88 protein-coding genes (2 of these 88 running past the window's edge) are annotated in these 115,343 nt (G+C 73.6%); 33 read left to right on the top strand and 55 right to left on the bottom strand.

Annotated features, from left to right (window positions below; translation table 11 throughout):
• From OG900_12915 to OG900_12960, 10 genes are all read left to right on the top strand, one after another.
• Nucleotides 1-921: the 3' portion of a PQQ-like beta-propeller repeat protein gene (locus OG900_12915; GenBank protein ID WUH90904.1), read on the top strand. 126 nt of this gene lie to the left of the window's left edge; 921 of the gene's 1,047 nt are visible here — the last part of the coding sequence; its start codon lies off the left edge, out of view; it ends in the stop codon at nt 919-921.
• Between the two features lie 71 nt (nt 922-992).
• Nucleotides 993-1,121 (top strand): hypothetical protein, encoded by a 129-nt coding sequence (locus OG900_12920; protein WUH90905.1) that lies wholly within the window; start codon nt 993-995, stop codon nt 1,119-1,121.
• 289 nt (nt 1,122-1,410) lie between these two features.
• Nucleotides 1,411-2,580, top strand: coding sequence for an NAD-dependent epimerase/dehydratase family protein (locus OG900_12925; GenBank protein ID WUH90906.1), 1,170 nt, complete (start codon nt 1,411-1,413; stop codon nt 2,578-2,580).
• Complete coding sequence (locus tag OG900_12930) at nt 2,573-3,298, top strand: glycosyltransferase family 2 protein (GenBank protein ID WUH90907.1); 726 nt, start codon at nt 2,573-2,575, stop codon at nt 3,296-3,298. Before OG900_12925 ends, OG900_12930 begins: the two co-directional genes overlap by 8 nt.
• Nucleotides 3,295-3,993, top strand: coding sequence for a DUF2064 domain-containing protein (locus tag OG900_12935; protein ID WUH90908.1), 699 nt, complete (start codon nt 3,295-3,297; stop codon nt 3,991-3,993). The genes OG900_12930 and OG900_12935 overlap by 4 nt, the downstream gene beginning before the upstream one ends.
• Nucleotides 3,990-4,667 (top strand): class I SAM-dependent methyltransferase, encoded by a 678-nt coding sequence (locus OG900_12940; protein ID WUH90909.1) that lies wholly within the window; start codon nt 3,990-3,992, stop codon nt 4,665-4,667. Before OG900_12935 ends, OG900_12940 begins: the two co-directional genes overlap by 4 nt.
• Nucleotides 4,664-6,133, top strand: coding sequence for a hypothetical protein (locus OG900_12945; protein WUH90910.1), 1,470 nt, complete (start codon nt 4,664-4,666; stop codon nt 6,131-6,133). The genes OG900_12940 and OG900_12945 overlap by 4 nt, the downstream gene beginning before the upstream one ends.
• Nucleotides 6,134-6,362: 229 nt before the next feature.
• Nucleotides 6,363-7,790 carry a molybdopterin-dependent oxidoreductase gene (locus OG900_12950; GenBank protein WUH90911.1) on the top strand — a complete coding sequence of 476 codons (1,428 nt, stop codon included), beginning with the start codon at nt 6,363-6,365 and terminating at the stop codon, nt 7,788-7,790.
• A gap of 25 nt (nt 7,791-7,815) precedes the next feature.
• Nucleotides 7,816-8,298 (top strand): hypothetical protein, encoded by a 483-nt coding sequence (locus OG900_12955; GenBank protein ID WUH90912.1) that lies wholly within the window; start codon nt 7,816-7,818, stop codon nt 8,296-8,298.
• Nucleotides 8,295-10,565, top strand: a complete 2,271-nt coding sequence (locus tag OG900_12960; protein WUH90913.1) for a SpoIIE family protein phosphatase — start codon at nt 8,295-8,297, stop codon at nt 10,563-10,565. Before OG900_12955 ends, OG900_12960 begins: the two co-directional genes overlap by 4 nt.
• A 25-nt stretch (nt 10,566-10,590) precedes the next feature.
• Here the strand turns inward: OG900_12960 and OG900_12965 are convergent, their stop codons facing one another.
• On the bottom strand, nt 10,591-12,273 hold the full coding sequence (locus tag OG900_12965; protein ID WUH90914.1) for an FAD-dependent oxidoreductase: 1,683 nt from the start codon (nt 12,271-12,273) through the stop codon (nt 10,591-10,593).
• 611 nt (nt 12,274-12,884) lie between these two features.
• On the opposite strand from OG900_12965, the gene OG900_12970 reads away from it, so the two are divergent.
• The 4 genes from OG900_12970 to OG900_12985 all read left to right on the top strand — a co-directional run bounded on the left by OG900_12970 (nt 12,885) and on the right by OG900_12985 (nt 19,418).
• Nucleotides 12,885-14,195: an MFS transporter gene (locus tag OG900_12970; GenBank protein WUH90915.1), complete on the top strand. Its 1,311-nt coding sequence runs from the start codon at nt 12,885-12,887 to the stop codon at nt 14,193-14,195.
• Complete coding sequence (locus tag OG900_12975) at nt 14,192-16,345, top strand: prolyl oligopeptidase family serine peptidase (protein ID WUH90916.1); 2,154 nt, start codon at nt 14,192-14,194, stop codon at nt 16,343-16,345. Before OG900_12970 ends, OG900_12975 begins: the two co-directional genes overlap by 4 nt.
• 342 nt (nt 16,346-16,687) lie before the next feature.
• Nucleotides 16,688-18,658 (top strand): RiPP maturation radical SAM C-methyltransferase, encoded by a 1,971-nt coding sequence (locus OG900_12980; protein WUH90917.1) that lies wholly within the window; start codon nt 16,688-16,690, stop codon nt 18,656-18,658.
• A gap of 55 nt (nt 18,659-18,713) precedes the next feature.
• Nucleotides 18,714-19,418 (top strand): DUF5825 family protein, encoded by a 705-nt coding sequence (locus OG900_12985; GenBank protein ID WUH90918.1) that lies wholly within the window; start codon nt 18,714-18,716, stop codon nt 19,416-19,418.
• 91 nt (nt 19,419-19,509) lie between these two features.
• Here OG900_12985 and OG900_12990 read toward each other — a convergent pair whose 3' ends face one another.
• The 26 genes from OG900_12990 to OG900_13115 all read right to left on the bottom strand — a co-directional run bounded on the left by OG900_12990 (nt 19,510) and on the right by OG900_13115 (nt 49,815).
• Nucleotides 19,510-20,511, bottom strand: coding sequence for an NAD-dependent epimerase/dehydratase family protein (locus tag OG900_12990; protein WUH90919.1), 1,002 nt, complete (start codon nt 20,509-20,511; stop codon nt 19,510-19,512).
• A gap of 108 nt (nt 20,512-20,619) precedes the next feature.
• The gene (locus tag OG900_12995) at nt 20,620-21,132 is read right to left on the bottom strand and encodes a hypothetical protein (GenBank protein ID WUH90920.1); all 513 of its coding nucleotides are present in this window, start codon (nt 21,130-21,132) and stop codon (nt 20,620-20,622) included.
• Nucleotides 21,129-21,995: a hypothetical protein gene (locus OG900_13000; protein WUH90921.1), complete on the bottom strand. Its 867-nt coding sequence runs from the start codon at nt 21,993-21,995 to the stop codon at nt 21,129-21,131. Before OG900_13000 ends, OG900_12995 begins: the two co-directional genes overlap by 4 nt.
• Nucleotides 21,992-23,605, bottom strand: coding sequence for an acyl--CoA ligase (locus tag OG900_13005; GenBank protein WUH90922.1), 1,614 nt, complete (start codon nt 23,603-23,605; stop codon nt 21,992-21,994). Before OG900_13005 ends, OG900_13000 begins: the two co-directional genes overlap by 4 nt.
• Before the next feature lie 12 nt (nt 23,606-23,617).
• Nucleotides 23,618-23,977, bottom strand: a complete 360-nt coding sequence (locus OG900_13010) for a DoxX family protein (GenBank protein ID WUH90923.1) — start codon at nt 23,975-23,977, stop codon at nt 23,618-23,620.
• 82 nt (nt 23,978-24,059) lie between these two features.
• On the bottom strand, nt 24,060-24,302 hold the full coding sequence (locus OG900_13015; GenBank protein ID WUH95738.1) for an acyl carrier protein: 243 nt from the start codon (nt 24,300-24,302) through the stop codon (nt 24,060-24,062).
• A gap of 150 nt (nt 24,303-24,452) precedes the next feature.
• Entirely contained in the window at nt 24,453-26,180 is a 1,728-nt protein-coding gene (locus OG900_13020; protein ID WUH90924.1) for an acyl-CoA dehydrogenase, read from the bottom strand.
• Nucleotides 26,177-28,021, bottom strand: a complete 1,845-nt coding sequence (locus OG900_13025) for an acyl-CoA dehydrogenase family protein (GenBank protein WUH90925.1) — start codon at nt 28,019-28,021, stop codon at nt 26,177-26,179. Before OG900_13025 ends, OG900_13020 begins: the two co-directional genes overlap by 4 nt.
• Before the next feature lie 3 nt (nt 28,022-28,024).
• Nucleotides 28,025-29,794 carry a fatty acyl-AMP ligase gene (locus OG900_13030; protein WUH90926.1) on the bottom strand — a complete coding sequence of 590 codons (1,770 nt, stop codon included), beginning with the start codon at nt 29,792-29,794 and terminating at the stop codon, nt 28,025-28,027.
• A gap of 437 nt (nt 29,795-30,231) precedes the next feature.
• Complete coding sequence (gene hypE, locus OG900_13035) at nt 30,232-31,272, bottom strand: hydrogenase expression/formation protein HypE (GenBank protein ID WUH95739.1); 1,041 nt, start codon at nt 31,270-31,272, stop codon at nt 30,232-30,234.
• A gap of 37 nt (nt 31,273-31,309) precedes the next feature.
• Nucleotides 31,310-32,434, bottom strand: coding sequence for a hydrogenase formation protein HypD (gene hypD, locus OG900_13040; GenBank protein WUH90927.1), 1,125 nt, complete (start codon nt 32,432-32,434; stop codon nt 31,310-31,312).
• Nucleotides 32,431-32,757 carry a HypC/HybG/HupF family hydrogenase formation chaperone gene (locus tag OG900_13045; GenBank protein ID WUH90928.1) on the bottom strand — a complete coding sequence of 109 codons (327 nt, stop codon included), beginning with the start codon at nt 32,755-32,757 and terminating at the stop codon, nt 32,431-32,433. Before OG900_13045 ends, hypD begins: the two co-directional genes overlap by 4 nt.
• A 73-nt stretch (nt 32,758-32,830) precedes the next feature.
• Nucleotides 32,831-35,275: a carbamoyltransferase HypF gene (hypF, locus tag OG900_13050; GenBank protein WUH90929.1), complete on the bottom strand. Its 2,445-nt coding sequence runs from the start codon at nt 35,273-35,275 to the stop codon at nt 32,831-32,833.
• Entirely contained in the window at nt 35,272-36,120 is an 849-nt protein-coding gene (hypB, locus tag OG900_13055; protein WUH90930.1) for a hydrogenase nickel incorporation protein HypB, read from the bottom strand. Before hypB ends, hypF begins: the two co-directional genes overlap by 4 nt.
• Nucleotides 36,121-36,123: 3 nt before the next feature.
• A complete protein-coding gene (locus tag OG900_13060; GenBank protein WUH90931.1) occupies nt 36,124-36,516 on the bottom strand; it encodes a hydrogenase maturation nickel metallochaperone HypA in 393 nt (130 codons plus the stop codon).
• Between the two features lie 221 nt (nt 36,517-36,737).
• Entirely contained in the window at nt 36,738-37,316 is a 579-nt protein-coding gene (locus tag OG900_13065) for a hydrogenase maturation protease (GenBank protein WUH90932.1), read from the bottom strand.
• Nucleotides 37,313-38,734: a hypothetical protein gene (locus tag OG900_13070; protein WUH90933.1), complete on the bottom strand. Its 1,422-nt coding sequence runs from the start codon at nt 38,732-38,734 to the stop codon at nt 37,313-37,315. The genes OG900_13065 and OG900_13070 overlap by 4 nt, the downstream gene beginning before the upstream one ends.
• Nucleotides 38,731-39,402: a DUF6084 family protein gene (locus OG900_13075; GenBank protein WUH90934.1), complete on the bottom strand. Its 672-nt coding sequence runs from the start codon at nt 39,400-39,402 to the stop codon at nt 38,731-38,733. Before OG900_13075 ends, OG900_13070 begins: the two co-directional genes overlap by 4 nt.
• Complete coding sequence (locus tag OG900_13080; GenBank protein WUH90935.1) at nt 39,399-40,043, bottom strand: DUF5947 family protein; 645 nt, start codon at nt 40,041-40,043, stop codon at nt 39,399-39,401. The genes OG900_13075 and OG900_13080 overlap by 4 nt, the downstream gene beginning before the upstream one ends.
• Entirely contained in the window at nt 40,040-40,579 is a 540-nt protein-coding gene (locus OG900_13085) for a NifU family protein (protein WUH90936.1), read from the bottom strand. The genes OG900_13080 and OG900_13085 overlap by 4 nt, the downstream gene beginning before the upstream one ends.
• Nucleotides 40,576-42,375, bottom strand: a complete 1,800-nt coding sequence (locus OG900_13090; GenBank protein WUH90937.1) for a nickel-dependent hydrogenase large subunit — start codon at nt 42,373-42,375, stop codon at nt 40,576-40,578. Before OG900_13090 ends, OG900_13085 begins: the two co-directional genes overlap by 4 nt.
• 67 nt (nt 42,376-42,442) lie before the next feature.
• The gene (locus tag OG900_13095; protein ID WUH90938.1) at nt 42,443-43,519 is read right to left on the bottom strand and encodes a hydrogenase expression protein HypE; all 1,077 of its coding nucleotides are present in this window, start codon (nt 43,517-43,519) and stop codon (nt 42,443-42,445) included.
• A 363-nt stretch (nt 43,520-43,882) separates the two neighbouring features.
• Entirely contained in the window at nt 43,883-46,243 is a 2,361-nt protein-coding gene (locus tag OG900_13100) for a LuxR C-terminal-related transcriptional regulator (protein ID WUH90939.1), read from the bottom strand.
• 50 nt (nt 46,244-46,293) lie between these two features.
• The gene (locus tag OG900_13105; GenBank protein ID WUH90940.1) at nt 46,294-47,295 is read right to left on the bottom strand and encodes a methyltransferase; all 1,002 of its coding nucleotides are present in this window, start codon (nt 47,293-47,295) and stop codon (nt 46,294-46,296) included.
• Nucleotides 47,292-48,494 carry a DegT/DnrJ/EryC1/StrS aminotransferase family protein gene (locus OG900_13110; GenBank protein ID WUH95740.1) on the bottom strand — a complete coding sequence of 401 codons (1,203 nt, stop codon included), beginning with the start codon at nt 48,492-48,494 and terminating at the stop codon, nt 47,292-47,294. The genes OG900_13105 and OG900_13110 overlap by 4 nt, the downstream gene beginning before the upstream one ends.
• A 187-nt stretch (nt 48,495-48,681) precedes the next feature.
• Nucleotides 48,682-49,815, bottom strand: coding sequence for a type III polyketide synthase (locus OG900_13115; GenBank protein ID WUH95741.1), 1,134 nt, complete (start codon nt 49,813-49,815; stop codon nt 48,682-48,684).
• A 323-nt stretch (nt 49,816-50,138) separates the two neighbouring features.
• On the opposite strand from OG900_13115, the gene ispH reads away from it, so the two are divergent.
• Together ispH and ispG are read left to right on the top strand one after the other, a co-directional pair.
• Nucleotides 50,139-52,160 (top strand): 4-hydroxy-3-methylbut-2-enyl diphosphate reductase, encoded by a 2,022-nt coding sequence (gene ispH, locus OG900_13120; GenBank protein ID WUH90941.1) that lies wholly within the window; start codon nt 50,139-50,141, stop codon nt 52,158-52,160.
• Between the two features lie 102 nt (nt 52,161-52,262).
• A complete protein-coding gene (gene ispG, locus OG900_13125; GenBank protein ID WUH90942.1) occupies nt 52,263-53,420 on the top strand; it encodes a flavodoxin-dependent (E)-4-hydroxy-3-methylbut-2-enyl-diphosphate synthase in 1,158 nt (385 codons plus the stop codon).
• 268 nt (nt 53,421-53,688) lie between these two features.
• Here the strand turns inward: ispG and OG900_13130 are convergent, their stop codons facing one another.
• From OG900_13130 to OG900_13180, 11 genes are all read right to left on the bottom strand, one after another.
• Nucleotides 53,689-55,077, bottom strand: a complete 1,389-nt coding sequence (locus OG900_13130) for an alkaline phosphatase family protein (protein ID WUH90943.1) — start codon at nt 55,075-55,077, stop codon at nt 53,689-53,691.
• A complete protein-coding gene (gene eboE / locus OG900_13135; protein WUH90944.1) occupies nt 55,074-56,243 on the bottom strand; it encodes a metabolite traffic protein EboE in 1,170 nt (389 codons plus the stop codon). The genes OG900_13130 and eboE overlap by 4 nt, the downstream gene beginning before the upstream one ends.
• The gene (locus OG900_13140) at nt 56,243-57,094 is read right to left on the bottom strand and encodes a TatD family hydrolase (protein WUH90945.1); all 852 of its coding nucleotides are present in this window, start codon (nt 57,092-57,094) and stop codon (nt 56,243-56,245) included. The genes eboE and OG900_13140 overlap by 1 nt, the downstream gene beginning before the upstream one ends.
• Entirely contained in the window at nt 57,094-57,771 is a 678-nt protein-coding gene (locus tag OG900_13145) for an EboA domain-containing protein (protein ID WUH90946.1), read from the bottom strand. The genes OG900_13140 and OG900_13145 overlap by 1 nt, the downstream gene beginning before the upstream one ends.
• The gene (locus OG900_13150; GenBank protein ID WUH90947.1) at nt 57,768-58,706 is read right to left on the bottom strand and encodes a sugar phosphate isomerase/epimerase; all 939 of its coding nucleotides are present in this window, start codon (nt 58,704-58,706) and stop codon (nt 57,768-57,770) included. Before OG900_13150 ends, OG900_13145 begins: the two co-directional genes overlap by 4 nt.
• Nucleotides 58,658-59,530 (bottom strand): UbiA family prenyltransferase, encoded by an 873-nt coding sequence (locus OG900_13155; protein WUH90948.1) that lies wholly within the window; start codon nt 59,528-59,530, stop codon nt 58,658-58,660. Before OG900_13155 ends, OG900_13150 begins: the two co-directional genes overlap by 49 nt.
• Nucleotides 59,527-60,765 (bottom strand): inositol-3-phosphate synthase, encoded by a 1,239-nt coding sequence (locus OG900_13160; protein ID WUH90949.1) that lies wholly within the window; start codon nt 60,763-60,765, stop codon nt 59,527-59,529. The genes OG900_13155 and OG900_13160 overlap by 4 nt, the downstream gene beginning before the upstream one ends.
• Before the next feature lie 126 nt (nt 60,766-60,891).
• Entirely contained in the window at nt 60,892-62,082 is a 1,191-nt protein-coding gene (locus OG900_13165) for a ScyD/ScyE family protein (protein ID WUH90950.1), read from the bottom strand.
• Nucleotides 62,083-62,372: 290 nt separating this feature from the next.
• Nucleotides 62,373-63,905: an MFS transporter gene (locus OG900_13170; protein ID WUH90951.1), complete on the bottom strand. Its 1,533-nt coding sequence runs from the start codon at nt 63,903-63,905 to the stop codon at nt 62,373-62,375.
• Nucleotides 63,906-64,003: 98 nt separating this feature from the next.
• Complete coding sequence (locus OG900_13175) at nt 64,004-65,788, bottom strand: FAD-dependent monooxygenase (protein WUH90952.1); 1,785 nt, start codon at nt 65,786-65,788, stop codon at nt 64,004-64,006.
• A 243-nt stretch (nt 65,789-66,031) separates the two neighbouring features.
• The gene (locus OG900_13180; GenBank protein WUH90953.1) at nt 66,032-67,195 is read right to left on the bottom strand and encodes an AfsR/SARP family transcriptional regulator; all 1,164 of its coding nucleotides are present in this window, start codon (nt 67,193-67,195) and stop codon (nt 66,032-66,034) included.
• A 483-nt stretch (nt 67,196-67,678) separates the two neighbouring features.
• On the opposite strand from OG900_13180, the gene dxs reads away from it, so the two are divergent.
• Nucleotides 67,679-69,637 (top strand): 1-deoxy-D-xylulose-5-phosphate synthase, encoded by a 1,959-nt coding sequence (dxs, locus tag OG900_13185; protein WUH90954.1) that lies wholly within the window; start codon nt 67,679-67,681, stop codon nt 69,635-69,637.
• A 49-nt stretch (nt 69,638-69,686) separates the two neighbouring features.
• Complete coding sequence (locus tag OG900_13190; GenBank protein WUH90955.1) at nt 69,687-70,604, top strand: aromatic prenyltransferase; 918 nt, start codon at nt 69,687-69,689, stop codon at nt 70,602-70,604.
• Between the two features lie 222 nt (nt 70,605-70,826).
• Here OG900_13190 and OG900_13195 read toward each other — a convergent pair whose 3' ends face one another.
• On the bottom strand, nt 70,827-71,759 hold the full coding sequence (locus OG900_13195; GenBank protein WUH90956.1) for a sigma-70 family RNA polymerase sigma factor: 933 nt from the start codon (nt 71,757-71,759) through the stop codon (nt 70,827-70,829).
• Between the two features lie 196 nt (nt 71,760-71,955).
• Between OG900_13195 and OG900_13200 the strand changes: the two genes are divergently transcribed.
• Complete coding sequence (locus OG900_13200) at nt 71,956-73,743, top strand: serine/threonine protein kinase (protein ID WUH90957.1); 1,788 nt, start codon at nt 71,956-71,958, stop codon at nt 73,741-73,743.
• Nucleotides 73,744-73,755: 12 nt separating this feature from the next.
• Here OG900_13200 and OG900_13205 read toward each other — a convergent pair whose 3' ends face one another.
• From OG900_13205 to OG900_13220, 4 genes are all read right to left on the bottom strand, one after another.
• Nucleotides 73,756-73,905, bottom strand: a complete 150-nt coding sequence (locus OG900_13205; GenBank protein WUH90958.1) for a hypothetical protein — start codon at nt 73,903-73,905, stop codon at nt 73,756-73,758.
• Nucleotides 73,906-73,996: 91 nt separating this feature from the next.
• The gene (locus OG900_13210) at nt 73,997-75,397 is read right to left on the bottom strand and encodes a cytochrome P450 (GenBank protein ID WUH90959.1); all 1,401 of its coding nucleotides are present in this window, start codon (nt 75,395-75,397) and stop codon (nt 73,997-73,999) included.
• 152 nt (nt 75,398-75,549) lie between these two features.
• Nucleotides 75,550-76,611, bottom strand: coding sequence for a ParB N-terminal domain-containing protein (locus tag OG900_13215; protein WUH90960.1), 1,062 nt, complete (start codon nt 76,609-76,611; stop codon nt 75,550-75,552).
• 200 nt (nt 76,612-76,811) lie between these two features.
• Nucleotides 76,812-78,992 carry an MMPL family transporter gene (locus OG900_13220; GenBank protein ID WUH90961.1) on the bottom strand — a complete coding sequence of 727 codons (2,181 nt, stop codon included), beginning with the start codon at nt 78,990-78,992 and terminating at the stop codon, nt 76,812-76,814.
• A 298-nt stretch (nt 78,993-79,290) separates the two neighbouring features.
• Between OG900_13220 and OG900_13225 the strand changes: the two genes are divergently transcribed.
• Both OG900_13225 and OG900_13230 read left to right on the top strand, forming a co-directional pair.
• On the top strand, nt 79,291-80,430 hold the full coding sequence (locus OG900_13225) for an OzmP (protein WUH90962.1): 1,140 nt from the start codon (nt 79,291-79,293) through the stop codon (nt 80,428-80,430).
• 91 nt (nt 80,431-80,521) lie between these two features.
• Nucleotides 80,522-83,077 (top strand): phosphopantetheine-binding protein, encoded by a 2,556-nt coding sequence (locus OG900_13230; GenBank protein WUH90963.1) that lies wholly within the window; start codon nt 80,522-80,524, stop codon nt 83,075-83,077.
• Nucleotides 83,078-83,635: 558 nt separating this feature from the next.
• Here OG900_13230 and OG900_13235 read toward each other — a convergent pair.
• The 5 genes from OG900_13235 to larB form a co-directional block, all read right to left on the bottom strand.
• Entirely contained in the window at nt 83,636-87,244 is a 3,609-nt protein-coding gene (locus OG900_13235) for an amino acid adenylation domain-containing protein (GenBank protein WUH90964.1), read from the bottom strand.
• The gene (locus OG900_13240; protein ID WUH90965.1) at nt 87,234-88,538 is read right to left on the bottom strand and encodes a beta-ketoacyl-[acyl-carrier-protein] synthase family protein; all 1,305 of its coding nucleotides are present in this window, start codon (nt 88,536-88,538) and stop codon (nt 87,234-87,236) included. The genes OG900_13235 and OG900_13240 overlap by 11 nt, the downstream gene beginning before the upstream one ends.
• Nucleotides 88,539-88,557: 19 nt before the next feature.
• Complete coding sequence (locus OG900_13245; protein ID WUH90966.1) at nt 88,558-88,830, bottom strand: acyl carrier protein; 273 nt, start codon at nt 88,828-88,830, stop codon at nt 88,558-88,560.
• A 172-nt stretch (nt 88,831-89,002) separates the two neighbouring features.
• Nucleotides 89,003-90,205, bottom strand: coding sequence for a nickel pincer cofactor biosynthesis protein LarC (larC, locus tag OG900_13250; GenBank protein WUH90967.1), 1,203 nt, complete (start codon nt 90,203-90,205; stop codon nt 89,003-89,005).
• Nucleotides 90,206-90,562: 357 nt separating this feature from the next.
• On the bottom strand, nt 90,563-91,252 hold the full coding sequence (gene larB, locus OG900_13255; GenBank protein WUH90968.1) for a nickel pincer cofactor biosynthesis protein LarB: 690 nt from the start codon (nt 91,250-91,252) through the stop codon (nt 90,563-90,565).
• 66 nt (nt 91,253-91,318) lie between these two features.
• Here larB and OG900_13260 point away from each other — a divergent pair, with 66 nt between their 5' ends.
• From OG900_13260 to OG900_13280, 5 genes are all read left to right on the top strand, one after another.
• Nucleotides 91,319-92,155, top strand: a complete 837-nt coding sequence (locus OG900_13260; GenBank protein ID WUH90969.1) for an asparagine synthase-related protein — start codon at nt 91,319-91,321, stop codon at nt 92,153-92,155.
• 343 nt (nt 92,156-92,498) lie between these two features.
• Nucleotides 92,499-94,796 carry an HAD-IB family hydrolase gene (locus OG900_13265; GenBank protein ID WUH90970.1) on the top strand — a complete coding sequence of 766 codons (2,298 nt, stop codon included), beginning with the start codon at nt 92,499-92,501 and terminating at the stop codon, nt 94,794-94,796.
• Nucleotides 94,793-96,025, top strand: coding sequence for a zinc-binding dehydrogenase (locus OG900_13270; GenBank protein ID WUH90971.1), 1,233 nt, complete (start codon nt 94,793-94,795; stop codon nt 96,023-96,025). The genes OG900_13265 and OG900_13270 overlap by 4 nt, the downstream gene beginning before the upstream one ends.
• Before the next feature lie 9 nt (nt 96,026-96,034).
• Nucleotides 96,035-97,612: a nickel-dependent lactate racemase gene (locus OG900_13275; GenBank protein WUH90972.1), complete on the top strand. Its 1,578-nt coding sequence runs from the start codon at nt 96,035-96,037 to the stop codon at nt 97,610-97,612.
• Nucleotides 97,609-98,544: a 1-acyl-sn-glycerol-3-phosphate acyltransferase gene (locus tag OG900_13280; protein WUH90973.1), complete on the top strand. Its 936-nt coding sequence runs from the start codon at nt 97,609-97,611 to the stop codon at nt 98,542-98,544. Before OG900_13275 ends, OG900_13280 begins: the two co-directional genes overlap by 4 nt.
• A gap of 14 nt (nt 98,545-98,558) precedes the next feature.
• On the opposite strand, the gene OG900_13285 is transcribed toward OG900_13280, so the two are convergent.
• The 3 genes from OG900_13285 to OG900_13295 form a co-directional block, all read right to left on the bottom strand.
• Nucleotides 98,559-99,830 carry an acyltransferase gene (locus OG900_13285; GenBank protein ID WUH90974.1) on the bottom strand — a complete coding sequence of 424 codons (1,272 nt, stop codon included), beginning with the start codon at nt 99,828-99,830 and terminating at the stop codon, nt 98,559-98,561.
• Entirely contained in the window at nt 99,827-101,998 is a 2,172-nt protein-coding gene (locus OG900_13290; GenBank protein ID WUH90975.1) for a bifunctional polysaccharide deacetylase/glycosyltransferase family 2 protein, read from the bottom strand. The genes OG900_13285 and OG900_13290 overlap by 4 nt, the downstream gene beginning before the upstream one ends.
• A 71-nt stretch (nt 101,999-102,069) precedes the next feature.
• On the bottom strand, nt 102,070-102,609 hold the full coding sequence (locus OG900_13295) for a hypothetical protein (GenBank protein WUH90976.1): 540 nt from the start codon (nt 102,607-102,609) through the stop codon (nt 102,070-102,072).
• A 209-nt stretch (nt 102,610-102,818) separates the two neighbouring features.
• Between OG900_13295 and OG900_13300 the strand changes: the two genes are divergently transcribed.
• From OG900_13300 to OG900_13330, 7 genes are all read left to right on the top strand, one after another.
• A complete protein-coding gene (locus OG900_13300) occupies nt 102,819-103,844 on the top strand; it encodes a glycosyl hydrolase (GenBank protein ID WUH90977.1) in 1,026 nt (341 codons plus the stop codon).
• A gap of 880 nt (nt 103,845-104,724) precedes the next feature.
• Complete coding sequence (locus OG900_13305; protein WUH90978.1) at nt 104,725-105,927, top strand: PQQ-like beta-propeller repeat protein; 1,203 nt, start codon at nt 104,725-104,727, stop codon at nt 105,925-105,927.
• 208 nt (nt 105,928-106,135) lie between these two features.
• Nucleotides 106,136-107,413, top strand: coding sequence for a hypothetical protein (locus OG900_13310; GenBank protein WUH90979.1), 1,278 nt, complete (start codon nt 106,136-106,138; stop codon nt 107,411-107,413).
• 115 nt (nt 107,414-107,528) lie between these two features.
• Nucleotides 107,529-108,263 (top strand): dienelactone hydrolase family protein, encoded by a 735-nt coding sequence (locus tag OG900_13315; protein WUH90980.1) that lies wholly within the window; start codon nt 107,529-107,531, stop codon nt 108,261-108,263.
• Between the two features lie 113 nt (nt 108,264-108,376).
• Entirely contained in the window at nt 108,377-109,249 is an 873-nt protein-coding gene (locus OG900_13320; protein ID WUH90981.1) for a helix-turn-helix transcriptional regulator, read from the top strand.
• A complete protein-coding gene (locus OG900_13325; GenBank protein WUH90982.1) occupies nt 109,246-109,551 on the top strand; it encodes a DUF397 domain-containing protein in 306 nt (101 codons plus the stop codon). The genes OG900_13320 and OG900_13325 overlap by 4 nt, the downstream gene beginning before the upstream one ends.
• Before the next feature lie 117 nt (nt 109,552-109,668).
• The gene (locus OG900_13330) at nt 109,669-110,784 is read left to right on the top strand and encodes a MerR family transcriptional regulator (protein WUH90983.1); all 1,116 of its coding nucleotides are present in this window, start codon (nt 109,669-109,671) and stop codon (nt 110,782-110,784) included.
• 80 nt (nt 110,785-110,864) lie between these two features.
• Here the strand turns inward: OG900_13330 and OG900_13335 are convergent, their stop codons facing one another.
• From OG900_13335 to OG900_13350, 4 genes are all read right to left on the bottom strand, one after another.
• Entirely contained in the window at nt 110,865-112,385 is a 1,521-nt protein-coding gene (locus OG900_13335) for an alpha-L-arabinofuranosidase B (protein WUH95742.1), read from the bottom strand.
• Between the two features lie 236 nt (nt 112,386-112,621).
• Nucleotides 112,622-113,638 (bottom strand): ABC transporter permease, encoded by a 1,017-nt coding sequence (locus OG900_13340; protein ID WUH90984.1) that lies wholly within the window; start codon nt 113,636-113,638, stop codon nt 112,622-112,624.
• Entirely contained in the window at nt 113,635-115,242 is a 1,608-nt protein-coding gene (locus OG900_13345) for a sugar ABC transporter ATP-binding protein (GenBank protein ID WUH90985.1), read from the bottom strand. Before OG900_13345 ends, OG900_13340 begins: the two co-directional genes overlap by 4 nt.
• Nucleotides 115,242-115,343, bottom strand: the final stretch of a protein-coding gene (locus OG900_13350) for a substrate-binding domain-containing protein (GenBank protein WUH90986.1). 1,035 nt of this gene lie beyond the right edge of the window; the window shows 102 of its 1,137 coding nt (coding positions 1,036-1,137); its start codon lies beyond the right edge, outside the window; it ends in the stop codon at nt 115,242-115,244. Before OG900_13350 ends, OG900_13345 begins: the two co-directional genes overlap by 1 nt.

The raw sequence follows: 115,343 nt of genomic DNA on the forward strand, positions 1-115,343 counted from the left end.
GTGAGGGGCATCATGGACACACCGTCGCTCGCCGACGTGGGGGGCAGCACACTCGTGCTGGTCATGTTCGTACTGGACGTCCCCGGACACGGGACGACCCGGGGTAAGAGGATCATCGAGCTGACCGCGGTGGACACCCTGACCAACAGGACCGCGTGGACCCTGCGGTTCGCCGACCTGCCCGACTGGGGCAAATCCGGAAACCCGCCCCGCGCGGTCAGCCTGATCGGCGTCCAGGACGGCATCGCGGTCGTTGTCGCCGAGGACGGGTACGGCACCCCCACCACGTACGCCGTCGACCTGGTTGCCCGCCGGCCGTTGTGGCATCGGGGCAATGATTTCCATCCGTTCATGACCGGCACGGGTGTGGTCGTGGGCACCGACGAGGGCATCGAACCGGCCGTGTCCGCCCTGTCCCTCGCGAACGGGACGAGAGCCTGGATCAAATACAGGAACGAGTACGACCCAGCCGTGGCGTACTTCGCCCCGGACCGCCTGTCGGTCTCCGACAGCGGCTTGTCCGGCGGCGAGGGGTTCTTCCACATCCTGAACGCCACCACCGGCGTGGTACTGAAGAAGCTGCCGGCCGGATGGGGCTCGTGCCGCTACGACGACCGCAGCGCCACGATATGCACGTCGATCGACAACGACGACTATCTGATCTCCTTCGACGCGAAGACCGCCAACGATCTCTGGTGGCTGTCCACCACCAAGGGCTCGCGCATACCCCCCACCGTGACGGCGGTCTGGCACGGGGCCGTCTACGGGCGGACCGCCAACGGACCCGTCATCGTCGACGCCCGCACCGGCCACGACAGATCGACCGCGCTCACCATCGTTCCCGACATGGTCGACGCCTACGTCGGCATCGTGAACGACAAGGACACCGGTGAGGGCATGGCCTACCCGTCGATCGGCTGACTCCTTCGAGGAGATCCCTACCTGAGTCATGACACTCCCGCCTGCACGGCCACGAGTACGCCATCGACGCCATGCTCGGCGCCACCGCCCTCGCCGCCCCCGGCCCCGGCCCCGGCCCCGGCCCCGTCACGATTCCGGCCTCCGACCCGGAAGACGTCACCGCCCCGTGCGGTCGGCACGCCACCGTCATCAAGGTCTGATCCGCCCCGGACGTCCGGTGTCTTGAGGGATCAGGACTCCAGAGGCAGCCGGCTCGGAGTCCCGGTAGGACCCTGCGGGACCAACTCGGTCCCTCCCCGCAGCAATTCCGCTGACGGACAGCCCCCGGGGACATCGGGCACCGGTGCCGGCCGGGGCTGTTGCGCCTCGCAAAGCGCGGTCCGAGTCGCGGGAGCGGCCGCGGGCGCCGGCGCCAGGGGCGCGGGTGTGCGGCGTGTCGCTGGCGTGTCCGGGGGGAGTTCAGGGTGATGACTTGTACCTTTTGGCGATATGCGGGTACTTGTCACTGGCGGCGCCGGTTTCATCGGATCCCATGTCGTGGAGGTCCTGCGGGAGTCCGGCGCCGTGGTGCGGGTGTTGGACGCGTTGCTGCCCGGGGTCCACCCGGCCGGGGCGCCCGTGCGGCTGCCTGCCGGGGTCGAGTTCCTGCACGGGGACGTGCGGGATCCGGTCGCCGTGGCCGAGGCTCTGGACGGCGTGGACGCGGTGTGCCATCAGGCCGCCATGGTGGGGCTCGGCCTGGATCTCGACGACGCCCCGGCCTACGCGGGGTGCAACGACCTGGGTACGGCGGTCCTGCTGGCGGCCATGGGGCAAGCCGGTGTCGGCAGGCTGGTGTTGGCGAGTTCCATGGTCGTCTACGGCGAGGGCCGCTACACGTGTGCGGTGCACGGGGCGGTCGCGGCCGGGCCGCGCGACCCGGCCGCGCTGGACTCCGGCCGGTTCGAGCCGCCGTGCCCGGACTGCGGTGCACCGCTGTCGCCCGGAGTGGTGGCCGAGGACGCCGGGACGGACCCCCGGAACGTCTACGCGGCGACCAAGCTGGCGCAGGAGCACCTGGCCGCCTCGTGGGCGCGGATCACCGGGGGGCGGGCGGCGGCGCTGCGCTACCACAACGTCTACGGCCCGCGGATGCCCCGGGACACGCCGTACGCCGGTGTCGCGTCGCTCTTCCTGTCGGCCCTGGCCCGCGGCCAGGCGCCGCGGGTCTTCGAGGACGGCGGGCAGCGCCGCGACTTCGTCCACGTGAGGGACGTGGCGGCCGCCAACGCGGCGGCGCTGGAATGGACCGCGCGGGCGCCCTCGTCGCGGCTGCGCGCCTTCAACATCGCCAGTGGCACCGCGCACACCATCGGTGAGCTGGCCGAAGCCCTCGCCCTCGCGCACCGCGGTCCGCGTCCCACCGTCACCGGTCAGTACCGGCTGGGGGACGTACGCCACATCACCGCCTCCGCCGACCGCGCCCGAGCCGAGCTGGGCTGGCGGCCGGCCGTGGGGTTCGACGCCGGGATAGCGGAATTCGCCGGCGCCGCGCCGCTTCGCCGGCCCGACGGCACAGCTCCACGTCCACGGTCGGGCACCGCACGCGGGAGCAGCACGCTCCCCGCGGGCTCCCGGCCCAGCCCCGACCCTCTACTCCCCTGGCGGCACCATGCCTGATGACCCCACCCCGTTGACCAGCGGGTCCGAGCCCGCCGTGTCGGTCGACGTCGTCCTGCCGTGCCTGGACGAGGCCGGAGCCCTCGCGTGGGTGCTGGACCGCATCCCGGCCGGATACCGCGCCCTGGTGGTCGACAACGGGTCCACCGACGGGTCGGCGGACCTGGCGCGCGACCTGGGCGCGACGGTGGTCGAGGAGCCGACGCGCGGGTTCGGTGCCGCCTGCCATGCCGGGCTGCGCGCGGCGACCGCCGACGTCGTGTGCTTCTGCGACTGCGACACCACGCTGGACCCCCGGCAACTGCCGCGCGTGGTCGCTCCGGTCGTGGCAGGGACGGCCGACCTGGTCATGGGGCGTCGCAGGCCGGTCGGATGGCGGGTGTGGCCGGCGCCCGCGCGCCTGGCCAACCGGGAGCTGCTCCGCCGGGTGCGCGGCCGCACCGGCCTCGCCCTGCGCGATCTCGGGCCCATGCGTGCGGCGTCCCGGAGTGCCCTGATCGCCCTTCAGGTGCGCGACCGGCGGTCCGGATACCCGCTGGAGACGCTCCTGCGGGCCGCCGAGGCCGGGTGGCGTGTGGGGGAGACGGACGTCGACTACCTGCCCAGGACGGGGCGTTCCAAGGTCACCGGCACCCTGCGCGGGAGCCTCGGCGCGGTCCGCGACATGCGGGCACTGCTGAACGCCTGCGACGCCACCGATGCGGCGGTGAGGCGTTGACGTCGCGCCCGACCACCGTCCTGGTCATCGCGAAGGCCCCCGTTCCCGGGCGGGTGAAGACCCGGCTGTCGCCGCCGTACAGCCCCCGGCAGGCGGCCTGGCTGGCGGAGGCCGCGCTGGCCGACACCCTTGCCGCGGTGGCCGCCGCTCCCGCGGATCGCCGGGTCCTGGTCCTCGACGGCGAGGCGGGCGACTGGCTGCCGTCCGGCTTCGACGTGCGTCCGCAGGTACGGGGATCTCTCGACGTCCGCATCGCCGCCGCCTTCGCCGACTGCACGGGACCCGCGCTGCTGGTCGGCATGGACACCCCCCAGCTCACGCCTGCGCTGCTGGCACCGGCCCTGGCCGGCGGTACGCGGCCGGAGGTCGACGCGTGGTTCGGGCCGGCGACGGACGGCGGCTTCTGGGCGCTCGGGCTGGCCGCACCCGACCCCGCGCTGGTGCTGGGCGTGCCCATGTCCGACCCCCGCACCGGAGAGGTCCAGCGGCGCCGGCTGACGGACGCCGGCCTGCGCGTACGGGACCTGGCCGCGCTGACCGACGTGGACACCGCCGAGGACGCCGCGGTGGTGGCCGCGCAGGCCCCTGGCACTCGTTTCGCCGCCCGGCTCGCCGCGCTCCTGCCCGCCCAGCGCGCCGGGCTCGCGCATGGCGAACGCGCCGAAGCGCCCCTGGCGCAGGGAGGCGTCGGATGAGCGCCGCCTTGCTCTCCCTCACCGCGCCGCCGGTCCCCGGCGCCCTTCGCGACCCGTACGCGCTGGCCGTGCAGAACGGGCGCGGGCCGCTGTATCTGCGGGGCGGCGGCGACCGCGTCCGGGTCCCGGTGGAGCGGTGGTGCGCGCTGCCCGACGCCGCCGACGAGAGCATGCTGGAGAGGTGCCGGGGGCTGACCCTCGACGTGGGGTGCGGCCCCGGACGCCTGACCGCGGCCCTCGGCCGGCGCGGGGTGCTGTCCCTCGGTGTGGACATCGCCCCGTCCGCTGCCGCGCTCACCGCCGCCGCAGGCGGCACCGCGCTGTGCCGCTCGGTTTTCGAGCGCCTGCCGGTGGAGGGGCGGTGGAACACCGTCCTGCTGGCGGACGGGAACATCGGCATCGGCGGCGACCCCGCGCGGCTCCTGCGCCGGTGCGGCCGCCTCATCGACCCGCGGGGCGTCGTCGTCGTCGAGGTCGAACGCGAAGAGGTCCACGAGCGGTTCGTCGCCCGCTTCGAGGACGCCGAGGGCCGCGGCGGTCCGCCCTTCCCCTGGGCGAGGTCGGGCGCCGCGGCCGTGGACAGGGTGGCGCGCGCCAACGGCCTGGCTGTGGAGGACCGCTGGACCCGGTCGGGTCGGCGCTTCCTGGCCCTCAGGAAGGCAGTCGCGCGATGACCGACGCCGCCGACCCCGTCGCCGCACCGCACGCCGCCGTAGCGCCCGCCCCCTCCCCTCCCGGGCCCTACGCCGCCCCCCGTCCCGTCCCGGCCCCGCGGGAGAAGCCCCCGTCCCGCGAGCGGCGGGGCCGGCGCCGGGACGCCGCAGCCGCCTGCGCCGGTGTCCTGCTGATGGCGGCGGCCGCGGGCGTCGGGGCGGCGATCGAGCGGTCCGACGGGACCCTGCATGTGCCCTGGCCACCCTTGCAGGCCTTCTGGCAGCCGCACTTCGGCCCCGGCACGCCCGCTGCGGCGGCCGTCGCCGTCGCGGTGGTGGCCTACGGGCCCCGACTCGCCGTACGCATGGGGTGGCGGGCGCTGCTCCTGGCGGCATGGGCCACAGCGATGGCCTGGACCTGGTCACTGGCACTCGTCGACGGGTGGCAGCTCGGTGTCTCGGGGCGCCTCACCACGACCTTCGAATACCTCTCGCAGCTCGACCGCTTCGCCCATGTCCACGCCGCCCTGCGGGACTTCACCCACCACATCCTGGAGACGCAGCCGCAGCCCTGGACCGTCCACATCGCCGGCCACCCGCCGGGTGCCGTACTGACCTTCGTCGGCCTCGACCGGCTCGGGCTCGGCGGCGGGGGCTGGGCCTCCGCCTGGTGCATCACCACCGGCGGTTCGGCCGCGGTCGCGGTGCTGGTGGCCGTCGGCGCACTGGCCGGCCGGGACGTCGCGCGCCGTGCCGCGCCCTTCCTCGCCCTGTCGCCCGGCGCGGTCTGGGTGGGGGCCTCCGCCGACGGCTACTTCTGCGCCGTCGCCGCCTGGGGCCTGGCCCTCCTGGCCCTGGCCGCCACCCGAAAGGTCCGCTTCCCGGCGGGGGGCGCCCTGGCCGCGGGCCTGCTCCTCGGCCTGTGCGCCTACCTCTCCTACGGGCTCGTCCTCGTCGCGGTCCTGGCGGCAGCCGTACTGGCCGTCGCCAGGACCGCCAGGCCGCTGGCCTGGGCCCTGCCCGGTGTCGCGGTGGTGATCGCGGGTTTCACCCTGTCGGGCTTCTCCTGGTGGCAGGCCTATCCGCTGCTGGTCGAGCGCTACTACCAGGGCATCGGCGGTGTCCGGCCCTACGGTTACTGGATCTGGGCCGACTTCGCCTGCGTGGTCTTCAGCGCCGGACTCGCCTCCGTCGCGGGTGCCCGGCGGGCCCTGTCGGCACTGCCTGCCGCCACCGGCAGGCTGCGCATCGCCAGGTCCGCGGACACGGACGTCGTGGTGCTCCTCGCCTGCGCCGCGGTGCTCGTGATGGTGGTCGCCGACCTGTCGGGCATGAGCAAGGCCGAGACGGAACGTATCTGGCTGCCTTTCGCCGCCTGGCTCCTGCCTTCCGCCGCACTGCTCCCGGGACGCGACCACAGGCGGTGGCTCGCCCTGCAGGCCGTGCTCGGCCTTCTCGTGAACCACCTGCTCTTCACCAACTGGTGAGCCGATGGGTTCCGTTCTCGAACCGGCCCGCGCTTTCGCGGCGTTCACGCCCGCCGTGGCGGCGCGTCCGCCGGAGCGGCGTACGGATAAGGGAATTGGGCCACCCGGTGGAAACTTCCGCCGCGCAGACCCGCGGCACCTTTCTCCCCGGCGCGGCTGCCACAGGATGCAGAGGGCGTCCGAACCCTCCCGCGGGGGACGGGCCCAGCATCGCCGGAGCATCCAATTCATGAACAGAGGGCCCGAGATGGCAGGCGGAAATCAGGAGGGCGGCCCGTACGGGGACGCTTCGCGCGGTGACGCGTCCGCCGGGCAGGAGCGCGGTCGCGGCGGAAGGGCTCCGTACCGCGACACGGTCGGCCGGCTGCGGGAGCGCGCCGCCCGACTCGCGGGGGCCCCGCCTCCAGGTCCCTTCCGCGCTGATTTCTGGCGCAGCCCGATCCGGGGGCCGTGGCTGACCGCGGTGTTCGGCCTGGTGCTGCTGGTGGGCATCATCATCGTGTTCGTGACCGGGCTCCTGTCGTACGCGGCGTACAACCCGCGTCTGGGCAGGCTCAACGACCCGACCCCCGAAAGGGGAATCCTGGGCTTCTACCTCTTCACGTGGCCCACCCACCCTTACTGGCTCTACCGCCTCACCCAAGGCGTTCACGTGACCCTCGGGCTGGTTTTGGTCCCCGTGCTGCTGGCCAAACTGTGGTCGGTGATCCCGCGGCTCTTCACCTGGCCGCCCGCCCGGAAACCGGCGCAGGCCGTCGAGCGGCTGACGCTGATCCTGCTGGTCGGCGGCGCGCTCTTCGAATTCGCCACCGGCATCCTGGACATCCAGCTCCACTACATCTTCCCCGGGTCCTTCTACCCGCTGCACTTCTACGGCGCATGGGTCTTCATCGCCGCCTTCGTCGCCCATGTGGCCCTGCGGCTGGGCCGGATGTGGCGGGCGCTGCGGTCGCGGCGGCTGTCCACGGTGTTGCGTACGGACACCGCGCACACCGAACCCGAGGCCGCCGACGCGGCAGGCCTCGTGGCGGCGGCACCCGCCGCGCCGACCATGAGCCGGCGCGGGGCTCTCGCGCTGACCGGCGCCGGCTCGCTGGCGCTGCTGGCGGTGACCGCGGGGCAGAGCATCGGCGGCGCATGGCGCCACACCGCGCTGCTGGCCCCGCACGGACGCAACCCCGGCGGCGGGCCCAACGGCTTCCAGGTCAACAAGACGGCCGCCTTCGTGGGGATCACCGCCGCGGACATCGGACCCGGTTGGCGGCTGCGTCTGCACGGCCCCGCCGGCACCAGGACCTTCACCCGCGGCGACCTGCTCGCGATGCCGCAGCACCGGGCCGCGCTGCCGATCGCCTGCGTGGAGGGCTGGTCCACCGACGACCAGCACTGGTCGGGGCTTCGCCTGGCCGATCTGGCGGCTCTCGCCGGCCTGCCAGGGGCGGGCAGCGTGCTGGTGGAGTCGGTGCAGCGCGGCGGCGCCTTCAGCCGGGTGCTGCTGGCCGGCAACCAGATCCGCAACCCGCTGTCGCTGCTGGCCCTGCACGTCAACGGAGCCGACCTGTCCGCGGACCACGGCTTTCCCGCCCGGGTGATCGTCCCGGCCAACCCCGGGGTGAACAACACCAAATGGGTCGGCAGCCTCACCTTCAGGACCTGACCCGACGACCGACGGACGTGCCCCGATGAAACACCTCCTGCGCGCCTACGGTGCCGGCCCCCTGCACGTGCTCGCCATGGCGGGCTGCCTCGCGCTGGCCGCATACGCCGCCGTGCAGCTGCTGGCCGACCGCCCGCTCGCGGTGGCGGCCTGGGTCGTCGGCGCCGCGCTCGTCCACGACCTGGTCCTCGTACCCGTCTACTCGGGCGCCGACCGCGCGGCACAGCAGGCACTCGCCACCGGTCCTGCGGGAAAGCCGCGACCGCCCTATCTCAACCACCTGCGGGTGCCGGTGGTCCTGTCAGGACTGCTGCTGCTGGTGTGGTTCCCGCTGGTCTTCAACCTCGCCAGGCCCTACACCGGCGACACCGGACTGTCCGAGGGCGTCTTCCTCGGACGGTGGCTGCTCATCACCGCCGCCCTCTTCGCCGCGTCCGCCGCGCTGTTGGGCCTCCGCGTCCTGCGGGCCCGCCGACGCCCGAGCCGGCCCGGGAAGGACACGCCGTGACGCGGCCGAGGAGCGGTGACGTGCTGGTGGTCATCGACGAGGGCGGCCGGGTGGTCGAGTGGGGGCGCCGGGCCGAGGAGCTGTTCGGGTGGGCCGCCGAGGACGCCGTGGGGCAGGAGGTGGCCGCTGTCCTGCCGGAGGTCGCGGCCAATGACGAGCTGCGGCGGGAGGACTTCCCGGAGTTCACCTCGGTGCTGGTCAAGCCGGTGATGCGGGGGTCCTCCGTGGTGTGGCGGGTCCTTGCGGCCGGGGACGCCCTTCCCGGGCGGGACGTGGCGGTCCTGACGTCCCTCTTCGCGCCGCCCCCGGTGGGACTCCACGTCCTTGACGATCAGCTGCGGGTGGTGCGTCCGGGCGCCGCCCGCCCCGGTCTGCCGGCGGGCGGGCGCCCCTTCGACGTGTTCGAGCGGGAGGGGTCCGAGGCGGAGGCCGACGCCGCACGGCGGGTCCTGCGGAACGGGAGGCCGGCGGTGAACCGGCTCGTCCAGGTACCCGGCGAGGCCGGGCACCGTACGCACTCGGTCTCCTACTTCCGCCTGGAGGGCGGCGACGGCGAGGTCCTCGGACTGGTGGCGTACGAGACCGACGTCACCGACCGCGAGAAGGTCCGGGGCCGCCTGGCGCTGCTGGAGGCGGTGCACGCCCGGGTCGGGCACGGGCTGAACCTGGGAGCCGTCTGCCGGGAGCTGGTGGAGGCGGTGGTGCCCGCCTTCGCGAGCGGCGCCGTCGTCGAGATGATCGAGGACATCGTCCGCGGGCAGGGGGCGCCGCACGTACCGGTGCGCCCGGGTGTCCCCCTGCGGCGGGCGGCCGTCAGCGGCACCGACCCGGCCTTCGCGGGCCCGGAGGTGGGCCCGATCCCGGCCGGCACACCGTTCTCCGACGTCCTGGCCGACCTCCGGCCCCGGCTGCTCGCGGTCGAGGACGGCACCGCGTGGCTCCGGGCCGATCCGGTCCGCGCCGCGCTCGTCGGGGAGTCCGGTGCGCACTCCCTGATCGTGGCGCCGCTCGTCCTGCACGGCCGGGCGCTGGGCCTGGTCAGCTTCTCCCGCGACCGCCATGCGGATCCCTTCGAGGAGGACGACCTCACGGTCGCGTCCGGCGTGTGCACGCACGCCGCCCTGTGCCTGGACAATGTCAGCCGCTACATGCGCGAGTGGGTCCTCGCCCAGACCGTGCAGCGACGGCTGCTCCCCCAGGAGGCGGCCGCGCCGACGGCCCTGGAGATCGCGCACCTGCACCAGCCGAGTCCCTCGGGCGGCGGCGCCTGGTTCGACGTCATCGAACTGCCGGGCGAACGGACCCTCCTGGTCGTCGGCGACGTCACAGGGCAGGGCATCACCACCGCGATCACCGTGGGACTCCTGCGTACGGCCGTCCAGACCCTCGCCGCCATGGACCTGCGGCCCGACGAGCTGCTGGCCCGCCTCAACGACACCGCGACCCGCCTCGCCGCCGGCTACACACCCGCGGACCTCCCGGAGCACGGGCCGCTGACCGCCGACTGCACCGTCGCGCTCTACGACCCGGTCGACCGCACCTGCACCGTCGCCTGCGCGGGACTTCCCGAGCCGCTCGCCGTCCTTCCCGACGGGACCTCCGCCGACCTGTCCGTAGCCCCGGGCCCCCCGCTCGCCGGACCCGGCACGGCCCCCTTCCCCGCCGAGACCGTCGACCTCCCGGAGGGGAGCATCCTCGCGATGGGCACGGCCGCCGTCGCCGGCGAGGCACCGGCGCCGTCCGGTCCCTTGCGCCGGATTCTGGACAGCGCGGGGGCCAGGCCGCTGCGGGACCTCCGCGACGACATCGCCGCCGAGATCGACGCCGGCCAGAGCGCCGGCCAAGGCGCCGGTGAGCCGCTGGTGCTCCTCGCCCGCACGAGAGCGCTCCCCCGCGACCGCGTGCTGACCCTCGACCTCCCCCCGGGCTCCGAGGCGGCACCGATCGCCCGGGAGGCGACCCGCCGCCAGCTGGACGTATGGGGAGCGGGCGGGGACACGGCCTTCACCGCCGAACTCGTCGTCAGCGAACTCGTCGGAAACGCCGTCCGGCACGGGACACCGCCCCTGCGGCTGCGCCTGATCCTCGGGCAGACGCTGACCTGCGAGGTCAGCGACGCCGCGAGCAGCGCTCCCCACGTGCAACACGCCCGTACGGTCGACGAGACCGGTCGCGGGCTGTTCATCCTGGCCACTCTCGCGGACCAGTGGGGCGCGCGGTACCACACGAAGGGGAAGACGGTCTGGGCCGAACTGCCCGCGGGCTGAGCCGAGGCGGCCGAGGGATGACGGCTCAGACGGGCGTACCGATGGCGGCGTGGACGGAGTGGACGGCGCCGGCGCCTTCTCCCACGGCGGCGGCCACCCGCTTCACGGACCCGGAGCGGACGTCGCCCGCGGCGAAGACGCCTGGTTCGCTGGTCTCGTAAGGGAGCGGGCCACGCCCGAGCCCCGACCACACCGGGCTGAGCGGGTAGGGGTCCAACCGCACGTCGGTGCACAGGAAGCCACGGGCGTCCGTGGCCAGATCGGGCAGCCAGTCGGTGGCCGCGGACGCGCCGATGAAGCAGAACAGGCCGCGGCACGGCTGCTCCGCGCGCTTCCCTGACACGCGGTCGGTCAGGGCGATCCGCTCCAGCCCCTCCCCGCCGTGCAGTTCGGTCACCTCGGTGGAAGGGCGTACGGTCACCCGCGGATCGGTGCGAAGCCGGTCGAGGAGGTAGGACGACATCCGCGAGGCGACGTCCGCGCCCCGGACGGCCAAGGTGACGGCGCAGCCGCGTGAGGCCAGGTACAACGCCGCCTGCCCCGCGGAGTTGGCGCCGCCCACGACGCAGACCGGCTGACCGGCGCACACCTGGGCTTCGAGGTTGGTGGCGGCGTAGTAGATCCCGGCGCCCTCGAACCGCTCCCACGACGGGAGGGGCAGCGTGCGGTAGCGGGCGCCGGTGGCGACGAGGACGGCGCGGCTGTCGATGGCGGTGCCGTCCGTCAGGACGACGCGCAGGTAGTGGTGGCCGGTCTCCAGTGCCGCCACCTGGCAGGGGCTGGACAGGCGGGCGCCGAACTTCAGCGCCTGCAAGGTGGCCCGCAGCATGAGATCCCCGCCGCTCAGCCCGGAGGGGAAGCCGAGGTAGTTCTCGATCCGCGAGCTCGCCGCCGCCTGGCCCCCCGTCCCGACCCTGTCGAGGACGACGGTGTCGAGCCCCTCGGAGGCGCCGTAGACGGCGGCCGCCAGGCCCGCGGGACCCGCGCCCACCACGACGAGGTCGGCGGGGCCTCCCTCCGCGGCCCGATAGGCCAGGCCGAGCGTCGAGGCGAGTTCGGCGGGAGTGGCCCGGCGCAGCACCTCGTCCTGGGCGACGACGACGGGCAGATCAGCCGTGGCGAGCCCTGTCGAGCTGAGAATTCGCCGGCCTGCGGGGCTGCCCGCCTCGGTCCAGAGGTGCGGCAGGCGCTGACGTGCGGCATAGGTGCGCAGGGCGAGCCCCTCCGCGGAAGCGCTGACGCCGACGATCTCCAGCCTGCGCGCCACCACACTCTCCCGGAGCCGGTCCCGTCGGGCGAGGAAGGCGCGCAGCAGCACGTCGGAGAGGTCCGCCTCGTCGGCCATCAGGCGCCGGAACCGGTCCGGGGGGATGCGGTGGACGCGTCCCGGCTCCACCACCCGGGCGGCCATGCCCACCGTCTGCCCGGTCAGCAGGTTCAGTTCGCCGATGAAGCCGCCGCGCCGGTAGGTCGCGATGACCACCTCTTCGCCACCCGGGCCCGGCGGCGACACCAGCTCGATGGTCCCGGACTCCATCACGATCAGGTCGTAGGCCGGTTCACCGGGGCGGAAGACCACGTCGCCGCGCCGCACGTCCTGGGCGCTCCCGTACGAGGCGAGCCGGGCCTGCTGCTCGTCCGTCAGTCGCGGTGAAGCCTCCCCCTGAGAAGGAGTCCGCGGATTCGGCGACCCGGATTCCGGCTCCATCGTCATTCGCCTCAATTCGTGACAGGTCGCCCCAGGCTATCCCCGTCGGGGTCGAGTCCCGGTTTCGCGCGATCGACGGCGTGTGGGGCCGACATGCCGAGGGTGGCGAGGCAGGGCCAAGCGGTACGCCGCCGGTGCGACGACGTACCCGCCACCGCGTGCCCGACTCGCGGGGAAGCTGTCGCCAGGCGAGGGAACGGCCGGTTCCGGTCATTCGCCGGCGCCGCGCGCGGCCCGGGTGCGGCCGGGCAGGGCGGGACGCGGCGGTCGGTGGCGGCCCGGGGCAAGGGGCGTCGTGCCCGGTCGCGTACGGGCGGCGCCCTGCCGGGGGCACCCCTGCGCCGGGCAGCCGTAAGTCCTCCGGTCAGGACCGGCCCCGTACCCCGCCGGTCGAACAGCAGTGCAAAATCGCCCTCTTGCCGGATCGGGTTTCTTGTCCCAGCCGATACGCGCTGCCTACGCTGGCGCCTCGTTTCACGGCGTGCCCGGTTCAACGCCCGCCTCTGCTCGTCACGTCCTACCGATCACGCACGACTGGCTCATGGTTTGCGAACGGCATCGGACAGGTGGCGCCCCTCGTACGAGGGCGCGAGCGAGAGCGGGGACTACGCGTGTCACAGGCGACTTCCGAGACGGGGACAGCGGGCGCCGCGCGCCCCGGTGGCCCGGAGGGGAGCGCGAAGGCGGCAGCGTCCGGGCGCTTCCGGCCGGGCCGGGACGTCGTCCTCCTGTGGGTCGCCTGCGCGACGGACGCGATCGGCAGCAACGCCTCCGGCATCGTGCTGCCGCTGGTGCTGCTGGGGCTGGGCTACTCCCCCGCCGTCGTGGGCGTCGTCGCCAGTGCCTGCACCGCGACGGGACTGCTGGTGGCGCCGCTTGTGGCGTGGCCGGCCGACCGGGGCGCCCGGAAGGCGGTGATGTTCTGGTCGGCCGTCGTCGCGGCGCTGGCCATGGGCGTCCTGGCGATGGCGCTGGCCGGCGGGCACCCCCCGCTCACCCTGCTGCTCGGCGCGGTGCTGGTGGAGTGCGTCGCCGCCGCCTGCTACAAGGCCGCGGCACCGGGCACGGTGGCCCTGCTCGCCGCGCCGGCGGAGGTCCCGCACGTGGTGGCCGGCGTCGAGGCCGGCGAGCAGGGGGCGCTGATCCTGGGGCCGGCCCTGGGCGGTGCGCTCTACCAGGTCTCCCGGGTCCTGCCCTTCGTCGTGGACGCGGTCTCCTACGCGGTGACGGCCGTGTGCGTACGGTCCATGGCCTCGGACCTGCGGGCGGCCGACGCGCCGGCCCCGGCGCCCTCGGGAGGGCGGCGCGGCAAGGCGAAGGAGGACGGCCTGCGCGCCGGGCTGCGCATGGTCCGCTCCTCGCCGCTCCTGCGGCTGGTCCTGCTGTGGGCCACCACCGTCAACGGTGTGCTGGCCGCGCTGACCTACCAGACGGTCTTCGCGCTCAGCCGGCACGGGCACGGCGCCGCCCCGATGGGCCTGGTGCTCGGGGTGTCCGGCACGGCGGGGCTGGTCGGCGCGCTGGCGGCGCCCTCGCTGGTGGCCCGGCTGGGCGCCCGCCGGGTGCTGGTGGCGGTCACCTGGCTGCTGCTGCCGCCGGTCGCCGGCCTCGCGACGGCCGGCAGCGCCTGGGCCTTCGGCGCGCTGTTCGCCTCCATCTGCCTGCTGCTTCCGCTGACCTCCGTGGTGCTCCAGGCGTGCGCGGTCCGGGCGGTGCCGCCCGGGGCCCAGGCCCGGGTGGCGGCCGCCCTGACGGTGTGCGCGGGCCTGGCCGCCGCGCTGGCCCCGGCGCTGACGGGCACGCTCGCCGGGCGGGTCGGCACCGCCGCGCCTCCCCTGGCCTGCGCGGCCCTGCTGGCCGCCCTGGCGCTGCGCACCACCCTGGGCGGGCCCCGCCCCCTGCCGCTGGAGGACCCCGCATGAGGCCCGCCACCGCCCCCGGGCCCGCGCACACCGTCAGGGCCACCGCCCCCGGCCCGACCCGCTCCGGCACTACCACGGCCGCCCCCGGCGGCCGGCGCGCCCGCTACCGGCTGTTCGTCCCGGCGCTGCCCGACCCGTGCGCGAACGACCCGGCGCACATGGTCTTCACCGCCGACGCGGGCGGCCGCTGCGAGGTCTTCACCTGGGACGCGGCCACCGGACAGGCACGGCAGGTCACCGACCGGCCGCTCGGCACGCTCCGCGCGACGATCGACCCGGGCGACCACGTCTGGTGGTTCGACGAGGACGCCGACGGGCTGGGCCGCTGGTGCTTCCAGCCCTTCGCGGGCGGCCCGGACCGCCACGGCCTTTCCGGCGTGGCCCCCGGTACGCCGCGCGGCCTGTGGGTGGGCGACGACGGCACCGTCGTCATGGGCATCGGCTACGGCGACAGCACCGCCGTCCTGCGCGGCACGCGCGGCGGCCCGGCCCGGCAGATCGCCCGGCTGGACCGCTTCGCCTCCGTCTCCGGCGCCGCCGCCACCGGAGGGACTCTGCTGGTGGCGGTCACCGGCTCGGCCCGGTCCGAGCACGCGGTGACCATCCTCAGCGCGGAATGCGCCGAAGGCGCGGGCGGTACGGAGGGCGCGAGCGGTACGGAGGGCGCACGCGGCGCGGCGGCTGCGGGCAGCGCGTACAGCACGGACGGCGGCGTCCGCCAGCACCCCGTGACCGACCTCGGCGCCGAAGGCGCGGCCGGCGCCGTCCGCGCGGTCCTGCCCGGAACCGGCGGCGCCCTGTGGTGCCGCGGCTTCTCCGCGGTCCCCGCGCCGGGCTGCCCGCACCCCGAGCTGCTGCTGGTGAGGGAGGCCGACGGCGGCTACCAGCTGGCCGGTTGGCGTCCGGACACCGGCCTGCGGGCCTACTCGTGGTCCTTCGACACCGAGATCACCGCCCGCTGGTATCCGGCGGGCCCGTCCGCCCGGTCCGTGCTCGTCCGCCAGGAGCGGCACGGCCGCAGCCGGCTGCACCGCGCGGACCTCGACTCCGGCACGCTCACCCGACTGCCGGTACCGCCCGGGACGCTGCTCGACGCCGCACCCCGTGCGGGCGGTGATCTGCACTGGCTGTGGACGGACACCGCGCACCCGCCCCGGGCGCACTCCACCGCCGGCACGCCGCTGCCGCCGGCCGGCGGCGAGGACGACGGCTCCGAGGACGGCGGCACGGACGGCGACGGCTTCTTCGACGTCATCCCCGGCACCCACCGCGACCTGTGGACGCAGGGCCCCGGCGGGCCCGTACACACCTGGCTGAGCCTGCCGGAACCGCACGGCGCCACCGCACCCCCGGTGGTCTTCCTCGTCCACGGAGGCCCGGCGGACCACGACCGGGACGCGTACGACGGCGTGGTGCACTCGCTGGTCGGCGCGGGGCTGGCGGTGGCCCGGGTCAACTACCGCGGGTCGACCGGCTACGGCCCCCGCTGGCGGCGGGCGTTCGAGTCCGGTGTGGGGCTGACCCAGGTGGAGGACCTGGCCGCCGTCCGCGCGGATCTCGTCGGCCGTGGCCTGGTCCGGCCCGACGCGGTCGCCCTGTGGGGCACCTCGTGGGGCGGCTACCTCACGCTGCTGGCGCTCGGCACGCGTCCCGACCTGTGGCAGGCCGGCGTCGCCGTCAAGCCCGTCGCCGACAGCGTGACCGCCTACCGCACCACGACCGGCGCCCTGCGCGCCCTGGACGAGCGGCTGTTCGGCGGCACCCCGGACGAGGTGCCCGAGGCCTACCGGCGCAGCTCCCCGCTGCATTACGCGGCCGAGGTCCGCGCCCCGCTGCTGGTGATCGCGGCGACCCGGGACGTCAAATGCCCGCCCGGCCAGGTGCGCGGCTACCTGGCGGCGCTGGACGCGGCCGGGGTGCGCCACGAGTCGATGTGGCTGGACACCGGGCACAACGGCTACACCGGGGCCGATCACGCGGCCCTGCTGCGCCGCGCCGTGCTCTTCCTGCTCCGCGAACTGCGCGGCCCCGCCGCCGCGCCCCCTGCTCCTTCCGCCGAACGGCGGAAGGCCGCGGACAGCCCGCAGGACCCCGGTCCTGCGACGTCCGCACCGTCAGGCACCACCCGTGTACGTCGAGACGAGGAGTAGGCCATGCAGAAGGACCTCATTCACAACGACCCGCTCACCGACGAGGAGGAGAACCGCTCGGTCTCCGTCGGTGTGACGGTCAGGATCAGCGTCGCTCAGCCCGACGACCAGCCGGAGATCTGACCGGTCCGGCCGGGCCGACCGCCCGTCGGCCCGGCCGGTGTGATCGGGCGACCCGTCTGGCGGGTCTGCGGACCGGGCGGCCCGGTCCGCAGGCCCGTCGAGTCGCGGAGCCCGTACCTCCCGCAGCCCCCTTTGCCCGACAAGTCCGTGTGCCCGACAAGTCCGCGCGCCAACCAAGTCCGTGCGCCCGCCCGGCCCGGCCGTCCACGAGGAGTCGTCTTGCGCGTCCTGCTGATCAACATGCCGTGGTCCCCGATCGACGTCCCCTCGCTCGCGCTCGGCATCCTCAAGCGCACCGTGGACGAGCACGTGCCGGGTGCCGACGCCGAAGTCCTCCAGGCCCAGCTGGAGTTCGCCGACTGGATCACCGAGCGCGCCACCTTCACCGCCCGCGACTACGAGTACTACTCCCTGTCCTCGTACTTCCTCGGATGCGGCGACTGGGTCTTCTCCTCGGCGCTCTACGACGACCCGCAGTGGCGCGACGCCGAGTTCACCACCGCGATGGAGTCGAGGCTCGACCCGGAGCGGATGCGCATCACCCGCGAACTGCACCGCCTCGCGCCGGAGTTCGTGGACGAGATCGCCCGCAAGGTGGTCGCGATGGAGCCCGACTTCGTGGGCTTCACCTCCACCTTCCAGCAGAACACCGCCGTGCTCGCCGCCGCCCGCCGGATCAAGCAGCTCGACCCGCGCATCGTCACGGCGATGGGCGGCGCCAACTGCGACGGGGAGCAGGGCTCGGCGCTGCACCGCAACTTCCCGTTCGTCGACCACGTGGTGCGCGGCGAGGGCGAAGCCGCTTTCCCGGCGCTGCTGAACGCGCTGGTGCGCGGCGAGACCGACCTGTCCGAGGTGCCGGGGCTGTGCCACCGTGCCGCCGACGGCACGAGCGTCGTCAACCCGATCGCCGCCCGCCCGCTGCCGCCGGCGGCCATCCCCTCCCCGGACTACACCGGCTACTTCGAGCGGCTGGCCAGCTCGGTGGCCCGCAACTGGGTCGAGCCCAAGCTCGTGGTCGAGGGGGCGCGGGGCTGCTGGTGGGGGCAGAAGCACCACTGCACCTTCTGCGGCCTCAACGGCTCGTTCATGGAATTCCGCAGCAAGCCCCCGGAGACCTTCTACGACGAGATCACCTCGCTCGCCGCCCGGCACCGGGTGCTCGACATGTACGTCGTCGACAACATCCTCGACATGGGCTACCTCACCACGGTGCTGCCGCGGATGGCGGACAGCGGCAACGATCTGCGGCTGCACATCGAGATCAAGGCCAACATGCGGCGCCACCAGCTGCGTACGCTCGCCGAGGCCGGCCTGATCTACGTGCAGCCGGGCATCGAGAGCCTCAACAGCCGGGTGCTCGGCCTGATGGACAAGGGCGTCACCGGCTGCCAGAACGTCCGCATGCTGCGGGACGCCGCCGAGTTCGGCCTGTCGGTGTCGTGGAACTACCTCTACGGCTTCCCCGGCGAGTCCGCCGAGGACTACGACCCGGTGATCACCCAGCTCCCGGCGCTGGCGCACCTCGACCCGCCGGCCGACGAGGCCAGCCGTATCGCCATCGAGCGCTTCAGCCCCTATTTCAACCGCCCGGAGCTGGGCTTCTCCGGCCTGCGCCCGGCCGGCTTCTACTCGCTGATCTACGACCTGCCGGAGGCGGAGCTCTACGACCTGGCGTATGTCTTCGCCTCCCCCAACCGCGGCATCGGCAAGGAGACGGCAGCGTCGCTGGACGCGGCCCTCGCCGCCTGGCTGGCCGCGCACCCGGGGGCGCGGCTTACCCACACCGACCTCGGCGACCGGGTCGTGCTGGTCAGCGACCGGCCCGGCTTCGCATGGCGGCGGATGGAGCTGACCGACCCGTTCGAGCTGGCCGTCTTCCGGCTGCTGGACCAGCCGCACACCCCCGCGGTGCTCGCCCGCAAGGCCGCGGGCGAGACGGGCCTCGACGCGGCGGCGGCGGAGGAGCGCGTCCGCGCGCTGCTCGACAGCTGGCTCGGCCTCGGACTGGTCTTCACCGACAGCGGCCACTGGGTGCAGATTGCGCCGCCCGCGGTCAACCAGGCGCTGCTGCACCTGGAGTTCATGCGGCGAGCCCACGACCTCATGCCCGAGGAGGCCCCGGAGCCGGCCGAGGCGCCCGTGCCCGCAGCGGTCGCCGCCGAGCCCCAGCCGCTCGCCCGCCTGTGACCCACCCGTACACCGCCGGAGCAGTCCCCGTCCCCGTCCCAGGAGGTTCAGCCCGATGACCACGAGCACCGCCCCGACCGACGGCGCGCCCGCCGCTGCGGACTCCGGCGTACTGGCTGTCACCGCGTGGCGCGACTACGACCCCGAGGTCTGCGCCCTTCCCGGCATGGGGCTGGGCGAGCGCCTGCTGACCGGGCCCGTCGCCGAGGAGGCGGCCCTGCTGTGGGCGGACGGCGCACGGCGGGTACGCCTGGCGGAGACCGTCGACCTCACCGACGCGGGCAGCGCGGACGGCGCGCTGCGGACGGTGCGCGAGCTGAGCCTGGTCCGGGACCTGACGGCCCGTGCGGTGCTGGTGGAATGGACGCTGCGCACGGCCGCGGACGACCCGGAGGGCTGGCGGGCGCTGGGCCACCTCCAGCCGCCCCAGCAGCTGCTCGGTCTGCCCGCCGAAGCTGCCGCCGACCAGCTCCGCGCCTGGCGCGAAGGCCACTATGTCGGGCTGTGCCTGTGGCGCCAGGGCCCCGGCTTCGTCCAGATCCGCGACCGGCGTTGGGGCGGCCTGGCGCGGTTCACCGTGGACGAGCCGCACTACCAGGAGGCGATCGTCCGGCTCTCCTACGGCGCCCCCGCCGAGGACGTGCCGGACGACGCGCTGTCCGACTTCCTCGGCGAGCGGCTGGTCCTCCCCTTCGGCCCGCTGAACTGGTGGGCGCCCTACCGGGTCACCCGCTGGAGCCGCGGCGGCATCATGGTGTGAGCCGCGCCCGCCGCCGAGCGCGGCGGTGCGCCGCGCGGCCGGACGGCCGCGCGGCCGGCAGCTCACGGCACGCGTGCCGGGGAGGACCCGCTCAGCGGCCCTGCGATCGGTCCCACGCCGACAGCAGTTCCCGCTCGCGGTCGCCGCTGAGGCCGGCGCGGCGGGGGCGGTCCAGGCCCTGGGTCCGCTCCCAGTGGAGGGTGTCCGCCAGCAGCTCCGCCCGGGGGCGGTGGCGCAGGCCGGAGGTGCGGGCCGCGGAGCCGCTGCGGGCGCTGAAGCCGGACCATTCCGGGTCGGACATCCACATCGCGAGGGACTCGGGGCCCATGAACTGGCCCACCTCCTGGGCGAGCAGCCAGTCGGCGCCGGGCTGCACCACCGGGCCGGTGTGGCCGCCGATCTCGCGGGACAGGGCCACCCACTCGGCGAAGGGGACGATCGGGCCGACGGCGTCGTACGTTCCTGTCGTGCCCTTCTCGGCGCTGTCGAGCAGCCAGGCCGCGAGGTCCCGCGCGTCGACCGCCTGCGTCGTGATGCCGGGTGAGGCGGGGACCAGCAGCGGCGCCAGGGGGTCGCGGGCCGCGCGGGCGACCCAGTAACCGGTGCGGCCGCTGTGGTCGCCGGGGCCGCCGATCAGCCCGGCCCGCGCGATGAGGAGCCGGTCGCCCACCGCGGCCGACGCGGCCTGCTCGCAGGCCACCTTGGCCTCGCCGTATTCCTCGCTGCCGACCTCGTCCCGCCCGGTCGCGGGGAGCAGTTCCGCCGACTCGTCGGCGTCCGGCCGCGCGTGCGAGGCGTAGGCACTGATCGAGGACACGTAGGCCCAGTGGGCCGCCCGCTCGCCGAGGGCCGCCAGTGCGCCGCGGACGAAGGCGGGCTGCCACGACACCTCGACCACGGCGTCCCAGTCCCGGCCCGCGAGGCTCGCGTACGCCGACGGGTCGCGCCGGTCCGCGGCGACCAGTGCCGCGCCCTCGGCCGCGCCGCCGCTCTCGCCGCGGGCCAGGCAGGTCACCCGGTGCCCGCGCTCCAGTGCCTGCCGCGAGATTTCGCGGCCCACCCACGCTGTTCCGCCCAGTACCAGTATCTCCATCGGTTCACTCAAACACGGTCCGCGAGCCCGCGAGACCCCGCTTCGCGGAGGGCGTAGCGGCCCGCGCCGGGCCGCCCGGACGCCGCCCGGGGCCGGGCGGCGTCCGGGTCAGCCCAGCTCGTCGAGCAGTTCGGCCAGTGCGTCCAGGTCGCGGACGACCCACGACGAGACGGACATCACCGCGAGGTTGTCCACCAGGGAGGTCACGGTGACGATCGGGACGCCGGCCGCGTAGGCCGACTGCATCTCCATCGCCGTGCCCATGCTGAGGGTGCGGTCGGGGAGGAAGGCGACGCACAGGTCGCATTTCGCCGCCTCCTGGGTCATCTCGTTGAAGGTCCGCCGCAGCGACGCCAGCTCGGCGGGGAGGGACGCGAGGTGGAGGACGCGGGGGGCGGAGCCGGTCAGGGCGGCGATGACCGACAGCGTGGCCGGGTCGGCCAGTTGGCGGGTGACGTCGGCGCTCGGGTCGAAGCACTCCGCGTCGGGGAAGCGCGAGCGCACCGCGGTGGCGATCTGTTCGCGGTAGCCCTGGTCGTCGATCCGCAGGCCGGCGTTGGACCCCTGGATGGTGCCGGCGATGAAGACCCGCTGGATGTTCATGTGCGCTCGATTCGTCATGCGTCCTGCAAGGAGTAGTCGGCGAGGTCCGTCCCGGGGTCGGCGATCTTCTGGTAGACCCGCGCGGCCGCCACCAGGTGGTCCTCCATGTCGGCCCGTTCCAGCCCTGTGGTGCGCCGGAGGTCCGCCCAGACCGCGGCCGCGTGGGCGTCGGCGCCGTTGCGGGACGCGACGCCCTGGCCCGAGCGGAGCCAGACGTCCGCGGGCGAGAAGTCGCGTTCCGCGAAGCCCTTCAGCGGGATGATCGCCTCCGCGGTCACCGCCGTGCCGGCCACCAGCGCGCGGACGGACACGCTGTTCTGCTCCGGGTGGGTGAGCAGCGACGCCATGTCGGCGGAGAAGGCGGCCAGCGAGAACTCGTTCTCCGAGCGGAGCGTGAAGTGGCGGGTCAGGAAGTGCGCGCCGTTCTTCACGCTGTATTTCGAGTAGCTCAGCCGGATGCGGTAGCCCTCGCCGGTGGAGCGGTATTGGGCGGCGAGCCGGGCGGGGTGCGCCCCGCCCCGCGCGTCCAGCCGGACGGGCGCCGCGTCGACCTCGACGGAGGAGTGGCCGCGCCGGACCTCGTCCGCCGGGAAGCGGATCGGGGTCAGGTGCAGCAGGTAGGGGTCGAGGACCACGACGTCGCCGCCGGTCTCGAAGACCGCCGCGATGTGCCGGAGGTCCTGCAGGACGGCGGCTTTCGGTGCGCCCAGCGCCGCCGCGCGCTCCGCCACGTAGAGCGTCTGGTAGATGCACGCCACTCCGTGCCGCGGATCGGGCTCGCTCCCGTTGTACCAGCGCAGGTATTCCGTCGCGCTGTTGTAGGGGACGTCCCGCAGCACCGAGTCCAGGGCGGCGGTGTAAGGATCGGGGGTCCCGGTCACGTGAATCGCTCCTCAAGGACGGTGTCGTCGGGGCTCTCCGCGAACACCGTCTCCCGCAGCTCCTTGCGGCGCACCTTCCAGGTGGACGTCCTCGGGAGGCGGTTCCAGGGGATGAACACCGGTGCCTCCAGCGGCGGCAGGCCGCGGGCCACCTCGGCCCATGCCGCCTCGCTGAGGTCGGGGCCGTCCAGGCTGATGACGGGGACGGGCTTGCGGTCGCCGCGGGTCAGGACGATCACCTCGACGGCGCTGCCGATCCGGTCGAGCAGCTCGCTCTCCAGCTCGGTCGCGCTGCCGCCGGGAATGGCGTCGACCGCGCGGTCGACGAAGTGGATACGGCCGAGGGCGTCCTTGTAGCCGACGTCGCCGGTGTTCCACCAGGAGCCCTTCCACTTCTCCGTGTAGCGGTCGGTCTCGCCGACGTAGTCGACGCAGATCGACTTGCCCTTCGCGAACAGGACGCCGACCTGGCCGCGCTTGACCGGGGCGCCGGTCTCCGGGTCGGCGGCCTTGACGCCCACCAGGCCGGGCCAGGGGTTGCCCATCATGTTCATGTTCCCGCCGGCGGCCGCACGGCGCTTGATCTGGCCGCGGGTGTAGCCGAAGCCGGCCATCGGACCGACCTCGCTCTGGCCCCAGCTGTGCCCCCACAGCACGAACCGGCGCCGGGAGGCCTCCACGAAGGGCCGGGCGATCGAGGGGTGCATGAGGTCGAAGGTGTTCATGTAGTAGCGGACCTGGGCGAAGAGCTCCGGCCTGCGGCGTACGAGCGGCACCCAGCACTGGAAGACGTTCGGGGTGGCCTCGATCGTGGTCGGCCGGACGCGGTCGAGCGCCCGCTCGACGTCGTCGGCCTCGTGGCTGCTGGCGATGACCAGGGCCTTCGGGGCCCACCGCAGCTGCGCCATGGCCCAGGCGTAGGCCCGGGAGTGCGCGAAGGATATCGAGCTGAGGGCCACGTCCTTCGGCCCGTTGACGGCGATCGGCATCGGCAGCAGCTCCAGCCGGGTGCCGGCCCGGCAGGAGTCCGCGGTGTGCGCGACGAGCTTCGGGGTGTTCGTCGTCCCCGAGGTGTGCGTGATCATCATCAGGTCGGAGTCCGCGCGCAGGTCGAGGGCCGGCGCGGCGCTGCCCCGCAGCCCGTCGATCGTCAGCAGGCCGGCTCCCGGGTCCGCGGCCGGACCGTCGATCAGCACCGTCCTGCCGTACGCCGTCAGGTCCGCCCCGACGCCCTCGGCCCGCTCCAGCACCTCGGAGCCGATCAGGGTGACGGAGGGGTCGAGGCGCTTGAGCATCTCCGCGAGGTGCTCGGGGTAGTTGGCGCCCGAGATGGTCGCGGCGGTGGCGCCGATCCGGGCGGCGGCCGCGGCCAGCAGGATCATGTCGAAGTGGTTGCGCTTGACGACGGCGATCCGGTCGCCCTTGCGCGCGCCGGCCGCGTACAGCCAGGCCGACGCCTCCCGCACCAGGCCGGCCAGCGCCGCGGCGTCGTAGTCGGAGCCGGCCGCGGGGGCGATGTCGAAGGGGCGGTCGAGGACCAGTTTCGTGGTGCGCGACTGCTCGGCGTGCCAGTCGAAGAGCAGGCCGAGGTTCTTGGGTGGTTTCTTCACAGGGGCACTTCCTCAGACCGCGAAGGAGATGATGAAGGCGGCGACGGCGGTCGCCAGGAATCCGAGGCAGTTCACCCAGAATTCCATCCGCAGGAAACGGGCCCGTATGTGCGCGTAGGAGGCGCACAGGAAGTAGACGATCACGCCGACGTTCGCGCTGAAGCCGATGCCGGCGTGCTTGATGCCCACCAGAAGGCCCACGACGGCGAGGGTCTTCACGACGAGCAGCACCCACCACCACTCCCGGGGCAGTTTGACGCCGTCGAGGCAGACCTGGATGAATTTGAGCGGGCGGACGGACATCAGGACGTCCGAGGCCAGGAATGCCGCGAGCACGATCTGCGGCCACGACGGGCTGGGGATGAGGTGCATGGTCTTCGTCCTTTGTGTTCGGTCGGCGGCTGCCGCCGGCCCGGTGTCCGGTCGGCGTCCGCCGCTGAGGGGGGGAGCCTCGTCACGCGCCTTCGGGCAGCGGTGCGAGTTCCTTGAGCAGGTAGGCGACGAGCGCGTCGACGGTGGGGTGGTCCCAGGCGACGGTGGGCTCGACGACCAGGTCGAACTCGTCCTCGATGTCGCCGCAGAGGCTGAGCGCCGCCACGGAGTCGAGGCCGTAGCCGGTCAGCGGCGCCGTCCGGTCGATCTCTTCGGTGGACAGCCGGGTGTAGTCGGCGACGTGCCGGACGAGCCATCCGGCCAGCGACTCGGCGGTGTGCGGCTGCGGGGCGAGGTCGGGGGCAAGGTCGGGGGCGGGCTGGGGAGTGCTGCCGGTGGCGGTGTCGGTCACGGGTTCCTCCGGATGGTCCGAACGAGGGTTCTCGGCGCGGGGCGACGGGCGGTGGGGGCGCCGTCAGCCGGCCAGGGCGGTGTCGTAGAGATCGAAGCTGCGGCGCTCCGCGTGGCGGCGCAGTAATTCCTCCTGGACCCGCCCGGTGCAGCCCGCGGGCAGGTCGGCGGGCCTGCGGCCGAGGCGCCGCACGAGCCGGTGCAGGGCCGCGGCGGCCCAGGCCGGGTCGGCGAGGAAGGGGTCGTCGCCCCGGGCCCGCGCCCCGCGCCACACGCCGAGCACCGCGGCACCCGCGAGCAGCACGGCGTAGCGGTCGGACAGGGCGAAACCCGCCGGGGAGGCCAGCGCGGTGCGGTCCAGCGGCGGCAGCGCGAGGCTCTCCCGCTGGATCAGCCGCAGCTCGCCGGTGAGTTGCCGCGCCAGCGCCTGTACGGCCGCCTCGGGCGGGGTGCCGTCCGGCAGCGTGTCGGCGGCGGCGACCAGCGAGGCGCTCAGGCCGTCCCGGTCGCCGGTCAGGGCGAGCCGCCGGAAGGGTGCCTCCGGCAGGTCGGCGCGCGGGTCGAACAGCGCGTCGGGGGCCGCTTCCGCGCGGAACCAGGAGCGCCTGGCCAGCCGCGGCAGCTGCGGGATGATCGTCGCCTGGCAGGCGGCGGCGCCCGCATGGCCCAGGCTGAGCACCGGCAGGTCGCGCAGGTGCTTCTGGAAGATGCCGAAGTCGCCCTCGCGCAGGTAGAACCGGGCGCCCAGCACGACGGACAGGTCGTGCATCGCCCCTTGCAGCAGCGCGGGCACCAGGTATTTCACCGCGGAGGCGTAGACGCTCGCCTCGTCGGGCAGCAGGTGCACCGCGCGGGTGCCGGCCAGGCAGAGGCAGTCGCTGATGAGCAGGTCGAGGAAGGCGTCGCCGAGGGTGGCGCGGGCCTGGGGTATCTCGGCCACGGTCCGCTTGTAGAGGTGCCGGCCCCGGGCGAAGGACACCACGGTGCGCAGCGCCGTGTCTGCGGCGCCCAGCGCCATGCCCGGGAGGGCGCTGCGGGTGAGCTGGAAGGAGCGCAGGGCCAGGTCGGCGCCGTGGCCCAGCTCGCCCACGAGTGCCTGCGCGGGGACCGGGGCGCCGTCGAAGTCCAGGCCGGACAGGAGGCAGCCGCGTACGCCGACCGTGCCGTAGCGGGGCAGGACGGCCAGCCGCCCGGGTGCCACCTGGGCGCGCTCGACCATCAGGACCGAGTGGCTGCGCGGGCCCGGTGCCGGGTCGGTGCGGCTGAAGAGCAGCCAGGCGTCGGCCCGCGCCGCGTTGTTGATGACCTGCTTGGTGCCGTGCAGCCGGAAGGAGCCGTCCGGCTGTACGCGGGCCTCGAAGTCGTTGCGCAGGAAGTCGTTGCCGTGCGCCAGTTCGTGGTAGGCCACGGAGACCCGGCCGCCGCCCAGCAGGATCTCCGCCAGCCGGGTCCGCTGCCGCTCGTCGCCCCCGGTCCACACGTTGACCGCGGCCATGAAGGAGGTGACGCCGTAGCCGAGCCCGAGCGCCACGTCCCGCCGGAAGACCTCGCGCAGGACGCGTGCCAGGGAGTCGAGGCGCTCCAGCCGGCCGCCGAGCGCGGCCGGTACGAATTCCGCGTTGAGGCCGTAGGCGTCCAGCAGCTTCTCGCCGGCCGCGGACAGCTCCCCGGCCTCGTCGGCCTCCAGCAGCCGGTCGTTGCCGACCGGGTTGACGGGGTCGCCGGGGTCGCCGAAGGCGGCGTTCAGCTCGGCGACGCGGGCCGCCGTGCGCGCTTCCTGACCGCCTGTCATGACGCGCCTCCCGCCGCGTGCGCGGGGACCCGGACCGGCGGCCGGTCCCGCACGTCCTGCGCGGGACCGGCGGGGCGCAGCGACAGCGGCAGCAGCGAGACCAGCCGGCCCTGGGCATGCAGGGCGATGGACGCGTCGAGCACGCCGTCCAAGGCCTCGGGGTCCGCCGCGTCGGGCAGGCCGAGCGCGGTCAGCAGCCGGGCGAGCGCGGCCCGCAGCCACAGGGCGTCCCGCCACAGGGGTCCGGTCGCGCCCGCCTCCGCGTCGCGGTGGCTGTGCGTCCACAGGCCGACGCAGGCCGCCGCGGCGAAGCACAGCGTGAAGCGGCGGGCGGTCTCGAAGGCGGCGGGCGGCACGTCGGTCCGCGCGTCCCGGAACGCGGCCATCTCGGCGTGCACGTCGTCGACCACGGCCGACAGCCTTTCCGCGGCGCGCAGGGCGGGCTCGACCGCCGGATTGCGGGCGGCTGCGTCGCGCAGCAGCCCGACGCAGCCGGGCAGCGCGGCCAGCACACCGCTGCCGTGGCGGGCGAGCAGCGAGAGCCGGTCGAGGGCGGCGGGCGGCAGCGGCGCGGTGAGGCGGAAGGCGGCGGCCGCTCCCGCGACGTCCCCGGTGCCGCGCTCGTGGGCCCTGGCCAGCGTACGGAACTGGCTGATCAGCGAGTTGAGGTTGACCAGGGTGTTGCCGTCGAAGAGGCCGACGATCCGGTGGTCCCTGTCCACCTTCTGGAACCGGCCGCCGGCGTAGACGTCCTTGAGGAAGGCGCGGGCGCCGAGCAGCCGGGTCAGCGCGGTGACGACGGCCTCGGTCCGGGTCGGCACCAGGTACTTGGTGACGGCGGCGACGACCGACAGCTCCGCCGGGGCGGTCTGCACCGCGCGGGCCGCGACCAGCGCGAGCGCCTCGCCGGCGAGCACGTCGGCGGCGCTCTCGGCCAGGGTCCTGCGTGCCTGCGGCAGGTCGATCAGCGACCGGCCGTAGAGGCTGCGCTCCGCGGCGAAGTCGAGGCCGAGGGCGAGCGCGTGGTCGGCGGCGCCCAGGGAGAGCGCCGCGCACATGGTGCGGGTCAGCTGGAGCGCCTTGAGCACGGTCTCCAGGCCGTGCCCCACCTCGCCGACCACGGCGCCCGCGGGGACCGGGGCCCGGTCGAAGGCGATCCCGGAGATGTCCGCGCCGCGTATGCCGTGCGTGCGGACCTTGTCGAGGTGGCGGTACGTGCCGGCCGGCAGGGTGCGCTTGTCCACCAGCAGCACGGAGTAGCCGCGCGGGCCGCCGGCCGGGTCGGTGCGGGAGAGCACGGACAGCAGGCTGCCGCGGGTGGCGTTGTTGATCAGCCACTTCTCCCCGCTGACCAGGTAGCCGTCGGCCCCGTCCGCGGCGGGCTCCGCGACGACGTCGCCGGCCAGCAGGTCGCTGCCGTGGGCGCTCTCCGTCAGCGCGAGGCTGACCGGCAGCCGGGAGGCGATGGCCTCACCGAGCCGGCGGCCCTGCTCCGCCGAGCCGTCCACCCAGACGCAGACGGCGCCCAGATACGTCTTGCCGTGCGCGATCGCCACCGTCAGGTCGCGGCGGGCCACCGTGCGGACCAGCTGCACCAGCTGCTCGTAGTCCGTCAGCCGGCCGCCGTGGGCGGCGGGGATGTAGAACTCGTACAGGCCGAGCTGGTCGAGCACCGCGCACAGGGCGGCCGGGAATTCCTCCCGCTCGTCCAGCGCGAGGCTGCGGGCGTGGCTGAACAGCGTGCCCGGGTCGTCCGGGTCGCCGAGGTTCCACTCCAGCTGCTCGGCGAGGCGGTAGGGCATGTGGCGGTACGGGGTGCGGCAGTAGGGCGTGTGGTCCACGGCTCAGCCCACCGGGGTGGCTATCGGTCCGGCGGCGAGGTTCGCCACCCGCCGGTCCAGGTCCTGGTGCACCACGGGCAGCCGGTCCTCCAGCAGCAGCCGCCGCATCAGGGTGCGCTGGATCTTGCCGCTGGTGGTCTTGCGGACGGTGGCCGGGCGCACCAGGACGACGCTGCAGCTGGCCTGGAACTCCTGGCGGACGCGGGCGCGCACCTCGGCGCACAGCGCGGCCGGGTCCTGCGCGGCGCTGCGGCGGAATTCCTGCACCAGGACGAGGTGTTCCTCGCCGTCGTCCACCGAGAAGGCCGCGCCGGCGCCGCCGCGGAAGGCGGGGTGCAGGGACTGCACGTCGCGCTCGACGTCGTGCGGGTAGATGTTCCGCCCGTTGATCAGGATCATCTCCTTGAGGCGGCCGGTCACGTAGAGCTGCCCGGCGTCCATCACGCCGAGGTCGCCGGTGCGCAGCCAGCCCGGGTCGGTGCCCGCGGGCGACACGATCCCGGCGTCGAAGACCTCTGCATTGGTCTCGGGGCGGTTCCAGTAGCCCGTGGAGACGCTGGCGCCCTTGACCCATATCTCGCCGACGTGGGCCTCGGGCTGCTCGGCGCGGCTGTCCGGGTCGACGATCCGCACGGTGAAGTCGCCCGGGTCGACCTCGCCGCTGCCGACCAGCGCCCGGGTGCCGCCGCCCGGCGGGGCGTCGTCGAGGCGGCCCTTCTCCAGCGCCGCCGCGTCGACCGTGCGGTGGACGGGGGCCTGACCCGCCTTCACACCGGAGATCAGCAGGGTCGTCTCGGCCATGCCGTAGCAGGGGCAGAAGCTCTCGGCGCGGAAGCCGACCTGGGCGAACCGCTCGGTGAAGGCGCGCACCGTCTCCGAGCGCACCGGCTCCGCCCCGTTGCAGGCGTGCTCCCAGCCGCTCAGGTCCAGCGTGGCCAGCTGCTCGTCGGTGACCCGGCGCAGGCACAGGTCGTAGCCGAAGTTGGGGCTGCCGCTGATGGTGACCCGGTAGTCGGTGATCATCTGGAGCCAGCGCACCGGCCGCATGAGGAAGGAGACCGGGGACATCAGGGCGGCCGAGCCGCCGACGTAGAGCGGGTTGAGTATGTGCCCGATCAGGCCCATGTCGTGGTAGGCGGGCAGCCAGCAGCCCATGCGGGTGCCCTGGTGGGTGCCGAGCGCGTGGGAGATGGCCAGCTCGTTGGCGATCAGATTCCGGTGCGAGACCATCACGCCCTTGGGCTCGCTGGTGGAACCCGAGGTGTACTGGAGGAAGGCCAGCGAGTCGCCGGTGAGCCGCGGCCGCGTCCACGCCGCCGCGTCGCCCTGGGCGGGGTCGTCGCCGGCCAGGACCGGGATACCGGTGGCGCCGGACTCGCGCAGCCAGGCGCGGACGCCCGGCTCGTCGGCGGAGTCGGTGAGCACCGCGCGCACATCCGCGTCGCGCAGGATGCCGGTGAGCCGGGCCGACTGGTTGTCCTGGTCGGCGGGCAGCGGCGCGGGGACCGCGACCACTCCGGCGTAGAGGCAGCCGACGAAGGCCTTCACGAAGTCCAGGCCTGAGGGATAGAGCAGCAGCACCCGGTCGCCGACCGCGCTGTGCCGCTGGAGCCACGAGGCGATCCGCTTGGCCTCGGTGTCCAGCGCCCCGTAGGTCAGCCGCCGCGCGACGGCGCCGGGCGCGCTGTCCGGCAGGAAGAAGAACGCTTCTTTGTCCGACAGGTCTGCGGCATGGCGCAGCACGATCTCGGTGAAATTCTCTTGCCTCAGCAAGGCAGACCGCCCCCGATCTAGGACTCGCACACGGCCGGACGACCACCTGGCGGCGAATCGCTGACGCTGTCCCGACGGGACGGCTCACCCCCCGATTTCGGGGCGCGGCCGATCACGACGGCGTCATTTGAATTGATTGCGAATTCACATCGCCATACCCAGGGATCCCCGGCGCTGGCGACAATACCAGCCCCTCGGCGAGTGCGCGTGGAGTCGTCGCACTCAACCAAGCCGGCCCCAAGAGCTTGGGGCCGGCTTGGTTTTACGGCCGCTTCTCCCGGCTTCTCCGCGGCATGGTGACGACGGCGGCCCGGCGGTCGCCCCGCATGCATTCTGCGGCCGCATATAGAATTCCGCTATACCCCCGTGATATTCGGACGCCCCGGCATTTCGCGCGGACGGTCAGGACGGAAAAGCCCCGCCCGAAAAGGGGTCCGTCAGCAGATGCGGGGCAGCTGCTCGCCGATCGGCAGGTCGACCACGCGGGTGCCGCCGAGGCCCGTGCGGGCCACGACGGTGCCCGGGTGGTCCGCGACCGCCTCGCCGATCACCACGGCGCCCGCGCCCAGCGGGTGGGCGCGCATCGCGGCCAGTACCGCGTCGGCGTGCTCGGGCGGGACGAAGGCGACGAGCTTGCCCTCGTTGGCCACGTACATCGGGTCGAGGCCCAGCACCGAGCAGGCGTTGGCGACGGCCGGCGGCACCGGGACGGCGCGCTCCCGTACGACCACGCCGACCCGGGCCGCCGCGGCGATCTCGTTGAGCGAGGCCGCCAGGCCGCCCCTGGTGGGGTCGCGCAGCACGTGCAGGTCCGGGGTCACCGCGAGCATCGCCGCCACCAGGCCGCCGAGCGGCGCGGTGTCGCTCTCGATCTCCGCCTCGAATTCCAGGCCCTCGCGGACGCTCATCACGGCGACCCCGTGGGCGCCGATCGCGCCGCTGACGATCACCACGTCCCCGGGCACCACCCGCTGCGGGCGCAGGTCGACGCCGGCCGGGATCAGGCCGATGCCCGCGGTGTTGACGTAGATCCCGTCGCCGTGGCCGGACTCGACGACCTTGGTGTCGCCGGTGGCCACCTCGACGCCCGCGGCCCGCGCGGCCGCGCCGATCGCCTCGGCGACCCGGGCGAGCACCGGCATCTCCACGCCTTCCTCCAGGATGAAGGCGCAGGACAGGTACGCGGCACGGGCGCCGCTCATGGCCAGGTCGTTGACGGTGCCGTTGACCGCGAGGTCGCCGATGCCGCCGCCGGGGAAGAACAGCGGCCGCACCACGTAGGAGTCGGTGGAGAAGGCCAGCCGGGCGCCGCCGAGCGTGACGGCCGCCGCGTCGCCGAGCTGGGCGAGCACCTCGCCGCCGAAGGCGGGGGCGAAGATGTGCTCGACCAGCTCCGCGGACATCGCGCCGCCGCCGCCGTGGCCCATGACCACCCGCGGCTGGTGGCGCAGCGGGGCCGGGCACGTCCACGACAGCATGTCGACCGGCGCGGGCCTCGCGGGGGCGGGAAGGGTGTCAGACAACGGGGGTCGCCTCCTGGCGCGCGGGGGCGGCGCCGAGCCGCCGGTAGAGGTAGTAGGCGGCGCAGGCGCCCTCGCTGGAGACCATCGTGGCGCCCAGCGGTGTGCGCGGGGTGCACACGGTCCCGAACGCCTCGCAGCGGTCCGGTTTGAGCAGGCCCTGGAGCACCTCGCCCGCGCGGCAGGCCGCGGGCTCCGCGGTGTCGATGCCGGACACCTCGAAGCGGTGCTCCGCGTCGAAGTCCCGGTAGCGCTCCGACAGCCGCCATCCGCTGTCCGGGATCACCCCGATGCCGCGCCACGCCCGGTCGGTGACCTCGAAGACGTCGTCGAGCATCGCCAGGGCCGCCGGGTTGCCCTCGGGGCGCACCGCCCGCTGGTAGGCGTTGTCGACGGTGTGCTCGCCGCGCTCCAGTTGCAGCACGGTCCGCCGAACGCCCTCCAGGATGTCCAGCGGCTCGAACCCGGTGACCACGATGGGGACCTGGTACTGCTCGGCGAGCCGCGGGTATTCGCCGGTGCCCATCACGCTGCACACGTGCCCGGCGGCCAGGAAGGCCTGCACCCGGCAGCTCGGGGACCGCATGATCGCGTCGATCGCCGGGGGCACCCGCACGTGCGAGACCAGCAGGCTGAAGTTGCGGATGCCGAGCTTGCGCGCCTGGTGGACCGTCATGGCGTTGGGCGGGGCGGTCGTCTCGAACCCGATGCCGAAGAAGACGACCTGCCGGTCGGGATTCCGCTCGGCGATGCGCAGCGCGTCGAGCGGCGAGTACACCACTCGTACGTCACCGCCTTCGCTGCGCACCCCGAACAGGTCGCGACCGGTGCCGGGCACCCTCAGCATGTCGCCGAACGAGCAGAAGATCACGTCGGGCCTGGACGCGATCTCCAGCGCCTTGTCGATGACTTCGAGCGGTGTGACGCACACCGGGCAGCCGGGGCCGTGGATCAGCTCGACCTGCTCGGGCAGCAACTGGTCGATGCCGTGCCTGATGATGGTGTGGGTCTGGCCGCCGCACACCTCCATCAGCGCCCACGGCCTGGTCACGGTGGAGTGGATGCTGTCCAGCAGCCGCCGCGCCAGACCGGGGTCCTGGAATTCCTCGAGGTATTTCACCGCAGCGCCTCCCGTGTTCCGTCCTGGCCGTCCCATTCCTGCCACGGGGCGCCGCCCGCCTGTGCGGCGATCTCCCATGGATCGCCGAACTCCTCCTGGAGCATGCCGAGTTCGGCGAAAAGCTCCAGCGTTTGCAGCGCCGACTCCTCGTCGAGCCGCTGCAAGGCGAAACCGACGTGCACGATGGCGTATTCACCGACCTGCAAGTCGGGCAGATACTCCAGGCACACCTCCTTGACGACGCCGCCGAAGTCGACGTCGGCCATCCGGGTGCCGTCCCGCTCCTCGATCTTCAGCACTCTGCCGGGTACCGCCAGGCACATGGGTTCTCCTCGCTGTGGGGGGATGCGATACGTCGCGGGGCCGCGATACGTCCGGGCGTGCGGCCGGTGCCGGTCACCCGCTGTCGGCGCGCCGGGCGGCGACCATCAGCTGGCCGAGGGCCAGCCCGCCGTCGTTGGGCGGCACCAGCCGGTGGACAAGTACGGTGAAGCCGGCGGCGCGCAGGGCGTCGGCGCACAGCCGGGAGAGCAGGGCATTGCCGAAGACCCCGCCGGTCAGCGCGACGGTCTCAAGCCCGTGCCGGTCGCGCGCCGCGGTGCAGCCGCGCAGGACGAGGTCCGCCACCGCCGCGTGGAAGCGGGCGGCGACCGTACGGACACCGGTGCCCGCCCGCAGATCGGCGACGACCGAGGCCAGCACGGGTCCGGGTGCCGCGACCAGTTCGGCGTCCCCAGCCGCGCCGGGGGCCAGCCCGAAGGCGTAACCGGGGCCGGTGCCGCCGCCCGCGCCGAGTGCCGCCGCCTCCAGCTCCACGGCGGCCTGCGCCTCGTACCCCGCGAGATGGCACACCCCGGCGAGCGACGACACCGCGTCGAAGAGCCGCCCCATGCTCGACGTGGGCACGCAGTTCACCCCGCGCTCCACCAGCCGGGCCAGCACCCGCAGTTCGTCGGGCGGGCAGGCCGCGACGGGCGGCAGCCCGGGGTCCCAGGCGATGCCCGCGGCCCACAGGTGGGCCAGCGCCATCCGGTAGGGGCGGCGTACGGCCGCGTCGCCGCCCGGCAGCGGCACATAGGCCAGCCGGCAGAAACGCGTGAAGCCCGCGTAGTCGCCGAGCAGGAACTCACCGCCCCACACGGCCCCGTCGTCGCCGTAGCCGGTGCCGTCGAAGGCCACCCCGACGACCCGCCGGGTGCCGTCCAGGCCGTGCTCGGCCATCGCCGCGGCCAGGTGGGCGTGATGGTGCTGCACCCGCACCAACGGGCGCTCCGCACTGTTCCGTTGCGCCCACGCCGCCGAGCGGTAGCGCGGGTGGCGGTCGGCGGCCAGCACCTCGGGCCGGACCGCGGTGACCGCGGAGAGCTGTTCCCGCGCGCGCTCGAAGGCCGCCACCGCGGCCGGCGCGTCCATGTCGCCGATGTGCGCGGACAGCCAGCCGCGCCGGCCCTCGCCCAGGCAGAAGGTGTTCTTCAGGTCCCCGCCCACCGCCAGCGCCGGCCGCACCTCGACGGGCAGCGCGATCGGCAGCGGGGCGTAGCCGCGCGAGCGGCGCACCATCGACACCGAGCCGTCGAGCACCCGCACCACGGAGTCGTCGCAGGGCACCCGGACGGGCCGGTCGTGGACGAGGAGGGCGTCCGCCAGCGGTGCCAGCTTCTCCAGCGCCTCCCCGTCGTCGGTGACGATGGGTTCGCCCGACACGTTGCCGCTGGTCATCACCAGCACCGAGGGGCCCGGCGGGTCGCCGGGCAGCCCGAGCAGCAGGTGGTGCACGGGCGTGTAGGGGAGCATCACGCCGATGTCGGGCGCACCGGGCGCCACCGCGCCGCCGAGCGCCCGGCGGCGCCCCCGCAGCAGCACGACGGGGCGCACCGGCCCGGCGAGCAGTGCCCGCTCCTGCGGGCAGGTCCGCGCCAGCCGCTCGACGGCGGCCAGGTCACGCACCATCACCGCGAACGGTTTGTCCCCGCGCGCCTTGCGCCGCCGCAGCAGCGCCACCGCGTCGGCATTGTCGGCGTCACAGGCCAGGTGGTAGCCGCCGAGCCCCTTGACGGCCACGACGCCTCCGGCGGCCAGCAGCGCGCGGGCGGCGGCGATCGGGTCGCCGCCGGGGGCGGTGCGGTCGGGGCGGGTGCCGCCTGGACGGGCGCCGTCCACACGAGAGCCCTCCGGACGGGCGCCGTCCAGGCGAGCGCCGTCCAGGCGAGCGCCGTCCAGGCGGGCGCCGTCCGGTACGAGGAAGCGCAGGCGGGGGCCGCAGGCGTGGCAGGCGATCGGCTGGGCGTGGAAGCGCCGGTCGGCCGGGTCCGCGTACTCCTCCGCGCAGGCCCCGCACATCGGGAAGCCGGCCATCGTGGTGTGCGCGCGGTCGTAGGGCAGTCCGGTGACGATGGTCAGCCGCGGCCCGCAGTTGGTGCAGCTGATGAAGGGGTGGCGGTGCCGCCGGTCGCCCGGGTCGGCCAGTTCGGCCAGGCAGTCCGCGCAGGTCGCCGTGTCGGGCGGCACGAGGGTGCGGACCTGGCCCTCCGTCAGGGACTGCACGATGGCGAAGCCGGAGCCGCCGGTGACGGCCAGGGTCTGGTGGTCCACCGACTCCACCCAGGCCAGCGGCGGGGCGCCGGGGCCGATGCGGGCGCAGAATGCGGCCACCGCGTCGGCGCCGCCCTCCACTTCGGCGACGACACCGTCCGGGGTGTTGGTCACGTGTCCGGCGAGTCCCAGGCCGGTGGCGAGCGCGTGGACGTACGGCCGGAAGCCGACGCCCTGCACCACGCCCCGCACCGTCACCCTGCTGCGCCGCGGCGGTCCGGCGGCCGCCCGCGTCGCGACCCGGATCATGACTCCGCGGTGACCGCGGCGAGCCGGTCGGCCGCCGACTGCCCGTGGCCGTGCGGGTGGTCCGCGCCGTCGCAGCCGTCGAGGTGGGCGCCGTGACCGTACGGGTGCTCGTGGTCGTGCACGTGGCCGTGGCCGTGCAGGTGGCCCTGCGCGGTCCCGGTGCGGGACATGACCGGGGTGTGCACGGGGCCGCCGGCGGCCGCCGCGGTCGCGCGGGCGAGCAGCTCGCCGGCTCCCAGGCCGCCGCGTACCGACGTCAGCAGCACCTCGACGCCCGGGTTGACCTGCGCCACGTGGGAGCGGAAGGCCGCCTCGTCGAAGGCCGCGGGACCGGCGAGGTCCATCTTGGTCACCACGACCAGGTTCGCCAGGCCGAAGGCGGTCGGATACTTCAGCGGCTTGTCCTCGCCCTCGGTCACCGAGGCGAGCACCACGCGCAGCGTCTCGCCGAGGTCGTAGGAGGCCGGGCACACCAGATTCCCGACGTTCTCCACGAAGAGCAGCTCCGTGGCGTCGGGCAGCCAGCCGTCCAGGTGGCGGGCGAGCATCCCGGCCTCCAGGTGGCACAGCCCGTCCGTCAGCACCTGCTTGACGGGGGCGCCGGACCTGGCGAGGCGGATGGCGTCGTTCTCGGTGGCCAGGTCAGCGGTCAGCGCGGCGATCCGCGTGCCGCGCTCGCGGGCCAGCGCCAGTTCCTGTTCGAGCAGTGCGGTCTTGCCGCTGCCGGGGCTGGACAGCAGGTTGACCACGGTGGTGCCGCGGGCCGCGAGGTCGGCGCGCAGCTGCCGCGCCCGGAGGTCGTTCCCGGCCAGTACGGCCTGCTGGAGGTCCACCACTCGGCACATCTTTCAGCGCTCCCCGCCGGTCGGTTCGAGAACAGGCCCGCCGGCGGTGCCGTCGGCGAACCGCACTCCGGTGATCTGGAGTTCGCGGCCGGACAGCAGCTCGTCCGCGGCCGTGCCGCACAGCGGGCAGCACAGGTCGGGCGGCATCCCCACCGCCCACTCGTCCGCGCAGGGCCGGCATCTGGCGCGGCCCGGCACGGTCTCGGTGACGAGCCGGGCGCCTTCGAGCACGGTGCCCGCGCAGGCCAGCCCGAAGCCGAACTCCAGCGCGTCGGGGACGACTCCGGCCAGCTCGCCGACCTGGAGGTGCACGGTGTGCACGGCGGTGGCCCCGGCGGTCCGCGCCGCCTCCTCCACCTGTCCGATCACCGCCATCGCGATGGACAACTCATGCATCGCCGTCCTCCGCTGCCGACTTGCCGCCGGCACCACTAAAGGACCCGGGGGCGGCGGCCGGCCGCCGCCACTCCGCCGCCGCGCCGGCAGGTGACCCGTTCGGCGCAGCGGCGTACGGGCTCACATCGCCCGCATCCGCAGGTAGCGCCTGATGTCCGGGAGCACCTGGACGAGCGCCGCGCCGACTGCCGCGCCGACGACGCCGACAGCCAGGATCTTCTTCACCATGGAGATGGGTTCCTCTCGTAGTCGCTCTCGTGGTCCCTCTCGCAGCTGACCCCGTCGTCCCCGCCGGGCCGTCCCTCCCCGTCCCGCGCGCCGACCAGGCCGAGGACCAGCCCGACCGCGGCGGGCACCGCCGCCTCGACGGCGGGGCTCAGGCCCATGCCCTCGTCGACGCCGGCCGGCTCGCACCCGACGACCATGATCCGGCGCGGGGGTGTGCCGCCGGTGCCCGCGCACAGCGTGCCCAGCAGCGCCAGGACGGCGTCGGGCGTCATCCGGTGGCCGTCGAGGACCGCGTCGGGGTTCTCCACCGCGCCGCACTCCCCCGCGTCCAGGACGTACAGCGTGCCGGGCACGCCGCCCCGGGCGGTGGCGTCGACCAGGACGAAGGTGTCGTAGCCGTCCAGCAGCCGGTAGGCGAGGTCGACCCCGCGCACCCCGGCGTCCAGCACCTCGACGCCTGCGGGCAGGTCCTCGGCGGACAGCCGCCGTACGGCCTCCACGCCGAAGCCGTCGTCGCCGAGGAAGATGTTGCCGACGCCGGCCACCAGGGTCCGGCCGGCGGCGGCGCTCACGCGTCCCCCAGCGGAGTGACCTCGTCGGGCTGGAAGTAGAGGAATCTGCCCTGCTCGCGGCGGATGTCGGCGCCCGGGTCGCCCTCCACGGTGACCGCCAGGTGCACCCCGCCGTCCACGTCGTGCAGCACCGCCTCCACCAGGGCGCCGCGGCCGACCAGGAAGAGGTCCTGCGCGTCGGTGCGCCGCAGGCCGGGGCGCAGCGCGACCCGGCAGCCGGCGCCGACCTGGCGGCCGTCGATGACGACCCGGTCGGTGTCGGGGTCCACCGTGCGGTCGCCGCCCGGGTCCCACCACGGGGTGCCGGGCTCCAGCAGCGGGTCGGCGTCGCCCGCGGGTGTGCCCGAGCCGGTGATCTCGCGCAGCGACCGCACCGCGCCGTGCAGCCGTTCGAGCACCTCGGGCGGCATGGTGTCGGCCAGGTCGATGACGGCGGCGGCCCGCGGGTCGGTGCCGCGGGCCTCCCGCTTCTCCCGGTCGGTCAGCGTCGCGGTGCGCAGCGCGAGGATCTCGTCGATCTCCAGGCCGTCGTAGAGCGCGCCGGGGCTCTCCGGGGCGATCGCCGGATGGTCCTCAAGGATGATCGGCGAGGCGAGCACCACGTCCGCGCGGCCGTCGCACCCGGCGAGCACGGGCCAGGAGCGGACGTTCTCGCAGGCCTGCGAGGCGGCCGCCGCCCACTGCGGCGGGTCCGTCAGCGACAGGAAGCGGCCCGCGTCCAGACCCAGCATCAGGTGCGCGGAGATCAGCGAGCGGGGCAGCGCCGCCGTACGGTCGGCGCCGTCCCGGCCCTGGCCGGTGCCGGCGGGTGGCCAGTCGGCGGTGTTGTCCACCACCGCGGTCAGCCGCCGCACCGCGTAGGGGCCCGGCAGGTCGGCCGCCGACAGCACGATCCGGCCGTTCAGCTCCTCGCGGGTGTGGACCAGCCGGCCCACGAGCCGGCCGTCCTCGGTGACGTCCTCGGTCTCCTCGCGGGCAGGGACGGTGAAGGGGACGGTGTGGCCTTCGCCGACCGCCGCCACGGGGACGGTGAAGGCGACGCGCTCCTCGACGCCTTCGTCCCAGGGCGTGAGCACCCGGTCGGCCAGCTCCAGTTCCGCGGCCGGGGCGAATCCGCCGCCGGGCAGCGCCCGCTGGACCGTACGCCGCCGCGCGTGCAGGAAGCGCAGCTCGGCGAAGAGCCGGTCGCCGCCGCGCGGCTCCATCAGGCACTCGGTGCGCTGGAAGGACGACTCGCCGCTGTCCTGGCCCCACCGCGGCGGCACCAGCACGCCGAACTGCCAGCGCAGCCGGTTCTTCGCGGCCGAGGCCCGATAGGGGTAGAGGACGTAGCCCTCGAAGAGCACCGCGTCCGCGACCGCCCGCGCCGCGTCGAAACGGCTGCCCACGTCCGCCGCCCCCGCCGTCGCCGCGCTCACGACGCGGCTCCGCCGGTGACGAGCGGCGCGGTGTCCGCGGGCCGGGACGCCGCGCCGAGCAGCGCCTCCACGGTCGCCTCCCACGACGGCAGGGCCTGCCGCGAGCGGTAGGCGAGCAGCGCGTCCATCGTCGAGCGCGGCAGCCGCAGCCATCCGCAGCCGGGGAAGTGGTGCTCGACCATCTCCTGCCACACCTCGACGGGCATCGCGTACGAGGCCTCCCGGTCCCACGGCACCGGCTCCACCTGGAAGCCGCCGGGCCCGGCGAAGGCCGTGCCGGAGAACAGCACGAGCAGCGGCACCGTGCCGCCTTCCAGCGCGCGGAGGTAGCGCGTCGCGGCCACGTCCATGTCGTACGTGCACGGTACGGGCAGGTCCACCTCGGTCTCGCCGGTGAAGCCGGGGACCACGAGCGAGACCTGCGCGAACTGCACCGGCAGCAGCGTGCTGCCCCAGCGGGACCGCTCGCCGAACAGGTCGGCGAGCCCGGCCGCCTCCCCGGCGCCGTAGCCGCGGCGGGCCGGCTCGATGCGGAACTGGCAGCGCAGCGCCATGGCGTGCACGCGGGTGCCGGGTGTGGCGGTGATCCGCAGCCGGAAGACCAGGGTCGGGCCCGCGGCATAGCGGTCGGAGCGCACACCGGTGCAGGCGAAGGAGAACCGCGTCACCGGTCCCCCTCCCGCAGCGGCCGGGCACGGGCGGCGGCGCGGGCGAAGAACTCGCCGAGCGCCGCCCGCGCCTCGGCGCCGCCGTCGAAGCCCTGCCAGAGCAGCCGCATGCGGCCCACCAGTTCGTAGCAGACGTCGATCGGCACCAGGTAGCAGTCGCATCCGGTGTCGCCGCGGCGCAGCAGCAGCGCCTCCACGTCGGGTTCGAGCAGCGCGGCGAGGCGGGTGCGGTCGAGCACCTGCTGCCAGTGGGCCGGGTCCAGCTCGCTCTCGGTGGCGCCCGCGGGGCTCGGGTAGAGCGCGGCATAGCGGCCGAGTTCGGAGTTGCGGAAGAAGAAGACGACGCCGACCGGGATCTGCAGGGCCTCCCAGGCGCCGTCGTCGACGGTGTGGCCGGGGTCGGCCAGCCAGCGGTCGGGCACGGTACGGAAGCGGCCGCCGGTCGTGCCGGGGTTGTCGAAGAGCAGCGCGCAGGCCGTGCAGGCGCAGGCCAGGGCCCGCTTGTCGGTGTCGACCAGGTGCCGGTGGCCGTCCGCGACCTCCACCCCGCACAGCTCGCACCGCTCGGGGCGCGGCGGGGCGGGCGCGGTGAAGCGCCGCAGGCCCGGCAGGCGGCCTTCCGCGGCCTGTTGCAGGGTCATGGGCTCACCAGGCCGGGGCGCGGGGTGATCTGGAGCAGCACGGGTCCGTCCGCCGCGGCGGCCGGCTCGAACTCCACCCGGGTCACCTCGCCGGCGAAGCACGCCAGCGCGTCCTCCACGGCCTGGCCGGACGCCGCCGGGGTGCTCCCGCAGCCGCAGCCGCCGGCCGGCGCGGACCGCAGCCGCAGCACACCGGTGTCCTGGTCGAAGCCCACCAGCTCGGCCGGTCCGCCCGGCAGGTCGCGCAGGGCGCGGCCGATCCTCGCCTCGACGCCTTCGGGGTGCAGGTCGTGCAGCACCAGCATCCCCGACACCAGGTCGTCGCCCAGCAGCCTCTCCAGCGCCCGCGGCCCGGCCTGCCCGGTCAGGGCCAGCACCCTGGCGAGACCGGCGCCGTAGAAGTCCATCAGCGCCCGCACCAGGTCCTCGGCGGCGGCGCAGGCGGCGCGGTCGCCGGTCGCGGCGAGCCGGTCGAGCACCTCCTCGACGCGCCGCCCGGCCCTCTCCGCGTCCCGCGCCGGTGCCTGCGCGGTCATCCGCCCATCCCGCTCAGGCCGGTCGGCACGTGCATGGTCTGCACGGTCTTGCCGCCGCCGACGTACATGTGCACCCCGCAGGGCAGGCAGGGGTCGAAGCTGCGCACCGCGCGCATGATGTCGATGCCCTTGAAGTTCTCCGGCGGGTTCTCCTCGAAGATCGGCGTGTTCTGCACGGCGTCCTCGTAGGGCCCCGGGGTGCCGAAGGAGTCGCGGGTGCTGGCGTTCCACGGTGTCGGCGGATAGGGGTGGTAGTTGGCGATCTTGCCGTCCCTGATCACCATGTGGTGGGACAGCACACCGCGTACGGCCTCGGTGAAGCCGACGCCCAGGCCCTCGTCGGGCACCTCGAACTTCTCCCAGGTCTGGGTGCGTCCCGCGCGGACCTCGGCGAGGCCCTTCTCGGCGAAGTGCAGGGCGACGGCCGCCGCGTAGGCCTGGAAGTAGGTGCGGGCGCGGTTGCGCTCCAGCGCGTTGCTCCACTTGGGGATCTTCCACTCGAAGCTGGTCTCCGGCTTCGTCATCGTCCTGGGCAGGTTGATGACGACGCTGTGCCCGGTCGCCTTGACGTAGCCGATGTCGACCAGGCCCGACAGGGCGGTGGACCACAGGCGGGCGATCGGGCCGCCGCCGGTGTCCAGCGCCAGGTGGTCCTTGCCGTCGAACCAGCGCGGCGACATCACCCAGCTGTACTTGTCGTCGAAGTTCCGCTTCTGCGGCGCGGGAATGGTGTGCTGGTTCCACGGGTGCCGCGGGTCGACCGGGTTGCCGAGCGGGTCGTGGGTGACGAACTGCTCCTGGCCCTCCCAGTCCTTGTAGTAGGAGCTGCCGAGCAGGATGCGGATGCCGAGGTTGATCTCGGTGAGGTCGTTGGTGACCAGCTTGCCGTCCACGACCACGCCGGGCGTGACGAACATCCGCCGGCCCCAGTCGGTCATGTTGCGGTAGGTGAAGTCGCAGTGGTCGGGGTCGTTCAGCGCGCCCCAGCAGCCCAGCAGGATCCGCCGCCGGCCGACCTCCTCGTAACCGGGCAGCGCCTCGTAGAAGAAGTCGAAGAGGTCGTCGTGCAGCGGCACGACCCGCTTCATGAATTCCACGTAGCGCATCAGCCGGCTCAGGTAGTCGGTGAAGAGCTGGACCGAGGCGATCGTGCCGACACCGCCGGGGTAGAGCGTGGAGGGGTGCACGTGCCGCCCCTCCATCAGGCAGAACATCTCCCGCGTGTAGCGGCTCACCTGGAGCGCCTCGCGGTAGAACTCGCCCTCGATGGGGTTGAGGGAGCGCATGATGTCGGCGATGGTGCGGTAGCCGTGCTCGCCGGCGTGCGGCGCCTCGGTCCGCTCGGCCAGTTCGAGGACCCCGGGGTTGGTCTCCTTGACCATCCGCTCGCAGTAGTCGACCCCGACCAGGTTCTCCTGGAAGATGTTGTGGTCGAACATGTACTCGGCGGACTCGCCCAGGTTGATGATCCACTCGGCCAGGGGCGGCGGCTTCACCCCGTAGGCCATGTTCTGCGCGTAGACCGAGCAGGTGGCGTGGTTGTCGCCGCAGATGCCGCAGATGCGGCTGGTGATGAAGTGCGCGTCCCGCGGGTCCTTGCCGCGCATGAAGACGCTGTAGCCGCGGAAGACCGACGAGGTGCTGTAGCACTCGGCGACCTTCTTCTGCTTGAAGTCGATCTTCGTGTGGATGCCGAGGCTGCCCACGATCCGGGTGATCGGGTCCCAGGACATCTCCACCAGGCCGCTGCCGTCCCCGGCCGTCTTCGTCGTCGGTGATGCCATCGCTTGTGCCATGCCCTTCAGTGGAAGCAGGTCGGATCGGCCCGGTGGTGCCGCGGCCGGCGGGGTGCCGGCCGGCGGGTCACCACGGGGGCCGGTAGCCGGTGGTGAGGGTGTCGCCGCGGGTGCGCCACTTGGGCTCCGCGTCCACGGTGTGCATGGTCACCGCCCGCAGCCTGCGGACCACCGAGCCGTAGACGGTGCTCGCGGCGCTCGACACCTTGCCGCCGGGCGGCTCGTCCATGAACGGCATGAACTTGTCGGGAAAGCCCGGCATCGTGCAGGCGATGCAGATGCCGCCGACGTTCGGGCAGCCGCCGATGCCGTTCATCCACCCGCGCTTGGGCACGTTGCACTTCACGACCGGCCCCCAGCAGCCCAGCTTGACCAGGCACTTGGGCGAGTCGTACGTGTCGGCGAACTGCCCCTGCTCGTAGTAGCCGGCGCGGTCGCAGCCCTCGTGGACGGTGGCGCCGAACAGCCAGGCGGGCCGCAGCTGCTCGTCCAGCGGGATCATCGGGGCCGCCCCCGACGCCTGGTGCAGCAGGTAGACCAGCGTCTCCGCGAAGTTGTCCGGCTGGATGGGGCAGCCGGGCACGCACACCAGCGGGATGCCCGCGTGGGACTTCCAGTCCCAGCCCAGGTAGTCGGGTACGCCCATCGCCCCGGTGGGGTTGCCGGCCATCGCGTGGATGCCGCCGTAGGCGGCGCAGGTGCCGATCGCGACGACGGCCAGCGCCTTGGGTGCGAGCCGGTCGAGCCACTCGCTGGTGGTGATCGGCTGGCCGGTCTCCGGGTCGTCGCCGAAACCGCACCAGTAGCCCTCGGGCTTGATCGCCTCGTTGGGGATCGACCCCTCCACGACCAGCACGAACGGGTCGATCTCGCCCCGCTCGCCCTTGAAGAACCACTCGATGAAGGTGTCCGCGCCCTGCACCGGGCCGCACTCGAAGTCGATCAGCGGCCAGTGCACCTCGATCTTCGGCAGACCGGGCAGCACGCTCAGCGCGATCTCCTCGATGCTCGGCTGGGTGGCCGCGGTCAGCGACACCGAGTCGCCGTCGCAGCTCAGCCCGGCGTTGATCCAGAGGATGTGGATCGGCTTGTCCTCCTGCTGCTCGGGCGCCGGGGCCTGCGCGGCCGGTGATGAGGTCGTCATGGGGAATTCCTCCTCTGGGCGCGGGCGACAGGGCGAGGACCCGCACGTCAGACACCACTGTTCTGGCAGGGGCCGGACGGTGTGACATCGGACTGCGCCGTTCCGGTGGCGGCCCTGGCGCACGGCCCGCGGGAGGACGAGCCGACCCCGGCGACGCTACGGGCGGCCCGCGCCGCGGCGGCGGCGCCCCGGCCGCGCCGTCACACGAATGCGTCCGGGGAATTCGCCCGCATGGCCGACCGCGGCCGCGCCGGGCGTACGGCCCGGGACGCGCGACCGCCCCGGGCGGCGGAGGATCGCGCGCCCGGGGCGGTACGGGTGGGGCAGGATCAGCTGCGGGGTGCGGTGCTCGGCCGCGCGGGGTCAGGCGGACAGGCGGCGGGTGACCTGGACACGGGACTGGCAGCCGAGCTTCCGCATCACCTTGCGGAGGTGGTTCACCACGGTCCACTCGGCGATGCCGAGTTCCCGGGCGATGATGCGGTTGGTCAGGCCCTCGGCCACGAGCAGGGCGACTTCCAGCTCGCGCTTGGTGAGGGTCGCCGCGACGTCGGGGGACGTCGCAGGAGCCGGGGCCGGAGCCGCCGCCGGCGACTCCGCGGGGATCAAGCGCAGGGCAACGGCCCAGCCGAGGTCGGGGCCCGACCTGCGGGCACGGGCGTATTCGGCCGCGGTCAGTTCCAGGGCCGCGGCCGCCAGGACCGGGGCCACCCGCCCGTGCAGATGCCTCGGGCGGGCCCGGCCACCGCGGCGCCGCAGGTGATCGGCCAGTGCCAGGGCCGCGGCGACACGCTGCCAGTCCGCGGTGCGGCCCCACTTGACCAGGGTGACGGCCAGGAATTCCAGGCACTCCGCCCGCTCGGGCGCCGCCTCGGGCAGGGTGCCGATCTGCTCGGCCGCGTCGGCGAAGAGGGCGCGGGCCTGCGCCGAATCGTGCTCCGACCAGCGGACCGTCGCCAGGACGTATCGCGCGAGCAGTGCGCCGGGGCCGCCGTCGGGTGACTGCCCCAGCTCCGCCGCCAGCGCGGCCAGGGCCAGTTCGCCGGCCCTGGGCAGGTCGCCCGCGTCGCGCAGGACGGCCGCGAGGCGCAGGGTCAGCTGCCCCCCGGCGGGCGGGGAGAGGCCCGCCCCGGCCGCGTGCGCCTCCTCGAAGAGCCGTCGTGCCCGGTCCAACTCCCCCGCCGCGTAGGCCTCCTCGCCGAGCAGCGCGAGGCAGCGCACCGCGCCCTGCTCGTCGTGCGCGGCGCGGTGGGCTTCGCGGGCCCGGGTGAGGTGCGCGCGGGCGGTCGGGGTGCCCAGGCGCAGCGCCAGTTCGCCGGCCGCCTCCAGGGTGCGGGCGTGCAGCCGGGGGTCGTCGACCCGGGCCCGTAGCGCCTCCTCGGTCAGCCGCAGGCAGTTCAAGGCCTGCGCCGGGGTCGGCGACTGCTCCCGCAGGGCCTGCGCGATGACCGCCATGGCGCGGCCGTCACCCGCCTCCCGCCAGTGCTCGAAGGCGGCGAGCAGGTCCGCCCGGGTCTCGGGGCCGATGCCCGCCCCGGCGGCAGCGGCGCGGCGGAAGTGCTCGGCGTGGGCACGCCGCAGAGCCGCGTGGGCGGGCAGCCGGGCCAGCAGGCCCGCGGCGGCGAGCCGTACGGCGTGCGGGATGGCCAACCGCACCTCGCCGCCGTGGCCTTCGTCGGGGACCAGGACGCTCTTGTCGATGAGCCCTTCCATGGTCCGCAGGTCGGCGCCGTGGCAGCCGTCCAGCACCCCGGCGGCCGCGCGCATGGTGAAAGGGCCCTCGAAGACGGCGAGTTGGACGAGCTGTGCGCGCTCCTCGGGACGGAGCCTGGCCAGCACCCAGGAGACCATGCCGCCGACGCTGGAATGCCGTGAGTAGGGGTGGTGGTCGGGCCGGTGCAGGGCGCCGGGGTCGTGGGCGAACCGCTCCAGGATCAGGTCGGGTTCGGCCAGGGTGATCTGGGAGGCGGCCAGTTCGATGGCCAGCGGCAGGCCGCCGGCCTGCCGGCAGAGGGCCAGCACGAAGCGCGAGTTCTCCGCGGTCAGCGCGAACTCGGGACGTACGGCCCGCGCGCACTGCACGAACAGCTCCACCGCGGGAACGGCGGACAGCGGTGAGTCCTGCGCCGGGTCGCCGGTCGGCAGCGGGCCGAGCCGTACGACGCGCTCGCCGTAGAGCCCGAGCCGGGTCGTGCCGACGCAGACGATACGGACCTGCGGGCAGGACCGGCGGAATTCGGCGAGCAGCGGCGCGAGGTCGTCGGCGACGTCCTCGTAGTGGTCGAACAGCAGGGTGTGCTTGCCCGCCGCCACCCTTTCCAGGGCCTTTCTGACGGCGGGCGAGCCCTCGTAGCACTGCTCCCTGAGCTGGCGCAGCATGAGTCCTGCCACCGAGGTGTCGGTCACCTGGGCGAAGTCGAAGACCTCGACGCCGCCGCCCGGACCGGTGCCGCGGTGCCGGAAGAACTCCATCACCAGCCGGCTCTTGCCGACCCCGGCCGGCCCGGTCACGGTGACCAGGCCGGCGTCCGGGGCGGTGGTCACCGCGGCGAGCCGCGCCAGGTCGGCGGAGCGGCCGATCAGCCCGGTCGGGGTGGTGCCGATGTAGCCGGCCGGGGTGGTCATCCGGTTGAGCAGCAGGTCGCCCAGGCCGGATGTCCCCTCGTGGCCCTTGGCGCCCGTGCCCGTAGCCGTACTCGTACTTGTACTCGTAAAGGTGCTCATACCCGTACTCGTGCTCGTCGGAGCTGCGGCGGCGCCGGTCACCGCTACCGCTACCGGGCGAAGATCAGCGTGGTCGGCGACAGCGTGGTCTGGAAGGTGATGTCGTCGTAGCCGGTCTTGCCGAGCCAGGCCTGGTAGTCGGCCCGCCGCCAACTGCTGCCGTGCCGGCTCTTGAGCAGCATCTCCGAGGCGAAGGTCAGCGGGTACTTCGGCCCGCTGCGGTCGTCGTCCACGACGTAGTCGGAGACGACCAGCGTCCCGCCGGGCTTGAGGACGTTCCGCACCCGGGCGAAGAGCGCCATGTTGTCCTCGGGGCCCTCCTGGTGCGCGATGTTGGAGTAGACGACGATGTCGTACGCGCCGGCGGCGCCGAGGTCGGCGGTGTGGAAGTCGCCGTCGACGTAGTCGACGCGGTCGGCCAGGCCCCGCTCGGCGAGCAGCCGGCGGGCGATCGCGTTGATGGGCGCCCAGTCGAGCTGGGTGGAGCGGGCGGCGGGGTTGCGCTCCAGCCAGGCGGCCGAGTAGACGCCGGAGCCGCCGCCGATGTCGAGGATCGACACCTCGCCGGCTTCGGCGATCCGCAGGGTGTCCGCGGCGGTGTGCGCCACCGGGACGGACTGGGCGGCGAGCGCCTGGACCAGCTCCTCCCAGTGCGGGTTGTCGGCGACCTCGACCACCGCGTCGGTGAGCGGCCCGCCGGCCCTGACGACGTCGGGCAGCCCCGCGAGCGAGGCCATGTGGCCGGCCTTGAGCTTCGCGAAGCCGCTCAGGCAGGTGGGGCGGCCCTCCACCAGGAAGGTGGAGGCCTCCGCGGTGTTGCGGTAGCGGCCGTCGCCCACCTCGACCAGGCCGACGCTGACCAGGCCGTCGAGCAGGGCCTGGGCGCCGCGCGACGATATCGCGGCACGGGCGGCGACGTCGTCGGCGGTGGTGGCGCCGTCCTCCAGGTGGGTGAAGACCGAGTGGGTCGCCGCCGCACCGACGATGCCGGTGGCCCAGTAGCCGGTGATGAGCCCCATGATCCGATCGGACGACGGCTGGGTGCTGGTCATGACGTACCTTCCTGGTTCTCGTGCGGGCTCGCGGTGGTGGCGGACGCCGCCACGGCCGTGCGCGGCCGCGGCTTCGCGTGGGCGCGCAGGGCGGTGCGCAGGGCGTGCGCGACCCTCTCCGCCTGGTCGACGGTCAGCTCCGCGTGCATGGGGATGGCGAGTTGGCGGGCGAAGAGGTCCGCGGAGACCGGGCAGGTCTGCTTGGAGTCGTAGACCGGCTGCGTGTGGCTCGCCCACGTGCCGTGGCCGCAGCCGATGCCCTGGGCCCGCAGGTCGGCGGCGACGGCGGCACGGTCCACGGCCGGGTCGAGCGCGACCAGGTAGGACTGCCAGGCGTGGGTGCGGTCGGCCGGCACGTGCGGCAGCGTCAGCAGCTCCTCGCCGGCGAGCAGTTCGGCGTAGCGGGCCGCCACCGTGTTGCGCCGCTCCAGCAGTTCGCCGATGCGGCCGAGCTGCACCTGGAGGATCGCGGCGGCGATGTCGGACAGCTTGTAGTTGTAGCCGATCTCGGTGAATTCCGGGATGGGCAGGCCGATCAGCTGCGACTTGTCGAAGATGCTGCCGATGCCGAAGGACGACCGCAGCCGTACGTCGGCGCCGATCGCCGGGTCGGCGGCGAGCAGCGCGCCGCCCTCGCCGCTGGTGATGCCCTTGCGCCCGTGGAAGGACAGGCAGGCGATCGGGGCCAGCGCGCCGGCCGGCGCGCCACGGTAGGTGGCGCCCACCGCGCAGGCCGCGTCCTCGATGAGGAAGAGGCCGTGGCGGCCGGTGAGCGCCTGCAGTTCGGCGTAGTCGGCGGGCAGGCCGACGGTGTCGACGGCGATCACGCCGACGGTACGCGGGCCGATCAGGTCGGCCACCGCCTGCGGGTCGATCGTGCCGGTGTCGGGCCGGGCGTCGGCGAAGACCGGGACGGCGCCGACGTAGCGCGCCGCGTGGGCGGGCGCGGGGAAGGTGTAGTCGGCGACGATGATCTCGTCGCCCGGCTGGACGTTCAGCGCGAGCAGCGCCAGGTGCAGCGCCGCGGCGCAGCTGCTGAGCGTGACGGCGTCACCGACGCCGTAGCGCTCGGCAAGCTCCTTCTCCAGCGCCTTGCCGCGCGGGCCCTGGCCTGCCGTCCAGTCCGAGGCGAACACCTCCTCGACGGCTGCGAGTTCCAGCTTGCCCAGACTCGCGTGAACCAAGGGGATCGGGTCCAACGTGGCCACCTCCGGCGACACTTGGGGGAGACCGGCGGCCCGCGTGCGGACTTCCGGTGGTTGGGTCATGCGGTTTTCCTGGGCCGCGCGGACGACGGCCCGGTGCGGTGTGCGCGGGTCACACCGCGCGGGTCGACGCCGCGCGGGTCACGCCTCGGGTGCCACCCGTCGGGTCACACCCCGCGGGTCACACCACGGGGGTCGCGGCTGCGGCGACCGGCGTGGCGAGCCGGGGGCGCGGTACGTCGGCGACCCAACTGCCCACCGCCATCTCGGCGGTGATACCCGGGCCGAAGCCGGCGATGATCCCGGTGCCGCCGGGCAGCATCTCGTCCTCCTCGAACAGCCTGCGCAGCGCTTCGAGGACGACGGCGCTGGCGATGTTGCCGTAGTCGCTCAGCGTCGACCAGCTGTGCCGGAACATGTCGCGGTCGACGTTCAGGTACTTGCACAGGTCGTCCAGGATGCGCGGGCCGCCGGCGTGGATGATGTAGAAGTCCAGGTTGGCGACGTTCCACCCGTGACTCGCGGCGAGTTGCCGCAGGATGGGCGCGAGCGGCTCCATCGTGCCCGGCACCCGTCGGTCGAGCTGGAAGTGGAAGCCGGTGGAGCGCACCGCGTAGGAGATCCAGTCCTCGGTGTTCGGGATGAGGTAGGAGGCGTTGCGCTCCAACCGCACCCCCGTGCCGCCGTTGCCGCGGACGACGGCTGCCGCCACCGCGTCGCCGAACAGGCCGTCGGACAGCAGCGATCCGACGTTGTCGTCGACCGGCTGGTAGCACAGCGAGCACAGCTCGCAGGAGACGATCAGGACGTTGGAGTCCGGGTGCGCCTCGCAGAAGTCGTTGGCGCGGTTGATCGCCGCGCCGCCCGCCGCGCAGCCGAGCTGCGCTATGGGGATCTGCCGGGTGTCGTAGCGGAAGCCCATGGCATTGATGAGCCATGCCGTCAGCGACGGCATCATGAAACCGGTGCAGGACACGTAGATGATGGCGTCGATGTCCTGCGCCTTGACGCCCGCGTTGGCCAGGGCCCGCTCGATGACCGGCGGGCACAGCTTCTTGGACTCCAGCTCGTAGACCCGGTTGCGCTCCTCGAAGCCCGGGTGCCGGAGTGTCTGCTCGATGGGCTGGACGATATGCCGCTTTCTTACCCCGGTCTTCTCGATCAGCCGAAGAGCCAACGGAAGCTGAGGCTTTCCCTTGTGCACCTTCTTAGCGAATTCAAGGGTGTCTTCCATGGTGATGACGTTTTCCGGCACGCTCACCGCTGGCTTGCACAGAGTTGCCATACCTCGCATCCGCCTTCTGTGGGTAGAGATTTCCCCGAAGTCTCCCGACACGGTACGTCTTATCGTTCCCCATTTAACTTGCGATCGACTTGGCGGCGGCTTGGCAGGGTACGGAAAGGCCCGCAGGATGGTGTCATCGCAGGTCACAGCCCTGACAGCAGGTATCTCACACCCTGTCGCGAGGCACTTCGATCATCGTTCGCGCATGCCGCCAAGCCGCCGCCAACTCACCGGACAGTCGGCACGGGTTACCCGGCCCCGACTTACCGGCCGGCTCTTTGTGACGGGGTGACAATAATCTGCCCCACCGGGAAGCTTGTGTTCGGCTCCGCGGCTCAAGCACCCTTTTCCATATGGCTACCACACTGGACAACGAGCGGCAATCGGGCGGCAAGAAGGTCATTCTGGCGGAGCCGCGCGGCTTCTGCGCCGGTGTGCGCAGGGCCATCGAGATCGTGGAGCGTGCTCTCGAACTGCACGGCGCCCCCGTCTACGTACGCAAGCAGATCGTGCACAACGAACACGTGGTGCGGGATCTGGAGGAGCGCGGCGCCAGGTTCGTCGACTCCGAGACCGAGGTGCCGGACGGGGCGGTGTGCATCTTCTCCGCGCACGGCGTGTCCCCGCAGGTGCGGGACAACGCCGCCGAGCGGGACCTCACCGTCATCGACGCCACCTGCCCGCTGGTCGCCAAGGTGCACCAGGAGGCCCGCAGATACGCCCGCGACGGGCGGACGCTGATCCTCGTCGGGCACGCCGACCACGAGGAGATCGAGGGCACCTTCGGCGAGGCGCCGGACCGTACGGTCATCGTGCAGGACGCCGAGGAGGCCAGGCGGCTCGACCTGCCGCCGGGGGCACCGGTCAGCTATCTCACCCAGACCACGCTGTCGCTGGACGACACCGAGGAGATCGTGTCGATCCTCCAGGAGCGCTTCCCCGGACTGACCGGGCCGGGCACCGACGACGTCTGCTACGCCAGCCAGAACCGGCAGAATTCCGTGAAGTCGATCGCCGGGCGCAGCGACCTGGTGCTGGTCGTCGGCTCGGCCAACTCCAGCAACTCCGTGCGGATGGTGGAGGTCGCCCAGGACGCCGGCACCCGGGCCCATCTGCTGCCCGACGCCGGGCACCTGGACCCCGCATGGCTCGACGGCGTGGCCACCGTGGGCCTGAGCGCCGGGGCCAGCGCACCCGAGGTGCTGGTCGAGCAGGTCGTCGCGCGGCTCGCCGAACTGGGCTACACCGACACCGAGACCGAGGTCACCGCGACGGAAACCGTGGTCTTCCGGCCGCCGTTGGGCCTGGAGCCCGCTTCGCCGCGGCGCGCGGACACCCGCGACGCCGGCGCCGAACTGCTCGACCGGGTCAGCGCCAGGATTACGGATTTGCTGAACGCCGAGGCAGCGCAATGGGGTTCGGTCGACGCGCGGGCGGCGGTGCCGGTCGAGGCGGTCGGGGAGCTGGTCGCCGCGGGCGGCAAGCGGCTGCGCCCCACCTTCTGCGTCAGCGGCTACCTGGCGGCCGGCGGCACCCTCGACGACACGGCGGGCGCCGACGCGGTCGTCGCGGCGGCGGCGGGCCTGGAACTGCTGCACGCCCACGCCCTCATCCACGACGACGTGCTGGACAACTCCCCCACCCGGCGCGGCGTCCCGACGGTGCACGCCAAACACGCCGGAATCCACGCGGAGCTGGGCTGGACCGGCGAGGCGCGGCGGTACGGCGAAGGCGTCGCGATCCTCGCCGGCGACCTGGCCTTCGGCTACGCCCACCAACTGGCCGGCGGCCTGCCCGCGCAGGCCAGGGACATCTGGATGCGGCTGGGCACCGAGATGCTGGTCGGCCAGCACCTGGACATCGCGCTCGCCGCGGAGGCCGCGCCCGACCCGGCCCTGGCCCGCTGGATCGCGGTGTGCAAGTCCGGCCGCTACACCATCCACCGCCCGCTCTCGCTCGGCGCGTCCCTGGCGGGGCGGCCCGACCTGCAGGAGGCCTTCGAGGTGTACGGCCTCGCCGCCGGTGAGGCCTTCCAGTTGCGCGACGACCTGCTGGACGCCTTCGGCGACGCGGCGGCGACCGGCAAGCCCGCCGGACTCGACGTCAGCGAGCACAAGATGAACCTGCTGCTGGCGCTGGCGGCCACCGGCGACGCCGAGGTGGCCAGGCTGCTGGAGGCGGGCAGGCAGGGCGACTTCGACCCGGCCGGGCTGCGCGCCGCGCTGCTGGCCTCCGGGGTGCGCGAGGAGATCGAGAAGCGGATCGACGCGCTGGTGACGACCGCCCGCACCGCGCTCGACACGGCGCCGCTGGCGGACGGCTGGCGGGAGCGGCTGGGCGAGATGGCCGCGCAGGTGGCCTACCGGGACCGCTGAGGTGCCCCACCCGGGGGCCGGCCGACGGCCCCCGGGAGAAGGCGACGGGCGGAGCACCCGATGTGCCGGCCCGGCACGACCGAACGGAGAGGATGACCGCACATGGTGGATCTCGGCATACCGCAGATACCGCTGTCCCTCGGCCCGCGCCGGGTGAGCAGGCAGCTCAGACTCGGCCACGACGACAGAGCCGTACTGGTCGGCGGCGGGGCGCCGGTGAGCGTCCAGTCCATGACGACCACGGTGACCGCGGACGTCAACGCCACGCTCCAGCAGATCGCCGAACTGACCGCGTCCGGCTGCCAGATCGTACGGGTGGCGGTGCCGTCCGCCGACGACGCGGAAGCGCTGCCGGAGATCGCCCGCAAGTCGCAGATCCCGGTGATCGCCGACATCCACTTCCAGCCGCGGTACGTCTTCGCCGCGATCGACGCCGGGTGCGCCGCGGTGCGGGTGAACCCGGGCAACATCAAGGAGTTCGACGACAAGGTCGCCCAGATCGCCAAGGCCGCGGCCGACGCGCGGGTGCCCATCAGGATCGGGGTCAACGCGGGTTCGCTGGACAAGCGGCTGCTGGCCAAGCACGGCAGCGCCACGCCGGACGCGCTCGTGGAGTCGGCGCTGTGGGAGTGCTCGCTCTTCGAGGAGCACGGCTTCCAGGACATCAAGATCTCCGTCAAGCACCACGACCCGGTCGTGATGATCGCCGCCTACCGCAAGCTCGCGGCGGCCTGCGACTACCCCCTGCACCTCGGGGTGACCGAGGCCGGCCCCTCCTTCCAGGGCACGGTGAAGTCGGCGGTCGCCTTCGGCGCGCTGCTCGCCGAGGGCATCGGCGACACCATCCGGGTGTCGCTGTCGGCCCCTCCGGCGGAGGAGGCCAAGGTCGGTATCGCGATCCTGGAGTCGCTGAACCTGCGCCAGCGCCGCCTGGAGATCGTCTCCTGCCCCTCCTGCGGCCGCGCCCAGGTCGACGTCTACAAGCTCGCCGACCAGGTCACCGCCGGCCTTGAGGGCATGGAAGTGCCGTTGCGCGTCGCTGTGATGGGCTGCGTCGTCAACGGTCCTGGCGAGGCCCGCGAGGCGGACCTCGGCGTTGCCTCGGGGAATGGGAAGGGGCAGATCTTCGTCAAGGGCAAGGTCGTTGCGACCGTGCCGGAGTCGAAGATCGTCGAGACGCTCATCGATGAGGCCATGCGTCTGGCCGAGGAGGCCACCGCCCAGGGCCTCACGGGCAAGCCCGAGGTCATCACGGCCTGACCCCGTGCGGGGTGCGCTTACATCCCACCTACGGCCCCCTGAAAAACCAGGGGCGAACGTCGGACGCAGGAGGACGCAGGCCCAAAGGGGCGCGGGGAACTGCGCGCACAGCCCCCACCGGGCCGCAGGCAAGCAACGCCACAGCAAGTGGCACCCACCCAGGGGCGCGGGGAACTGCGCGCACAGCCACCCACACAGAGCAACTGTGGAATCCGTGACAGCACCCCGCAGGGAGTGGCGGGGAACTGCGCGACAAGCCCCCGCCGGGCTATGGCGTGGTCAGGGAGAGGAGGAGCGGCTTGACCTCCGTGGCTTCGTAGTGGGCGCGCGCACCGCGAGGGTGGGAGCAGAGGAGCACCGGCCCGTCCTGCGGGTCAAGGGGCAGCCGCCCGTGCGTACCGCGCACGGCGGCCGCGCCCGCGTCGAGTCCGATGGCCGTCATCAGATAGCGCAAGCCCAGCTTCTTGCGGGCCAGCGCCACGCCGGCCCGGCGCTTGGCGGCGCCCGGCGCGGCCGGGTCGAAGAACAGCTCGGCCGGGTCGTAGCCGGGCTTGCGGTGGATTTCCACCAGGCGGGCGAAGTCGGGGGCGCGGGCGTCGTCGAGCCAGTAGTAGTAGGTGAACCAGGCGTCGGGTTCGGCGACCAGGACGAGGTCGCCGGCCCGCGGGTGGTCGAGGCCGAACGCCGCCTTCTCCGGCCCGCCGAGCACCTCGGCCACGCCGGGCAGTTCGGCGCAGAGTTTGCGGACCAGGGGGAGGTCGGCCGGGTCGGGCACGTAGACGTGTGCGATCTGGTGGTCGGCGACGGCGAAGGCGCGGGACGTCCAGGGGTCGAGGTATTCCATGCCGGCCTGGGTGTGGACGCGCAGCAGGTTCTCGCGGCGCAGCAGGCGGTTGACGTCGACCGGGCGCTTCGCCTCGGTGATGCCGTATTCGGACAGCGCCACGACGGTGGCACCGCGGTCGCGCGCCAGGTCCAGGAGCGGGCCGAGCACCGCGTCCAGCTCGGCCGCCGCCGCGGCGGCCTGCGGGCCCGAGGGGCCGAATCGCTGGAGGTCGTAGTCGAGGTGCGGGACGTAGACCAGTGTCAGGTCGGGTTCGTGCCGCGCCATGATCTGCTGGGCGGCGGCGCAGATCCATGCCGAGGACGGCAGCCCGGCGCCGGGGCCCCAGTAGCTGAAGAGCGGGAACGTGCCGAGTGCCGAGGTGAGTTCGTCGTGCAGCTCGGGCGGGTCGGTGTAGCAGTCGGGTTCCTTGCGGCCGTCGGCGTGGTAGATCGGGCGGGGGGTGACCGTCCAGTCGGTGTCGGCGCCCATCGCGTACCACCAGCAGATGTTGGCGACCGTGTAGCCGGGGTGCAGGCGGCGGGCGGCGTCCCAGAGCTTGTCGCCGCCCATGAGTCCGTTGTGCTGGCGCCACAGCAGGACTTCGCCGAGGTCGCGGAAATACCAGCCGTTGCCCACGATGCCGTGCTCGCGCGGCATCGCGCCGGTGAGGAGGGTGGCCTGCACCGAGCAGGTGACGGCGGGCAGCACGGGGGTGAGCGCGGCCTGCCAGCCGGTGTCGGCGACGGCGGCGAGGCGCGGCATGTGCCGCAGCAGCCGCGGGGTGAGGCCGACGATGTCGAGGACGACGAGCGGGGTCGGCGGCGGGGTCACCGGGTCATCTCCCTCACGGGTCGGTCGTGCAGGCCCAGGGCGAGCAGTTCGCCGCGGGTGAAGGCCAGTTCGGCCGCGATGCCCTCGGCCAGCTCCGCGGGCCCGGTGGGGCGCCGGTCGGGCGGCAGGACGTTCCAGGTGTACGTCTCCACCTCCAGGTGGTCGCACACGGCCTGCTCGCCGCCGACGAGTTCGGCGAGCGCGGCGCGCAGCACGTCGACGGTGGAGCGCAGCGGCGGCTGCGGGTCGGCGTGCAGCGGCACGTGGTAGTGGACCCGCCAGGGTCCCGGGAGGCCCGCGTCGAGTGCCTCGGGGAGGTCGTCGGCGGCGGGACCGGCGGCCGAGCGGGTCTGGTGCAGGAAGCGCGGCTCGGCGTACGAGCGCAGCGCCGCGGCGGTGGCCGGGTCCTGCGGGTGCTCGGCGGCGAGGGCCGCGGACACCTGGACCTTGACCACGGGCAGGCCGGCCGCCGCCAGCCGGGCGAGCGCGTCGGCGGGTTCCTCCCAGGCGCAGGCCAGATGGGCCAGGTCCAGGCACACCCCGAGGTAGCGGGTGTCGACGCCGGCCAGTCCCGCGGCGACCTGCTCGGTGGTCTCCAGGACGCAGCCGGGTTCCGCCTCGAAGCCGACCCTGACCAGCCGGCCGGTCCGCTCGTGCACGGCGGCGAGCCGGTCGGCGAGTTCGGCGAGCCGCCGCCGCGCCGCGGCCTGGTCCGCGCCGGTCCAGGGGGTGCGCCAGGCGAGCGGCAGGGTGGAGACCGAGCCGCGGGCGGCGTCGTCGGGGAGCAGCCCGGCGAGCACCAGGGCCAGGTCGGCGGTGTAGTCCAGCCGTGCGTCGGTGAGCCAGTCGGGTCGGTAGACGGCGTGCTTCACGACCGGGGCGTGGAAGGCCCGGTAGGGGAAGCCGTTGCAGGTGACGACGTCGAGGCCGCGCAGGTCCAGGTCGTGCCGCAGCCGGGCCACCGCGCGCGGGTTGGCGGCGAGTCGGGCGGCGACGGGGGCGGTCAGCCACAGGCCGACGCCGAGCCGGTCGGCGCCGAGCAGCTTCCTGGCGGGGACCGCGTAGGTGTCCAACTGGGCGATGATCTCGGGGAGTTCCTCGCCCGCGTGCACGTTGGTGCAGTAGCCGAGGTGGACGGTCTGCCCGTCGCGGTGCCGCAGCCGCATCAGCTGCCCCCGCGGGCCAGGGTGTTGCCGGCGAAGGCCGCGGGCTGCTCCTGCGCCGGGGACAGGTCGAGCCGGCCGGACTGGCCGTAGAAGTCGGCGGGATTGCGCCACAGCACCCGGTCCACGTCGTCCTCGGTGAAGCCGGCCGCCAGCATGGCGTGCCCGGTGGCGAGCGTCAGCAGCGGGTCGCTGCGGCCCCAGTCGGCCGCGGAGTTGACGAGGATGCGCTCAGGACCGTACTCGCGCAGCACCGCGGCCATCCGGTCGGGCGACATCTTGGTGCCGGGGTAGATGGAGAAGCCCATCCAGCAGCCGCTGCCGGCCACCGAGCCGACCGTCACCTCGTTGAGGTGGTCCACGACGACATGCGCCGGGTCGATGCCGGACTCCTTGACGACGTCCAGGGTGCGCAGGGTGCCGCGCTGCTTGTCGCGGTGCGGGGTGTGCACCAGCGCGGGCAGTTCGTGCGCCACGGCCAGGGCGAGTTGGGCGGCGAAGACCTCGTCCTCCCGCGGGGTCATGGAGTCGTAGCCGAGTTCGCCCACCGCGACGACGCCGTCCTTGGCCAGGTAGCGGGGCAGCAGGCCGAGCACCTCGCGGCAGCGCGGGTCGTTGGCCTCCTTGGGGTTCAGGCCGATGGCGCAGTGGTGCCGGATGCCGAACTGGGCGGCACGGTAGGGCTCCCAGCCGATCAGCGCGTCGAAGTAGTCGGTGAAGGAGCCGGCGTTGGTGCGCGGCTGGCCGAGCCAGAAGGCCGGTTCGACCAGTGCTCTGACGCCGGCGGCGGCCATCCGCTCGTAGTCGTCGGTGGTCCGTGAGGTCATGTGGATGTGCGGGTCGAAGATGCGCATCAGCCTGCCTTCCCCTCGCGTTCGTCCTGCCGGTCCGCCGTGTCGCCGCCGCGCGGCAGGTCGCCGATGAGCGCCAGCAGGACGTCGGCGTCCTCGGGCATCGACCGTCCCGCGGCGTGCCGCTCGGCGGCCAGGTCGGCGAGCATGCGGCCGAGTTCGCCGTCGGCCCGCCGGTCCAGGTCGGCGACCGCGGTCAGCGGGATGTCCATGAAGACGCACTTGAGCACGGCCTGCCGCCACATCGCGTCGTCGAGGTGGCGGGCGTAGGGCCCGACGGCGGCGGCGACCAGCCGGGTGTCGTTGGTACGGATCGCGTCGTGCAGGATCTCCGCGCAGGCCGCCCCGAGGTCCAGCAGCGGCAGGGCGCGCAGGACGGCACGCTTCTCGTCGGCGCTGCCGTAGCGGTAGAGGGCGTCCACCTGCGCGGCCAGCGCGGGCCCGCGCAGCGGCAGCGCGGTCAGCAGCAGGACGCGGGCCGCGTCGTCCACGGTCCACCCCGCCTTGCCCTCCGGGGAGTCGGACCCGGGCAGCGGCCCGCGTCCGCAGCGGCGGCCCGCCGCGGGGAAGAGCACGCCGACCGCGTCCGGGTCCCGCGCCACCCGGTCCACCGCGTCGGCCAGCCACCCCGGGTCGGCGACCCGCCCTTCGAGCACCTCCGCGAGCTGCCCGCCGGTCATCGCCCGACCTCCTCGGCGCCACGCCGGCCGCCTGCCGCCTGGGCTTGGCGGGGTCCGGCCGAGGCGAGTGCCGCCGCGAGGAAGGCCAGGGACGACCGCGCCACCTCGGGTGCGGCGTGGGAGTGGCGGGGTAGTTCCACCGCGGTCAGGCCGGTGTATCCGGTGGAGGCGAGCGCGGCCAGGGCCGCGGGGAAGTCGACCTCGCCCCGGCCGAATTCCAGGTGCTCGTGGACGTCGCGGACCATGTCGTCGATCTGGACGTTGACCAGGTGCGGGCCCGCCTTGGCGACGCATTCCGCGACCGGCCACGGCTCGATGCAGCGGCAGTGGCCGATGTCGAGGGTGAGGCCGAAGCAGTCGGGGCCGCCGAGCCTGGCGTGCAGGGTGAACCAGTCGTCGATGGTCTGCACGAGCATGCCGGGTTCGGGTTCGAAGCCGAGCCGCACCCCGGCGGCGTCCGCGACGGCCGCGGCCTCGTCGCAGCCCCGTAGGAGCCGGTCCCACGCGGCGGGGGCCGGCAGCGCGGCGGGGCGTATCCCGGCCCAGAAGGAGACGGCCTCGGCCCCCAGGTCGGCGCCGACGCGGATCGCCCGGCGCAGGAAGTCCAGCCGCGGGCCGGGCTCGTCGTCCAGCAGGGTCGGCGCGTGCTTGCGCCACGGGTCGAGCAGGTAGCGGGCGCCGGTCTCGATGACGACGGCGAGCCCGAGCCGGTCGAGCCGGGCCGCCAGCGCGGCCGTCCTGCGGGGCAGGTCGGGGCCGAAGGGGTCGAGGTGCTGGTGGTCCAGGGTCAGCGCGACGCCCTCGTAGCCCAGGTCGGCGATGACGGCGAGCGCGTCTTCGAGGCGGTGGTTGGCGAAGCCGTTGGTGCCGTAGCCGAAGCGGACGCTCACGTCGGGGACACCTTCCTGGCCAGGGCCCGGCCGAGCGGGGCGCATACGGCGACGAGCGCGGCCGGCAGCGGTCCCGCCGACCGGGCGATCAGCGAGCCCTGGAGCGCGGGCAGTCCGGTGATCCCGGCGCCGACCGCGGCCCGGACATGACCCGCGTCCGGCGTGGCGACGGCCCGCGCCTGCGGCGCCCCGTAACCGGCGGCATACCATCCGGCGAGGCCGCGGGCCGGCCACGTCCGCTGCGGCTGGGCGGGCGCGGCCGGGAGCTCGGCGGCGGCGAGCGCGATGCCCGCGGTGCCGGCCAGTGTCGCGGCGGGCAGCAGGCGGCCGCCGCCGGTGACCTCGCGGCGGGACAGGGCGGTCACCGTATAGGTGTGCGCGGCGATAGTGAGCGCGGGCAGCACCGCGGGCCGCCACCTGCCGGGGCGGGTGGTCGCGCCGAGCAGCACGTCGAGCCCGCGGCAGGCGGCCATCGCGGCGGGACCCGCGGGGGTGCCCTTCAGCTTGAGGTCGTACGCCCACACCGCCGCCGTCAGCGGGACCGCCACGGCGAGCGCGCGCGGGCCGCCGGTGAGCCAGGCGAGGGTGAGGCCCGCGGCGCTGAGGCCGGCCGCGACGCCCAGCGCGGCGGCGGCCGGCACGCGGCCGGACGGGATCGGCCGCTCGGGGCGCTCCTTGGCGTCCAACTCGCGGTCGGCCCAGTCGTTGGCGGCCATGCCCGACCAGTACAGGCACACGGCCGACGCGGACAGCCCGACGGTCCTGGCCCCGAGCCCGCCGGCCGCCGCGGCCCCCGCGACGGCGTCGCCGGGCACGGACAGGGCGGCGGGGGCCCTGACCAGCTCGGCGAGGTCCCGCAGCCCGGTCATCGCCCGCCCCCGGACCCGGCGCCCAGCCCGCCCCCGGACCCGGCGCCCAGCCCGGCACCGGACCCGGCACCCGGCGCGCCGCCGGACCCGGCGCTGGAACCCGCACCCAGCCCCGCCACGTACGCCCGCAGCGCGGCCCACTGGGCGTGCAGCGCGTGGTCCACGTCGCCGAGCGGGTCCTTGAAGAAGTAGGCCAGCGCCTCCAGCGGGCCGCTTCGGCCCGCTTCCTGTGCGGCCAGGGTGATCCTGGCCAGGTCGAGCACCAGGGGGGCGGCGAGGGCCGAGTCGCAGCCCTGCCAGGTGAATTGCAGGCACATGCCGGTGCCGAGGAAGCCCTCGAAGGTGATCAGGTCCCAGGCGGTCTTGAAGTCGCCGATGTCGGCCACGTAGTCGATACGGGTGTCGCCGGCGGGCGCGTAGCCGAGGGTCTCGCGCAGCACCCGCTGCTTGCTGACCGACTTGGCGGCGTTCGCGCCCGGGTCCACGAGGTTGGCGCCGTCGCCGCCGCCGAGCAGGTTGACGCCGGACCAGGAGCGGACGGCGAGGTTGCGCATCGCGAACATCGGGGCGAGCACCGACTTCAGCAGCGTCTCGCCGGTCTTGCCGTCGTGTCCGGCGTAGGGCAGGCCGCGCCGGGCGGCGAGTTCGGCCAGCGCGGGCAGCCGGGCCCCGGTGGAGGGGGTGAAGTCGACGTAGGGGCAGTCCGCGGAGAAGGCCGCGTAGGCGTAGAGCGAGCTGGGCGGCAGCACACTGCCCGGCGCGTCCAAAGCTTCGGTGAGGGAGGCGAGTTCGGCGTGGGCGGGGTGCGGCGGGGCGGCGGCCTCGGTGGAGGCGACGTTGACGACGACGACCCGGTCGAGGCGGTGGCGGGCGCGGAATTCGGTGAGGTCGCGGGCGACGGCCGCGGCGGTCAGGCCCTGCGTGGCGCCCTCGGGGGCGTGCCGCAGGTCGGCGTCGACCGCGTCGAGGTCCGCGGCCAGGGCCTGGACCAGCCGGGCCGGCACGACTCCGGCGGCGGCGAGCTGCTCGGCCTTCTTGACCAGCGGGCCGGTGGCCAGGTCGTGGCCGCCGAAGTAGAGGTCGCCGAAGCCGGGCAGGGCAGCGCTGTCGAGTTCGGGGTGGGCGGTCACGCAGCCCACGGGTTCCGTCAGCCCGGCGCGCAGCGCGAGCGCGCCGACCACGCTGGTGGTGGCGACGGATCCGCGGGCGCCGATGAACCAGATGCCAGCACGCACGTTCTTGTCCTCCGATCACGAACACAGCGGGCACAGCGGACACAGCGAACCGATCTGCGGGGCTCCCGTCGCGGGCCGCGGGCCCGAGGGCGCGCCTCCCGCGACGGGGTGACCTGGCGGGCGGGGTCAGCCGATCCTGACGATCTCCCCGTCGTGCGCGGTGACGTCCGAGGCGGTGGTGCAGGCCGGGGCGTCGTCGCAGGCGGGCCACATCATGGTCTTGTTGGCGACGTAGATGGAGCCGTCGCGGCCGGCGAGGAAGCCGGTGGGCGCGAAGAGCTTGCCCGCCGCGAGGACGGTCCGCTCGTTGGTGCGGTGGTTGATCTGGACGACGTCGCCGATCGGGTCGCCGGTCGGCAGGAAGCCGGTGGTGTCGAACTCGGTGACGTAGAAGTCGCCGTTGGCGCCGAAGCCGCAGCCGCTGATGGCGCTGAAGCCGCTCTGCCAGACCGCCAGCTTCCCGTTGTGCGGGTTGTACTTGTAGACCTTGGCCTCGGTGGACGAGCTGGGCTTGCCGGTGATCTCACCGACGTAGACCGAGTCGTCGGGGCCGACGGCGACGCAGGACGGTACGGCGTCGACTCCGGTCGAGGTCTTGGGGATGAACGCGAGGATGTGGACGTTGCCCCGTCGGTCCACCGAGTCGAGGACGTTGGACGCCGCGTCGACGAGGTAGAAGCCGCCGCCGGGCTTGGTGGTCAGCGCGTACGGATTGGACTCGGGATAGCTGGTGCCCTGGTCCTTGTGCGCGTTCGTCCACTCGTAGTCGACGTAGCCGGGGTTCGCGACGGCCTTCACGGAGTGGCCGCTGACCTTGAGCAGGGCGCCGTACTGCGTGACGAGCGCCGCCTTCAGGTCGGCGGGGATCGTGTCCGGGGTCTGCTGCGCGGAGCCGGTCTCCAGGACGTAGAGGTGGCCGTCGGAGTAGGCCAGGCCGTTGGCGCCGACCACCTCCTCCTGGTTGAAGTTCGACGCCAGGCCGTCCACGATCCGCACCGGGGTGCCGGAGGAGACGTCGGCGAGGGACCCGGTGAAGCCGAAGCACCGGGTGGGGAAGCCGGTGCCGACACAGGTCGGCGGTGTCTCGCCGACCTCGGAGACGATGAGGTGTCCGCGCGGCCCCCAGACCAGGCTCCGCGGCGAGTTCAGGCCGCTCGCCACGACGGTGACCGGCGCGTTTCCGGTCAGATGGGCGGGATGGGCGGGACGGGCGGCCGCCTGGGCCTCCTGCCCCGACGGTCCTGCGCCCACGCCGACGAGCGCTGTCGCCGCCGCCACGCCGGCGAACAGCAACCGGCTCGTTTTGAGACGCCACATCTTGGCCTCATCTCCTCCGGGTTCGGATGATCTGGGTGGTCCTGCGGCACGTGGTCCTGCGGCACGTGACCTCCGTGGCCGCGCGTGACCCCGTGCACGCCGAGTCGCGCGGAAAACCCCGTCACCGTGGTGATCGGCCGTTTCCCGCTGCTCCGGGCGCCTCAGCATTGATCAAGCCGCTTGGTCCGCACTGTTGGGCAACTTGGCTCCGACTTGGCGGCGGCCGCAAAGGGGCGGCGGGCCCGGCATAATGCCGGGCCCGCCGATGTCCGTGCGAGAGGGGGAAGCCGTCAGGAGTGCGCCTTTTCGGCCGGTGCCGCGGGCTTGGCCGCGGGCCCGAAGGCGGGCGCGGGCAGCGGGCCGCTGCGCAGCAGGGCGGCGCAGACGACCGCGCCGACCCCGAAGATGGCGGTGCACCACCAGAAGACGGTGCTGTAGCCGTGGATCGTCGCGAGGTGGATCTGCGCGGCGGCGGGTTTGCCGTGCACGTGGCTGCTCAGGTAGTCGCCGGCGGAGCTGGCCGCGATCGTGTTGAGCAGCGCGGTGCCGATCGCGCCGCCGAGCTGCTGCCCGGTGCTGATGGACGCCGAGGCGATGCCCGCGTCGTGCGGCGCGACGCCTGCCGTGCCGGTACGCAGGGCCGCCGCGTAGATCAGGCCCATGCCGAGGCCGATCACCATGGTCGGGCCGAGCAGGGCCCCGGCGTAACCCGAGTCGGGGCCGATCCTGGTCAGCCAGGCCATGCCGCCCGCGTTGAGCAGCATGCCGACGCCGATCAGCGGGCGCGGGCCGACCTTCGGCATCACCATGATGTTGCCGACGTTGGTCGCGACGGCGGTGACCACGACCATCGGCAGCAGGGCGACGCCGGAGGTGATGGCCGAGTAGCCGAGGTCGGTCTGCATGTAGTAGATGAGGAAGAGCAGGACGCCGAAGGCGCCGACGCCGACGATCAGCGCGGTCAGGTAGGCGCCGCCGCGGTTGCGGTCAAGGACGACGCGGGGCGGCAGCAGCGGGTGCGGGGCGCGGGTCTGCCAGAAGGTGAAGATCAGCAGCAGGACGCCGCCGGTCGCCAGGACGCCCCAGGTGGTGGCCGCGTGCCAGCTGTGGGTGGCGGCGTTGGAGAAGCCGTAGACCAGGCAGAACATCCCGGCGGAGGCCACGATCACGCCGGGGACGTCCATCTTGGCGCCGGTCCTGGGCTGCCTGGGCAGCAGCGTGAGGCCGCCGATCAGCGAGAAGGCGGCGAAGACCAGGTTGACGTACATGCACCAGCGCCAGTTGAGGCCGGAGGTCAGCGCGCCGCCGAGCAGCAGGCCGAGGCCGCCGCCGCTGGCCGCGACCGCGCTGAAGACGCCGAAGGCCTTGCCGCGCTCCTTGGGGTCGGTGAAGGTCGTGGACAGCAGCGACAGGGCGGTCGGCGCCAGCAGGGCGGCGAAGACGCCCTGGCAGGCGCGGGCGGCCACCAGCATGCCGAAGCTGTTCGCGGCGCCGCCGACGGCGGAGGAGAGCGCGAAGCCGCTCAGCCCGATGAGGAAGGTCTCCTTGCGGCCGACCAGGTCGGCCAGCCGCCCGCAGAAGAGCAGCAGGCTGCCGAAGCACAGGGCGTAGGCGGTCAGGATCCACTGCTTGTCGGCGTTCGAGAAGTGCAGGGCGTCCTGGGCCGACGGCAGCGCGAGGTTCATCACCGTCACGTCGAGGGTGATCATCAGATAGGCGGTGCATATGACGGTGAGGATCAGCCACCGCCGGGAATCGCCGGCCGCTGACCCGGCCGCCCCCGCACCCGGTCCGGCCGCGGGGGCGGCGCTCCGTGCTGACATGATCGTCTCCTACTCGCAGTTGACGGACAGGCTCCGCTCGTATGACAGACCCCGGCGACAGGATGTGACCGGGCCTTTGCGGGGCGGAACCGGCCGGGTCATTCGGCGGCTTCGTGGTCCAGCAGGTACGAGAGCGCCTGGCCCAGGTCGTCCGCGGGGGTGTCGGCCGCGCCCATGGAGCGCCAGGCCACGTGGTTGTCGGGCCGTACGAGGACGGCGCCCGCGTCGCTGATCTCCCGTACGGCCGCCCAGCCGCCGTCGGTGTCGGCGTAGTCCGCCCCGTCCGCGGAAGTGCCGATGAGGGCGGTGGTGATCGGGATCGCGAACTTCTCCGCGACCTGCGCGGCCGCCTCGCACCAGGGGGCGCCCTCGGGGCCGGTGATGAGGGCGAAGCCGGTCCCGGAGCCCGTCAGGTCGTGGGTCGACAGGCGGCGGCCCCCGTGCTCGATCCAGGCGTGCGCCAGCAGGTGCCCGGGACGGGTGGTGGGGCGGTAGGTGTCGCCCATCGGCGAGCGGGCGGGCGGCGGGGTGCCGTCGGGCAGGACGGCGCCGTCCTCGTAGGCGAAGCCGATCTCCAGGTCGTGCGCCTGGCATTCGGCGCGGTGCGTGGCGAATATCTCCGCCGCCCGCGCCCTGACGACGTCGCCGACCGGTGACGGGTCGAAGTACGAGGTGAAGGCCGACGGCCGGCGCTGCGGCGGGATGTGCGCGCCCAGGCCCACCGCGGCCTCGGTCATCAGCCGGTGGTGGAACCAGGTGGACAGCCCCCACTCGACATTGCGCCGGCCCAGCGGGCGCCGCTCCGCCTCGTAGGTGTCGAGCAGGCTGTCGTGCGCGCGGCCCGAGACGACGGCGGCGAGCTTCCAGGCGAGGTTGTGCACGTCCTGGATGCCGCCGTTCAGGCCGAGGCCGGTGGTGGGCGGCTGGCGGTGCGCGGCGTCGCCGACGATCAGCACCCGGCCGTCGCGGTAGCGGTCGGCGAGCACGCCCTCGACGCTCCAGTGCGACACCTTGTGCAACGTCAGGTCCAGGTCCGGCAGGCCGAGGACCTCGCGGATCCTGGCGGTGACGGCCGGGTGGTCGGCGCGGTCGGCGCCGCCGGGCGCGAAGTGCAGGCCCCACTCCTCGCAGTCCCTGCCCCAGCTGGGGCCCATCTCCAGCAGCGTGCTCGACAGGTCGGGGCGGTAGGGGTTGAGGAACCAGGTGATGATCGTGCCCTCGTGCCACCAGCGCGACAGGTCGGCGGAGAAGTACGCGGTGGTGACGTCGGCCATCGCGGACACGCCCTCCATCCGGACGCCCAGCGCGGGGCCGAGGGTGCGGCCGCCGTCGGCCGCGATGACGTAGCGCGCGACGACCGTGGTGGTCCCGCCGGTCGCGGTGTCGCGGATCTCGGCGACGACGCGGCCGGCGCCGGCGTCCTCGGTGAAGGACACCAGCTCGCTGCCTAATCGCACCCGGCCCGGATTGCGCCGCTCGGCCTGGGCGCGCAGGATCGGTTCGAGGCGCAGCTGCGGCAGCTTGATGGGCAGGACGGGGCCGGCCGCCGCGTAGGTCCCGGTGAGCGCGCCGCCGCCGAAGGCGTCCATCTCGTGGATGACCCGCCGGTCCAGGGGCCCGTCGCCGGTGAGGGTGGTCTGCCAGCGGACCCGGCCGAATTTCTCCGGCGGCGCCGCCCGCTCGACGACCGCCTCGTGGAGGCCGTGCTGGCGGAAGATCTCCATCGTGCGCTGGTTGAGATAGTGCGCCTTCGGCAGCTTCGACGTGTCCGAGTGCCTTTCCACCAGCAGGTGGTCGACCCCGTGGTCGGACAGGAAGACGGACGCGGACAGCCCGCATCCGCCGCCGCCGACGATCAGGACCGGAACCTCGATAGCCGCCATGGTCTGCCTTCCCTCGCATGGCGGCCCGAGCCGAACGGCCCGGGCCGACGTGTCACGGCCGGTGCTGGGGCCTGTCTGACAGATCCCGTCTGGCTCGCGGGATTTGTCAGACAGGCCCCAGGGGCACCCAGCATCGGCCGCGGGAGTTGGGCGGCACTGGTCGGCGGGTTGGCGCCGGCTTGGTGTCGGGAGGGCAGGTCGGCACGGCAGGAGGAACGGTTCGCCGCGGGTGGGAGAGGGGGCTCAGGCCGACTTGGCGATCACCCGCGGATGCGGGCGCCAGTCCAGGGCCGGGGCGTGGTTCAGTATCTCGTTCTCCAGGTGCTGGAGCGCCGGTCTGGGGTCGATGCCCAGCTCCTCCGCCAGCCGCTTCTGGTTGGTCCGCAGCACCCCCAGCGCGTCGGCCTGCCGGCCGGCCCGGTAGAGCGCCAGGCTCAGCAGCTCGCAGCCGTATTCGCGCAAGGGGTGGGCCCGGGTGAAGGCCTCCAGCTCCGCCACCGCCATCTCGTGGGCGCCGACGGCCAGCAGCGCGGCGCAGCGCCCCTCGACCACGGAGAGCCGCAGCTCTTCGAGCCGGGCCACGTCCGGCCGCACATAGGTGGTGTCGGCGACCTCCGCGTAGGCCTGCCCGCGCCACAGGGCGAGGCCCGCCTCGAACTCCCGCACCGCCTGCTGCGGTTCGCCCCAGTCCAGCGCCTGCCAGCCGGCGGTGGCGCGCTCGCTGAAGCGGTGGACGTCGACCTCGACGACCCGGCTGTCCAGCAGGTAGCCGCGGCCGTAGGTCCGTAACACCGACGCCGGGGTCCGCGGGGCGCGGCCGGGTTCGAGCACCCGCCGCAGATTGGCCACATAGGCCTGCAGCGAGGTGATCGCCGACGGCGGCGGCTTCCCGGTCCACAGCTCCTCGACGATCATGTCGACGGCCACCGGCTGGCCCACCTTGCTGACCAGCAGCGCAAGGAGTGCCCGCTGCTTGGGCGCCCCGGGGTCCACCAGGCGGCCGCCGACGACCGCTTCGATCGGGCCGAGCGCCCGGAACTCGGCCATGGGTTGCGGGCTTCTGTCGCTCACCACACGGGGCGGGGGCGCTGGTGTGAGGTCGACGTCCGTCCCGGAACCGAAATGCTCTTTCAAGAACTCGTTGGTGCGCCGCAGCTCCCACACTTCGCGTTCCAGCTCCGCGATGCGGCGCGCGTCCACGCTGCCGGTATCTGAGGACCGCCCGTCATCGGTCTGCGAAGGGCGGCCGCCGGCTAACTCGGCGCCGATGACAGGGGTATTCCCGTGGATTTCCTCGTTCGCCATCCCGAACTCCCAATATCTCACCGCCCGGTCCGGGCGCCCGACCAGGACCGGGTTGCGGCCTGGCAGGCTGCCGGGCACCTCGGCCAGGCAGTATCCGATCACCGAACGCTCCGTACAGCGTGGGCGAACGGTCCACATGAGACGACATTTCAGAGTGCACTCACCACATGCCGGGCAAGCAAGAGGTCACGCATCCCCACATAGGATGCGTGACCTTGGACATGATGTGTCGCCCGATACGGCAACGGTGATTGGAGTTGTGCTGCTTTCTCTATCCAATAACTGCACTTCGCGCCCCCGCTGCGCTAAATCACCCAGTCAACCCCGGAGAGTGTAGCCGCGAAGTGATAGCCAGTCAAGAGTGTCAACAATGCGCGGCAGTGCGCCAAATAGGCACTAATCCGGTGCAATGAAGAATCACTTGCCCGCCCCCCTGCCGGCCGCCCGCCGCGGTGCGGGAGACGGGCCGGAGCAGGAGCCGTGGCACGTACAGTGACAGGAAACTGTCATGCGGCTCGGTGACGGCAATATGTTGCCCCCGGCGCTGGGTTGACGGTATTTCACCGGCGCCAGGAGTGTAGCCGTATGACACTCCTCGATTCGATCCGCGGCCCGCGGGATCTGCAGGATCTCGGGCCGAATGAGCTGACGTCGCTGGCCGCGGAGATCAGGAGCCGCTTGATCTCCACGGTGTCCGCGAACAGCGGGCACCTGGGCCCCAACCTCGGTGTGGTGGAGCTGACCATCGCCCTGCACCGGGTCTTCGAGTCGCCGCGCGACCCGCTGGTCTTCGACACCGGCCACCAGTCGTACGTGCACAAGCTGCTCACCGGCCGGCAGGCGGACTTCGACACGCTGCGGCAGCCCGGCGGCATGTCGGGCTACCCGAGCCGGGCCGAGTCGCCGCACGACCACGTGGAGAATTCGCACGCGTCGACCTCGATGTCGTACGCCGACGGCCTCGCGAAGGCCTTCCGGCTGCGCGGGGAGCGGGACCGCACGGCGGTGGCGATCATCGGCGACGGGGCCCTGACCGGCGGCATGGCCTGGGAAGCGCTCAACAACATCGCGGCGGACCGCACCAACCGGGTGGTCGTCGTCGTCAACGACAACGGCCGCTCGTACTCCCCCACCCACGGCGCCATCGCGACGCACCTGGCCCATGTGCGCACCACGCGGCGCTACGAGAGCGTGCTGGACTCGGTCAAGTCGACGCTGCCGCGGGCCCCGCTGGTCGGTGCCCCGCTCTACGAGACGCTGCACGGGATCAAGAAGGGGATCAAGGACGTACTCCAGCCGCAGGTGATGTTCGAGGACCTGGGCCTGAAGTACGTCGGCCCGATCGACGGCCACGACCAGGCCGCGCTGGAGCGGGCGCTGGCGCACGCCCGGGGCTTCGGCGGGCCGGTGATCGTGCACGTCCTGACCCGCAAGGGCCACGGCTACGCGCCCGCGGAGAACAACGACGAGGACCGCCTGCACCAGGTCGCGGCGGGCACCGACCCGCTGACGGGTACGACCGCGAAGGCGGCCGCTCGCACCTGGTCGCATGTCTTCGCCGACGAGATCCTGCGGATCGGGGCCCGGCGCGAGGACGTGGTGGCGATCACCGCGGCGATGCTGCACCCGACGGGTCTGGGGCCCTTCGCGGCCGCCTTCCCCGACCGGGTCTTCGACGTCGGGATCGCCGAGCAGCACGCGGTGACCAGCGCGGCCGGCCTCGCCATGGGCGGCCTGCACCCGGTGGTGGCGCTCTACTCGACCTTCCTCAACCGGGCCTTCGACCAGCTGCTGATGGACGTGGCCCTGCACCGGCTGCCGGTCACCTTCGTGCTGGACCGCGCCGGGGTGACGGGCCCCGACGGGGCGAGCCACAACGGCATGTGGGACGGCTCGATCAGCCAGCTCGTGCCCGGCCTGCGGATCGCAGCGCCGCGGGACGCGGCACGGCTGGCCGAGCTGCTCGCCGAGGCGCTGGACGACGACTCGGGCCCGACCCTGCTGCGCTTCCCGAAGGCGCCGGCCGGCGACGAGGTCCCCGGCCACGGCAGGCTGGGCGGCATGGACGTCGTGGCCCGCCCGCAGGAGGGGGCGGCCGTGGACGTGCTGCTCGTCGGCGCCGGGGTGATGGCCGGCGTCTGCGCGGAGGCGGCGGGCCGGCTGGCCGACCAGGGCATCGGCGCGCTGGCCGTCGACCCGCGCTGGGTCAAGCCGGTGGACCCGGCGCTGGCCCCGGCGGCGCGCGAGGCGCGGCTGGTGGTCACCGTCGAGGACAACGGCATCGCGGGCGGCTTCGGCGACGCGGTGGCCCGCGCGCTGCGCGAGGCAGGCGTCGACACTCCCGTGCTGCCCTTCGGGCTGCCGCAGGAGTTCCTCACCCACGACACCCGGCGGGACATCCTGGAGCGGGCCGGGCTGACCGGCCGGGACATCGCCAGGTCGGTCACCGAGGCGGTCTCGGGCGGGGTGCGGCGCGATCCGGATCCCGCAAGGGGCCGCCAAGCCGGCGCCAACCGGCCGCACAGTCCGGCCCAAGGCGGGTGACGAATGCTGGAGCGCGACAGACCGTCACGATCGACGCGTGGAGGATGCGATGTCCGGAGCCGCTGAAGTCGAGCGCGTGTATTCGGCCATGGAGGAAGCGGCCGGACTGCTCGATGTCGCCTGCTCACCCGAGAAGGTCCGGCCGATTCTGACCGCGTTCAAGGACGTGCTCTCCGACGGCGTGATCGTCTACTCGATGGCGAGCGGCCGGCACGCGACGGAGCTGGACTTCAGCATCTCGGTGCCGGCCGGCCACGGCGACCCGTATACCGCCGCGCTGGCGAACGGGCTCATCGCGGAGACGGACCACCCGGTCGGCAATCTGCTCGCCGACACCCAGAAGGCGCTGCCGGTCTCGATGTTCGCCGTGGACGGTGAAGTCACCAGCGGCTTCAAGAAGACCTACGCATTCTTCCCCACCGACGACATGCCGGGTGTCGCGCAGCTGAGGGACATCCCGTCGATGCCGCCGAGCGTCGCGGAGAACGCCGAACTCTTCGCCCGCTACGGCCTCGACAAAGTGCAGATGACGTCGCTCGACTACAAGCGCAAACAGGTCAATCTCTACTTCAGCGATCTCCAGCCGGAATTCCTGGAGCCGGAGCCCGTCCTGTCGTTGGTCCGCGAGCTGGGGCTCGAACTGCCGGGTGAGAAGGGGCTGAAGTTCGCCCGCCGGTCGTTCGCCATTTACCCGACGCTCAGTTGGGAGTCCGGGAAGATCGAGCGGCTCTGCTTCGCCGTGATATCGACCGACCCCACTCTGGTGCCCGCGCAGGACGAGGCGGACCGCGAGCTCTTCGCGACCTACGCGAACAACGCGCCTTACGCGTACGCCGGTGAGAAGCGCACGCTCGTCTACGGTCTCACGCTCTCGCCGACCGAGGAATACTACAAGCTCGGCTCGTACTACCAGATCACCGATATCCAGCGGACACTGCTGAAGGCCTTCGACGCGCTGACGGACTGAGGGCTGTCCTGTAATCCGCGGTGGACCAGCGCGCGGCGTCAGACGCGGTACACCGCAAGGCGAAGGGCCGCCCTCATACCGGGTCGTGTTCGGGCGAGCCCGACAACGCAGCGAGGTGCCGTAGCTGTCGTCGCGCGCCCGCCGGGGATTAGCGGGACAGCCCTTGGCGGGCGCGCGGTGGTCGAGGGGCGGCCTCCCTGGAGGCCGCCCCTCGACGCGTGCTCAGGACATGACGATGTCGAGGCCGGCCAGCTCGGCCTGGATGGTGATGGCGCTGATCCTGTCGTCCTCGATGGTGAAGCGGAAGACGGCCCGCGGTGTGCCGTTCTGCACCCAGACCAGGCCCGCGGAGCCGTTGACGAGCGCGGGGACCGGGGACCAGACGCGGTTGAGGAAGGCGCGGGTGACGGCGTCGGCGCCGTGGAGCTCGGGGGCGAAGCCGCCCACGTTGGCCTGGGCGCTCATGTTGATGGCGGCCTGGTCGGTGCGGACGACGATGTCCGGGTCGAGCACCGCGAGCAGCGCCTCGAACTCGCCCTCGCGGGAGGCGGCCAGGAAGGCGCGGACCAGGTCGGCCCGGCCCGCCTGGGCGACGGCGTCGCCGGCGTCGTCGAGTGCCTTGGCCCCGGCGCCGCCCTCCGCGGCCGAGTCGGAGCCCGCCTGCTGGACACGGCGGCGGGCGCGGCTGGCCAGCTGGCGGGCGGCGGCCGGGGTGCGGTCCACGATGGGCGCGATGTCCTCGTAGGGGACGGCGAACATGTCGTGCAGGACGAAGGCGAGCCGCTCGGCGGGGGTCAGGGTGTCGAGGACGACGAGCAGGGCGAGGCCGACGGAGTCGGCGAGCAGCGCCTCCTGCTCCGGGTCGGCGGTCGCGTCGGCGCCGTGCGCGGCGGTGCCCGGCTCCGGGGCGTCCACCAGGTCCTCGCGGCGGGATCTGCGGGACTTGAGCATGTTCAGCGACACCCGGGCGACGATCGTGGTGAGCCAGCCGCTCAGATTCTCCACGGCGTCGACGTCCGCGCGACTCGTCCGGATCCAGGCCTCCTGGACGGCGTCGTCCGCCTCGGCGAGTGAGCCGAGCATCCGGTAGGCGACCGCACGCAAACGGGGTCGGTCGGTCTCGAAGCGTTCGACCAGCCAGTCGTGTTCGTTCATCTCGTCACATTCTCTCACCGGTGCCTGCGAAGTAATGACGCCCAGGAGCCCGCCGATGTGACGGGCGGACGATTCGCCGGCTGCCACACCCGTCACCCGGGGGTCCGCTCACCACACCGCCGACGATACGGGCCGCGCCCCCGCGCGGTGCGGTGTCCCCCCGGTGCTGCGGCCGCATGGGGGTAACCTGGCGCGCATGCACGGCGGTTGGGGCACCGACATCGATCTGGGCGGCAGTGGCGCCCTCCCGCTCGGCGAGCGTGATCCGCGGCTTATCGGGCGGTTTCCGGTGGTCGGGGTCCTGGGTTCCGGCGGGATGGGGCGGGTCTACCTCGGGGTGTCCGCGCCCGGACGCTATGCGGCGGTGAAGCAGGTGCTGCCGGCGCTCGCCGGGGACGACGGCCTCCTGCGGGACTTCGGCGCGGAGTTGGACAGCCTGGCCCGGCTGCCCGCCGGTGCCGGCGCCGCGCTGCTGGACAGCGACCGTGACGCGCGCCCGCCCTGGTTCGCCACCGCCTACATACCGGGGCTGACGCTGGCCGACGCGCTGCGGGCGCACGGCGGGCCGCTGCCGGTCGGCGCGCTGTGGGCGCTGCTGCGGGACGCGGCCCGCGGGCTGGCGGACCTGCACGCGGCGGACATGGTGCACCGGGGCGTCAAGCCGTCCAACGTCCTGCTGACGGAGGGCGGCGTCACCCTCATCGACTTCGGCGTCGCGCGCGAGGCGGACCGCGGCAGGCCGGCCAGGACCGGCGCGGCCATCGGCAGCCCGGCCTACACGGCCCCCGAACAGGCCTCGGCCGAAGGGGACGTGACCGGTGCGGCGGACGTCTTCGCGCTGGCCGCGGTGCTGTCCTACGCGGCGATCGGCGCACCGCCCTTCGGCGAGGGCGCCGGGCCCGACGTGCTCGACCGCATCGCGCACGGCGAGCCGGAGTTGGGCCCGGTGCGCGCGGTGGACGCCGCCCTGGCCGACCTCCTGGCGAAGTGCCTGGCCAAGGACCCCGGGGCCCGGCCCGCCGCGGCCGAGGTGGCGGAGGCGGCCGGTGAGCACGCGGGCGAGGGCGCCGAGTCCGCCGGGCCGTGGCCGGCGTCCGTACGGGACCGGATAGCGCTGCGGGCGGCCTTCGCCTCGACGGCTCCCGACCCCGCCGCGCTCACCGCGCCGGGCGACCCGCACGAGCCGCCGGGCACGCCCGCCGCCGGGCCCGAGGCGGAGAAGCGCCGCAAGCGCCGTACGAAGGCCCTGCTCCTGGCGCTGCCCGTGGTGGTGGTCGCCGCCGCGACCCTGTCCTTCGTGCTCGTCCCCGACAGCGGTTCCGCCCAGGGCTCGGCGGCTCCCGGCTCCTCCGCCTCGGCCCCCGCCGGCCCCGCGGCACCCGCCCCGCACACCTCGGGCGGTACAGCCTCGCCGCCGTCCGCGGACGGCCCGGCCGCCGCCGGCCCAGCGCACCAGGACGGCGGCGCCCGGACGAGCGGTAGGCCGGGCGTGTCCGGCGAGCCCGCGGCCACGGCGACGGCCCCGGGTGCGACGGGGAGCGCCGTGGCCCCGGCGCCGACGGCGACCACCGGCCCGCCCACCGGGAAGGGCCAGGTGCGCAGTTACGCCGGCGCGAAGTGCCTGGCCGACGTGTCCTTCCTCACCGGCCACGCCCCGCAGGTCGCGGTGTGCGGCTCGAAGAGCCCCTACGGCGGCCCGGCGACGTACGGCTGGACCTTCGCCGCCGAGCCGGGCAGCGCCTTCCGGCTGGTCAGCGAGACCGGCGGCACCTGCCTCGGCGTGAACGCGCTCACCGGCGCCGCGACCCTCGGCAAGTGCGACGGCTCCGCGGGCCAGCAGTGGCGGATCGGGGCGGCGGCCGCCCACGGAAGCACGTATCAGAACGTGTCGAGCGGCCGCTGCCTCGCGGCCTCGTCGCTCGGGAGCGCGGTGACCGACCCGTGCGACAGCGCCAAGGCGGGGCAGGTCTGGTACCGGCCCTGACCTGCCGTGCGGTCAGCTCTGCACCATGCTGGACTCGGCGGCCGGGGCGGGGACTTCGGCCCGGCCGGCGGCGGCGACGCGTCGGCGGGCGAGGCGCCCCGATATCAGGTAGCCGGCGACCATCAGGCCGATGAGCAGGACGGTCTCCGACGTGCCCCACACCCAGGCGCCGGGCCCGCACCCCGGACAGCCCCCTGGCCGCTCGAACCCCCGGCGGGCACACCTGTCCCCCCGACGGCCTCCTCCTCGGCCTCTAGTCCTTGCGCAGGCGCACCGGGAAGGTCTGGTAGCCGCGCAGCACCGACCGGTCGCGGCGGGTGGGGGCTGCGGCCGGGGCGAGGTCGGGGAAGCGGGCGAGCAGGCGGGGGAAGGCGACGGCGGCCTCCAGGCGGGCGAGGCCGTTGCCGAGGCAGACGTGGGCGCCGACGCCGAAGCTGAGCGGCTTGATCGCGGTACGGGACGGGTCGAAGACGTCGGGGTCCCGGTAGCGGGAGGGGTCGCGGTTGGCGGCGCCCAGCAGCAGGATCAGCCGCGAACCGGACGGGACCGCCACACCGGCCACTTCGAGGCCGTCCGCCAGCGCGATCCGCGAGGTCAGCTGGACCGGGGACTCGTAGCGCAGCACCTCCTCGACGAAAGCCGCCACGTCGCCGTCCGGTGAGCCGAGCCGGCGGGCGGTGCCCGGATGGTCGAAGAGCACGCCGAGTCCGTTGCCCAGCAGGTCCGTCGTCGTCTCGAAGCCGGCGACGAGCAACAGGGTGAGGTTGGCCAGCAGTTCGGCCTCGGAGAGCCGGGCGTCCTCGGCGTCGCGGGCCGCGAGCAGCGCGCCGACGAGGTCGTCCTCGCCGTCCTTCCCGCGGGCGCCGCGCCGGTCGGCGATCAACGCCGAGAAGTAGTCGGCCAGTTCGGCGGCGGCCGCGTCGGCGGGCGCGAGTCCCGCCGGGTCGGACATGAATTCCAGCGCGGTCGTCAGCCCGGCGGCCAGCGTACGGAAGCGGTGCCGGTCGGCGTGCGGCACGCCGAGCATCTCGCAGATGACGGTGACCGGGAGCGGGAAGGCGAATTCCGCCATGAAGTCGACGGTGCCGCCGTCCGCGCCCCGCGCGCCGGTCTCGGCGAGGCGGTCGAGCAGCGCGTCCACGGCCGCCGCGATCATCGGTTCGAGCGCGGTGATGCGGCGCTGGGTGAAGACCGAGCCGATCAGCGAGCGCATCCGGGTGTGCTCGGGCGGGTCGCTCTCCAGGATCGACGGGGCGAGCAGCCCGAGCGAGGCGTGCTCGGCGAGCCGCTCCGGGCTGATCTGCGCCCCGGTGACGCCGAAGTCGGTGCGCCGCAGCACCTGGTTGACGGCGTCGTAGCCGGCCACCACGAACCAGCCGCCGCCGATCTCGGAGACCGGGCCGAGCCGGTGGGCGGCCGCGTAGAGCGGGTAGGGGTCGGCCCTGCCCTCGGGTGAGAGCAGTTCCATGGCGACGGTCACCGCGTCCGGCGGGGTCCGGGCCGGCGCGGCGGGACCGTCACCCCCCGGGTCGCCCTGGGGGGCCGGTTCCCCGGCCCGCTCGTGGGCTTCCTCGTGGGCCTGTTCGAGCGACGCCGCCAGGGCCGTTCTGCCCATCGGGGCCGGGCGGTCCGCCGGGTCCGGGACAACGGCCATGGTGGCTCCTCTCCTTGACCGGCCCCGGCGGCTGCCGTGCCGGTCTCGCCGAACTCGTGCGCACTCTTTCGAAACACTCTGTCGCTGTCAATACACATCGGCCCATACCCGTCGTCGGGCGGGCGGCGCGTCGAGGCGGCGGCCCCCGGGCCTCAGCGGCGCTCGTCCAGCTCGTCGGCCAGCGTCAGCCACGCCGTCGCACAGGCGCGGGCCAGGTCGGCGACGGGGGCGGACCAGTGGTCGGGGATGGTGCCGCCGACACCGCGGCAGGCGTCGAGGTCCACCGCGTGGTGGTGCAGCCAGCGCAGCGCCACCCGGCCGGCCTCACTGAAGCGCAGCGACGGGTCGCTCATCAACTTGGACAGCAGCGCCCTGCCGTCCATGCCGGGCCCGCCGGCCTGGCGGCGTACCGGCGCCGTGTCGGGCGCCTGCTCCCGCACCGGCTCCGCCGCGGGCGGGCAGGGCCGCGACACGGGGCCCGCCGGGTCCGGCGCCTTGCGGTATTTGGCCGGGACCGGGTCCTCGCCGCGGTCGGTCCGCAGCCGTACGTCCCTGACGGTGGCGGGCGACAGACCGGTCGCCCTGGCGATCTCCCGCAGGCCCGCCTCGGGGCGCTCGGCGATCAGCACGGCCGCCTGGCGGCGTTTGGCCGCGCTGTTGAGCGGCCTGACCCGGCCGTCCCTGCCGATGCGGTCGCGCGGCTGCGAGGACTCCGCCGCGGGGCGGCTGCGCAGGCCGGAGACGGTCTTGTCGGAGAGCCCGGCGGCCGCCGCGACCGCGCGGTCCGACCAGTTGGGGTGCAGGGCGATGATGAACTCGGCTGCGGTCCTGCGGTCCTGCGGCGAAAGCGGCAGGCCGTGCGTGACATTCGCCCGCACCGCGAGCACGAAGGCGGTGGCCGAATCGCAGTCGACAAGCCGGGCCTTGATGACGGAGCGGCCGTTGAGCAGCGCCGCCCGCACCCGGTGCATCCCGTCGATCACCTGCATCGTGGCGCGGTGCACGAGGATCGGCGGCAGGTCGGCGATATCGGCCAGCGTCCTTGTGTGCGCCGGGTTCTCACCGCCCGACCGCGGTGAGCCGACCAGTACCAGATGTCTGATTTCTATGATGCGGATCGGGTAACTTTCCACGGAAATCGCGGGCGCGGCATCCTTGCGCCCGGTCATGGCTCCGACGTAGCCCTCGTCCGGTATCCGGACCAGATCCAACATGTTCCCAACCCCTCGTGTCCGAATGTTTTCGGGACATTGGAACGTGCCTGTGATCTTGTAAAACGGCTGCGACCTCGTCGTACGCCGTTCCCCCGAACGGCCGGGACGTGCCCGGGAGATGGCCGGGACGCACCGGGGAGGTACAAGGGACAGCAGCCGACCCCCCGGGGGAAGGGGCCGGCCGCTGTCGGTTCATGGGGTCACACCAGATCGGGCTCCTCCACGCGCGGCTCGGGCCCGTCGGTCTCGCTGATGCCGACCCGGCCGTGCAGCTTGGCCAGCGGGCCGGGCGCCCACCAGGCCGAGCGGCCGAGCAGCCGCAGCACCGCGGGCATCAGCACCACGCGGACCAGGGTGGCGTCCACGATCAGCGCGATGACCATGCCGATGCCGATCATCTTGGTGAAGACGATGCCGCTGGTGGAGAAGCCTGCGTCGACCACGCCCAGCAGCAGGGCGGCCGCGGTGATGATCCGCCCGGTGCGCTGGAGTCCGCCCGCGATGGCCTTCTTCGCGCCGGCCGCGCCCTCGCCCTCGGCTCCGGCGGGCCATGCCTCGCGGATCGCGGAGACGAGGAAGAGCTCGTAGTCGGTGGCGAGGCCGTACAGCGTGGCGAGGATCAGCACCGGGACGGTCGGTTCGAGGAAGCCGGTCGGGGTGAAGTGCAGCATCCCCGACAGGTGGCCCTGCTGGAAGATCCAGATGATGACGCCGAAGGAGGCGCCGATCGACACCAGGTTCATCACCACGGCGACCAGCGGCAGCACGACCGAGCCGAAGGCCAGGAAGAGCAGCACAAAGGTGGCCGCCGCCATGATGCCGAGCATCCAGGGCAGCCCGTCGCCGAGCGTCGCGAGCCGGTCCACGTCCATCGCGGGCCTGCCGCCCACCAGCACCTGCACACCGGCGGGTTCGTCCAGCGCCCTGATGCCGCGCACCGCGTCGTAGGCGGTGTCGCCGGTCCGGTCGCCCTGGTAGCCGGCGGTGAGCATCGCCGAAGTGCCGCGCTGGGCCTCGACCTTGACGTCGGTGATTCCGGCGACCTTGTCGATCTTGGCGCCGATGTCCTGGAGTTGGGCGGCGGTGGCGTGGGCGACGTATATCTCCAGCGGTGCTTCCGAGCCGCCGGGGAAGTCGGCGGCGAGCCGCTCGGAGACGATCCGCGCCTCGGTGGACTTGGGCAGCACCCGCTCGTCGCTGCCGGCGAAGTGCACCTTCATGAAGGGCGCGGCGAAGACGCCGAGGATGACCAGGACGCCGACGGTGTAGACGACCGGGCGGCGCATCACGGTGTGCGCGATCCGCTCCCAGCTGCCGCCGCCGCCTTCGGCGGCCGCGGCCTCGCGGCGCCGCCTCCCGGGCAGCGGGACGCGCCAGGAGTTGATCCGGCGGCCGAGCACCGCGAGCATCGCGGGCAGCACGGTCAGCGCGCTGAGCATGGCGACGAAGACCGCGGACATGCCGCCGAAGCCGATCGAGCGCAGGAAGACCAGCGGGAAGATCAGCAGGCTGGACAGCGCGAGCACCACGGTCAGCCCGGAGACCAGGACGGTGCGTCCCGCGGTGGCCATGGTGCGGGCGATGGCCTCGGCGGGCTCGTGCTCCAGCAGCTCCTTGCGGTAGCGGCTGACGATGAGCAGCGAGTAGTCGATGGCCAGGCCGAGCCCGAGCAGGGTGATGGTGTTCACCGCGAAGGTGGACACGTCGGTGAACTCGGTGATCACCCGGGTCGCGGTGAAGGCGCCCAGGATGGCCAGGATGCCGACGAGCAGCGGCATTCCGGCCGCGACCACGCCGCCGAAGATGATGGTCAGCAGCACCAGCAGGGCGGGGAAGGCGATCATCTCGCCCTTGCTGATGTCCTTCTTGGCCATGTCGTCGGTGACGACGGCGAGCGGGACGACGCCGCCGACCTGCTTGGTCAGCCCTGGTGCGGCCAGGTCGTCCCTGATGTCCTTGTACTGCTTGCTCTTGATGTCCTGGTCCTGCGACTTCAGGGTGATCAGGACGCCGGTGGAGTGCCCGTCCCTGGAGCGCAGCGACGGCAGGTGCGTGTCGGCGTAGGTCGCGATGTTCGCGATCTCCGGGCGGGCGTGCAGGCGGGCGACGGTGGATCGCACCGCGCCGGCGAAGGCGGGGTCGTCCACCGTGGCGGTGGGGCTGGAGTACAGCACCACCACGTCGACGTCGCGCGCGCCGAGGTCGGCGGCGATACGGGCCGAGGCGCGCCCCGACTCGCTGCTGGGGTCGTCGAAGCCGCCGGACTTCAGGGTGTTGAACACGCCCCCGCCCCAGGCTCCGCCGATCAGGACGACCGCGATGCCGGCGGCGATCGCCGCCCAGCGGAACCTGACCAGGAGACGGCCCCAGGTCGTTAACATGAGCACTCCCGTAGTTGTACGTCGCAACCCTCGGAGGGAGAATACCCAAAGAGGGTTGTCCGCGGCAACCCATCCCGGCGCCTCGCCGTGCACACCTCGCGAGCCGCCGCCTCTGCCAACCCCCCTATCGCCAGCCGCGTTTGGGCGGCGGCGGCTGACCGCGGCGTTTGACTGCGCGGCCGCCGCGCCGGCCTCCGCAGTTGAACCTCCCGGGACCCGCGGTGACCGTGGTTAGTCTGGTGCGCGCCGTCGGCGGACCGGCACTCACCAGACTTCCCGTCGCCCGACTGGAGCGAACGTGACGAACTGCAATGTCTGCTCGCTCAGCGGCGAGCACCCCGGGATCAGCGTCGACGCGACCGGCCTGTGCAATCTCTGCCGCCTCGATATCGCGGGCGACCTGCTGGTGAACTTCCGCTACACCAGCGGGGTGTTCGACGAATTCCAGCGGGCCCCGCGGGATCCCGCGGCGCGCTACGACTGCCTGTTCATGTACAGCGGCGGCAAGGACAGCACCTACATGCTGGACAAGTTCGTCAACGAATACGGCAAGCGGGTCCTCGCCTACACCTTCGACGTCCCCTTCGAGAGCGCGCACGCCGCCGACAACATCAGGCTCGCCCGGGATCGGATCGACGCCGACTTCGTGCTCGACGCCGACGACGAGAACATCAAGAAGGTGATGCGGGAGGTCTTCAACCGCCCCGCGCCCGCCAAGCCCGGCTCGTACCTGGACGAGAAGCTGCCCTGCGCCTCCTGCCGGACCTTCTTCGTGCTGCGGGCCGTGCTGCACGCCTACCGCGGCGGCATCAAATACATCGCCATGTGCGCCGACCCGCAGCAGATCCTCACCATGGAGTCCAACGTCAGGGAGATCGTCCGCGGCTTCTACCAGCGCTTCGGCGACCGGCTCACCGACGAGGTCTTCCGCGGCGAGCTGGAACAGATCCTCTTCGCCGAGGACGACGAACTGCCGCGCATCGTCTTCCCCTTCATCGCCATGCGGCACGACTACGACCCGGACGCGATCGTGGCCGAGCTGAAGGCCAAGGGGCTCTACGAGTCCTCGCCGCTGGAGACCCACTGCACGCTCTTCCCGCTGCTGAACTACTACGCCTTCAAGCACTGGAACTGCATGTTCTACAAGCTCAACGCGGCCAGCCACGCGCGGGCGGTCCGGCGCAACGGCACCGGGAACGAGCGCTCGACCTTCAGCATCAAATTCCCGCAGGTCCTGGACATCACCGGCATCGAGGAACGGCTGCGGGAGGTGACCCTGGAGATCGCCGCGGGCGGGGGCGACCGCGAGGCGCAGCTGCGCGAGGTGACCGCGATCTTCCGCGACCTCGACGCCGACGAGGACGCGGCGCGCTTCGTCGCCAAGAGCTTCGTCGACATGCCCGAGGTCGCCGCCGACGTGGGCATCCGGCTGCCCTGACCGGGCCGCCCGACAGCTGACGGCCGGCCGCGCAGGGCCGAGGACGTAAGAGGACGGCCGCGTAAGGCCGAGGACGTAAGGACGCAAATCCGTGGCTCCAGTGGATCTTTCAGACGACGTCCGCGAGTCGGACGTGGCCATCGTCGGCATGGCCTGCCGCTTCCCCGGAGCGGAGAACACCGAGCGCTTCTGGCAGAACCTCCGCGACGGCACCAGGACGACGACCTACTTCACCGACGAGGAGCTGCTCGCGGCGGGCGTCGGCCCGCGCGACCTGGCCGACCCGCAGTATGTGAAGGCCGGCCAGATCCTGCCGGGGATCGACCGCTTCGACGCCGGGCTCTTCCGCATCCCCCGCGACGAGGCCGAGATCCTCGACCCGCAGCAGCGGATCTTCCTGGAATGCGCGCTCACCGCCCTGGAGGACGCCGGCTGCGACCCTGACCGGCACGCGGGCCCCATCGGGGTCTACGCGGGCGTCGGCCTCAACGCCTACGCGCTGCACCGGCTGGCGCAGCGGTACCGGGACGCCTCCGAGGTCGAGCGCTACCGGCTGATGATCGCCGTCGACAAGGACTTCCTGGCCACCCGGGTCTCCTACAAGCTCGGCCTGCGCGGGCCCAGCGTGAACGTCGGCACCGCCTGCTCCACCTCGCTCGTCGCTGTCCACCTGGCGTGCCTGGCGCTGCTCGGCGGCGAGTGCGACGCGGCGCTCGCCGGCAGCGCGCACATCCGATTCCCGCAGGACCAGGGCTACTTGCACCAGCCCGGCATGATCTTCTCCCCCGACGGCCACTGCCGCGCCTTCGACTCCAAGGCCCAGGGCACGGTCATCGGCAGCGGCGTCGGCGTGGTGCTCCTCAAGCGGCTCACCGACGCGCTGGCCGCCGGCGACCGGGTGCACGCGGTCATCAAGGGCTCGGCGATCAACAACGACGGCGCACTGAAGGCCAGTTACACCGCGCCCAGCGTCCAGGGCCAGGCGTCCGTCATCGCCGACGCGCTGGCCGTGGCGCAGTGCCCCCCGCAGACGATCGGCTACGTCGAGGCGCACGGCACCGGCACGGCGCTCGGCGACCCCATCGAAGTGGCCGCGCTGAACGAGGCGTTCGCCGCGGCGGGACCGACGCACTCGTGCGCGCTCGGCTCGGTGAAGTCCAACGTCGGCCACCTGGACACCGCCGCGGGCATGGCAGGGCTGATCAAGACGTCGCTGATGCTGCGGCACGCGACGCTGGTGCCGACCCTGGACTTCGAGGCGCCGAACCCCGAGATCCCCTTCGCGGAGGGGCCGTTCGAGGTCGCCACCGAGCTGTGCGACTGGCCGGCGCCGGACGGCTCCCCCCGGCGGGCGGGCGTCAGCGCCTTCGGCATCGGCGGGACCAACGCCCACGTCGTCCTCGAAGAGGCGCCGCCCGCCGCCCGGCGGCTCGAAGACCTCCCCACCGGACCCGAGCTGCTGCTGGTCTCCGCCGCCACCCCGGAGGCCGCCGACCGCGCCACCGCCGACCTCTCCCGCCACCTCCGCCGCCACGCCGCCACCCCCCTCCGCGACGTCGCCGCCACCCTCGCCCTCGGCCGCCGCACCCACCCCCACCGCCGCTTCGTCGTCGCGGCGGACACCCGCGACGCCGCCATGGCCCTCGCGGTGGCGGACCCCGCCCGGGTCCCCTCGGCGGAGGCCGCCTCCCCGGCGCACGGCGCCGCCTTCCTCTGTACCGGCGAGCCCGCCCCCGAGGCGGCCGCCCTCTACGCCCACTCCCCCGCCTTCCGCGCGGCGGTGGACGACTGCCTGGCGGCGGCGGGCGCCGACGGTGACGCCGTGGCCGCGCTGAGCGCGGGCGACGCCGTCTCCGCGGCGCTGGCCGAATACGCGACGGCGCAGCTGCTACGGGCCTGGGGCGTCCCGCCCGCCGCCCTCCTCGCCACGACCCCGTCCGGCTGGCGCGCGGCGGGCTGCCTTGCGGGCGCTTTCCCCCCGGCGACGATGCTCGACCCGGCGGCTACCTGCCCGCCCTTGCCTGCGGCGGGGCTGCCGCTGTGGGTGGCGGGAGCGTGGGCCGGTACGTCCGGCGGTACGCCCGCCGACGCGGCCGACGTGGACGCGGCCCTGGACGGCACCGGCTGGGCCCGGCTCGCCCTGGCCCCGGGTACGAGCACCCTGCTCACCACGCTCGGGCAGGCCTGGCTCGCGGGACTCGCCGTCGACTGGTCGGCCTTCTACGCCGACCGCCCCTTCCTCCGCACCTCCCTGCCGACCTACCCCTTCCAACGCGAGCGCTTCTGGTACGACCCGGCGCCCGACCCGGCCGCGTCCGGACCCGAACGCACCTCGCTCCGCGTCCAGTTGGCGGGCCGCCCGCTCGTCGTCCAGGTGTCCCTCCTCACCGAATACCTCCGCGACGAGATCGGCCGTGCCCTCGGCCCGCAGCCCACGGAGGACGGCCTCCCCGACCCGACGGCCGAACTGTTCGACCTCAACGCGGAGTCGCTGATGCTGATCGAGCTGACGGCGAAGCTCAGCGACGAACTGTCCTACCCGGTCCCGGCGACCGGCTTCATCGACTACCCGACGATCGACTCGTTCGTCGAGAACCTCTTCGAGGAGATGCGCTCGGCGGGCGCGACCCTGGATCAGCCCGCCTGACGCGGTGCCACCCGACCCCCGCCGGGTGGCACCACCCCAGCGCCCGCACCGACCGTCCATCCGCCCGGCGCACTCCGGCGCTGTCACCGCCGCGACACCCTCACCTGCGGGCCGCGGCCGCTCCGGCGGAACAAGCTACGCGCCGACGCGGCCACCGCGCGACCGCGCCTGTGCATTCACGGTTCGCGGTGAATCTGCTGGCGCGTCGTCATGAGCAGTTGGCGCAGGTCTTCGCGGGTCGGCAGGCGCCGGCTGCGGGGCGGGTGCCGGCGAGGCCCCCGCGCCGGCCGGTCACGCGTCCACCGCGGTGCGCCGTCCTGAGCCGTCGCCGGGCTCCCGGCCGACCCCACGCGCAGCCCCCGCCCACCTCCCCGCCGCCCGCGGGGCGAACGCGCCGACTCCGTCGGCCGCACAGCCCGCGCGGGCGAGCCGGGACGCCCCGCTCGCGGCAGCGCCCAAGGCATCTGCCGCTCCGGCGGCGGTGGGCGACGTGCGGTCGATGCGGTGCGCCCGCCGGCAGCCGCCCCGGGCGGGCCCAGCCCGCCCGCTCGGCGGTGGTCAGCCGCGCCGGCGGCGGCGGTGCAGCAGCGTGCGGTCGATGCGGGGGGCCGCGGGGGGCGCGGGCGTCCGGGAGGCGAGGCTGGCTGCCATCGTGCGGACGGTGGGGTGGCGGAACATGTCGACGGAGGTCAGGTGGAGCGCGAGGGCGGCGTTCAGGCGCTTGACCGCCTCCACCAGGAGGAGTGAGTTGCCGCCCGCGTCGAAGAAGTTGTCGTCGACGCCGATGTCGTCGCGGGCGAGGATCGCCCGCCAGACCGAGGCGACGGCCTCCTCGGGGCCGGGCCGGGGGCGGGCGGCCGGGGGCAGGGGCAGCGGAGAGGTGCGCGGCGGGGGCGGCAGGGCTCGGCGGTCGACCTTGCCGTTGCGCGTCAGCGGGATCTCGGCCAGCGGCACGAAGACCGCCGGGATCATGTAGGCGGGGAGGTCGCGCGCGAGGTGGCGCCGCAGGTCCGCGGGGGGCGGAAGCGAGGGTGCGGCGGCGGCCGTGGGCACCAGGTAGGCGACCAGCCGCTTCGTTCCCGCCGTGTCCTCGCGGGCCGTCACCACGGCCCGCCGCACCCCGGGATGCCGCCGCAACACCGCCTCGATCTCGCCGAGTTCGATGCGGAAGCCGTCGATCTTCACCTGGTCGTCGATCCGGCCGAGGTAGTCGAGCCTGCCGTCCGCCAGCCACCGCACGAGGTCGCCCGTGCGGTACAGGCGGCCGGTCCCGCCGAGCCCGTCGGGGACGAACTTCTCCGCGGTCAGCTCGGGCCGCCCGTGGTAGCCGTCGGCCACACCGGCGCCGCCGATGTACAGCTCTCCCGGCACGTACGGCGGAAGTGGCCGCCCGCGCCGGTCCATCACGTAGCAGCGGGTGTTGGCGATGGGCCGGCCCAGGGTGACCCTCTCGCCGGGCCCGACCCGGACGGCCGCCGACCAGACGGTGGTCTCGGTCGGACCGTAGAGATTCCACAACGCCCCGACCCGGCCCAGCAGTTCGCCTGCAAGGTCGGACGGCAGGGCCTCGCCCCCGCACAGGGCGCGCAGCGCCGGGTCGCCGTCCCACCCGGCTGCGACGAGCAGCCGCCAGGTCGCCGGGGTGGCCTGCATCAGCGTCGGCCGCGACCGTTCGAGCCGCGCGCGCAGCGCGAAGCCGTCGGAGGCGGCCTCCTCCGGCACCAGCTCCACGCACCCGCCCGTGACCAGCGGCAGGAACAGCTCAAGGCCCGCGATGTCGAAGCACACGGTGGTGACGGCCAGCAGCCGGTCCTGCTCCGTGCAGCCCGGCTCCGCGGCCATCGAGCGCAGGAAGTTCGCGAGGGCGCGGTGCGCGATGCGTACGCCCTTCGGCCGGCCGGTCGAGCCCGAGGTGTAGATGACGTAGGCGAGGTCGCCGGGCTCGGGCGGCGCGGCCACGGCGAGACCCGCCGGGTCCGGGCCGGACGCCTTCGTGACGTCCAACTCCGGTACGTCCAGCTGCCGCACGGCATCCGGCAGCGGCAGGCCGCCGCCCGTCAGCAGCAGGCGTACGCCCGCGTCCTCCAGCATCGTCCGGACGCGGTCCGGCGGGTAGACGGGGTCCAGCGGTACGTACGCGGCCCCGGCCCGCATGACGCCGAGCAGCGCCGCGACCAGGTCGGCGGAACGGCCGAGGTAGACGCCGACCAGGTCGCCGCGCCCGACACCGGCGGCGGTCATGGCCGCGGCCAACCGCTGTGCTCGGGCGTCGAGTTGGGCGTAGGTGAGCGTCTCGCGGTCCGAGACCACCGCCACGGCGGCGGGCCGCCGCGCCGCCTGCTCGGCGAACAGCGCCGGCAGGCACGCGTCGGGCCCGGGGGCGGTCGCGGTGGCGTTCCACTCCTCCACGACCCGCGCCCGCCGCGCCCCGGACAGCAGCGGCACCTCCGCGACGTCGCCGGGGGCGTCGCACAGCGCCCGGAGGAAGCCCTCGAAGTCCGCGATGAGCGCTTCCGCCGCCTCGGGCCCGACCCGGTCCCCGGCCAGCCACACCCGGCAGCCCCCGGGCTCGACGACAACCCGCGCCACGGTCCCGGTCCCCGGCTCACCCTCCCCTCCGACGCCCACCTCGACGCGCAGCCCCCCGCTCCCGGCCGCGACCGCCGGACAGCGGGCGGCGAGATCGGTCAGATACGAGCCGGCTTCCGCCTCCGCCGTCTTCACCGCGACCTCGGCGCAATACCCGGCGAACGTCCGCCCGGACGCGGGCGCCGGCAGCCGCAGCGGCACGGTGGGCGCGAAGAAGTCGCCTTGCGGCGCGGCCGGCCGATACGCGACGTCGACCTCCGGGTCCTCCGCGGTGCGGGCCCAGAACAACAACGCGGCGGCCAGGACGGCCACTTGCGGCTCGGCCCGACCTGCTTCGGCGAGGGTCGCCGGGGCGGCCAGCACGTACTCCGTCCCGGCCGGTGGGCCGGAGCGCCCCGAAGAGCCACTTTCGGACGGTGACGACGTGCACCCCGCCGACGGCTGGTCGCGCCCCTGAGGGGCACCGCCCGCCGCGGAGGGCGACCCCAGGGGCGCGGGGAACGGCGCGCTCAGCCCATCACCGGGCGGGGGGTCGGAGCGGGCGGGAGTGGTGGCTTGTGTCCAGGGGAGGTCGTACGGGCGGATGTTCGCGAGGCGGTGGGTCCAGCGGGGCTCGGACGGGCGGGTGGACGTCATGCGGGTCACGAGGGTGGACACGGCGGCTGGGGTCGGGAGGGGGAGGAGGGTACCCGGGCGGAGGGCGGGGGGCGGGACGGGGATGCCGTCGGGGGTGCGGAGGTCGGTGATCGTGAGGGACGAGTCCGCGGTGGCGACCGTGAGCCCGGCCGCGTCGGCGGCCAGCAGCGTGCCCGGCGGCGACGGCACGGGAGGCGGCGGCGCAAGGCGGGACGCGCCGACGACGACGTACCCGCCGGGGACGAGGAGCTTGGCCGTGCCGAAGCCGTTGTCCCCCCGGCCCAGCCCCGCCGCGCGGACCAGCGCGTGCAACTGGCGCCCCCGGCGCGTCCAGCGGAGCAGGCCGCCGTCCGGCAGGACGTCGCCGCGGGCGTGGTAGGTGCGCAGCAGCATGTCCTGCGGCTCGGGCCGGGCGCCCCCGGCGGCCAGCAGGTCGGCCAGGTCGGCGAAGGAGTCCATGCCGGCCTGGAAGCAGGCGGTGTTGAGGTCGTAGGCGGTGTCGTCGGGCCCGACCGGGAAGCGGCGTCGGAGCAGGATGTCGCCCTCGTCGGCGCCCGCGGTCATCACGTGCCAGGTCACGCCGTGTTCGGCGGGGGACTCCAGCAGCGCCCAACTCGTGGCGTACACACCGGCGTGCCGCGGCAGGAGCGCGTCGTGGAAGTTGATCGGCAGCCGGCGCGGCAGGTCGAGGAGCCGTTGGGGCACGATCCGCATGTTGGTGATGCTGAAGAGGTAGTCGAACGGCTCCCCGTTCAGCGCGGTTTCGACGCCGTCGAGGCTCGCGATGGCCGGGATGCCGCGCGTCCGGGCCCAGTTCCTCAGGTCCGGGTCGGGGGACACCAGTAGCGAGAGGCGGTGGCCGCGCGCCAGCCACAGGGCGGCGCACTCGGCGAGCAGCGCGTGCTCGCCGGCCATGACGGCGGAAAGCGGCTCACCCGGCATGGTCCGTACCGCCGGCGGCACGGGCGGCGGTCCTGGCGAGGCGGGTGCTGGGCGGCTGGAAGACCAGGGCGACGTTGTGGCCGCCGAAGGCGGAGGACGTCGACAGGGCGGCCCTGACCGGCGCGGTGCGGGCGCCGCCCCTGACGTGGTCGAGGTCGCACTTCGGGTCCGGGTCGTCCAGGTTGTGGGTCGGCGGCAGTGTGCCGCCGGCCAGCGCCAGGACGGTGGCCGCCGCCTCCACCGCGCCGGAGCCGCCGAGCAGGTGCCCGGTGACGCCCTTGGTCGAGCTGACCGCGGGCTGGTCGGGCCCGAACACCTGCTGGATCGCGGCGGCTTCCGCCATGTCGCCGATCTTCGTGCCGGTGCCGTGCGCGTTGACGTAGCCGATGTCGGCGAGGTCGAGCCCGGCACGGGCGATCGCGCTGCGCAGGCAGGCGGCGACGCCGGAGCCGTCCGGGTTGGGCATGATCAGGTGGAAGGCGTCGGTGGTGGAGCCCCAGCCGACCAGGTCGGCGTATCCGGCGGCGCCGCGCGCGTCGGCGAAGTCGGCGCGCTCCACGACCAGCATGCCGCCGCCCTCGCCGAGCACGAAGCCGTTGCGCCGGGAGTCGAAGGGGCGGCTGGCCGCGGTCGGGTCGTCCTCCCAACCGGTGGCCAGCGCACGGGCGTTGCGGAAGCCGGCGATGCCGGTGAGGCCGCCGAGGGTGGCCTCGGTGCCGCCGCACACCACGACGTCGGCGTCACCGGCGGAGATCAGCCGGAAGGCCTCCGCGATGGCGTGCGCGCTCGCCGCGCAGGCGGTGGTGACGGTCGAACTGAAGCCGCGGATACCGTGCTTGAGCGCGATGCGCGCGGTCGCCATGTTCGGCAGGAAGGCCGAGTAGAGGTACGAGCTGACACCGGGGGCGCCGCGCTCGCCGGACGCGCGGGCCTGCCGCTCGAAGGTGATCATGCCGCCGGCGCCGGTGGCGGCGATGACGGCGACCCGGTAGGGGTCCACGTCCTCGCCGATCGTGATGCCCGCGTCGGCGAGCGCCGCGTCCGCCGCGGCGACGGCCATCAGCGTGAAGCGGTCGGCGACGCTGCGGTCGTGCCGCGGCACCAGGGCTGCGGGGTCGAGGTCGGGGGCGATGCCCGCCGAGTCGATGATGCCGTGCGCCACATGGCCTTCCGGGGGGCGTACGAGTCCGGAGCGCGGCTCGCACAGCGCCTCGAAGAATTCCGCCACGTCCGTGCCCAGGGGGGTGACCAGGCCGATGCCGGTCACCACCGCCCGCGGTGCTGTGCTGTTCACTGCCCGGCCGCCTTCCGTTTCAGGCCGCGGGACCGGCGGCCGAGGTGGTGCCCATCCGCTCGACCACCAGCGAGGCGAATTCGTCGAGGGTGAGGTCCGCCATCCCGGGCAGTTCCTCGTCGGCGAACTTCACGCCGAAGTCGTCCTCGATGCGGACCGCGAGTTCCGCGACGGCGAGCGACTCCAGGTCGAGCCCGGCCGGGCCGAGCACCGTGGTGTCCGTCAACTCGCTGACGTCGTAGTCCATCTCGGTCAGGGCCGTCTTGACCGCGTCTCGTATCGTCTCGAACACACCGACTCCTGATTCCTGGCCACCGCGTGCCATGCCTCTACGCAGGTCCCTCACCGGCTGTCACCCTGGCATGGGGTGCGCCCCGAAGGCACGCGGTGGCCGGGTTGCACACGGGGCGGCTGTGCGACCTCGGAGAATCCGAGGTTGCACGGATCTCCCGGTGGCGCCGCCCTTACGCGGGCCCGGCTTTCGCGCCGAGGGCGCGGGCCTGGTCCAGTACGTCCGCGAGCGGCGTGCCGGTGCGGCGGGCCACCGCGGCGGCCTCGTCGTACTCCGGCTGGACCGTGACGATCCGGCCGCCCAGATAGCCCCGCTTCACCCCGACCGTGCTGCCCGCGACGGTCACCTCGACGCGGTCGCGCGGCAGCGAGCGGCGGGCGACCGGGGAGACGCGTACGCCCAGCGTGGTCGTCTGCTCGAAGACCAACCCGCAGACCAGGTCGAGCCGTTCGTCGTCCACGAGGACGCTGAGCAGCTGGGCCGGGCGGCCCTTCCTGGTCAGCGCCGGCACGCACCAGGCGTCGGCGGCGCCAGCCTCCCGAAGGGCGTTCAGCAGGTCGGGCCACACGCGCGGGTCGAGGTCGTCCACGGTGGTGTCCACGCGGTGCAGGGCGGAGGTCGCCCAGCGCGCGGGCTCGCCGGCGCTCTCGCCGAGCACGACGCGCAGCACGTTGGGGTGCGTGCGCGGGTCCGCGGTGCCCGCGCCGACCCCGACGGCTCGCGGCGTCATCGCGGGCGGCGGGCCCCACTCGGTCGCGAGAGCGCACAGCAGGGCGGCGCCGGTGGGTGTGCACAGCTCCATCGCCGCCGGGTGCGCGGCGATCGGGGCGCGGGCGGCGGTGAGCAGCTCCAGTACGGCGGGCCCGGGTATCGGGATCGCCCCGTGCGCCCCCGCGACCGTCCCCGACCCCACCGCGACGGGCCCGACGACCCGCCGCACGCCGGGCCCGAGCAGGCCGAGGCTGTGCAGGGCGGTCGCGCAGCCCACGACGTCGGCGATGGCGTCGAGGGCGCCGACCTCGTGGAAGTGGACGTCCGCCGGGGCGATCCCGTGCACCTTCGCCTCGGCGGCGGCCAGCCGCCGGAACACCGCCTCGGCGAACTCCGCCACCTCCTGCGGCAGTTCCGCCCTGTCGACGACCCCCAGGACGTCCGCCAGCCCCCGCCGGACCTCGGTCTCACCCGTCTCCACGCTCACGTGGACGGCGCGGAACCCATGCCGTCTGACCTCCCGTCGGGTGAGCCCGATCCCTTCGACGTCCAGCTCTCGCAGGGCTGCCTCGACGGCGTCTTCTTCGGCCCCCGCGTCGAGCAACGCGGCCATCACCATGTCCCCGGCGGCCCCGTTCCCGGGATCAACCCACACGACCTTCACCGGCTCCTCCCCCGCTCTGACGTCCGTCCCGCACCGAACAGCCCCTTCCCACCACTGGCGGCGCCCACCCCCACCGAAGCCGCACCGTTCCCCGCGCCCCCGAGACGCGGCCCTGCCGCAGAGGGCACCCCCAAGGGGCGCGAGGAACTGCGCGCGCAACCACCCACCCACCGGGGGCCCGGAACGAACCGAACGGCCCCTCACGGCCGGTAACAACGTGCAGCCCATCGACGGCTAGTCACGCCGTTCCCCGCGCCCCCAAGACGCGGCCCCCGCCGCAGAGGGCACCCCCCTGGGGCGCGAGGAACTGCGCGCGCAACCACCCACGCACCGGGGGCCGAGGGCGGGGGGTGGTGCTCACGCGTCCCCCCGGCGGGACTGGCGGGCGATGCGCGCCGCCGCAACCCCGGCTCCGAAGCCGTTGTCGACGTTCACGGTCAGTACGCCGGGCGCGCAGGTGTTGAGGGTCGCGAGCCAGGCCGTCAGGCCGTCCATGTGCCAGCCGTAGCCGATGCTGGTGGGGACGGCGATGAGGGGGAGGCCGGTGAGGCCGCCGAGGACGGAGGGGAGGGCGGCCTCCATGCCGGCGACGGCGACGATGACGTCGGATGCGGCGATGCGGTCGCGCTGCGCGAGCAGCCGGTGGAGGCCGGCGACGCCGACGTCGACGATCTCGTCGGTGTGGGCGCCGAAGACGTTGACCGTGGTCGCGCACTCCCGCAGCACCGGCAGGTCCGCGGTGCCGGCGCACACGACGGCGACGCTGCCGGAGCGCGGCGCCGGCGGGCCGAGGGTCGCGGTGCGGCCGACGTCGTCCACCGCGACCCCGGGCAGGTCGCGGCGGCACAGCTCGCGGGCCTCGGGCGACAGCCGGGTCGCGAGGACGGGCCGGCCGGCGTGCGCCAGCGACAGCGCGCGCATGGCGCCGACGATCTGCTCGGGGGTCTTGCCCGCGCCGTAGACGACCTCGGGGTCACCCGTGCGGGCGGCGCGGTCGACGTCGAGCCTGGCGTAGCCGAGGTCGACTTCGGGCGACTTCTGATCCATCGTGTTCCGACCCTTCCTTCTGACCGGCCTGACGGCCGGCCTTCCGACTCCCCGGAGGTGGCGCACGTGGCGGCGTTCGATTCGGCGGCGGACGCGGCGCGCGCGCTGCTCGCCGAGACCGCCGCCTACGGCGGCACCGGCGGCACTCTGGTCGCATTCTCCGGTGGCGTCGACTCCAGTGTGGTGGTGGCGGCGGCCGCGCGGGCGCTCGGCACGGGCGGCATGGCGGCGGTGACGGCGGTCTCCCCGGCGCTGCCCGCCGCGGAGTTGGCGGCGGCCCGCCGCTTCTGCGCGGACCTCGGGGTGGTCCACCACCTCGTGGAGACCGGCGAACTCGACGTCGCGGGCTATCGCGACAACGGCACGCAGCGCTGCTTCTTCTGCAAGAGCACCTTGCTGGACGCCGCCCTGGAGGTGGCGGCGCGGCTGGACTTCGGGTGCGTGGCGACGGGCACGAACGCCACCGACGTCGCCGACCGCTTCCGCCCCGGCATCGCGGCGGCGGCCCAGCGGGGGGCGCGTACGCCGCTGGCCGACGCGGGGCTCGACAAGGCGGCGGTACGCGCGGTGGCCCGGTTGTGGTCGCTGCCGACGTGGGACAAGCCGGCGATGGCGTGCCTGTCGAGCCGGATCGCCTACGGCCTGCAGATCACTCCGGGCAGGCTGGCGCGGGTGGAGCGGGCTGAGGTGCTGGTGCGCGCGGCGCTGGGGCAGGGCGCGGACCGTACGGACGTAAGGGTCAGGGACCTGGGCGAGGCGGGGGTGCGGGTCGAGGTCGACCCGGGGGTCGCGGCCGACCGAACGGCCCACCCGCCGCTGGTGGAGGCGGTGCGCCTGGCGGGCTTCGCCGAAGCCCCGGTCAGCGTCGAGGTGTTCAGGTCGGGCTCGATGAACGCCCGCTGAGGGCACCCCGCCCCGCGGCGGCCGCGGACGCCTCGGAGACCGCCGGGGCCTCGGGCGTCGTGCGCACGATGCGGGCGACCGGCAAGCCCCGCCGTGCCGCTGCAGCACCGCGCGCCGCGGCCGGCGTGCCTCACCGCCGAGGTGTTCAGGTCGGCCTCCGTGCACACCCGCCAAAGCCGCCCTGACCTGCGGCAATGCCAACTCCCGTGCGAGCGGCGGGCATTGTGCGCCCCCGAGGGGTGACCTAACCTGAGCCGCGTCGACGGGGCGGCACACTTCCTCACGCATTCCGGGCCGCAGCCGCCTGCTCACCAACTCACGGAATCCGTACGGAGGTTCTGCCGTGGCGCCATCAGTACCGCCGCCGGCAGCGGACCCGGCTGGACCGGGCGGGCATGTGCTGCTCACCGGCGCGACCGGTTTCCTCGGGCAGGCGATGCTGGAGCGGCTGGTCGTCGCGCACCCGGGCGTCCGGGTCACCGTGCTGGCCAGGCGGCGGGGCGACGCCTCGGCCGCCGACCGCCTGGCGGGCCTGGCCCGCAAGCCGGTCTTCCGCACGCTGCGCGAACGTATCGGCTACGCCGGGGTCCAGGCGGCGCTGGCCGAGCGGGTGGACAGCCTGGAGGGCGACCTGGGCAGCGGCATGCCGCCGCTGCCGGGCACGGTGACGACGGTGCTGCACTGCGCCTCCACCGTGTCCTTCGACCCCCCGGTGGACGAGGCCTTCCGGATCAACGTGCAGGGTGCCCGCGACCTCTACGAGGCGGTCCTGGCGTCCGCGAACCGGCCGCATGTGGTGCACGTGTCCACGGCGTACGTCTCGGCGCTGCACCGCGGCACCGTCGCCGAGCGGGCGCTGGACCACGAGGTGGACTGGCGGGCCGAGTTGCGGCACGCGCTGGCCGCGCGGGAGGAGGCCGAGCAGCTGTCGCGTACGGCGGAGGTGCTGCGGCCGCTGCTGGACGCGGCCCGCGCGGAGCACGGCAAGGCGGGGTCCACGGCGACGGCGGCGGCCGCGGAGCGGGCCCGCGGGGACTGGGTGCACGACCGGCTGGTCGCGGCCGGGCGGCTGCGCGGGCAGAGCCTGGGGTGGACGGACGTCTACACCTTCACCAAGGCGCTGGGCGAGCGGGTCGCCGAGGAGTACGCCCGCGAGGCGGGCCTGCGGCTGTCCGTCGTGCGGCCGACGATCGTGCAGGCCGCGCTGGAGCGGCCGTATCCGGGCTGGTTCGAGTCGTACAAGATGATGGACCCGATCACGCTGGCCTACGGCCGCGGGGAGATCCCGGAATTCCCGGTCCACGCCGAGAGCGTGGTCGACATCGTGCCGGTGGACTTCGTCACCTCCGCCGCCCTCGCGGTGGCCGCCGCGCCGCCCCCGCCGGGCGAGCCGGCGTATTTCCACGTGGGCACCGGCGCCCGCAATCCGCTGACGCAGGCGGACTTGCACCGCCATGTGTCGCGCTACTTCACCGAGCACCCGCTGCCCGACGCCGGGCGCGGCCACGTCAAGGTGCCGCCGTGGCGCTTCCCCGGCGCGGCCCGGGTGGAGCGGACGCTGAAGGCCGGGGAGCGGGCGGCGGGCCTGGTCGACCGGGCGCTGCCGCTGCTGCCCGCCACAGCGGGGATCAGGGACCGGGTCGACAGGGCCCGCGCCGACACCCAGCGCACCCGCACCCTGCGCAGGCTGCTCGACCTCTACGGCGGCTACGGCGGGGTGGAGGCGGTCTACGGCGACGGCAATGTCATCGCGCTGCACCGCGCCCGCCCCGCGGGCAGCCCCGGCTTCGACGTGGCCGGGATCTCCTGGCCGCATTATGTGGCCGACGTCTACTGCCCGGCGGTCACGGCGGTGGCCCGGCGCACCGCGGCACCGCGCAGGAAGCGGGCCGCCGCCTCCGACGTGCTGCCGCAGGGGCGGGACATCATGGCGGTCTTCGACCTGGAGGGCACGGTGCTCGCCTCGAACCTGGTCGAGGTCTTCGTGTGGACGCGGCTGGTCGGCGGCCCGCGCTCGTCGTGGGCGGGCGAGATCGCCTCGCTGGCGCTGGCGGTGCCCGGGTATCTGCAGGCCGAGCGGCGCGACCGGGGCGATTTCGTGCGGGCCTTCATGCGGCGCTACGCGGGCTGCTCGGAGGCGGAGTTGCGGGCCGTGGTGCGGCACAGGATCGGGGACGCGCTGCTGCACCGGTCCTTCCCCGAGGCGATCCGCCGCGTCCGGGCGCACCGGGCGGCGGGCCACCGCACGGTGCTGATCACGGGCACCGCCGACCTGTTCGTGCAGCCGCTCGGCCCGCTCTTCGACGAGATCGCCGCCACCCGCCTCCAGGTCCGCGGCGGCGTCCTGACCGGGCGGCTCGAACGGCCCCCGGTGGTGGGCGAGGCGCGGGCGGCGTGGGCGCGGCGCTACGCCGAGACGGCGGGCGTCGACCTGAAGCGGTCCTACGCGTACGGCGACAGCTTCTCCGACAGCGCGCTGCTCGACCTGGTCGGCAACCCGGTCGCGGTCAATCCCGACCACCGGCTGCACCGGCACGCGGCACGGCGGGCCTGGCGGGTCGAGGAGTGGGGCGCGCACACCGGCGGCCGGATCGACGCGGCACTGACCGCGATGTCGGGCCCGGCGGAGGTGCTGCGGTGAGCCAGGCGCTGGAGTTCTACCGCTCGCCGGCCCGCTATCTGGCGGCCCGCGGTATCGCCGCGACGGGGGCGGGCGGGCGGCTCGCCGGTGCGGTGGCGGGGTCCGTGTCGCCGCTGCGGCTGGTGGAGCGGCCCGCGGAGCGGCGGGACGAGCCGGGCTGGGTGCGGCTGCGGCCGCTGCTGTCCGGGATCTGCGGGTCCGATCTGGCGCTGCTCGGCGGCCACTCGTCGCCGTATCTGACGGCGCTGGCCTCGCTGCCGTTCGTGCCGGGGCACGAGATCGTCGCCGAGACGGTGGGGGCCGCGCCCGGTCTGCCCGCGGGCAGCCGGGTGGTGGTGGACCCGGTGCTGCCGTGCGTGGCGCGCGGCACCCGGCCCTGCCCCGAATGCCGGGCGGGGCGGCGGAACCGCTGCGGGCACATCACCACCGGCGCGCTCAAGGCCGGTCTCCAGACGGGTTTCTGCGCGGACACCGGGGGCGGCTGGTCCCGCTCTGTGGTCGCGCACGTCTCCCAACTGCACCGGGTCCCGGACCAGTTGGACGACCGCACCGCGGTCCTGGTGGAGCCGCTGGCCTGCGCGGTCCACTCGGTGCGGCGGGCGGCGATCGCCCCGGGCGCCTCGGTGCTGGTGGTCGGCACGGGCACGGTCGGGCTGCTGACGATCCTGGCCCTGCGGGAGTTCACCGCGGCCGGGCCGGTCTACGCGGTGGCCAAGCACCCGCACCAGCGGGCGCTGGCGGAGGCGCTGGGCGCGACCGAGACCTTCGGGGTGCGGCGGCTGGCCCGGAGCTTGCGGATGCTGACCGGCGGCACCCTCGAACACCCGGACCTGGGGGCGGAGTTCCTGCTCGGCGGGGTCGATGTGGCCTTCGACTGCACGGGCGGCGCGGGCGGCCTGGACACGGCGCTGCGCACGGTACGGGCCGGCGGCACGGTGGTGATGTCGGGGATGCCGTCGGGGTCGGTGGACCTGGCGCCGGTGTGGTTCAGGGAGTTGCACCTGATCGGCTCCTACGCGTCGGCGGGCGGTCCCGAGCGGGCCGAGCCCGCCGAGGGGCAGGCGCCGGACTTCGCCGAGGCCGTACGGCTGGCGGGGCGGGTGGCGCCGCTGGCGGGTTTCGTGGACGCGGTCTACCCGCTGGCCCGCTGGCGCGAGGCGATCGGGCACGCGCTCTCGGCGGGCCGCCTGGGCAGCGTCAAAGTCGCTTTTGATCCGAACCGGAGCTAGGAGCACCACGTGGGCAGACCGGGTTTTGTGCTCGAAGTCGACGAGCGGACACCGGCGTTGCTGGTCAACGAGGGCGAGGCGGCCCGGCTTGAGCGCTTTCCGCTGGGCACCAGGGTGATCTATCCGCCGGACTCGCTGCCCGGCATCAGGGATGTCGGGGGCGCGATCCGGCAGGCCCTGCTGCACCCGCACGGCGAGGACCCGCTGCCTGCGCTGCTGCGCGCGGGGATGCGGCTGACGATCGTCTTCGACGACATCTCGCTGCCGCTGCCGCAGATGCGCGCCCCCGACATGCGGCAGCGGATCATCGAGCAGGTGCTGGAGATGGCGGCGGCCGCGGGTGTGGACGACGTCGAGCTGCTCGCCGCGAACGCGCTGCACCGGCGGATGACCCCGGCGGAGCTGAAGAGGACCGTCGGCGACCGGGTGTTCAGGTCCTTCTTCCCCGGCCACCTCAACAACCACGACGCCGAGGACCGGGCCAATCTGACCGAGGTCGGCACCACCCGGCACGGCGAGGTCGTGGAGATCAACCGGCGGGCCGCCGAGAGCGACCTGATCGTCTACGTCAACATCACGCTGACCGGTATGAGCGGCGGCAGCAAGTCCGTCGCGGTGGGGCTCGCCTCGTACCGCAGCCTGCGGCACCACCACAATGTGCACACGCTGCGGCACTCGCGGTCCTTCAACGACCCGCCGCAGTCGGCGATGCACCACTCCTACGACCGGATGGCCGCCGTACTGGCGGGGCATGTGCGGGTGTTCACGATCGAGTCGACGGTGAACGGCGACTCGTACCCGCCGCAGGTCGGCTTCATGAACAAGCGCGAGTGGGAGTGGTCGGCGGCCGACCAGGCGTCGTATCTGGCCTTCAGGAAGCTCAACGCGATGGCGCCGGCCAAGGTGCGCCGGCAGATGTGGCAGCGCAGTTACGCCCCTTACGGCATCACCGGGGTCCACGCGGGCGCGCCCGCCGAGGTCCACCCGCACACCCTGGCCAACGTGCACCGCCAGCAGCTCACCGAGATCGACGGGCAGAGCGACATCGGGGTGTGGGGCCTGCCCTTCATCTGCCCCTACAACGTCAACTCGATCATGAACCCGATCCTGGTGATGTCGCTGGGCCTCGGCTACTTCTTCAACCTCTACCGCAACAAGCCGATCGTGCGGCAGGGCGGGGTCGGGATCTTCTACCACCCGATGCCGGAGGAATTCCATCCGGTGCACCACCCCAGCTACATCGACTTCTACGAGTCGGTGCTGTCCAGGACGAAGGACCCGGCGCTGATCGAGGAGAAGTACGAGGAGCAGTTCGCCACCGACCCCTGGTACACCCACCTCTACCGCACCAGCCACGCCTACCACGGGGTCCACCCGCTCTACATGTGGTACTGGGGCGCGCACGCCCTCCAGCACCTGGGCGACGTCATCTTCGTCGGCGCCGAGCGCGGCACCGCCTCCCGGCTGGGCTTCCGCACCGCGAGCACGCTGGGCGACGCGCTGGAGATGGCCCGCGAGACGGTCGGATCGAGCCCGTCGATCACCTACCACCACAGCCCGCCGCTGGCCCTGGCGGACGTCCGATGAGGCGCCGCGGGAAGGCGGAGACGAGTGTCGTGGGGTCCCTGCGGCTGCTCGCGCAGGGCAGGGACCTGCGCGGCAGGGCCACCGTGCCGCGGTCGGCGCAGGAGTGGGAGGAGACGCCGGAGCGTACGCGCTTCCCGACCGGGTGGGCCCGCACCCCGGTGGCCGGCGCGGTCCGCTACGGCTTGCAGCGCGGGCTGCTCAAGCCCACCGCCTGGTCGGTGTGCGCCCCCGACGTGGAGGGCCTGGAGCGGCTCGAAGGGCTGCGCGGCCCGGTGGTCTTCGTCGCCAACCACGCCAGCCATCTGGACACCCCGCTGATCCTGGGCTCGCTGCCGCCCAGGTTCGCCCGCAGGATCGCGGTCGGCGCGGCGGCCGACTACTTCTTCGACACCCCCTGGCGTGCCGTGCTGACCGCGCTGGCCATCAACGGCTTCCCCATCGAGCGCAAGGGCTCCCACCGGCTGAAGAGCCTGGCGCCGCAACTCGTGGCGGAGCGCTGGAATCTGCTGCTCTTCCCGGAGGGCACCCGCTCGGAGGACGGCTGGATGAACCGGGTACGGGCCGGCAGCGCGCACCTGTGCTGCGGCTTCGGCATCCCCGCGGTCCCGATCGCGGTCCGCGGCTCCTACGCCGCCATGCCGCGCGGCCGCGGCTGGCCGATCCCGGGCCGCCCGCGGGTGTCCGTACGCTACGGCGACCCGCTGCACCCGGAGGCCGGCGAGAACGCCTGGGACTTCAACTCCCGGCTGTCCACTGCCGTGGCCCGGCTGTGGAACGAGGAGGACCTCGGCTGGTACGCCGCCCTGCGCGACCCGAAGGACGCGGCCGTCGCGCGCCCGGCGGGCCCGCCCGCCGCCGGGTCGTGGCGGCGCAGCTGGGAGGCGGGCCGCCCGCTGCCGAAGTCCCGGCCGCTGGGCGGCGACGACGAGTAAGCCCTGGCCGCGGGTTACGCCCGCCGCCGCCCCTTGGTCCGCGTCGGGTACGGGAAGAGCCGGGGGCGGCGCTTGGCGGCCGCGTCCTCCACCCAGCCGAACAGCAGCAGCGCGAGGGCGATCAGCGGCACCGCGACCAGCAGCGGCAGCCACTGGCTGGACAGCAGCCAGCGCAGGTGGGCGTAGCAGAACGGGTTGTCCCACAGCGGGTTGATCAGCGGCTCGGTCAGCACCAGGGCCACGCAGTGCCACAGGTAGACGGTGACCGCGCGGGAGTTGAGCAGGGTGATGATCCCGTTGAATCTCTCCAGCGGTTTGGGCCACCGCTCCCAGGACGGGCTCAGGTGCAGCAGCAGCATCACGCAGCCGAAGGACCAGATCGCCTGGGCCAGCGGCACCGCCTCCAGGTCGGGGCCGATCCTGGGGTCGTCGACCGGCGCCTGTTGCAGCCACCAGAAGCCGGCCGCGAGCACCAGCGGTGCCAGCGACGGGATGACGTACTGCGGGATGCGGCGCAGCAGGCCCTCCTGGTGGGCCATGCCGAGCAGCCAGCAGGAGCCGAAGGTGGTGAAGTCGGTGGCGGTCTCCATGATCCGGCCCGACTGGTCGAGGAGCCCGGAGTTGAGGATCGCGGACAGCACCAGCGGCACCAGCAGCGTCACCCAGGGCAGCCGGCGCATCGCCTTGAGCATCAGTGGCGACAGCAGCACGTACCAGAGGTAGGCGCGCAGATACCACAGCGGGACGACGATCTGCTCGGCCCAACTGGTCGGCAGGTGGCCGCCGAAGCCGTGGACGGTCTCCGCGAAGGGCGGGGTGCTCAGCGGCAGCACCCAGAAGGCGAGCTTGCCCCACCACCAGTTGGGGTGGCCCTCGGATTGCGGGCCCCATCCGTCGAGGACCATCGCGGTCACCACGACCGCGCCGAACATCCACATCGGCGGCAGCAGCCGGCGCAGCCGCGCACGGATGACGCTCCACGCGGGCCGGCTCAGCGACCGGGCCATCAGCGAGCCCGCCAGCGCGAACATCACGCCCATGGAGGGGAAGAGCAGCGGCAGCCAGGTCCAGCCGAAGTTGTGGTAGATCACCACCCGGACCAGCGCCAGGGCGCGCAGCAGGTCCAGGTAGCGGTCGCGCACGCCGCGGCGGGCGGCGGGCGCGGGCTCCGGTTCGGGCTCGGGTTCGTGGATGAAGGGCGCCGGGACGGTGATGGTCCGCAGCTTCAGTGTCGCTGTCGGGTCGGGGCCCGACGCGTAGGGCTCGTGCTCCGTCGTGCTGGTCATGGCCGCACCGCCTCCGTGGTGGTGACGTCGAGGCCGACCTCGCCGGTGCGGCGCAGCTTCTGCCAGCGCAGCCGGCCGCCGGTCAGCGCGGTGATCCAGGACTGGAGCAGCACCATGTACATGAGCACCCGGTAGACGACCTGCTGGACCGGCAGCGTGATCAGATACCAGGACTTCTCGCGGTCGAGGCGGAAGGACCACCAGGCGCAGAAGCCCTGGAGCGCCAGCACCGCGAACCAGGCGACGAGGCTCTTGTACGGGTCGACGAAGAAGACGCCGTAGACCATGGCGATGTCGATGGCCGGGGCGAGCAGCGGGGTGAAGACCATGAAGAGCGCCACGAAGGGCAGCCCGATCCGCCCGAAGCGGCCGCCGGGCCCGCGTTCCATGACCGCGTGCCGGTGCTTCCACATCGCCTGCATGGTGCCGTAGCTCCAGCGGTAGCGCTGCGACCACAGCTGGCTCATGCTGCCGGGCGCCTCGGTCCACGCGCGGGCGTTCTCGGCGTAGACGATCTTCCAGCCGGCGCGGTGCAGGGCCATCGTCACGTCGGTGTCCTCGGCGAGGGTGTCGTCGCTCATGCCGCCGACCTGGTGCAGCGCCTCGCGGCGGAAGGCGCCGACCGCGCCGGGGATGGTCGGCATGCAGTCCAGGACGTCGTACATCCGGCGGTCGAGGTTGAAGCCCATGACGTACTCGATGTGCTGCCAGGCACCGATCAGGGTGTCCCGGTTGCCGACCTTGGCATTGCCGGCGACAGCGCCGATCCGGGCGTCGGCGAAGGGCTGCACCAGCTCGCGTACGGTGGCCGGTTCGAAGACGGTGTCGCCGTCCATCATCACGATCAGGTCGTAGGAGGCCGCCTCCACGCCGGTGTTGAGCGCGGCGGGCTTGCCGCTGTTCGACTGCCTGATCAGCCGGACCATCGGCAGCTTCATGCCCTCGACCAGGGCCGCGGTGTCGTCGCTCGACCCGTCGTCCACCACGATCACCTCGATCGGGTGGTCGCTGGCGGCCAGCGACAGCAGGGTGTTGGCGATGCACTCCTGCTCGTTGTAGGCGGGCACGATCACGCTGACCGGTTCGGTGACCGGCGGCCCCCAGGAGAAGCCGGGCTTGCGCGTACGGCGTACGTGGATCAGCGACAGCACCAGCATCAGCGCGAACCGGGTGAAGACCAGCACACCGACGACCGCCAGCAGCGCCACCAGCCACGGCATCAGGCCGACGGAGAAGGTGGTGGCCCACAGGAAGGCCTTGCCCGCCCACAGGGTCGAGCCGCTGACCTTGGTGTTCGCCGAACCGGCGCCGAGGGCCTGGCCGATGGTCTTGAAGGAGTAGCCCTCGGCCTTGAGCTTGTCGATGATGATCGGCAGCGCGGCGAGCGTCTGCGACCGGTTGCCGCCGGCGTCGTGCAGCAGGATCATCTCGCCCTGCCCGGCCAGGTCCGGCATCGCGGCCTGGACGATGGCGTTGACGCCCGGACGCTTCCAGTCGTCGGTGTCCTTGTCGATGAAGGCCACCAGGTAGCCGTTGGCGCCCACTTCCTTGGTGACCGGCCACGACCAGTCGTCCAGCGCGTCCGCGGTGGAGGAGTACGGCGGCCGGAAGAGGCTGCTGTGGATGCCCGCGACGCCGGCCAGCGCCAGCTGCGTCTCGCCCAGCTCCCAGTCGAGCCGCATGTTGTTGTGCAGGGCCAGGTCGGGGTGGGTGTAGGTGTGGACGCCGATCTCGTGCCCTGCGGCGACGATCCGCCGGATCAGCGCCGGATTGCGGGTCGTCATGGAGCCGGTGACGAAGAAGTCGGCCTGTACGTGCTCCTTGGCGAGCACGTCGAGGATCTTCGGCGTCCACTCGGGCGACGGGCCGTCGTCGAAGGTCAGCACGATGGTCTTGTCGGGCACGGAGTAGCTCACCGGCTGGTCCTGCCGGTCGCCCCGGCTGTCCACGACCGGGCCGCCCTCCAGGACGCTCTTCGGCACGGTGCCCTTGTCGACCGACACCGCGACCTTCTCGTCGTGGAAGACCTCGTTGTTGGCCATGCCCCGCAGCACCATCAGCGCCAGCAGGGTGACCAGCACGGTCAGCGGCAGGAAGAAGCGCAGCGGCGGTGCCGCGAGTCTGCGCGGGCGCAGCAGGGACTGCCGAGGGCGTTGGTGGCGGGACATGTCTTCCTGGTCCTTGCGCGGCTGCGGAGCGGAGCGACGGGCGGCTTGGGCTTGCGGGGTGCGCTGTGCGGTTACGGCGCGGGGGCCGACGCGGGGGGAGAGCTGGTGCCGCTCGGCGGCGGCGGGGGCGTCGTGCTCGCCGGAGGGGCGGTGTGCGGCGGCGCGGAAGGCTTCCCTGCGCTGTTCTTGACGGGGGCGCTGGCCGGCGGGTCGTCGGTGGCGTGCGGCTTGACGCTGTCCGACGCCTTGGGGGTGACCGTCGCGCTCGCGCTGTCCGCCGGGTCCGCGGTGTCCGAGGCGGTCGGCGTCACGCTGCCGGTCGGCGTCGCGGACGCGGTGTGCGGTGCGCCCTTGCTGCGGTCGGCCTTGCCGGGCGGCGACGGCAGCGGGGCGTTGACGTACTGGCCGGGCGGCAGGGTGTTCGCGGTGCCCGGAACGTCGAATGAGGGGGCGTCGGACTGGGTGCCGAGCAGGCCTGAGATCATCGCCAGGGTGACGCCGACGAAGCCGACGCCGACGACCCAGCCGGCGCCGCGCATCCTGCGGCCGCGCCTGCCCGTCTCGTCCACGAAGACCGGTGAGGTCTCGACCTCCGTCAGAGTGCTGCTCACCGAGGGCCTCGGGCTTTCCTTGGATCGTGCCGCCACTGCTCCGGGACTCGAAAATAGCGCCGTAAGCGGTACATGTCCGAACGGTTGACCTACTTATCCCGATTTACCTGCCCTACGTGACCATATTGAGATGAAAATATGCCGGGCCGAGGTGTGACGCATAGGATCCTGGTCGCGAAGCTCGCCACCCGCCCGATCGGACCCGTCACATGGCCAGAACCCGCCGCTCCGGCTACGCGGCTGCCGTCGTGCTCACCGTGGTCGTGCTGCTCACGGCCTACGCGTGTACGGGACACGGTTCCGGCAAGGAGTCGTCGGAGGCGGCGGCCCCCAGCGCCTCCCGTACGTCCGCCGGGCCCTACGACGTCTCGTCGATGCTGCACCCCGCCGGGCGGATGCTCGGCGTCGTGGACGACAAGTCGCCCTGGCAGTACGACATCGTCAAGACCTTCGGCCGGCAGGCCGGCCGCGCACCGGACATCCGCGAGTACTACAGCTCCTGGGGCGACGACTTCGACCCCGAGGGCAACACCTTCCTCTGGCAGCACGGGCAGTTGCCGATGCTCGCGCTCGTACCGTCCGAGACCTCGCTCGCCGACATCGGCGGCGGCTACGACGACGCGTACGTCCACCGGCTCGCGCAGCAGATCGCCGGCTACCACGGCCCGCTGGTCCTGTCCTTCGCCGGCGAGATGAACGGCCCCTGGAATTCCTGGGGCCCCGGCCACAGCAAGCCCGCCGACTTCGTCGCCGCCTGGAAGCACGTGCACGACGTCTTCCACGAGGCCGGCGTCAAGAACGTCATCTGGACCTGGAGCCCGCACGTCGTCGACTCCGGCACCACGGCGAAGCTGCGCCCGTACTACCCGGGGGACGCGTACGTCGACTGGGTCGGCCTGATCGGCTACTACGGCCCGATCGACGGCACCGCCTTCTCCGGCCTCTTCACGCCGACTCTGAAGGAGATCGCCCCCTTCTCCGGCAAGCCGGTTCTCATCACCGAGACCGGGGTCGCCCAGAGCGACCGCAAGGAGGCCCAGGTCCGCGACCTCTTCCAGGGCGCGGCGGCGGCGGGCGTGATCGGCCTGGTCTGGTACGACCAGCGCAAGGACTGGCCGGGCAGCACCCAGATGATGGACTGGCGCATCGACACATCGCTCGGGGCCAGGGCCGCCTTCCGCGCCGAGTCCGCGCGCCACGGCTTCGGCCACCCCTTCGGCACGGGTGGCGGCTGACGCCGCCGAAGGCAGCAGCAGAACAGACCATGGGCCGAGCACCAGTAGAGCGGAAGTGCGGGGGATGACGACGGAACCGTCGCCGGAGCAAGCTGCGCCACAACAGCCTGACGCAGGCTGGGCGTTCGCCCCCCGCCGCCCCTTCAACCCGACCCCCGAGCACACGCCCGAGCGCGGGAGCGGGGGCGGGGGCGGGGGCGGCCGGCCGTCCCCGCGCACCTCGACCCCCGAGCGCGGTACCGGGCAGCGGCGCAAGCCCGAGCCTGAAACCGAGCGCGGCAGCGGGCAGGAGCCCTCGAACACCCCGGCCCCCGGACGCGGGAATGGGCAGGCGCCTTCGGGCCCCTCGACCTCCGAGCACGGCAGCGAACAGACACCCCCGCGCACCTCGCCCCCCGAGCACACGCCCGAGCGCGGGAGCGGGCAGCGGCCCCCGGACGCCTGGTCCCCCGAGCGCGGCAGCGAACAGGGGCCCGCGCGCGCCCAGTCCCCCGAACGCGGCAGCGGACAGCCGTCCCCGCACGCCCCGTCCCCCGAGCGCCTGCCTGGGCGCGGCACCGGGCAGCGGCGCAAGCCCGAGCCGCCACCCGAGTACGCGGCCGGGCACGCGCCCGAGCGAGTGTCCGCGCCCATGCCCGCGCCGGAGCGCGTGACCGGCCGCCCGGCCGGATACGCGCGCGCGGCCGCGCAGCCGCCCGCGGCGGCCTCCCCCGCACCTGTCGCGCCGCAGGCAACAGCGCCGCAGGCAACAGCGCCGCGCGCAACAGCAACGCCGGCCCCCCGGGCGCCAGCACCAGCGCCGCAGGCAACCGTGACGCCCGCCGCAGGCGCTCGCGTCGATCGGCGGGCCGGGCGCCAGGGCGGGCGCAGGCGCGGGCCCGTGCTGCTCGTGCTCGCGCTGCTCGCCGCGGGCGGCACCGCCGCGGGCGTGGTGCTGCACCGGGAGGAGGCGGCACCCTCGGCGTCGAAGCACCTGGCCCCGGTGTGGGAGGTGCGGGCGCCCGCCGCGGACGACGAGTTGATCGGGAGCTGGCTCACGCAGAAGCTGCTGATACGCGCCAGCACCCGCGGCGGCCTGACCGCGTACGACCTGGCCGACGGCAGCACCCGGTGGACGGCCGCGCTGCCGCCGACCGCGGCCGGCAGCGGCACCCGGCCGTGCGCGATGTCCCCCACCCTCACCGCCGGCGGCCTCGGCACGGTCGCCTTCGGCAAGGACGGCAATTCCTGCACCGACCTGGCCGGTGTCGACACCGCGACGGGCACGGTCCTGTGGACGGTGCCGCTGGTCGACGCGGCCCACCCGACCGCGATGGGCGCGGCGACGTACCTCCAGGGCGGCGTCGCCACGATCGTCAGCGAGAACTTCCTCGGCGGCCTCGACATCCGCACCGGCCGCCGGGTCTGGGGCTTCAAGCCCCGCGGCTACTACTGCAACGCCTACACCTGGGGCGGCGTCGGCACCGTACTCGTCGACGACTACTGCGCCGACAACAAGAAGCCGTTCACCCTCACCGCCTACGACGGCAGGACCGGCGGGACGCTCTGGACCCAGACCCAGGACGCCCACACCGACATCGCGCACGTCTTCTCCGGCTCGCCGCTGATCGCGGGGGTGCACAAGGCGGGCGAGGACAGCGTGCGGGTCTTCGCCCCGTCCGGGAGCAGCCGCAAACTGGCCGTGGGCAATACCGAGTTGGTGCCGGGGAACGACAGCGACGCCGACCATTCCGCCCGGCTCGTCGGCTCCGTCCTGGTCACTCCGGCGACGACGGCCGCGGGCAGCGAGGTCGACGCGTTCGACACCGCCACCGGGGCCAGGCTCTGGGCTTACCCGGCCGTCGCACTGGCCGCGGCCGCCCCGGGCGACGACCACGTCTACGCCCTCGCGGGCCCGCCCGCGTCCCCCCAACTGGTGCGGCTCGACCCGCGCACCGGCCAGGCCACCCCGGTGGCCGAACTGCCCCCCGCCGCCACCGGCAAGCAGCGCTTCACCGCGGGCACGGTGTATGTGACGCCCGACGGCGGGGTGTTGGAGCTGGACGCGCAGGGCACGGGCGTCGGCGTCCGCTTCTCCCGCTGAGCTGCGTCCGCAAAGTCCCGTCGTCCGCTGTGCCGCCCATTCCTGCCGGGCAGCTCATGCCTGGGGCATGCGGTCCGCCGTCGTTTCTGAGCCGCCCGTGCGCATGAGGGTGGCGGAGCCGCTCTCCCTGACGCATCATCAGCCTCAGTGGGTACGCCGGACGCGTGCGCGGGGGCGTACGTGGCGGCGCGGCACGGAGAGGAACGCGATGAGCGACGGCGGGCGGGGCGTCAGCAGGCGCGGGATATTGGCGGGGACGGTGCTCGGTGTCACGGCGCTGTCGGGGAGCCCGGCCCACGCCCTGACGGCGGTGGGGACGGGCGCGCCCCCCAAGAGGCGGCCGGCGGCGTCGGTCCGGTCGCGCGCGGCGGCCGGGCACACCGTCCTCGCCCGACCGCTGGCGAACCCCGACGGCTCGAACCCGCTGATCCAGATCAGGGACGTCAACCGCTACGGCCAAGTGCTGGGAATGATCGACGCCGGCGAGAGCGCCATGCCGCGGTGGCCCTCGGCGATCTGGTCGAACGGCCGTGTCACCGTGCTGCCTTCGCCGGTGGCGGGCGCCTCGGACTGCGGCGCGACCCGCCTCAACGACCGGGGTCAGGCCGCCGGCTACTACACCGTCAACGGCCGAAGCCACGCCACGGTGTGGACCGGCGGGGTGCCGCGCGTGCTGGACATCGGCACCGTCTACAGCCGAGCCACCGCCCTGAACAACCTCGGGCAGGTCACGGTGTTCGGCTATGACGTGCCGAGTGGGGAGACCGCCACGTGGAGCACCGTCTGCCTGGTCGGTGAGGGCACGATGACCACGGTCGACCCGCCGCCGTCAAGGAGCGGCATGACCTTCACCGCGCGCGCGGTCAACGACCGGGGCGATGTCCTGATGCTCGGCAGCCTGCCGCAGAGTTCGTGGCACTCCGCCTTCCTGTGGCGGGACGGCTCCGTCGTCGCCGACTTCACCGACGTGGGCGGAGCATGGAGCTTGCAGGGCGTCGGCGGCCTCAACGCGCGCGGTGACGTCGCCGGCGACTACTACTCGCCCGACGCACGCGCGTTCAGGTGGTCCGGCGGCACGCTGACCACCTTCACCGGCCCGCGCGGCGGCGCCGCCTCGGTGTCGGACCCCTCCATATGGCGGGCGCTGAACGACGCCGGGGACGTCCTCGGCTACGGCAACAGCTCCGCCGGCCACCGTGCCTTCGTGTGGAGCGGCGGCGGCGCCACCGACCTCGGCACCCTCGGAGGCACGCGCACCGACCCGGTCGGCATCAACAACAGCCGTCAGATCGCCGGAGGTTCACAGCTCGCGGACGGCTCCTACCGCGCCTTCCTCTGGCGCGCCGGCGAGATGATCGCGATCACCCCGCCGTCGGGATACGCCACCACGGCCGCCTCCGCGATCACCGAACAGGGCGATGTCCTGGGCAGCGCCGCCACCGCCGACGGCTCCCGTGGCGCGTACTTCCGCTGGACGGTCCGCTAGGGCCCGTCGCAGGCCGCGGAGGCGGAGGGGGAGGCCGGGCAGGCGTAGGGCCGGCGGTTCCGCCGGGGGTGAACTCCGGTCCGGACGGCCGCCGCGGTCGCTAGCGTCGGGTCCCATGACAACGGTGACCACGCACACGGTCGAATACGCCGCCGATGGCCTCACGATGGTCGGGCACCTCGCGCTCCCGGCCGGGAGCGGCCGCCGGCCTGCGGTTCTGGTCGGGCCCGAGGGGCCGGGGCTGAACGACTTCCAGCGGCGGCGGGCCGACGCCCTCGCCGAACTCGGCTACGTGGCGATGGCCTTCGACATCAACGGCGGCCGCTGGATGAGCGACCCGCAGGAGATGCTCGCGTACGTGACCCCGATCCTCGCCGACCCCGAGCGGATGCGCGGCATCGGGCACGCGGCGCTCGACGTCCTGCGGGCGGAACCGCGCACCGACCCCGACCGCATCGGCGCTGTCGGATACGGCACCGGGGGCGCCATCGCGCTGGAGCTCGGGCGGGACGGCGTCGACCTGCGGGTGATCGCGACGGTCAACGCGCTGATGACGGGCCGCCCCGGCGAGTCGGCGCGCATCCGCTGCCCGGTCTGGGTCGGGGTCGGCTCCGAGGACCCGATCATGCCGCCCGCCCAACGCGACGCCTTCACCGCCGAGATGCAGGCCGCGGGCGTCGACTGGCGCCTCGTGGTCTACGGCGGCGCCGCCCACGCCTTCCACCACCCGTCCGTGGCCCACGCCGTCGTCCCCGGCGTCGCCTACCACGAACTGCACGCGCGGCGAGCCTGGGACGACGTGGTCAACCTGCTCGCCGAGTGCCTGCCGGTGGCGGCGCGAGCCGCGTAGTACGCGTACGCTGCGGCAGCGTACGCGCACAGATTGTGGACAGTACGCATCACCGTCAGTGAGGCTTGCTTCCGGAGAGTGCCGATGCGCGGCACCCAGGGAGGAGGCCGGAGATGGCCGATGGTACGGGCGGGACGGAAGACGAGGACGAGGGCGGCAAAGCCGGAGGCGAACCCGAGTCGTCCGACAGCCTGCGGACCTTCGGGGCGGTCGTGCAGGCGCTGCGCAACCACTCCGGGCTCAGCCGGGAGGAGTTGGGGCGCGAGGTCGGGTATTCGAAGCACACGGTCGCCTCCGTCGAGGTGGGCCGCCGCATGCCGGACGTGGACTTCATCGACCTCGGCGAGGCGGCGCTCGGCAACACCGGTGCCTTAAAGGCGGCCTACAAGCACCTCACCCGGGAGCAGGGGCTTGCCGCCTGGTTCCGGCGGTGGGCGCGTCTGGAGCTGACGGCGATCAGCTTGTACACGTACGAATGCCGCGTGATCCCGGGCCTGTTGCAGACCGAGGCCTATGCGCGGGCGGTGTCACTGAGTGTGCCGCCGCTCGCCGGTGAGGCCGCGGTAGGACAGCGGGTGGCCAAGCGGCTCGACCGGCAGAAGCTGCTCTCGACGGACCGCGAACGGCCCTGCGCGTTCAGCTTCATCCTGGAACAGGCCGTCCTGGAGAGGTGGACGGGCGGACCGGACGTCACACGGGAGTTGTACGACCACCTGCTGGACGTCAGTGAACGGCACTGGAACGTCGAGTTGCAGATCATGCCGCTGCGACAGCCCGTACACGCGGGCCATGACGGGCCGATGCGCCTGCTGGAGACGCCCGAGAACCGCTGGTTCGCATACTCAGAAGGGCAGGAGAACGGGCGGCTGATCGCTGACCAGAAAGCAATCAGCATCCTTCAGCAACGGTATGCAAAACTGCGCTCACAGGCCCTCACCCCCGACGACTCCAGGGGCCTGCTGGAGCGAATGCGAGGAGCACTATGACCAAGCCCGGCCTGGTCTGGTTCAAGAGCAGCTACAGCGGCTCGCAGGGTGACGACTGCATCGAGGTCGCCGTCGGCTGGCAGAAGTCCAGCTACAGCGGTTCCGAGGGCGACAACTGCCTGGAGGTCGCCCTCGGCTGGCACAAGTCCAGCCACAGCAGCGGCAGTGAAGGCGACTGCGTCGAGGTCGCCGAGTGCCCCGGCACCGTCCACGTACGGGACTCCAAGGACAAGGAGGGGCCGCAGCTCGCCTTCTCCCCCGCCGCCTGGGCCGACTTCATCGCCTACGCCCGCGCCCTCTGAACCGTTCCGCCACGCGCCCCGCACCGGATCACCCCGGCTGCGGGGCGCGGCCGTGCCGTCACGGCCCGAAGCGGCCTGCTTGACCCTCACGTCGCGTCATGCCGCATTGTCGGTGGCGTGGAAGAGCACCTGACCGTGGGACGCGTGGCCGAACTGGCCGGCGTGACCGTGCGCACCCTGCACCACTACGACGAGATCGGGCTCGTACGGCCGTCCGCGCGGACCGCGGGCGGCTACCGGGCCTACGCCGCGGGGGACGTGGTGCGGCTGCGGGAGGTGCTCGCCTACCGGCGGCTGGGCTTCGGACTGCGCGAGATCGCGGATCTGGTGGACGACCCGGCCACCGACGCGGTCGCGCACCTGCGCCGGCTGCGCGGCCTGCTGCTGGAGCAGCGGGACCGCGCCGCGGCCATGGTGTCGGCCATCGACAGGGAGTTGGAGGCACGCGCCATGGGGATCAGCACGCCACCGGAGGAGCAACTGAGGATATTCGGGGCGCAGTTGTACGAGGCCATCGGGTCGGCCTACCCGGCGACGCGGCGCACCGAGCCGCGGATCGCCGCGAAGGTCTGGGAGGCGCTCGGGGACGCGCGGACGGTGCTGAACGTCGGGGCCGGCACCGGCTCGTACGAGCCGCCGGACCGCGAGGTCACGGCGGTGGAGCCGTCCGCGGTGATGCGCGCGCAGCGTCCCGCGGGCGCGGCGCCGTGCGTGGCGGCCGCCGCGGAGAGCCTGCCCTTCGCGGACCAGTCCTTCGACGCCGCGATGGCCTTCAGCACCGTTCACCACTGGCAGGACCCGATCGCCGGGCTGCGCGAATTGCGCCGGGTGGCCCGCCGCGTGGTGGTCTTCACCTATGACGCCGGCACGACCGGCTGGCTGGAGCGGTTCTGGCTCACCCGCGACTACCTGCCGGAATTCGCCGGACTGCTCACCGACTGGCCCTCGCTGGCCGACCTGACCCGCGCGATCGGGGGCCGCGCCGAGCCGGTGCTCGTCCCGTGGGACTGCGCCGACGGCTTCTTCGAGGCCTATTGGCGCCGGCCCGAGGCGTATCTGGACGAGGATGTGCGCCGCGCGGTGTCGGTGTGGACCAGGGTCGGGACGCGGGCCGAGAAGCGGGCCGTGGACGCGCTCCGCGCCGACCTCGCCTCCGGCAGGTGGGCCGAACGCAACCGGGACCTCGTCGCCCTCGACTCCGCCGAGTTGGGCCTTCGCCTGCTCGTGGCCTGAATCCGCCGCGCCGCGGTGCTCCGCTCGCGGCGGGGCCGCACCACCGGTGGCGCCGGTGGTACGGCCCCTCGCGTGGGGGTCTACGGCGTCCAGGGGGACGCGGTCGCCCAGCTCACGTCGTCGGCCCAGGACGTGGCGGAGTCCCAGGTGTTCGAGCCGCCGTTCGAGGCGATGTAGACGTTGTAGTTGAAGTGGCGCAGGTACTTGTCGGGGAAGTTGACGGACTGGAGCGAGAAGCCCTGCCCGTTCTGGCCGCTCTGCGGGCAGAAGGTCGCGTCCTGCTGGAAGATCGAGCTGCCGTCGCTCGCGGCCAGTTGGAGCTTGTAGTTGTAGTGGCGCAGGTACTGGCCCGACTTGTTCGCGGACTCGAAGGACACGCAGGAGCTGTTGGCGAGGCCCGCGCGCACGATCCAGGTGGCGTCGGCCTTGGCGGTGGACGTACTGGACGAGGTGACCGGGGAGATGACGACGTTGGTGTCGTTGTCGTCGTGCGTGATGTAGTCGCCGGTGCAGCACGAGGTCGTCGCCCGCAGGGACAACCTGCTGCCGGCGGCCGGGAAGCCCGAGCCGCCCCCGGAGGAGCCGTTGCCGTAGCCGACCGAGTTGATGTTGGCCTGGACGGAGTTCTCGGTGGCGTCGGACGGGTAGCCCGAGGTCATCACGCCCTCGTAGAAGGTGCCCTGGGCTCCCTTGCTGTTGTCGCCGCCGATGCCGAGGATGATCGCGCCCTGCTTCTTCATCGGGTTGTAGCCCGAGACGTTGGGCCGGACCCCGTCGTAGAAGGTGGACAGGCCGCCGGACTGGGCGTTGCCGCCGCGGATGGCCCAGTGGTTCGGGCCGCCCTTCACGATGGCGGTGGTGTAGCGGTAGTTGATCGTCGGGTCACCGGAGTTGAGGTGCTGGTTGACGCCGGAGAACAGGCCGTTCTCCAGGTCGGCCATGATCCACGGGCCGTTCCCGGAACCGTAGCCCCAGACCTTGATGTTGCCGAAGTAGATGGCTTCCATCGTGCCGTTGCCGTCGTCGTTGTTGTTCGTCTCGGCGTTGCCGTAGTCGAAGCAGCAGCCGCCGTTGTAGTGGGTGCCGTCGAAGATCGCGTACATGCCCTCCGGGTTGTCACCCGTCGCGATGCCGCTGGTGTGGTCGTTGCGGTAGCCGGTGCCGGGGGCGACGAAGACGCCGTAGGCCTTGTGGCCGCCGACCATGGTGGGGGCCGCGGTGGCGTTCGCGAGGTTGTCCGGGCCGCCGGCCGCGCCGCCGCCGGGGGCCTGGGTGAGGTTGTTGCCGCGGCCGGACTGGTCGTAGATCACGGTGATCACGCACGAGGTGCCGGAGCAGAAGGAGTCCTGCGCGGCGGCGTTGGCGTAGCCGCCGGCGCTCAGGACGCCGATGTTCTGCGTGGCGTTGTCCGAGGAGCGCCGGACCTGGTAGAGCGAGCCGTTGTAGGAGGAGTACAGCGCGCGGGTGGTGCTGTGCGCCGCGACGCAGGGCGTACCGCCGGACTGGTAGATGTCGCAGGGCAGCGAGCCGGCCGCCTGCGAGGCGGGGGACGTGCCGGCCAGGACGCCGGCGATCAGCGCGACGACGGCGGTGACCGCCAACGCCCACTTTCTGACGTGCCGCTGGAGATGTGCTGCCACGGGTACGGACACGGAGTCCTCCTCCGGTGTGGGGGGTGGGGAGACGCACGGCATGGGGCGCGGGCTGTCCGCGGGCAGGCCGAAGGGCGGCCCGGCGCCCGTGGGAGGGGGCGCCGGGAACCGTGTGGGTGGAGCAGTGTGGGGGCTCCAGGTGGTGCGGCGGTTCAGGTGGGGCGGCGATTCCGGTGCGGCGGGGCTCAGGTGCGGCGGGCGACGCTTCTGGCGCGCAGCCGGTCGGCGGTGATGGCGACGCCGAGAACGCAACCGAGCACGATGTTGGTGTAGTTGGAGTTGATCTGGAGCGTGGTGAGCCCGTTGTTGATCAGTTCGAGCAGGATGGTGCCCGCCACGATGCCGACGATGCGGCCCTGGCCGCCGACCAGGCTCACCCCGCCGATGACGGCCGCGGCGATCGCCGACAGCTCCCAGCCGACGCCGACGCCGCTGGCCGAGCCGACGCCCATCCGGCCCAGCACCATGATCCCGGCGAAGGCGGACAGCAGCGAACTGGTCACGTACATCGAGATGACGCGGCGGTCGCCGCGGATGCCCGCGAGCCGGGCCGCCTCCGCATTGCCGCCGACCGCGTAGACCTGGCGGCCCGCGTAGGTGCGCTCCAGGAAGAACCAGGCGGCGATGGCGACGATCACGAACAGGATCAGCGGCAGCGGGACTTGGGCCACGTACGTCTGCCCGACATCGCCGAAGAAGCCGCCGATGCCGGTGATCGAGGTACCGGAGGTGATGGCGAGCGTGACGCCCTGGGCGACGGTGTAGGTGACCAGGGTGACGACGAAGGGCGGCATCTTCAGCCGGGTGACGGCGAGTCCGTGGATGAGGCCGACCGTGCCGGCGATGACGAGGGTGACCAGAACCGCGAGGACGGGTGGCAGCCCGGCCCGCACGTTGAACCAGGACATCAGGATGACGCTGGTGCCCAGCAGCGCCCCGACCGACAGGTCGATCCCGCCGGTGAGGATCACCAGCGACTCGCCGATCGCGATGAGGCCGTACTGCGCCAGGTCGAAGCCCATGCCCTGGAGGTTGACGGCGCTGGCGAAGGTGGACTTGTCGATCGCGAGCGCCGTGAAGACGATGACGCAGGCCGCGACGACGCCGACTTCCGGGGTCTCGGCCAGCCGCCGGACCAGGGATGTACGCGGCGACGAACCGTCGTCCAGGTCCGCCAGAGCCGGGGCGGTGCTGGTCTTCATGCGTGAGCCTTCCCTTCGCCGGACCTGCCGGCGTCCTCAGTGGGGCCGGGCGGCACACCCGTTCGCGAACCGGCCGCCGCCGTCATGATCACTTCCTTGCCGAACCGCTCCCGCGGGATGTCCGCGACGATCCGGCCGCGGGCCATCACCACGATGCGGTGGCAGATCCAGAGCAGCTCCTCCAGTTCGGAGGAGGCGACCAGGACGGCGAGGCCGTCCTGCGCGGCCGTGTCGATGAGGCTGTAGATCTCCGCCTTGGCGCCGACGTCGACCCCGCGGGTCGGCTCGTCGAGCAGCAGCAGCTTGGGCTTCGCGGCGAGCCAGCGGCCGAAGACCGCCTTCTGCTGGTTCCCGCCGGACAGCGAGCTGATCGGCTGCTCCTGGCTGTGCAGCCGCACACCGAGGTCCTTGACGATGCCCGCCGCGTGCTCCTTGTCGTGCCGGGGGCGCAGCACACCGCGGCGGCTGATCTGGCGCAGCGTGGTGAGCGTGACATTCCAGCGCACCGAGTGCGCGGGGAGCAGCGACTGGACCTTGCGGTCCTCGGGCACCAGGCCGATGCCGGCCGCGACCGACTCGGCCGGGTGCCGCGGGTGGAAGTCGGCGCCGTCGAAGGCCACCGAGCCGCCGGTGCGGGGCTGGGCACCCATGACGGTGTGCAGCAGCCGGCTGCGCCCCGAGCCCATCAGGCCTGCCACGCCGACGATCTCGCCGGCCCGTACGTCCAGGTCGACCGGGCCGAGGCCGTCCGCGGTCAGGCCTCGTACGCTCAGCGTCGCCGTACGCTCCACCGACGGCGGCGGCGCCAGGTCCGCGCGGGCCAGCTCGCTGCCGACCATCTCGCGGATCATCCGCTCCTCGGTCGCCTCCGCCGGCGTCAGGTCCGCGACCAGCCGGCCGGTGCGCAGCACCACCACCCGGTCGGCCACCGACCGCACTTCGTCCAGCCGGTGCCCGATGAAGAGCACCGCTCCCCCGGCGGCGGCATGCGCACGCGCCAGGTCCAGGACGCGTTCGGCCTCGACCGGGCCGAGGGAGGAGGTCGGCTCGTCCAGGATCAGCACGACGGGGCGGTGGCCCCAGGCCTTGGCGATCTCGATCATCTGCCGTACGGGGACCGGGAATCGGCCGACCGGGCGGTCGACGTCGACACCGGTCACCCCGACCTCGGCCAGCAGCGTCCTGGCCTCCGCCCTGGTGCCCGCCCGGTCGACCACCACCTTGCCGAGCGGGCGGCTGTCGGCCCGCTGCGGGCGGCGGCCGAGCAACAGGTTCTCCGCCACGCTGAGTTGGCCGACCAGCGGGAATTCCTGGGCCACCATGGCCACCCCCATGTCGCGGGAGTGGTCGGGGCGGCCCGGCTGCAACTGCCGCCCGGCGATGCTGATGGCGCCCGTGGTGGGCGTGACGGTGCCGGACAGCACGCCCATCAGGGTGGACTTGCCCGCCCCGTTCTCGCCGACCACCGCCACGATCTGACCGCGGGCCAGGTCGAGTCGGGGGATGTCGAGCACCTTCACCGGCCCGTAGACCTTGCTCACGTCGCGGAGCGAGACGGCGATGTCGGTGGGCGCGCTCGTCCGCTCGCCGAGCGGCGTGCCCATCAGCCGATGCCCAGTTCGTTGAGCTTGGCCTGGTAGTCGCTGAGGTTGGCCTGCGTCACGAGGCCCACACCGGAGCTGATCGTGCTGCCGTCGGACTCCAG

It is taken from the genome of Streptomyces sp. NBC_00433, from assembly GCA_036015235.1.
Classification (GTDB): domain Bacteria; phylum Actinomycetota; class Actinomycetes; order Streptomycetales; family Streptomycetaceae; genus Actinacidiphila.

Coding starts and splice junctions, on each gene's coding strand:
- OG900_12925 (WUH90906.1), top strand. CDS start 1,411: ATGCGGGTACTTGTCACTGGCGGCGCCGGTTTCATCGGATCCCATGTC.
- OG900_13200 (WUH90957.1), top strand. CDS start 71,956: ATGCACGGCGGTTGGGGCACCGACATCGATCTGGGCGGCAGTGGCGCC.
- OG900_12995 (WUH90920.1), bottom strand. CDS start 21,132: ATGACGAATCGAGCGCACATGAACATCCAGCGGGTCTTCATCGCCGGC.
- OG900_12990 (WUH90919.1), bottom strand. CDS start 20,511: ATGGAGATACTGGTACTGGGCGGAACAGCGTGGGTGGGCCGCGAAATC.
- OG900_13310 (WUH90979.1), top strand. CDS start 106,136: ATGAGCGACGGCGGGCGGGGCGTCAGCAGGCGCGGGATATTGGCGGGG.
- OG900_12945 (WUH90910.1), top strand. CDS start 4,664: ATGACCGACGCCGCCGACCCCGTCGCCGCACCGCACGCCGCCGTAGCG.
- OG900_13325 (WUH90982.1), top strand. CDS start 109,246: ATGACCAAGCCCGGCCTGGTCTGGTTCAAGAGCAGCTACAGCGGCTCG.
- OG900_13155 (WUH90948.1), bottom strand. CDS start 59,530: ATGACCGGGCTGCGGGACCTCGCCGAGCTGGTCAGGGCCCCCGCCGCC.
- OG900_13020 (WUH90924.1), bottom strand. CDS start 26,180: ATGACAGGCGGTCAGGAAGCGCGCACGGCGGCCCGCGTCGCCGAGCTG.
- OG900_13080 (WUH90935.1), bottom strand. CDS start 40,043: ATGACCCTGCAACAGGCCGCGGAAGGCCGCCTGCCGGGCCTGCGGCGC.
- larB (WUH90968.1), bottom strand. CDS start 91,252: ATGGATCAGAAGTCGCCCGAAGTCGACCTCGGCTACGCCAGGCTCGAC.
- OG900_13085 (WUH90936.1), bottom strand. CDS start 40,579: ATGACCGCGCAGGCACCGGCGCGGGACGCGGAGAGGGCCGGGCGGCGC.
- OG900_13060 (WUH90931.1), bottom strand. CDS start 36,516: ATGCATGAGTTGTCCATCGCGATGGCGGTGATCGGACAGGTGGAGGAG.
- OG900_13235 (WUH90964.1), bottom strand. CDS start 87,244: ATGCCGGGTGAGCCGCTTTCCGCCGTCATGGCCGGCGAGCACGCGCTG.
- OG900_13190 (WUH90955.1), top strand. CDS start 69,687: ATGTCCGGAGCCGCTGAAGTCGAGCGCGTGTATTCGGCCATGGAGGAA.
- OG900_13170 (WUH90951.1), bottom strand. CDS start 63,905: ATGTCAGCACGGAGCGCCGCCCCCGCGGCCGGACCGGGTGCGGGGGCG.
- OG900_13090 (WUH90937.1), bottom strand. CDS start 42,375: ATGGCACAAGCGATGGCATCACCGACGACGAAGACGGCCGGGGACGGC.
- OG900_13145 (WUH90946.1), bottom strand. CDS start 57,771: ATGACCGGCGGGCAGCTCGCGGAGGTGCTCGAAGGGCGGGTCGCCGAC.
- OG900_13345 (WUH90985.1), bottom strand. CDS start 115,242: ATGGGCACGCCGCTCGGCGAGCGGACGAGCGCGCCCACCGACATCGCC.
- OG900_13100 (WUH90939.1), bottom strand. CDS start 46,243: ATGAGCACCTTTACGAGTACAAGTACGAGTACGGCTACGGGCACGGGC.
- ispG (WUH90942.1), top strand. CDS start 52,263: ATGGTGGATCTCGGCATACCGCAGATACCGCTGTCCCTCGGCCCGCGC.
- OG900_13320 (WUH90981.1), top strand. CDS start 108,377: ATGGCCGATGGTACGGGCGGGACGGAAGACGAGGACGAGGGCGGCAAA.
- OG900_13105 (WUH90940.1), bottom strand. CDS start 47,295: ATGACCAGCACCCAGCCGTCGTCCGATCGGATCATGGGGCTCATCACC.
- OG900_13165 (WUH90950.1), bottom strand. CDS start 62,082: ATGTGGCGTCTCAAAACGAGCCGGTTGCTGTTCGCCGGCGTGGCGGCG.
- OG900_13315 (WUH90980.1), top strand. CDS start 107,529: ATGACAACGGTGACCACGCACACGGTCGAATACGCCGCCGATGGCCTC.
- OG900_12950 (WUH90911.1), top strand. CDS start 6,363: ATGAACAGAGGGCCCGAGATGGCAGGCGGAAATCAGGAGGGCGGCCCG.
- OG900_13150 (WUH90947.1), bottom strand. CDS start 58,706: ATGCGCCCCGCTCGGCCGGGCCCTGGCCAGGAAGGTGTCCCCGACGTG.
- OG900_12940 (WUH90909.1), top strand. CDS start 3,990: ATGAGCGCCGCCTTGCTCTCCCTCACCGCGCCGCCGGTCCCCGGCGCC.
- OG900_13300 (WUH90977.1), top strand. CDS start 102,819: ATGGCCAGAACCCGCCGCTCCGGCTACGCGGCTGCCGTCGTGCTCACC.
- OG900_13175 (WUH90952.1), bottom strand. CDS start 65,788: ATGGCGGCTATCGAGGTTCCGGTCCTGATCGTCGGCGGCGGCGGATGC.
- OG900_12955 (WUH90912.1), top strand. CDS start 7,816: ATGAAACACCTCCTGCGCGCCTACGGTGCCGGCCCCCTGCACGTGCTC.
- hypF (WUH90929.1), bottom strand. CDS start 35,275: ATGATCCGGGTCGCGACGCGGGCGGCCGCCGGACCGCCGCGGCGCAGC.
- OG900_13290 (WUH90975.1), bottom strand. CDS start 101,998: ATGTCCCGCCACCAACGCCCTCGGCAGTCCCTGCTGCGCCCGCGCAGA.
- OG900_13280 (WUH90973.1), top strand. CDS start 97,609: ATGAGGCGCCGCGGGAAGGCGGAGACGAGTGTCGTGGGGTCCCTGCGG.
- OG900_13140 (WUH90945.1), bottom strand. CDS start 57,094: ATGCGCATCTTCGACCCGCACATCCACATGACCTCACGGACCACCGAC.
- OG900_13010 (WUH90923.1), bottom strand. CDS start 23,977: ATGCACCTCATCCCCAGCCCGTCGTGGCCGCAGATCGTGCTCGCGGCA.
- dxs (WUH90954.1), top strand. CDS start 67,679: ATGACACTCCTCGATTCGATCCGCGGCCCGCGGGATCTGCAGGATCTC.
- OG900_13195 (WUH90956.1), bottom strand. CDS start 71,759: ATGAACGAACACGACTGGCTGGTCGAACGCTTCGAGACCGACCGACCC.
- OG900_13045 (WUH90928.1), bottom strand. CDS start 32,757: ATGTGCCTGGCGGTACCCGGCAGAGTGCTGAAGATCGAGGAGCGGGAC.
- OG900_13220 (WUH90961.1), bottom strand. CDS start 78,992: ATGTTAACGACCTGGGGCCGTCTCCTGGTCAGGTTCCGCTGGGCGGCG.
- OG900_12965 (WUH90914.1), bottom strand. CDS start 12,273: ATGGAGCCGGAATCCGGGTCGCCGAATCCGCGGACTCCTTCTCAGGGG.
- OG900_13285 (WUH90974.1), bottom strand. CDS start 99,830: ATGACCAGCACGACGGAGCACGAGCCCTACGCGTCGGGCCCCGACCCG.
- eboE (WUH90944.1), bottom strand. CDS start 56,243: ATGCGGCTGCGGCACCGCGACGGGCAGACCGTCCACCTCGGCTACTGC.
- OG900_12975 (WUH90916.1), top strand. CDS start 14,192: ATGAGGCCCGCCACCGCCCCCGGGCCCGCGCACACCGTCAGGGCCACC.
- hypE (WUH95739.1), bottom strand. CDS start 31,272: ATGCTGTCGTGGACGTGCCCGGCCCCGCTGCGCCACCAGCCGCGGGTG.
- OG900_13215 (WUH90960.1), bottom strand. CDS start 76,611: ATGTTGGATCTGGTCCGGATACCGGACGAGGGCTACGTCGGAGCCATG.
- OG900_13340 (WUH90984.1), bottom strand. CDS start 113,638: ATGAAGACCAGCACCGCCCCGGCTCTGGCGGACCTGGACGACGGTTCG.
- OG900_12920 (WUH90905.1), top strand. CDS start 993: ATGCTCGGCGCCACCGCCCTCGCCGCCCCCGGCCCCGGCCCCGGCCCC.
- OG900_12985 (WUH90918.1), top strand. CDS start 18,714: ATGACCACGAGCACCGCCCCGACCGACGGCGCGCCCGCCGCTGCGGAC.
- hypB (WUH90930.1), bottom strand. CDS start 36,120: ATGTGCCGAGTGGTGGACCTCCAGCAGGCCGTACTGGCCGGGAACGAC.
- OG900_13210 (WUH90959.1), bottom strand. CDS start 75,397: ATGGCCGTTGTCCCGGACCCGGCGGACCGCCCGGCCCCGATGGGCAGA.
- OG900_12930 (WUH90907.1), top strand. CDS start 2,573: ATGCCTGATGACCCCACCCCGTTGACCAGCGGGTCCGAGCCCGCCGTG.
- ispH (WUH90941.1), top strand. CDS start 50,139: ATGGCTACCACACTGGACAACGAGCGGCAATCGGGCGGCAAGAAGGTC.
- OG900_13095 (WUH90938.1), bottom strand. CDS start 43,519: ATGACGACCTCATCACCGGCCGCGCAGGCCCCGGCGCCCGAGCAGCAG.